The 115,343-nt window shown below is 66.4% G+C and carries 96 protein-coding genes and 1 tRNA gene (1 of these 97 running past the window's edge); 46 read left to right on the top strand and 51 right to left on the bottom strand.

What is annotated here, in order from left to right; all coding sequences use genetic code 11:
• A protein-coding gene (locus tag J2X42_RS19465) for a rhomboid family intramembrane serine protease (RefSeq protein ID WP_310167531.1) crosses the window boundary here: on the top strand, positions 1 to 602 show its 3' portion. Its footprint begins 4 nt before the window's first position; the window shows 602 of its 606 coding nt (coding positions 5-606); its start codon lies off the left edge, out of view; its stop codon occupies positions 600 to 602.
• Positions 603 to 670: 68 nt separating this feature from the next.
• Here the strand turns inward: J2X42_RS19465 and greA are convergent, their stop codons facing one another.
• Together greA and J2X42_RS19455 are read right to left on the bottom strand one after the other, a co-directional pair.
• Positions 671 to 1,165 (bottom strand): transcription elongation factor GreA, encoded by a 495-nt coding sequence (gene greA, locus J2X42_RS19460; RefSeq protein WP_131132681.1) that lies wholly within the window; start codon positions 1,163 to 1,165, stop codon positions 671 to 673.
• Positions 1,166 to 1,318: 153 nt separating this feature from the next.
• A complete protein-coding gene (locus J2X42_RS19455) occupies positions 1,319 to 1,777 on the bottom strand; it encodes a DUF4307 domain-containing protein (RefSeq protein WP_310167530.1) in 459 nt (152 codons plus the stop codon).
• Between the two features lie 106 nt (positions 1,778 to 1,883).
• Between J2X42_RS19455 and mca the strand changes: the two genes are divergently transcribed.
• Entirely contained in the window at positions 1,884 to 2,789 is a 906-nt protein-coding gene (mca, locus tag J2X42_RS19450) for a mycothiol conjugate amidase Mca (RefSeq protein WP_310167529.1), read from the top strand.
• Between the two features lie 102 nt (positions 2,790 to 2,891).
• Positions 2,892 to 3,233 (top strand): hypothetical protein, encoded by a 342-nt coding sequence (locus tag J2X42_RS19445; RefSeq protein WP_310167528.1) that lies wholly within the window; start codon positions 2,892 to 2,894, stop codon positions 3,231 to 3,233.
• 53 nt (positions 3,234 to 3,286) lie between these two features.
• Here the strand turns inward: J2X42_RS19445 and J2X42_RS19440 are convergent, their stop codons facing one another.
• Positions 3,287 to 4,009 carry a hemolysin III family protein gene (locus J2X42_RS19440; RefSeq protein ID WP_396134116.1) on the bottom strand — a complete coding sequence of 241 codons (723 nt, stop codon included), beginning with the start codon at positions 4,007 to 4,009 and terminating at the stop codon, positions 3,287 to 3,289.
• Between the two features lie 151 nt (positions 4,010 to 4,160).
• On the opposite strand from J2X42_RS19440, the gene J2X42_RS19435 reads away from it, so the two are divergent.
• Together J2X42_RS19435 and J2X42_RS19430 are read left to right on the top strand one after the other, a co-directional pair.
• Complete coding sequence (locus tag J2X42_RS19435) at positions 4,161 to 4,922, top strand: isoprenyl transferase (protein ID WP_310167604.1); 762 nt, start codon at positions 4,161 to 4,163, stop codon at positions 4,920 to 4,922.
• 238 nt (positions 4,923 to 5,160) lie between these two features.
• Complete coding sequence (locus tag J2X42_RS19430) at positions 5,161 to 6,591, top strand: PhoH family protein (protein WP_310167526.1); 1,431 nt, start codon at positions 5,161 to 5,163, stop codon at positions 6,589 to 6,591.
• 402 nt (positions 6,592 to 6,993) lie between these two features.
• On the opposite strand, the gene J2X42_RS19425 is transcribed toward J2X42_RS19430, so the two are convergent.
• Both J2X42_RS19425 and J2X42_RS19420 read right to left on the bottom strand, forming a co-directional pair.
• Positions 6,994 to 7,641 carry a GNAT family protein gene (locus J2X42_RS19425; protein ID WP_310167525.1) on the bottom strand — a complete coding sequence of 216 codons (648 nt, stop codon included), beginning with the start codon at positions 7,639 to 7,641 and terminating at the stop codon, positions 6,994 to 6,996.
• A gap of 21 nt (positions 7,642 to 7,662) precedes the next feature.
• Complete coding sequence (locus J2X42_RS19420) at positions 7,663 to 8,457, bottom strand: hypothetical protein (RefSeq protein ID WP_310167524.1); 795 nt, start codon at positions 8,455 to 8,457, stop codon at positions 7,663 to 7,665.
• A 59-nt stretch (positions 8,458 to 8,516) separates the two neighbouring features.
• On the opposite strand from J2X42_RS19420, the gene J2X42_RS19415 reads away from it, so the two are divergent.
• Complete coding sequence (locus tag J2X42_RS19415) at positions 8,517 to 9,074, top strand: A24 family peptidase (RefSeq protein ID WP_310167523.1); 558 nt, start codon at positions 8,517 to 8,519, stop codon at positions 9,072 to 9,074.
• 64 nt (positions 9,075 to 9,138) lie between these two features.
• A complete protein-coding gene (locus J2X42_RS19410) occupies positions 9,139 to 9,609 on the top strand; it encodes an NUDIX domain-containing protein (RefSeq protein WP_310167522.1) in 471 nt (156 codons plus the stop codon).
• Positions 9,610 to 9,707: 98 nt separating this feature from the next.
• Here the strand turns inward: J2X42_RS19410 and J2X42_RS19405 are convergent, their stop codons facing one another.
• From J2X42_RS19405 to J2X42_RS19385, 5 genes are all read right to left on the bottom strand, one after another.
• A complete protein-coding gene (locus J2X42_RS19405) occupies positions 9,708 to 11,420 on the bottom strand; it encodes an MDR family MFS transporter (RefSeq protein WP_310167521.1) in 1,713 nt (570 codons plus the stop codon).
• Positions 11,417 to 12,082: a TetR family transcriptional regulator gene (locus J2X42_RS19400; RefSeq protein WP_310167520.1), complete on the bottom strand. Its 666-nt coding sequence runs from the start codon at positions 12,080 to 12,082 to the stop codon at positions 11,417 to 11,419. Before J2X42_RS19400 ends, J2X42_RS19405 begins: the two co-directional genes overlap by 4 nt.
• Before the next feature lie 175 nt (positions 12,083 to 12,257).
• Positions 12,258 to 13,679, bottom strand: coding sequence for a class II fumarate hydratase (locus tag J2X42_RS19395; RefSeq protein ID WP_310167519.1), 1,422 nt, complete (start codon positions 13,677 to 13,679; stop codon positions 12,258 to 12,260).
• Between the two features lie 76 nt (positions 13,680 to 13,755).
• Positions 13,756 to 14,370 carry a carbonic anhydrase gene (locus J2X42_RS19390; RefSeq protein ID WP_310167518.1) on the bottom strand — a complete coding sequence of 205 codons (615 nt, stop codon included), beginning with the start codon at positions 14,368 to 14,370 and terminating at the stop codon, positions 13,756 to 13,758.
• Between the two features lie 9 nt (positions 14,371 to 14,379).
• Positions 14,380 to 15,060 (bottom strand): DUF4245 domain-containing protein, encoded by a 681-nt coding sequence (locus J2X42_RS19385; protein ID WP_310167603.1) that lies wholly within the window; start codon positions 15,058 to 15,060, stop codon positions 14,380 to 14,382.
• Positions 15,061 to 15,288: 228 nt separating this feature from the next.
• Between J2X42_RS19385 and glpX the strand changes: the two genes are divergently transcribed.
• Positions 15,289 to 16,311: a class II fructose-bisphosphatase gene (gene glpX, locus J2X42_RS19380; RefSeq protein ID WP_181037131.1), complete on the top strand. Its 1,023-nt coding sequence runs from the start codon at positions 15,289 to 15,291 to the stop codon at positions 16,309 to 16,311.
• Positions 16,312 to 16,428: 117 nt separating this feature from the next.
• Here glpX and J2X42_RS19375 read toward each other — a convergent pair whose 3' ends face one another.
• From J2X42_RS19375 to J2X42_RS19350, 6 genes are all read right to left on the bottom strand, one after another.
• On the bottom strand, positions 16,429 to 17,385 hold the full coding sequence (locus J2X42_RS19375) for a hypothetical protein (protein ID WP_310167517.1): 957 nt from the start codon (positions 17,383 to 17,385) through the stop codon (positions 16,429 to 16,431).
• 141 nt (positions 17,386 to 17,526) lie between these two features.
• The gene (locus J2X42_RS19370; RefSeq protein WP_310167516.1) at positions 17,527 to 18,495 is read right to left on the bottom strand and encodes a peptidoglycan bridge formation glycyltransferase FemA/FemB family protein; all 969 of its coding nucleotides are present in this window, start codon (positions 18,493 to 18,495) and stop codon (positions 17,527 to 17,529) included.
• Positions 18,496 to 18,498: 3 nt separating this feature from the next.
• Complete coding sequence (manA, locus tag J2X42_RS19365) at positions 18,499 to 19,749, bottom strand: mannose-6-phosphate isomerase, class I (RefSeq protein WP_310167514.1); 1,251 nt, start codon at positions 19,747 to 19,749, stop codon at positions 18,499 to 18,501.
• Positions 19,750 to 19,808: 59 nt separating this feature from the next.
• The gene (locus J2X42_RS19360; protein ID WP_310167513.1) at positions 19,809 to 21,458 is read right to left on the bottom strand and encodes an LCP family protein; all 1,650 of its coding nucleotides are present in this window, start codon (positions 21,456 to 21,458) and stop codon (positions 19,809 to 19,811) included.
• A gap of 11 nt (positions 21,459 to 21,469) precedes the next feature.
• Positions 21,470 to 22,057, bottom strand: a complete 588-nt coding sequence (gene purE / locus J2X42_RS19355) for a 5-(carboxyamino)imidazole ribonucleotide mutase (protein ID WP_310167512.1) — start codon at positions 22,055 to 22,057, stop codon at positions 21,470 to 21,472.
• Positions 22,054 to 23,250 (bottom strand): 5-(carboxyamino)imidazole ribonucleotide synthase, encoded by a 1,197-nt coding sequence (locus J2X42_RS19350; protein WP_310167511.1) that lies wholly within the window; start codon positions 23,248 to 23,250, stop codon positions 22,054 to 22,056. The genes purE and J2X42_RS19350 overlap by 4 nt, the downstream gene beginning before the upstream one ends.
• A gap of 172 nt (positions 23,251 to 23,422) precedes the next feature.
• On the opposite strand from J2X42_RS19350, the gene J2X42_RS19345 reads away from it, so the two are divergent.
• The gene (locus J2X42_RS19345; RefSeq protein ID WP_310167510.1) at positions 23,423 to 23,995 is read left to right on the top strand and encodes a GtrA family protein; all 573 of its coding nucleotides are present in this window, start codon (positions 23,423 to 23,425) and stop codon (positions 23,993 to 23,995) included.
• Positions 23,996 to 24,038: 43 nt separating this feature from the next.
• Here the strand turns inward: J2X42_RS19345 and J2X42_RS19340 are convergent, their stop codons facing one another.
• The gene (locus J2X42_RS19340) at positions 24,039 to 24,734 is read right to left on the bottom strand and encodes a TIGR03089 family protein (RefSeq protein WP_310167508.1); all 696 of its coding nucleotides are present in this window, start codon (positions 24,732 to 24,734) and stop codon (positions 24,039 to 24,041) included.
• Positions 24,735 to 25,145: 411 nt separating this feature from the next.
• On the opposite strand from J2X42_RS19340, the gene J2X42_RS19335 reads away from it, so the two are divergent.
• The 3 genes from J2X42_RS19335 to J2X42_RS19325 are packed head-to-tail and all read left to right on the top strand — an operon-like array spanning position 25,146 to position 30,641.
• The gene (locus J2X42_RS19335; RefSeq protein WP_310167507.1) at positions 25,146 to 25,688 is read left to right on the top strand and encodes a WhiB family transcriptional regulator; all 543 of its coding nucleotides are present in this window, start codon (positions 25,146 to 25,148) and stop codon (positions 25,686 to 25,688) included.
• Between the two features lie 11 nt (positions 25,689 to 25,699).
• The gene (locus J2X42_RS19330) at positions 25,700 to 29,047 is read left to right on the top strand and encodes a glycosyltransferase family 2 protein (RefSeq protein ID WP_310167505.1); all 3,348 of its coding nucleotides are present in this window, start codon (positions 25,700 to 25,702) and stop codon (positions 29,045 to 29,047) included.
• The gene (locus J2X42_RS19325) at positions 29,040 to 30,641 is read left to right on the top strand and encodes a DUF5719 family protein (protein ID WP_310167504.1); all 1,602 of its coding nucleotides are present in this window, start codon (positions 29,040 to 29,042) and stop codon (positions 30,639 to 30,641) included. Before J2X42_RS19330 ends, J2X42_RS19325 begins: the two co-directional genes overlap by 8 nt.
• Before the next feature lie 50 nt (positions 30,642 to 30,691).
• On the opposite strand, the gene J2X42_RS19320 is transcribed toward J2X42_RS19325, so the two are convergent.
• Positions 30,692 to 31,207, bottom strand: coding sequence for a metallopeptidase family protein (locus J2X42_RS19320; RefSeq protein WP_310167502.1), 516 nt, complete (start codon positions 31,205 to 31,207; stop codon positions 30,692 to 30,694).
• Positions 31,208 to 31,325: 118 nt separating this feature from the next.
• Between J2X42_RS19320 and J2X42_RS19315 the strand changes: the two genes are divergently transcribed.
• From J2X42_RS19315 to J2X42_RS19300, 4 genes are all read left to right on the top strand, one after another.
• The gene (locus tag J2X42_RS19315) at positions 31,326 to 31,715 is read left to right on the top strand and encodes a DUF3499 domain-containing protein (protein WP_131132658.1); all 390 of its coding nucleotides are present in this window, start codon (positions 31,326 to 31,328) and stop codon (positions 31,713 to 31,715) included.
• Positions 31,716 to 31,792: 77 nt separating this feature from the next.
• The gene (locus J2X42_RS19310) at positions 31,793 to 32,041 is read left to right on the top strand and encodes a hypothetical protein (protein WP_310167501.1); all 249 of its coding nucleotides are present in this window, start codon (positions 31,793 to 31,795) and stop codon (positions 32,039 to 32,041) included.
• Positions 32,042 to 32,115: 74 nt separating this feature from the next.
• Complete coding sequence (gene ahcY / locus J2X42_RS19305) at positions 32,116 to 33,594, top strand: adenosylhomocysteinase (protein ID WP_310167500.1); 1,479 nt, start codon at positions 32,116 to 32,118, stop codon at positions 33,592 to 33,594.
• Between the two features lie 63 nt (positions 33,595 to 33,657).
• Positions 33,658 to 34,896: an Ig-like domain-containing protein gene (locus tag J2X42_RS19300; RefSeq protein ID WP_310167499.1), complete on the top strand. Its 1,239-nt coding sequence runs from the start codon at positions 33,658 to 33,660 to the stop codon at positions 34,894 to 34,896.
• 7 nt (positions 34,897 to 34,903) lie between these two features.
• Here the strand turns inward: J2X42_RS19300 and J2X42_RS19295 are convergent, their stop codons facing one another.
• A complete protein-coding gene (locus J2X42_RS19295; protein WP_310167601.1) occupies positions 34,904 to 35,701 on the bottom strand; it encodes an RDD family protein in 798 nt (265 codons plus the stop codon).
• Between the two features lie 72 nt (positions 35,702 to 35,773).
• Here J2X42_RS19295 and J2X42_RS19290 point away from each other — a divergent pair, with 72 nt between their 5' ends.
• Positions 35,774 to 36,766 (top strand): stage II sporulation protein M, encoded by a 993-nt coding sequence (locus J2X42_RS19290; protein ID WP_310167498.1) that lies wholly within the window; start codon positions 35,774 to 35,776, stop codon positions 36,764 to 36,766.
• Between the two features lie 124 nt (positions 36,767 to 36,890).
• Positions 36,891 to 37,946 carry a TIGR01906 family membrane protein gene (locus J2X42_RS19285; protein ID WP_310167497.1) on the top strand — a complete coding sequence of 352 codons (1,056 nt, stop codon included), beginning with the start codon at positions 36,891 to 36,893 and terminating at the stop codon, positions 37,944 to 37,946.
• 31 nt (positions 37,947 to 37,977) lie between these two features.
• Here the strand turns inward: J2X42_RS19285 and J2X42_RS19280 are convergent, their stop codons facing one another.
• Together J2X42_RS19280 and J2X42_RS19275 are read right to left on the bottom strand one after the other, a co-directional pair.
• Positions 37,978 to 39,807: an AMP-dependent synthetase/ligase gene (locus J2X42_RS19280; protein ID WP_310167496.1), complete on the bottom strand. Its 1,830-nt coding sequence runs from the start codon at positions 39,805 to 39,807 to the stop codon at positions 37,978 to 37,980.
• Between the two features lie 65 nt (positions 39,808 to 39,872).
• Positions 39,873 to 41,603, bottom strand: a complete 1,731-nt coding sequence (locus tag J2X42_RS19275) for a phospholipid carrier-dependent glycosyltransferase (protein ID WP_310167495.1) — start codon at positions 41,601 to 41,603, stop codon at positions 39,873 to 39,875.
• A 46-nt stretch (positions 41,604 to 41,649) separates the two neighbouring features.
• Here J2X42_RS19275 and rsmI point away from each other — a divergent pair, with 46 nt between their 5' ends.
• On the top strand, positions 41,650 to 42,555 hold the full coding sequence (rsmI, locus tag J2X42_RS19270; protein WP_396134115.1) for a 16S rRNA (cytidine(1402)-2'-O)-methyltransferase: 906 nt from the start codon (positions 41,650 to 41,652) through the stop codon (positions 42,553 to 42,555).
• A 217-nt stretch (positions 42,556 to 42,772) separates the two neighbouring features.
• On the top strand, positions 42,773 to 44,272 hold the full coding sequence (locus tag J2X42_RS19265) for an NAD-dependent succinate-semialdehyde dehydrogenase (protein ID WP_310167494.1): 1,500 nt from the start codon (positions 42,773 to 42,775) through the stop codon (positions 44,270 to 44,272).
• Between the two features lie 35 nt (positions 44,273 to 44,307).
• Here J2X42_RS19265 and J2X42_RS19260 read toward each other — a convergent pair whose 3' ends face one another.
• From J2X42_RS19260 to J2X42_RS19250, 3 genes are read right to left on the bottom strand one after another with little or no spacing between them, the layout of a single operon-like run.
• Positions 44,308 to 46,797, bottom strand: a complete 2,490-nt coding sequence (locus tag J2X42_RS19260; protein ID WP_310167493.1) for a DUF3488 and transglutaminase-like domain-containing protein — start codon at positions 46,795 to 46,797, stop codon at positions 44,308 to 44,310.
• Positions 46,794 to 48,275, bottom strand: coding sequence for a DUF58 domain-containing protein (locus J2X42_RS19255; RefSeq protein WP_310167492.1), 1,482 nt, complete (start codon positions 48,273 to 48,275; stop codon positions 46,794 to 46,796). Before J2X42_RS19255 ends, J2X42_RS19260 begins: the two co-directional genes overlap by 4 nt.
• 10 nt (positions 48,276 to 48,285) lie before the next feature.
• Complete coding sequence (locus tag J2X42_RS19250) at positions 48,286 to 49,416, bottom strand: MoxR family ATPase (RefSeq protein ID WP_310167491.1); 1,131 nt, start codon at positions 49,414 to 49,416, stop codon at positions 48,286 to 48,288.
• Between the two features lie 164 nt (positions 49,417 to 49,580).
• Here J2X42_RS19250 and J2X42_RS19245 point away from each other — a divergent pair, with 164 nt between their 5' ends.
• From J2X42_RS19245 to J2X42_RS19225, 5 genes are all read left to right on the top strand, one after another.
• Complete coding sequence (locus J2X42_RS19245; protein WP_310167490.1) at positions 49,581 to 50,486, top strand: TatD family hydrolase; 906 nt, start codon at positions 49,581 to 49,583, stop codon at positions 50,484 to 50,486.
• Positions 50,487 to 50,769: 283 nt separating this feature from the next.
• A complete protein-coding gene (locus J2X42_RS19240; protein WP_310167488.1) occupies positions 50,770 to 51,921 on the top strand; it encodes a transglycosylase family protein in 1,152 nt (383 codons plus the stop codon).
• Between the two features lie 165 nt (positions 51,922 to 52,086).
• Positions 52,087 to 52,959, top strand: coding sequence for a 16S rRNA (adenine(1518)-N(6)/adenine(1519)-N(6))-dimethyltransferase RsmA (rsmA, locus tag J2X42_RS19235; RefSeq protein WP_310167487.1), 873 nt, complete (start codon positions 52,087 to 52,089; stop codon positions 52,957 to 52,959).
• The gene (locus J2X42_RS19230) at positions 52,956 to 53,918 is read left to right on the top strand and encodes a 4-(cytidine 5'-diphospho)-2-C-methyl-D-erythritol kinase (protein WP_310167486.1); all 963 of its coding nucleotides are present in this window, start codon (positions 52,956 to 52,958) and stop codon (positions 53,916 to 53,918) included. The genes rsmA and J2X42_RS19230 overlap by 4 nt, the downstream gene beginning before the upstream one ends.
• A 37-nt stretch (positions 53,919 to 53,955) precedes the next feature.
• Positions 53,956 to 55,782: an ABC-F family ATP-binding cassette domain-containing protein gene (locus J2X42_RS19225; protein ID WP_310167485.1), complete on the top strand. Its 1,827-nt coding sequence runs from the start codon at positions 53,956 to 53,958 to the stop codon at positions 55,780 to 55,782.
• A gap of 462 nt (positions 55,783 to 56,244) precedes the next feature.
• Here the strand turns inward: J2X42_RS19225 and J2X42_RS19220 are convergent, their stop codons facing one another.
• The gene (locus tag J2X42_RS19220; protein ID WP_310167484.1) at positions 56,245 to 56,871 is read right to left on the bottom strand and encodes a TetR/AcrR family transcriptional regulator; all 627 of its coding nucleotides are present in this window, start codon (positions 56,869 to 56,871) and stop codon (positions 56,245 to 56,247) included.
• A 124-nt stretch (positions 56,872 to 56,995) separates the two neighbouring features.
• Between J2X42_RS19220 and J2X42_RS19215 the strand changes: the two genes are divergently transcribed.
• The 9 genes from J2X42_RS19215 to sufU all read left to right on the top strand — a co-directional run bounded on the left by J2X42_RS19215 (position 56,996) and on the right by sufU (position 69,052).
• Positions 56,996 to 57,067, top strand: a tRNA-Gln gene (locus tag J2X42_RS19215).
• A gap of 124 nt (positions 57,068 to 57,191) precedes the next feature.
• Positions 57,192 to 58,673: a bifunctional UDP-N-acetylglucosamine diphosphorylase/glucosamine-1-phosphate N-acetyltransferase GlmU gene (gene glmU / locus J2X42_RS19210; protein ID WP_310167483.1), complete on the top strand. Its 1,482-nt coding sequence runs from the start codon at positions 57,192 to 57,194 to the stop codon at positions 58,671 to 58,673.
• Complete coding sequence (locus J2X42_RS19205; protein WP_131132642.1) at positions 58,673 to 59,653, top strand: ribose-phosphate diphosphokinase; 981 nt, start codon at positions 58,673 to 58,675, stop codon at positions 59,651 to 59,653. Before glmU ends, J2X42_RS19205 begins: the two co-directional genes overlap by 1 nt.
• A 272-nt stretch (positions 59,654 to 59,925) precedes the next feature.
• Complete coding sequence (locus J2X42_RS19200) at positions 59,926 to 60,519, top strand: 50S ribosomal protein L25/general stress protein Ctc (RefSeq protein ID WP_310167481.1); 594 nt, start codon at positions 59,926 to 59,928, stop codon at positions 60,517 to 60,519.
• 76 nt (positions 60,520 to 60,595) lie between these two features.
• Positions 60,596 to 61,186, top strand: a complete 591-nt coding sequence (gene pth / locus J2X42_RS19195) for an aminoacyl-tRNA hydrolase (protein WP_310167480.1) — start codon at positions 60,596 to 60,598, stop codon at positions 61,184 to 61,186.
• A 120-nt stretch (positions 61,187 to 61,306) separates the two neighbouring features.
• Positions 61,307 to 64,045, top strand: coding sequence for a LuxR C-terminal-related transcriptional regulator (locus tag J2X42_RS19190; RefSeq protein WP_310167479.1), 2,739 nt, complete (start codon positions 61,307 to 61,309; stop codon positions 64,043 to 64,045).
• Positions 64,032 to 66,776 (top strand): LuxR C-terminal-related transcriptional regulator, encoded by a 2,745-nt coding sequence (locus J2X42_RS19185; protein ID WP_396134120.1) that lies wholly within the window; start codon positions 64,032 to 64,034, stop codon positions 66,774 to 66,776. Before J2X42_RS19190 ends, J2X42_RS19185 begins: the two co-directional genes overlap by 14 nt.
• A 477-nt stretch (positions 66,777 to 67,253) precedes the next feature.
• On the top strand, positions 67,254 to 68,579 hold the full coding sequence (locus J2X42_RS19180) for a SufS family cysteine desulfurase (protein WP_310167477.1): 1,326 nt from the start codon (positions 67,254 to 67,256) through the stop codon (positions 68,577 to 68,579).
• A 23-nt stretch (positions 68,580 to 68,602) separates the two neighbouring features.
• A complete protein-coding gene (gene sufU, locus J2X42_RS19175; protein WP_310167476.1) occupies positions 68,603 to 69,052 on the top strand; it encodes a Fe-S cluster assembly sulfur transfer protein SufU in 450 nt (149 codons plus the stop codon).
• A 30-nt stretch (positions 69,053 to 69,082) separates the two neighbouring features.
• On the opposite strand, the gene nhaA is transcribed toward sufU, so the two are convergent.
• From nhaA to J2X42_RS19155, 4 genes are all read right to left on the bottom strand, one after another.
• Positions 69,083 to 70,396, bottom strand: coding sequence for a Na+/H+ antiporter NhaA (gene nhaA, locus J2X42_RS19170; protein ID WP_310167475.1), 1,314 nt, complete (start codon positions 70,394 to 70,396; stop codon positions 69,083 to 69,085).
• A gap of 68 nt (positions 70,397 to 70,464) precedes the next feature.
• Entirely contained in the window at positions 70,465 to 70,686 is a 222-nt protein-coding gene (locus J2X42_RS19165) for an SCO4848 family membrane protein (protein ID WP_310167474.1), read from the bottom strand.
• A gap of 4 nt (positions 70,687 to 70,690) precedes the next feature.
• Positions 70,691 to 71,188, bottom strand: coding sequence for a DUF2505 domain-containing protein (locus tag J2X42_RS19160; protein ID WP_131132616.1), 498 nt, complete (start codon positions 71,186 to 71,188; stop codon positions 70,691 to 70,693).
• Positions 71,189 to 71,235: 47 nt separating this feature from the next.
• A complete protein-coding gene (locus J2X42_RS19155) occupies positions 71,236 to 72,750 on the bottom strand; it encodes an SDR family oxidoreductase (RefSeq protein ID WP_310167473.1) in 1,515 nt (504 codons plus the stop codon).
• Between the two features lie 174 nt (positions 72,751 to 72,924).
• Between J2X42_RS19155 and mfd the strand changes: the two genes are divergently transcribed.
• Positions 72,925 to 76,605, top strand: a complete 3,681-nt coding sequence (gene mfd, locus J2X42_RS19150) for a transcription-repair coupling factor (protein WP_310167472.1) — start codon at positions 72,925 to 72,927, stop codon at positions 76,603 to 76,605.
• Positions 76,606 to 76,611: 6 nt separating this feature from the next.
• Positions 76,612 to 77,436: a metal-dependent hydrolase gene (locus J2X42_RS19145; RefSeq protein WP_310167471.1), complete on the top strand. Its 825-nt coding sequence runs from the start codon at positions 76,612 to 76,614 to the stop codon at positions 77,434 to 77,436.
• Between the two features lie 82 nt (positions 77,437 to 77,518).
• On the opposite strand, the gene J2X42_RS19140 is transcribed toward J2X42_RS19145, so the two are convergent.
• From J2X42_RS19140 to nirB, 6 genes are all read right to left on the bottom strand, one after another.
• The gene (locus tag J2X42_RS19140) at positions 77,519 to 77,764 is read right to left on the bottom strand and encodes a hypothetical protein (RefSeq protein WP_131132612.1); all 246 of its coding nucleotides are present in this window, start codon (positions 77,762 to 77,764) and stop codon (positions 77,519 to 77,521) included.
• Positions 77,765 to 77,818: 54 nt separating this feature from the next.
• Positions 77,819 to 78,544, bottom strand: coding sequence for a deoxyribose-phosphate aldolase (gene deoC / locus J2X42_RS19135; protein ID WP_310167598.1), 726 nt, complete (start codon positions 78,542 to 78,544; stop codon positions 77,819 to 77,821).
• A gap of 156 nt (positions 78,545 to 78,700) precedes the next feature.
• A complete protein-coding gene (locus J2X42_RS19130; protein ID WP_310167470.1) occupies positions 78,701 to 79,561 on the bottom strand; it encodes an FAD-dependent oxidoreductase in 861 nt (286 codons plus the stop codon).
• Between the two features lie 205 nt (positions 79,562 to 79,766).
• Entirely contained in the window at positions 79,767 to 80,918 is a 1,152-nt protein-coding gene (locus J2X42_RS19125; RefSeq protein WP_131132610.1) for a uroporphyrinogen-III synthase, read from the bottom strand.
• Between the two features lie 14 nt (positions 80,919 to 80,932).
• Entirely contained in the window at positions 80,933 to 81,967 is a 1,035-nt protein-coding gene (cobA, locus tag J2X42_RS19120) for a uroporphyrinogen-III C-methyltransferase (protein ID WP_310167469.1), read from the bottom strand.
• Between the two features lie 2 nt (positions 81,968 to 81,969).
• Positions 81,970 to 84,600 (bottom strand): nitrite reductase large subunit NirB, encoded by a 2,631-nt coding sequence (nirB, locus tag J2X42_RS19115; protein WP_310167467.1) that lies wholly within the window; start codon positions 84,598 to 84,600, stop codon positions 81,970 to 81,972.
• Positions 84,601 to 84,848: 248 nt separating this feature from the next.
• On the opposite strand from nirB, the gene nirD reads away from it, so the two are divergent.
• On the top strand, positions 84,849 to 85,220 hold the full coding sequence (gene nirD, locus J2X42_RS19110) for a nitrite reductase small subunit NirD (protein WP_131132607.1): 372 nt from the start codon (positions 84,849 to 84,851) through the stop codon (positions 85,218 to 85,220).
• A 6-nt stretch (positions 85,221 to 85,226) separates the two neighbouring features.
• Here the strand turns inward: nirD and J2X42_RS19105 are convergent, their stop codons facing one another.
• A complete protein-coding gene (locus tag J2X42_RS19105; protein WP_396134114.1) occupies positions 85,227 to 86,972 on the bottom strand; it encodes a phospho-sugar mutase in 1,746 nt (581 codons plus the stop codon).
• Positions 86,973 to 87,090: 118 nt separating this feature from the next.
• Between J2X42_RS19105 and J2X42_RS19100 the strand changes: the two genes are divergently transcribed.
• The gene (locus J2X42_RS19100; protein ID WP_310167465.1) at positions 87,091 to 87,576 is read left to right on the top strand and encodes an Rrf2 family transcriptional regulator; all 486 of its coding nucleotides are present in this window, start codon (positions 87,091 to 87,093) and stop codon (positions 87,574 to 87,576) included.
• Positions 87,577 to 87,588: 12 nt separating this feature from the next.
• Here the strand turns inward: J2X42_RS19100 and J2X42_RS19095 are convergent, their stop codons facing one another.
• Positions 87,589 to 88,407 carry a purine-nucleoside phosphorylase gene (locus J2X42_RS19095; RefSeq protein ID WP_310167464.1) on the bottom strand — a complete coding sequence of 273 codons (819 nt, stop codon included), beginning with the start codon at positions 88,405 to 88,407 and terminating at the stop codon, positions 87,589 to 87,591.
• Between the two features lie 117 nt (positions 88,408 to 88,524).
• Here J2X42_RS19095 and J2X42_RS19090 point away from each other — a divergent pair, with 117 nt between their 5' ends.
• The gene (locus J2X42_RS19090) at positions 88,525 to 89,940 is read left to right on the top strand and encodes an NAD(P)H-quinone dehydrogenase (protein ID WP_310167463.1); all 1,416 of its coding nucleotides are present in this window, start codon (positions 88,525 to 88,527) and stop codon (positions 89,938 to 89,940) included.
• Positions 89,941 to 89,986: 46 nt separating this feature from the next.
• On the top strand, positions 89,987 to 90,172 hold the full coding sequence (locus J2X42_RS19085; protein WP_310167462.1) for a PspC domain-containing protein: 186 nt from the start codon (positions 89,987 to 89,989) through the stop codon (positions 90,170 to 90,172).
• A gap of 449 nt (positions 90,173 to 90,621) precedes the next feature.
• Here J2X42_RS19085 and J2X42_RS19080 read toward each other — a convergent pair whose 3' ends face one another.
• Genes J2X42_RS19080 through J2X42_RS19070 form a run of 3 tightly spaced genes read right to left on the bottom strand, consistent with a single transcriptional unit; the run spans position 90,622 to position 95,883 of the window.
• Positions 90,622 to 92,184 (bottom strand): FAD-dependent oxidoreductase, encoded by a 1,563-nt coding sequence (locus J2X42_RS19080; protein ID WP_310167461.1) that lies wholly within the window; start codon positions 92,182 to 92,184, stop codon positions 90,622 to 90,624.
• Positions 92,181 to 94,406, bottom strand: coding sequence for a molybdopterin oxidoreductase family protein (locus J2X42_RS19075; RefSeq protein WP_310167460.1), 2,226 nt, complete (start codon positions 94,404 to 94,406; stop codon positions 92,181 to 92,183). The genes J2X42_RS19080 and J2X42_RS19075 overlap by 4 nt, the downstream gene beginning before the upstream one ends.
• 1 nt (position 94,407) lies before the next feature.
• Positions 94,408 to 95,883, bottom strand: coding sequence for an MFS transporter (locus tag J2X42_RS19070; RefSeq protein WP_310167459.1), 1,476 nt, complete (start codon positions 95,881 to 95,883; stop codon positions 94,408 to 94,410).
• Between the two features lie 266 nt (positions 95,884 to 96,149).
• On the opposite strand from J2X42_RS19070, the gene J2X42_RS19065 reads away from it, so the two are divergent.
• Positions 96,150 to 97,562 (top strand): MFS transporter, encoded by a 1,413-nt coding sequence (locus J2X42_RS19065; protein ID WP_310167458.1) that lies wholly within the window; start codon positions 96,150 to 96,152, stop codon positions 97,560 to 97,562.
• Positions 97,563 to 97,689: 127 nt separating this feature from the next.
• On the opposite strand, the gene J2X42_RS19060 is transcribed toward J2X42_RS19065, so the two are convergent.
• The 7 genes from J2X42_RS19060 to J2X42_RS19030 form a co-directional block, all read right to left on the bottom strand.
• A complete protein-coding gene (locus J2X42_RS19060) occupies positions 97,690 to 98,421 on the bottom strand; it encodes a glutamine amidotransferase (protein WP_310167457.1) in 732 nt (243 codons plus the stop codon).
• A gap of 43 nt (positions 98,422 to 98,464) precedes the next feature.
• Positions 98,465 to 98,917: a nuclear transport factor 2 family protein gene (locus J2X42_RS19055; protein WP_310167456.1), complete on the bottom strand. Its 453-nt coding sequence runs from the start codon at positions 98,915 to 98,917 to the stop codon at positions 98,465 to 98,467.
• 18 nt (positions 98,918 to 98,935) lie between these two features.
• Positions 98,936 to 100,753, bottom strand: coding sequence for a biotin carboxylase N-terminal domain-containing protein (locus tag J2X42_RS19050; RefSeq protein ID WP_310167455.1), 1,818 nt, complete (start codon positions 100,751 to 100,753; stop codon positions 98,936 to 98,938).
• A 130-nt stretch (positions 100,754 to 100,883) separates the two neighbouring features.
• Positions 100,884 to 101,531, bottom strand: a complete 648-nt coding sequence (locus tag J2X42_RS19045) for a nucleoside triphosphate pyrophosphatase (RefSeq protein WP_310167453.1) — start codon at positions 101,529 to 101,531, stop codon at positions 100,884 to 100,886.
• A 9-nt stretch (positions 101,532 to 101,540) separates the two neighbouring features.
• Positions 101,541 to 104,066, bottom strand: a complete 2,526-nt coding sequence (locus J2X42_RS19040) for an MMPL family transporter (RefSeq protein ID WP_310167452.1) — start codon at positions 104,064 to 104,066, stop codon at positions 101,541 to 101,543.
• Position 104,067: 1 nt separating this feature from the next.
• Complete coding sequence (locus J2X42_RS19035) at positions 104,068 to 104,754, bottom strand: TetR/AcrR family transcriptional regulator (RefSeq protein ID WP_396134119.1); 687 nt, start codon at positions 104,752 to 104,754, stop codon at positions 104,068 to 104,070.
• A gap of 68 nt (positions 104,755 to 104,822) precedes the next feature.
• Complete coding sequence (locus tag J2X42_RS19030) at positions 104,823 to 105,197, bottom strand: YbjQ family protein (protein WP_310167449.1); 375 nt, start codon at positions 105,195 to 105,197, stop codon at positions 104,823 to 104,825.
• A gap of 162 nt (positions 105,198 to 105,359) precedes the next feature.
• Here J2X42_RS19030 and J2X42_RS19025 point away from each other — a divergent pair, with 162 nt between their 5' ends.
• Positions 105,360 to 105,917: a hypothetical protein gene (locus J2X42_RS19025; protein ID WP_310167448.1), complete on the top strand. Its 558-nt coding sequence runs from the start codon at positions 105,360 to 105,362 to the stop codon at positions 105,915 to 105,917.
• Positions 105,918 to 106,074: 157 nt separating this feature from the next.
• On the opposite strand, the gene J2X42_RS19020 is transcribed toward J2X42_RS19025, so the two are convergent.
• The 4 genes from J2X42_RS19020 to J2X42_RS19005 all read right to left on the bottom strand — a co-directional run bounded on the left by J2X42_RS19020 (position 106,075) and on the right by J2X42_RS19005 (position 111,294).
• Complete coding sequence (locus J2X42_RS19020) at positions 106,075 to 107,535, bottom strand: dicarboxylate/amino acid:cation symporter (RefSeq protein WP_310167446.1); 1,461 nt, start codon at positions 107,533 to 107,535, stop codon at positions 106,075 to 106,077.
• A gap of 169 nt (positions 107,536 to 107,704) precedes the next feature.
• Positions 107,705 to 109,390: a DUF885 domain-containing protein gene (locus tag J2X42_RS19015; RefSeq protein WP_310167443.1), complete on the bottom strand. Its 1,686-nt coding sequence runs from the start codon at positions 109,388 to 109,390 to the stop codon at positions 107,705 to 107,707.
• Between the two features lie 105 nt (positions 109,391 to 109,495).
• Positions 109,496 to 109,714 (bottom strand): acyl-CoA carboxylase subunit epsilon, encoded by a 219-nt coding sequence (locus J2X42_RS19010; protein ID WP_242633329.1) that lies wholly within the window; start codon positions 109,712 to 109,714, stop codon positions 109,496 to 109,498.
• The gene (locus J2X42_RS19005; RefSeq protein WP_310167440.1) at positions 109,711 to 111,294 is read right to left on the bottom strand and encodes an acyl-CoA carboxylase subunit beta; all 1,584 of its coding nucleotides are present in this window, start codon (positions 111,292 to 111,294) and stop codon (positions 109,711 to 109,713) included. The genes J2X42_RS19010 and J2X42_RS19005 overlap by 4 nt, the downstream gene beginning before the upstream one ends.
• A 207-nt stretch (positions 111,295 to 111,501) precedes the next feature.
• Between J2X42_RS19005 and J2X42_RS19000 the strand changes: the two genes are divergently transcribed.
• Genes J2X42_RS19000 through J2X42_RS18985 form a run of 4 tightly spaced genes read left to right on the top strand, consistent with a single transcriptional unit; the run spans position 111,502 to position 115,066 of the window.
• Positions 111,502 to 112,389: an NAD(P)-dependent oxidoreductase gene (locus J2X42_RS19000; RefSeq protein ID WP_310167439.1), complete on the top strand. Its 888-nt coding sequence runs from the start codon at positions 111,502 to 111,504 to the stop codon at positions 112,387 to 112,389.
• A 50-nt stretch (positions 112,390 to 112,439) separates the two neighbouring features.
• A complete protein-coding gene (locus J2X42_RS18995) occupies positions 112,440 to 113,360 on the top strand; it encodes a biotin--[acetyl-CoA-carboxylase] ligase (RefSeq protein WP_310167437.1) in 921 nt (306 codons plus the stop codon).
• Positions 113,353 to 113,952: a PH domain-containing protein gene (locus J2X42_RS18990; protein ID WP_310167436.1), complete on the top strand. Its 600-nt coding sequence runs from the start codon at positions 113,353 to 113,355 to the stop codon at positions 113,950 to 113,952. Before J2X42_RS18995 ends, J2X42_RS18990 begins: the two co-directional genes overlap by 8 nt.
• Positions 113,942 to 115,066, top strand: coding sequence for an adenylate/guanylate cyclase domain-containing protein (locus J2X42_RS18985; protein ID WP_310167434.1), 1,125 nt, complete (start codon positions 113,942 to 113,944; stop codon positions 115,064 to 115,066). Before J2X42_RS18990 ends, J2X42_RS18985 begins: the two co-directional genes overlap by 11 nt.
• Positions 115,067 to 115,343: the final 277 nt, after the last annotated feature.

Raw genomic sequence — 115,343 nt, 5'->3', positions numbered from 1 at the left:
TTGACGCGCTGGGGGACGGAAGACCAAGAAGCCGCGAAACGACGGCGTCCCGCGCCAAGGGCGGGATCCTGGTGGTGGGCGGGTTCGTCGTCGCCCTGTTTGTGATTGAGATCGTCAACATGCTGACCCTCCATTCGCTGAACAGGACGTTCGGACTGCGGCCACGGAGCCTGGATGGGCTCCTGGACATCTTCACGTTCCCCCTGCTGCACGCGAGCCTGAACCACCTGCTTTCAAACACGCTGCCGCTGATCATCTTCGGATTCCTGGTTTTTCTGTCCGGACTGCGGGTGTTCCTGACGGCGCTGGCATTCAGCTGGCTGGGTTCCGGGCTGACAGTATGGCTGATCGGCGACGGCGGCGTTACTGTGGGCGCATCCGGACTGGTCTTCGGACTCTTCGCGTTCCTGCTGGTGCGGGGATTCTTTAACCACAGCTGGCGCCAGATCCTGCTGGCCGTCGTGCTGTTCATGGTCTACGGCAGTATCCTGCTGGGCGTCCTGCCCTTCGTGGCGGGATACATTTCGTGGCAGGCGCACCTGGGCGGGGCAGTGGGTGGAGTGGCGGCTGCACTGCTGATGCGGCCCCGGCGCGGAGTCTAGTAATACCAGGGCAGACGTAAAGAGCCGGCCACCTGACGGTGACCGGCTCTTTTTGTGTGGACTGATTCCTAGGCGGCGTAGGGCCTGGCCGAGAGGATCTCCACCGTGATGTCCTTGCCGTTCGGCGCGGTGTAGCTGAGGGTGTCGCCCTCTTTGTGGCCCACGATCGCAGCGCCGAGCGGTGACTTTTCGCTGAAGACATCAATGTCGGAGTCGCCGGCGATTTCGCGGGAACCGAGCAGGAAAGTCTCTTCGTCACCGGCGATTTTTGCCACCACGATCATGCCGGCCTCGACGATTCCGTCGTCGGCGGGAGCTTCCCCGACGTGGGCGTCACGCAGCAGCGCGGTGAGCTGGCGGATGCGGGCCTCGATCTTGCCCTGCTCTTCCTTAGCCGCATGGTAGCCGCCGTTTTCCTTGAGGTCACCCTCCTGGCGGGCTGCTTCGATCTTCTGGACAATTTCCGCCCGGCCAGCGCCGGAAAGGTGGTCCAGCTCTGCCGTCAGGCGGTCAAAAGCTTCCTGTGTGAGCCAGGCTGCAGGCGCGCTGTTGGTGGTCGACACGGACTTCTCCTCTTCGGTCATACATGCAAAAGACCCCGCCACGGTGGCCACTTGTGGAACTCAGTAACCAGCTCAGCGGGGTAAAGGTATTGCTCCATTGTAGTCAATCCTGTGGACATAACCCAACAAGCAAGCGGCGCAGATCACATTCCGCTATTTGCTGCCGTCCGGAATCCAGCAGCTGTCCACTATCCCGGACACAGACAGGGACTCGGTCTTCAGTACCGTGCGCTGGGAAATGGTCCGGCCGCCGTCGGCAGTCGCCTCAGCCTCGCCCGGCGGGATGTCCACTACTTTCCAGCCCACCACTGCATACTTGGAATCCAGCGCCTTTACGGCGCATTTGACGGCCGTTCCCGGCTCCCGGGTGACTTGGAAGTCCACTTCCGCCTGGGTGGCGTCCGTAGTGCTGTAGCCGATGTCCTTGAACGTGACGCTGGAGGTGGCGGAGGACGTGGATACCCAAGCCATAAAGCCGATTCCGGCGGCAAGTGCCGCCGCCCCGATGATGCGCTTCGCGTTCCGGGAGAGGGTCCGCTTTTGACGGCCATAACGATTGGCTAGGCTAGTGTCTGCTGGCGCGGAAACGGCGGGCTGATCCTGGGAAGTCACCAGTCCAGTTTAGTGCGGATCCGGGTCCGGGTTCTCCGGACCAGCCAGCCCCACCAGTACAAGCGGCCAGCACAGCGGCTACAGAACATAAAGGAGCCGTCCACCGATGACAGCGTCCAGCTCCACCCAGGCCCCGCTCCGGCTGCTTGCCGTCCACGCCCACCCGGACGACGAATCCAGCAAGGGGGCGGCGACCATGGCCATGTATGCGGCCTCCGGCGTCGAGGTCATGGTAGCCACGTGCACCGACGGGTCCAGGGGAGACATCCAGAACCCCGCCGTGGAAGGCGAACCCCATCCGAAGAGGGACATGGCGGGCGCACGACGCCTTGAGATGGGCCAGGCGGCCAAAGTATTGGGCATCCGGCAGCGCTGGCTGGGCTTCGTGGACTCGGGCCTTCCCGAAGGCGATCCGCTGCCGCCGCTGCCGGCAGGCTCGTTCGCCATCCAGCCGCTGGAGCGCGCCGCCGCGCCGCTCGTGCGGCTTGTCCGGGAGTTCAAGCCCCAGGTGATCATCAGCTACGACGAAAACGGCGGCTACCCGCACCCCGACCACATCATGGCCCACCGCGTGGCCGTGGAAGCTTTCGAGGCGGCCGGTGACCCGGACCGCTACCCGGACGCCGGTGACGCCTGGGAACCCAGCAAGCTGTACTACGACCGCGCGTTCAGCCCGGAACGGTTCCGGGCCCTGCATTTCGCGCTGGAGGAGGCCGGCCTGCAGTCGCCGTATGCGGAACGGCTCGCCGCCTGGCTTGAGACCGACGCCGAAGGGCACACACCCCCGCCCGCCGGCCACCCCACCACTACGCAGATCGACTGCGGCGACTACTTTGAAGCCCGGGACGACGCCCTTCGCGCCCACCGGACACAGGTGGACCCGCTGGGCTTCTTCTTCGCCGTCGCCCCGGAGATGCAGCGCCGCGCCTGGCCGTGGGAAGACTACTCCCTGATCCAGTCCCGGATCCCCGCGGAGCTGCCGGAGAAGGACCTTTTCGCCGGGCTAAGATAGAGGCAGCAGGCAATTTCTATGCCGCGTAGAAGAGTGGCCCGCCGGGGCCGGATCCTCCGCCGCCGGCCGGATGCCTATCAGTTTCCATAGAAGGTTTATACAGTGCATCACTTGCTCCTCGCCCTGGCCACCACACCGTCGCCGCTGCCCACCCCCTCCCTGCGTGAGGGTGTATCAGAGGACCAGATCACTCCCGGCCTGTGGGGCTTCATCATGACGGCCTTCTTTGTGCTGGCCACCACCTTGCTCATTGTGGACATGGTGCGCCGCATCCGCCGGGTCCGATACCGTGCGCAGGTGGAGGAGGAACGCCTGGCGGCAGCAGCAGCCGCGGATGTTGAGGCGTCCGACGCCCATGACGGCATGGCAGGCCCGGAAGGCGATGCCGGGGTCGACGGGGACGGGCAGGCACCGGCCCCCGGCCGTTCCGGGCCGCGGGACTAGCGAGGCCCCGCTCCGGGGCAACTGCCGGGTCCAGGATCTGGATCGCTACGGCGTCAACTCAGGACGGCGATGGCGATGGCTGTGAAATGCGCCGCGAAAGCCAGCACCGTGAGCGCGTGGAACAGTTCGTGGAAGCCGAAGTGCTCGTAGCTGAAGTTTGGCTTCTTGAGGGCGTAGAAGACGGCGCCGGTGATGTAAAGGATCCCGCCGACGCAGATCAGGATGGCAGCGGGAACGCTGGCCGCAAAAAACTCCGGCAGGTAGAACAGCGCACCGCAACCCAGCGCGATGTAGATGGGCACGTACAGCCAGCGCGGCGCATGCGTCCACAGCAGCCGGAACAGCACGCCCAGGATGGCGCCGGACCAGATGACCCACAGCAGCAGCACGGCCTTGGGCCGCTCCAGCAGTGACCAGGCAAGCGGTGTGTAGCTGCCGGCGATGACCAGCATGATGTTGGTGTGGTCGAGCCGCTTCAGGACGATCCTGACGCCGGGAGACCAGTTGCCCCGATGGTAGACAGCGCTGATGCCGAAGAGCATGACGCCGGTGGCGGCGTAGACGGCGGATGTGATTTTGCGGTCGGCCGTGGGGGCCAACAGGACCAGGACAATCCCGGCGGCCAGGGCCAGCGGTGCAGTGACCGTGTGGATCCAGCCGCGCCATTTGGGTTTGATCATCAGGAGTTCGGCCAGACGGACAGCGGCTTCATCGACGGGGCCGGCCCCGCCCTCCGGCGCCGGTCCTGGCTGGCTGTCTGGAGTCTTGGTGTTCATGGGTCCAGAATAACCTACGCTTCAGTAAGTTACTCATCGGTAACAATTGCTGCGCCGGTCATACGGGGTCCCGGCACCGTGCTCCCCGCCGCGGACGGTAGCCTAGGATGTGCAAGCGTCGTACAGCAAGGGAAGTCAGGTGAGTCTCCGCGTGGAATTGCCCGGCTTCCTCTATGGCTTCTACGAGCGCAGGCTGCTCAGGGATCTTGCCGGAGACCGCATCCCCAGGCACATCGGCGTGATGGTTGATGGAAACCGGCGCTGGGCGAAGCAGTTCAATGCGCCCACCAGCCAGGGCCATCAGGCTGGAGCGGACAAGATCCACGAGTTCCTCGGCTGGTGCCAGGAACTCGGCGTCAAAGTTGTCACCCTGTATATGCTGTCCACCGACAACATGTCCCGTTCCAGCGAAGAGCTGGACCTCCTGATGGGGATCATCGCCAACACCCTGGACCGCCTGGACGACGACGCGAACATCTCGGTCCATGCCATGGGCGCTCCGGAACTGCTTCCCGACTACCTCGCTGAACGGCTCAACAAACTCACAGCCCGGACGCCCGTGCGGGAAAAGATCCACGTCAACGTCGCAGTGGGCTACGGCGGGCGCCGTGAGATTGTTGACGCGGTCCGGGAGCTGCTCCATGATGCGGTTGCCAAAGGCGCGGACATCTCCAAACTGGCCGACAGCCTGAGCGTTGATGACATTTCGCGCTTCCTTTACACCCGTGGCCAGCCCGATCCCGACCTGGTGATCCGGACCTCCGGAGAGCAGCGGCTGTCCGGCTTTCTGATGTGGCAGAGCGCCTACAGCGAGTTCTATTTCTGTGAAGCACTCTGGCCGGCCTTCCGCAAAGTGGACTTCCTCCGTGCCCTTCGCGACTACGCAGGCAGGCAGCGGCGCTTCGGGACCTGAGCCGGCGCCGTTCACGCGGAATTCACATGGCCGCAACAGGAATCGCCGACGGATGAAGCCGGAAATTACTTGGTATGGATTTACGTTGTAGCTATCAGCAGGCAAAACCGCCGGCTGATCGGGGAGGCCAGTACATGGAGCGAATTTTCGCACCGGTTGTATGGGAGGCCGAGCCCGGCCTCCAGGCCGAGCCGCCTCACCAATAACAATTCCGGGCATGCCCGGGGCTGGAGTCGATGTGGCTATTTCTGAACAACTGCCCGAGCTCGTTTTTGATCAGGGACAGAAAGCTACCTCTCGCGCCACGCGAGCCACCTCAACAACCGGTGCAGCAGACGAAAAGCCTGCGGCCGGTTTTGCTGTCTCCGGAGGGGGAACCACCATTAGCAGTTTCGTCATTGACACATCCGTCCTGCTCTCTGATCCGCGGGCGCTGCTTCGCTTCGCCGAGCACGAGGTCATTGTTCCGATTGTGGTTATCAGCGAGCTGGAGGCCAAACGGCACGACCCCGAACTCGGCTACTTCGCCCGCAAGGCCCTGCGGCTCCTCGATGACCTGCGCGTCAAACATGGCGGCCTGAACCGGCCCATCCCGATAGGTGACGACGGCGGCACCCTCCTGGTGGAAATGAACCACATTTCCGCTGAGGTGCTTCCGCTGGGCTTCAGGAGCGGCGACAACGACAGCAGGATCCTAGCTGTGGCCAAGAACCTCGCCAACGAAGGCCGGAACGTCACGGTGGTCTCAAAGGACCTGCCGATGCGCGTCAAGGCCTCCGCGATGGGGCTGACCGCGGACGAGTACCGCAATGAACTGGTGAAGGATTCAGGCTGGACCGGCGTTGCGGAAGTGGAGGCCAGCGAGGACGAAATCTCCACGCTCTACGGCCACGAGCCCGTCTTTATCCCCGCGGCTGCGGAAATGCCCGTCAACACCGGGCTGGTGCTTCTCTCGAACAGGGGTTCGGCCCTGGGCCGGGTAGGCGCCGACAAGCAGGTGCGGCTTGTCAAGGGAGACCGGGACGTTTTCGGCCTGCATGGACGCTCGGCGGAACAGCGGCTGGCCATCGACATGCTGATGGATCCCGCCGTCGGAATTGTGTCCATCGGAGGCCGGGCTGGCACCGGTAAATCGGCCTTGGCCCTCTGTGCCGGCCTGGAGGCAGTCCTGGAGCGCCGGGAGCACCGGAAAGTCATTGTGTTCCGCCCCCTGTACGCCGTGGGCGGACAGGAGCTCGGCTACCTGCCCGGCTCCGAGTCGGAAAAGATGAACCCCTGGGCGCAGGCGGTCTTCGACACCCTGGGCGCCCTGGTCAGCCAGGAAGTCGTGGAGGAAGTCATGGACCGGGGCATGCTGGAAGTCATGCCCCTGACCCATATCCGCGGCCGTTCCCTGCATGACGCCTTTGTGATTGTGGACGAGGCCCAGTCGCTGGAGAAGAACGTGCTCCTGACGGTCATGAGCCGCATCGGGCAGAACTCCAAGATCGTCCTCACCCACGACGTCGCCCAGCGCGACAACCTGCGCGTCGGCCGACACGACGGCATAGCCGCCGTCGTCGAAACCCTGAAGGGTCACCCGCTCTTCGGACACATCACCCTCACCCGCTCCGAACGCTCACCGATCGCCGCACTGGTAACAGAGCTGCTCGAAGGGGCTGAGATCTAGCCTCCGCTGCGGTTCGGGAGGGGCCGTGGTTCCGTTCGTCGGGCCACGGCCCTTCTCCGTCGCTAGGTGCGTGGCGTGGTTCCGTTCGTCGGGCCACGGCCCTTCTCCGTCGCTTAGCGCGGAGGTCCCTTCCCAAGGCTCGCAAGCTCGCCTCGGGTCCCTCGGGACGCCGCTTACAGCGCCTGGGGGTCCCTGCGGTCGCTGAGCGACCTCCGGGTCCCGATGCGCCGCGATGCGCTCCTACGAGAAGGCCCGGGGCCCGACGTGTGCGCAAAGATCCGTCTCGAGAAGCGCATCGCCGACCAGAGCGTGGCGCAGGTCGCCCAGCGACCGTAGCGGCGCGGCGGGAGGTGTCAAAGCGACGGCGAAGTGCTGGGGGCGGACGGACCCAGCCACGGACACTTACGAAGCCCCGAGAAATGCGGCGGCGGGTTCGTGGCCCTCTACTTGCAGGGTCCAATCCGGGCGCTTGAAGGTTGCCGGGGTGAGGCGGACTTTTTGGACGTCCTCGACTTTGTCCCCCCAGCTCATCCGTGTGACGCCGTTGAGTTCGTAGCCGAGTGCGCGGGATACGCCCAGGGAGGCGGCGTTCCAGGCTGCGGCTTCTGATTCGGCAACTTCGGCTTTGAGCCAGTCGAACGCGTAAAGCACGACGGCGGCACGCATCTCCTTGCCGAGTCCCTGGCCGTGGACGGACCGCTTGAGCCAGGAGCCGGTGCTGACGGTCTTAAGCGCGGCGAAGTCCTTGGCGCCGATGTCCTGGCAGCCGATGAACTCCTGTCCCTGCCAAATGCCCAGGAGCAGGGTCCAGTCCTCGGCAGTGGCCTGGCCGCGGCAGCGCCAGTACCATTGAGCCATTTTCGGACCCAGCTCCTCTACGGGGAGTTCAGCCCAGGGTGTGCTGAACGGGTTGCGGCCGGGCTCGTGGACTCCGCTGCGGGCAGCAGCAACTGCCGCCGGAATGTCGTCGTCGGTAATGGGCCGCAGCACCAGCCGGGGTGTGGTCAGTGTGAGGCCGAAAAGGGGCCAGAGGGAAGTCAGCGCGGTCATCAGGGAAGCCTAGCCGATGGCTCAGGCGGAGATGTCCCAGCTGATATGGCGCCGGACGTCAGTGAGGTTCATCGACTCCGCCAGGAAAAGATCATCCAGCATGTATTCGTCGACTGCGATGACCCGAAGCCAGTGCCCATACTCCGGTGTTGCCGATTCCAAGGACCGGCTGGCCACGCAGACCCCGGTACCGACGTCGATCCGGACCCGGCTGGTGCCGGGCATGCAGAGCGGCGCTCCGGGGTCCGCCGGGTGGTAGGCGGACGTTGGCGTGACCTCGGCCTCAACGGCCTGCCGCCCTTCGTGGTCGACAAGGCGCACATCATTGATTTCCACTGCGTTGTTGCCCGGAAATTCCAGGGGGACGGGAGCGTTGCCTGCCAGCTCAACGGGGTCGAGAGCGGCGGAGAAGCGGCCGTTGCCGAAGCCTGGTTCACCGTACGCGGCCTCGGGGCGGCGCCTCACCAGGCCGCCGTCGTCGTAAACGGGCGCCACGAGGTGCGGCGGCAGCAGCCACGATTTCCGGGTGGCGCTGACGTAGAACCCGTCTTTGGAATCGTTGATCCCCGTAGTGCTGTGGAGGACGAGTCCGTCGGCGGTTTCGAGGCGGAGGGCGCCCGGCCGGCGCAACCAGGCACGCACCAGCGGTGCCGACGGGTCGGGGGCGGAGGTAAACGGTTCATCCCAGTACTCAAAACGGAGGCTTTGCCATTTCCATGGTGAGGACCGGCAGAGGTTGCGGAACACCGTAATCAGGTCAGCGGGCGAGCCGCTGCGGTCCGGATCCGGCCGGCGCCTGGTGTCCCATGTCGACATATCCACAGTTTACGCGTGGGCCCTCCGGCAGGAAGGGAAAATCCAGTAGCATCCGAGGAGTGATCCGACGACTGGACGAACTTTGGGAAGCAGCCCCGCTGGCCTTCTGGCTGGTCCTGGCGGCATGCGCGTATTTTGCGGTGATGGCGGTCCGGCTCACCATTATTGACGTACGCCACCACCTGTTGCCGAACCGGATCGTCTTTCCGTCGTACGCCGTGGCCGGCATCCTGTTGGCTGCCGCTGCGGTTGTGCCGGCGGTGACCGGTGCCTGGACGCTGCCGGCCGGGCCGGATGGCGCTGCCGCCCTGTTCGGGGTCCCGGCACTGCGCATCATCGCCGGGGGAGCGGTGCTGTGGGCCTTCTATTTTGTCCTCCGGCTGGCCTATCCGCCCGGTATGGGGTTCGGCGATGTCAAGCTGGCAGGCGTCCTGGGCATGTACCTCGGATATCTGGGCTGGACACATGTTTTTGCGGCGACCTTTGGAGCCTTCCTGCTGGGCGGACTGTGGAGCCTTGCCCTGCTGGCAGCCCGCCGGGGAACACTGAAATCATCCATCCCGTTCGGTCCGTTCATGTTGGCGGGCGCGGCCGCCGCAATGCTGCTGCCAGCCTGACCCGGTCCGCATGCCGTGCCGATTCCGCCCTGCCAGTGCCGCCGTCAGCCGATAGGCTGGAAAAATGCCTGCTCCTGACTACATACTCAAACTCCGCGAGAAAATCGGCCATGACCCGCTGTGGCTGCCCGGCGTCCGCGGAGTGGTCTTTGACGATTCCGGCCGTGTTCTCCTGGGGCGCCGTGTCGACAACGGCCACTGGGCACTTGTCAGCGGCATGCTTGACCCTGGCGAGGAGCCGGCCCGGGGACTTGTCCGTGAAATCTTCGAGGAAACCGCAGTGGTGGCGGAGGCCGAACGGGTTGTCTCGGTGGGCACGGTCGGGCCGTTCACCTATCCCAACGGTGACGTCTGCGAATTCCTCGACGTGGTGTTCCGATGCCGGTACGTCTCAGGCACGGCACGCGTCAATGACGACGAGTCCCTGGAGGTCGGATGGTTCAGCCTCGACGGCCTGCCGGAGCTCATGCCGGGCCACCTCACAAGCATCCGCCGTGCTTTGTCCCCGGAGGAGGCGGCCCACTTCGAGCCGTGACCGGAAACGGCAGGTCGGCGACATGCCGCAGGGGCACCGCAACCCCCAAGATTGCGGTGCCCCTGCAGGCTTTATGGCTTACTGCCTTACGACGGCGGTCAGCGGCGCTGGGAGGACAGCTCGCCGTCGTCGTCCTTGATGCCGCCGGGAGCCCCGTCCCCGGCCCCTGTCCGCGCGTTGCTGCCGGCCGTTTCGGCGTGCAGCAGGGCAAGGTGCTCGGCTTCGAGGCGTTCGGCCTCTTCGCCGCCGACAGCCTCGCCGCGGGCAACCATTCCGGCGGTGTCCGAGAGCGGGATCTGCTTCAGCGTGACGGCCAGGACCAGTGCGATGGCCAGGAACGGCACCAGGTACCAGAACACCGGGGCCAGTGAATTTGCGTAGGCGTTCACGATCGCGTCCCGAAGCTGCTCCGGGAGCTGGCTCAGCGCCTGTGGGTCCAGCGTGCTGGTGGACTGCGCCGCCTGCTCGGTGGACGCCCCGGCGCCCGTGAACGCGCTGGTCAGCGACTCTGAGAGCCGGTTGGTGAAAATCGCACCGAAGACTGCCACGCCCAGGGACGCTCCGACTTCGCGGAAGTAGTTGTTGGTGCTGGTGGCGGTGCCGATCTGATCCGCGGGGACCGAGTTCTGCACCACCAGGACGATGACCTGCATGATCGATCCCAGTCCTGCGCCGAAGACGAACAACTGGACGCAGATGACCCAGATGGGCGTTTCTGCGGTCAGAGTGGTCAGCCACAGCATCGCCGCGATCGTCAGGGAGGCGCCGAGGATGGGGAACATCTTGTACTTGCCGGTCTTGGAGATCCGGATTCCCGAATAGATGGCCATGCCCATCAGGCCCACCATCATGGGCAGCATCAGAAGCCCGGATTCAGCGGCTGAGGTCCCGGAGGACATCTGCAGGAACGTGGGAACGAAGGCGATGGCAGCGAACATGCCCAGGCCGAGGGTGAAACCGATGGCCGTGGCGTTGACGAAGATCCGGTTCCTGAAGAGGCTGAGCGGGATGATGGGGTCCTCCGCCCGGCGTTCAACCATAACGAAGGCTGCGGCCGCCACCAGCAGTCCGGCGCCGAATGCCCAGGTTAGGGGTGAGTCCCACCCCTGGTCCTTCTTGCCGCCGAAGTCGGTGAAGAAGATCAGGCAGGTGGTGGCGGCGGAGAGCAGCAGCACACCCAGGACGTCGATCCGCTTTTCGGCTTGCTTGTTCGGCAGGGTCAGGGTGAACCAGGCGATGGTGAACGCGGCGATGCCGATGGGGATGTTGATGTAGAAGGCCCATTCCCAGGTCAGGTGGTCTACGAAGAATCCGCCGAGCAGGGGACCGGCGACTGCCGAGAGACCGAAGATGGCGCCGAGGGGACCCATGTACTTGCCGCGGTCCTTGGCAGGAACGATGTCGGCGATGATGGCCTGCGAGAGGATCATCAGGCCGCCGCCGCCCAGGCCCTGGATGGCGCGGAAGATCACGAAGCCCCAGAAGTCGGTGGCGAAGGCGCAGCCCACCGAGGCGAGCGTAAACAGGGCGATGGCCACCAGGAAGAGGTTGCGGCGGCCGAGGATGTCACCGAATTTGCCGTAGATGGGCATCACGATGGTGGTGGCCAGGAGGTAGGCCGTGGTGATCCAGGCCTGGTGCTCCACGCCGCCGAGCTTGCCGACGATGGTGGGCATGGCGGTGGAGACGATGGTCTGGTCAAGGCTGGAGAGCAGCATTCCGGCAATGAGCGCCGAAAAGATGATCCAGATGCGTTTCTGGGTGAGCAGCAGCGGTCCGGCTGCTGCCTTGGGACTGACGGTGGTGCTCATGGGTGTCCTTCTGCGGGTACTGGTTCTGGGAGCGGCTGGGAGAAGAGTTGGCTGGCGGCGGAGATGTTCTCCATCAGCAACTCGGCGTACGGGCGGGTGTTGCCTTCGGAGAAATAGGCCATGCTGCTTTTCCGGGCGATGGTGCCCAGCAGTACGACGGCCATCTGGACCACGGGGTGGTCAGCCGCCACGCCCTCGCGCAGCGCCACGTCGCGGGCGAATTGCGCTTCACGCTGTTCGGTCACGCCGATGATCCGGAGGATCAGCTGGGGTTCCTTCTTGACCACTCCGATCAGCTGGCGGGTTTCCTCTTCGGAGGCTGCCATGTGCTCGGAAAGCCGCAGGGACAGCCTGACGAGGTCCTGGAACAGTGTGGGGGAGATCTCCCCGGCCGGCGATGCCTTGCCGCCGGCGACGAATTCCTCGAGGACGTCTGCAGGGATGCCGTCGTCAATATGGCCGAGGATGGCGTCTTCCTTGGTCGGGAAGTAGTTGAAGAACGTCCGGCGGGAGATGTCGGCACGCTCGCAGACTTCCTCCACGGTGTAGCCGTTGAGGCCGTGTTCGGCGGTCAGGGCCCGCGCGGCTGCGGTGATGGCCGCGCGGGTAGCGGCGCGCTTGCGCTCGCGGAGGCCGCCTTCAATTACTGCACTATCATTCACAAAGTAAAGTTTTGCACTTATTTTCAATTAGTGCAACTTTGATTCACGGCCCGGGGACGGCGCGAACGTACACTTGGCGCCCCTGCTGCGCCCGGTGGCCTTAACGCAAAGCGGCCGCCCACCTTCGCGATGAAGGTGGGCGGCCGCCGTCGTACTTAAGGGAGGCGGTGGGGACCTATGCCTTGTGCGGCGGGCGCGTCATGGACATAACGTCCAGGGCGGTGTCCAGCTGCTCCTCGGTGACCTCGCCGCGTTCCAGGAAGCCCATGGCGATCACGGTCTCGCGGATGGTGAGGCCCTCGGCGACGGCCTTCTTGGCAATCTTCGCCGCGTTTTCGTAGCCGATGTACTTGTTCAGCGGGGTGACGATGGACGGCGATGCTTCGGCGAGGAAACGGGCACGCTCCACGTTCGCGGTGATGCCGTCGATCATCTTGTCAGCCATGACGCGGCTGGTGTTGGCCAGCAGGCGGACGGACTCGAGCAGGTTGGCGGCCATGACGGGAATGCCGACGTTCAGTTCGAAGGCGCCGTTGGTTCCTGACCACGCGATGGCGGTGTCGTTGCCGATGACCTGGGCGGCCACCATGATGGAGGCCTCGCAGATGACGGGGTTGACCTTGCCCGGCATGATCGAGGAGCCCGGCTGGAGGTCCGGGATGGCGATTTCGCCGAGGCCGGTGTTGGGGCCGGAGCCCATCCAGCGGAGGTCGTTGTTGATCTTCATGAAGGAGATCGCGATGTTGCGCAGCTGGCTGGACGCTTCGATGAGGCCGTCGCGGTTGGCCTGGGCCTCGAAGTGGTCGCGGGCTTCGGTCAGCGGCAGGCCGGTGTCGGTGGCGAGCAGTTCGATGACGCGCTCCGGGAAGCCGGCGGGGGTGTTGATGCCGGTGCCCACGGCCGTGCCGCCGAGCGGAACTTCGGCAACGCGGGGGAGCGAGGCGTTGATTCGCTCGATGCCGTAGCGGACCTGGGCAGCGTAGCCGCCGAACTCCTGGCCGAGCGTGACGGGGGTGGCGTCCATGAGGTGCGTGCGGCCGGACTTGACGACGTCCTTGAACTCAACGGCCTTGCGTTCGAGGGACTCGGCCAGGTAGCCGAGGGCCGGGATGAGGTCGTTGATCAGGGCCGAGGTGGCTGCGACGTGGACCGACGTGGGGAAGACGTCGTTGGAGGACTGTGAGGCGTTGACGTGGTCGTTGGGGTGCACCACCTTGTCGCTGCCTGCCGCCTTGAGCGCGCGGGTGGCGAGTTCGGCGATGACCTCGTTAGTGTTCATGTTCGAGGACGTGCCGGAGCCGGTCTGGAAAACATCGATGGGGAAGTCGCCGTCGTACTTGCCTGCCGCTACCTCATCGGCAGCGTCCGCGATCGCCTTGGCGAGCTCGCCGTCGAGCACTCCAAGTTCCGCGTTGGCCTGGGCGGCTGCCTTCTTGACCCGGGCAAGGGCTTCGATGTGGGCGCGTTCCAGGGTTTTGCCGGAGATCGGGAAGTTTTCAACTGCACGCTGCGTCTGTGCACGGTACAGGGCGTTCACGGGGACGCGGACTTCGCCCATCGTGTCATGTTCAATGCGGAATTCTTCAGTGGAAGTCATGGGGCTAGCTTAGGGCGATTGGCCGCCGGGGCTAAAACCGTGATCCGCATGCTACGGGCCCTGTACCGGGCCGGGCCTAAACCTCGCCGATGCCGGAAACCACGTTCGCGCGGCCCTCCGCCAGGCTGTAGGAGAGGCCGATCACCGCGGCGCGGCCGTCCTCGATTGCGGCGGAAATCACACGGGAGCTGTCCACCAGGCGCTGGGACGTCTGCTTGACGTGCTCCACCACCATGTCGTTGACCTCGTGCTCGCCATTGCGGATGGATGTCAGCACTGAGGGCGTGATGCGTTCCACCAGGTCGCGGATGAAGCCCACCGGCATGTGTCCGGTGTCCACGGCGGTCTTGGTGGCGCTGACTGCGCCGCAGCTGTCATGCCCGAGGATGGCGATCAGAGGAACCCCCAGCACACTGATGCTGTACTCGAGGGAGCCGAGGACGGCGTCGTCGATCACCTGGCCGGCGGTGCGCACCACAAAGGCGTCCCCCAGTCCCAGGTCGAAGATAATTTCTGCGGCGAGCCGGGAGTCCGAGCAGCCGAAGATCACGGCGAACGGGTGCTGGTTTTCCACCAGCGAGGACCGGCGGGACGCGTCCTGGTTCGGGTGCGAGGATTCGCCGGCGACGAAGCGTTCGTTGCCTTCGCGCATGCGGCGCCAGGCAAGGGCAGGAGTCAGGTAAGTAGCCACGGGGTTACTTTACGGCGAAGGTGTGGCCGAGGGTGAAACTGTGGCGGCCGGGTTACTTTCCATTGACTTCACGACGGCGTCCGCCAGGACCGCGAACTCGTCCAGTTTGGCGGGTCCGGTGAGGATGACGGTGGTGCCCCGGTAGTTCAGCACCATGCTCCGGTTGCCCTTGCCCGAGTCCCGAAGCTCCCATTCCTGGCCTCCGGCATTGCGGGATCCCGTGACGGGTGCGTTTCCTGTTTCCTGGAGGAGCCAGGTGGGATTGGCCTGCCGGGTCTGGATCAGACCGATGAAGGAGTCGTTTGGTGTGAGGAAACCCACTTCCCAGGTGGGGACGCCGCTGCCGCTTCCTGACTCCCATCGGGCGTAGTTGGACGTAAATGTGTCACCGGTCTCCGGCGCGACGGGTGTGAATCCTGCCACATCCGCGGCGTTCCGGGCCACAGTGCTCACATCGATGTCCGGCCGGAAGCCGTCACTTTTCGGGAACGGATTCATGAGCACGATCGGCAGGAAGGCAGCGATGCTGACGACCAGGGCAATGATCATGCCCATCACTGATGCGTTGGCGCGTTTGGCCGCTGCCGCCGGGATCACGGGCTTCACGGGCTGCTGCTCCGCGGCATCCGGGGCCTGGTCCGCGCTCCCGGAACCGGAGGCGTCCTGGCCCGGGCTGGTCTTTTCCTGCATATCACTCACCCCTCTATAGTCGCGCATTCAGGCGCTCAACTCACACTCGGGGCGGCAGCAACGGCGCCCCTGCCAGGTCCTGCACATTGCGGGCCCGCGTCATGCCATGCCGGGAAGGCGGCGCCCCGACTATGATCGGAAGCAGAGGAATCACCGTATCCGCCTCAACCGGTGGAACGGGTCCAATGATCGCCACTCGAAGAAGAGGTTCACGTGTCACCAGCGCCTATGACCCAGCAGTACTCCACGATTTCGCCGTCCCTGGCTGTGGGGATCGACGAGCCTGACCGCAACCTTGCCCTTGAACTTGTCCGCGTCACCGAGGCAGCGGCCATCGCCGGCGGCCACTGGGTTGGCTTCGGCGACAAGAACAAGGCCGACGGCGCCGCCGTTGACGCCATGCGCTCCTTCCTTCATACGGTCCACTTCAACGGCGTTGTGGTTATCGGCGAAGGCGAAAAAGACGAAGCCCCGATGCTGTTCAACGGCGAACACGTGGGCGACGGCACCGGCCCCGAATGCGACGTCGCGGTGGACCCCATCGACGGCACCCGCCTGACCGCGCTGGGCATCAACAACGCCCTCGCTGTGCTGGCCGTCGCCGAACGCGGCTCCATGTTCGACCCCTCCGCCGTGTTCTACATGGAGAAGCTGGTCACCGGCCCCGAAGCCGCCGACATGGTTGACCTGCGTTTACCGGTCAAGCAGAACCTGCACCTCATCGCCAAGGCGAAGGGCGTGAAGGTCAACCAGCTCAACGTCATGATCCTTGACCGTGACCGCCACCGCCCGCTGGTCGAAGAAATCCGCGAAGCCGGCGCGCGCACCAAGTTCATCATGGACGGCGACGTCGCCGGCGCCATCGCCGCGGCCCGCTCCGGAACGGGTGTTGACGCACTCATGGGCATCGGCGGCACCCCCGAAGGCATCGTGGCCGCCTGTGCCATCAAGTCCCTGGGCGGCGTCATCCAGGGCCGCCTGTGGCCCACCTCGGATGATGAGAAGCAGAAGGCCATCGACGCCGGTCACGACCTGGACCGCGTGCTGTCCACCAACGACCTCGTGTCCAGCGACAACTGCTACTTCGCGGCCACCGGCATCACCGACGGCGACCTCCTCAAGGGCGTCCGCTACTCCAAGGACAAGGTACTCACCCAGTCCATCGTGATGCGCTCCAAGTCCGGCACCATCCGCTTTGTTGACGGCGAGCACCAGGCCAGCAAGTGGGAAGGCTACGCCCGCAAGAACTAGGTTCTTCGCCCGCGCCGAGAACGCGCGAACGTACAGTTGAGGCCCCGGATCCAAGCAGATCCGGGGCCTCAGCTGTACGTTCGTACCTCGTGCCGTACGTCCGTTCGGACTGAGGGATCAGCCGTTGGCGCCTGAATGGCGCTCGGCTCGGTGGTTCGTCCGTCGCCGAGTGGCCGCCCTGACTTTTTCCAGAACGAAGGGCTTATCACCTTCGAGGTCCTCCTTGAAGACTCTGATTTCGGTCCAGCCCAGCCGCTCCGTGGTCACGCGTCTCATTTCATCGAGCCTGATCTGCCGTGGATCAGAGTGGTGGCTCCCGTCGTACTGCAGTACGATCCGATGGTCCGGGTAGGCGGCGTCCGGCCAAACAGCCGGTTGACCCCAGCTGTTGCGGATCACATGGTTGAGCAGCGGTTCGCCAAGGCTCGTTCGAGCAAGGGACAAACGCATTCTCGTTTCCTGGGGCGAATCCGCGCCGATGCGGATCTCGTCGATGGCCAGCCGGGCGGTCTTCATACCACGCATACCCGGATGCGCGGCAATCATGCGCCGCAGATCATCGATCGTTGCCAGCGGATTCTTCGGCCGGGGAAAGTCAGGCCCATGGGCCACAACAACCGAATCTCCGGCCGCGATCAATTCGTCTACGGTGAGGAGGCTCGCGAGATCCAGCCACGTCCGCGCCGGCGAGGTGACCCGGACGCCGTCGTGCATCACCACCTCGCCTGGCTGGAATGACAGCCGGTGGCCCACCACGTTCCTGCGTCTGGGCTTGCCGTCTGACCGGCCGCGGGCTATGTGGATCCGCCAGTCCTCCTCCAGCCCGGGAGGAATGCCGAGCGCCCAAATCCTGGCTCCCGATTGATACGTCAGCGCCGATGTCTTGTCCAACGCCGTATACGCGCGAAGGTTCGCAGGCACTGCCGCATTTCCATTCAGGGGTACGCGGATGCCGCGGGAAGGAATGACGACGTCGGGCTGCCGCTGCCGCTTGCGCGATACACCGGAGCTGGCGGCGATGGCCGGCGTGAAAGAACCTGCCAGCAGCTCGTCGGGAAGCGGTGAGAGTGCCATGCTTCAGTGTGCGGGAAGAAAACAGCCCCGAGAGGGTTATCCACAAGTCCAACAACGTCCCAGCGCGCGAACGTACAGTTGAGGCCCTAAACAGACGCGATTTAGGTCCGCAAGTGTACGTTCGCGCAAGAGAGGTGGGGCTTAACTGTTCGTTCGCGCGGAGGGGGAGCGGAGGGTCCTGAGCTTGTCACGCAGCCGCCGCGCCACCTGGTAGGCGTTGTAGCGGAGTTTCTTCACCGGGAGGTCCCAGGCGCCGGGGTACGCGATTTCGTGGCCGCCGAACGACTTCTTGAAGGCCGTGAAGCCGGCCCACTTGTGGTCGGGCTGGTCCGCCGGTGCCACGCCCCACAGGTCCACCTGCTTCAGGCCACGCTCCTTGGCGTCGGCCATCAGGGTGACCAGGAGCGGAATGCCCGCGCTGAGCTTGCGGTGGGCGTCATCCAGGGCCGCGTGGGCGTACGTCCGGGTGTCCGCGGAGTCGTAGGCGAGGGCCGCGGCGATGGGCTCGCCGTGCAGTTCCGCAATAAACAGGGTGGCAGCGCCTGCCGGCATCAGCGAAGCAGCCACACTGGTCAGGTAGTCGTCGCTCTGCGGTTTGAATCCGTTCCGCCGGGCCGTCATGTGAAGGAAGTCCAACAGGATACCGATGTCCTCCGGGTCCTGCGAAGACCGGAAGGTGACGCCCTTTTTGTGGATGTTCCGGTAGAGGTTCCGGTTTACGGGCTTCATGGCGGCCAGGACGTCCTTGAAGTCGCCCGCCAGGTCCACGATCCAGCTGAGCTCCGGCTGCGGGTTGCTCGGTGCCGGCTGCAGCCCCCGGCGCCGGAGCTCGTCCGCGGCAGAAGGAAGGTCCAGCCCGGCAGTCACCGGTTCGATCCGGACAAAGACAGCACCGCAGGACCGGGCCAGTTCCACGAGGGCGGCCAGGGCGGCGTCGAACGCCTCAGGGGAAGAAGCCACCGGGCCATAGGGGGCGTAGAGCACCTTGCCTGCGGGGTTTGTTTCCTCAACTGCCAGAAAGCGCCAGCCCGGGCCGGACTGCTGATGGACTGTGCGGCCCAGGGATGACTGGACGTCCGCCCACGCGGGTGTCTGGAGGAAATACTCCACCGGTCAGGCCCTCATCGATGTGGTGACGGCGAACGCGACGGCGGGTGCTTCCGCCCCGGCGACCGGGTGGACGTTGACCGGAGCCTCGGCGGCAGCCAGGAAGGCGCTCCCACCCCGGCCCAGCTGCAAGTCGCCCTTGGGCGAGTCGAGGTAGACAGACCCCGCGACCACGATCACCACGGCCGCCCCGGACTGGGCCAGCGGTACGGGGGCAGCGCCCGGGGCCAGCTCGATCCGCTGCAGCTGGAATTCCCGGAACGGCGGCTGGTAGAGCTCCTGGCCGAGGCCGGAAATCCCGGCGGCCAGCATCGGCACTGCCACCGGCTGAAACTCGATGGTGCGCAGGAGTTCGGGTACATCGATGAACTTGGGCGTCAGCCCGCCGCGGAGCACGTTGTCGGACGATGCCATGACCTCCACACCCAGGCCATGCAGGTAGGCGTGCACGTTGCCGGCGGGGAGGTAGACGGCTTCACCCGGAGCCAGCGAAATCCGGTTCAGCAGCAGCGAAATCAGCACGCCGGGATCGCCCGGGTATTTCTCATTGAGGCTGATCACCGTGGACAGCTCGGACCGGTACGGCTCAAGGGATGCGCCGGAGACCAGCACACCCGCCACCAGCGCAGTAGCCTCAGCCACGGCGGGCCCGCCCGGGATCAGCCGTTCGAAGGCCTTACGGAGCCCGGCGCCCTCGTCAGCCTCACCGAGGTCCTCCAGCAGGTCGGTCAGGAGCTGCGGACGGCCGGCCCCGGCGGCGTCGAAGGCGGCCGCCAGGTGGAGCAGGATGCGGCGTGTTTCAGCCGCAGCGCGGAAGCCGCACAACGCCTCAAAGGGCGTCAGGGCAAAGATCATTTCAGGCTTGTGGTTGTCATCGCGGTAGTTCCGGTGGGCCGCGTCGGCCGCGACACCTTCAGCATTTTCCCGGGCGAATCCGGCCCTTGCCTGCTCGAGGCTGGGGTGGACCTGGAGCGAGAGCGGCTGGGCTGCCGCGAGGACCTTGGTGAGGAACGGAAGCCGCGGTCCAAATCCTGCCACCGATTCAGCGCCGAGGAAATGTTCGGGATCGCCGGCGATCAGCTGGTCCAGCGGCACCGTGGAACCGTCCGGCAGCCGTGCGACGGAGGGGGAGTCCGGGTGCGCGCCAATCCAGAGCTCAGCTTCCGGGCCGCCGGACTCGGTGCGGCCCAGGAGCCCTGCGATCGCCGTCGTGGATCCCCAGGCATAATCGCGGAGGACATTCTCAATTTCGTACACAGCGGGTGTCCATTTCTTGGTCTTCAGGTATACGGGCAGGCGGTCTACGGGGAAGCAGGTTACAGCGGCGCGCACTGGCCGTTCGAGGCGACCAGTTCACGGAGTGTCTGCTCGTCGCCTTCGCTCTTGAGCTGGTTCAGCATCGCCTCGGTGATCGGTTCGCCGTCGGGGGTGGTGGTCACGGGGGTGAAGTCCGACGACGGCGGGGTGGGCTGCTGTGCCAGGGCGCTGCCAGCTGCCAGCACAGTGGGCTGCTGCGGGCCGGATGCCTGCAGCCGGCCGCCCGCCGCGGGGGTCTGCACGAAGCCGTCAACGGGCGCAGCGGCCTGCGGTCCCGATGCGGAGGCAAGCAGCTGGTCCACCTTCTCGTGGATGACGTCGAAGTCCGGCACGGTGGAGAAGGACGCGTCAAAATCGGGCGGTCCGATGGTGAGCCGCTTCACCTCCTGGCCCTTGGCCTTCATGGCGAGGTCCACAAAACTGCCCAGCTGGGACGAGGAGATGTTTGAGTCCACAACCTTGGTGCCTGCGTTGGCAATGTCCTCGAATTTGGACAGCAGCGTGGCCGGGTCCAGCTGCTTCAGCATGGCCTGCTGGACGCACTGCTGGCGTTGGATGCGGGCGTAGTCGTCGACGAATTCGCGGGAGCGTCCGTACCAGAGTGCGTGGTAGCCGTCCAGGTGCTGTTCGCCGGCGGGGATCCAGCCCAGCGGCATGCCGTGGATGCCGTTGGCTTCGTCGATCATGTTGCCGCTCATGGGTACCCAGCCGCCCGCCTTGATCCGGATTCCGCCCATGGCGTCGATCAGCTTGGCGAAGCCGTCCATGTCAACCAGCACGTAGGCCTGGACGGTGATGCCGAGGGTGCCCGAGACGGCTTCAAGCGTGGCCTGGGCGCCGGGATCGGCCACGCCGGGGTAGAGGTCCGTGTGCTCGTTGGTGACTTCGGTGTTGATGGCGTTGATCAGGCATTCGTTGCCGCAGTCGTAGCCGTCCGGATAGATCTGGCGCATGGGGGAGCCCTCGCTGAACTGGGCGTTCTGGAGGTTGCGCGGCACGGAGATGATGGCCGTCTGGCCGGTCTTGGCATCAACGCTGAGTACGGAGAGGCTGTCCGGCCGCCGGCCGGTGCGGTCATCGCCCGCGTCGCCGCCCATCATCAGGAAGTTGTAGCGTCCGTCTACAGGATCGATCGCCGGGCCGGCCGAGAAAATGCTGCCGATGGCGTTGCGGCCCACGTTCAGCAGGTAGGCGGCGTAACCCAGCGAGCCGCTGCTCAGGACCAGGGCAAGGACCAGGGCAATGCCAACGGCGGGACGCGCCCCGGGGGCCAGCAGCACAGGGCGGATCAGCCGGAGGGTGTTGATGAAGAGGAAAGCCCACCCGAGGGCGAGGGCAACCAGGACCACAACGATCAGCAGCGAGGCAAACGGATTGGTCAGGATGTTGATCAGCAGTGACCGGTTGAGGACCAGCAGCAGGAGGGTGGCCACCAGCAACGCCCAGACGCACAGGGTTATCCGCAGCGCGATGCGGCCGAGCTTCCGGTCGCCGGCCACAATTTGGGCACTGCCCGGCACCAGGAGGGTCATCAGCAGCAGGACAAAGGCCCGTTTGGTCCGCACCGGGGCCGAGGCGCTGGACGGATACCGGACGGGATCAGTCATGACCGCTCCGGCTGAGGGCTGCTGCGTTTCGCTTCTGGACATGTTGCGGTGCCTTAGCGGCTGCCCCGGAGGACACCATTGCCGTCAGCGAAGACTTCGCTGACTTTCTGCCTGAGGTTGGCGCCCTTCCGGGTGGCAACCTCATTGAGCTCCTGGGCGAAGTCCAGGAGGTCGGCCCGGAGTGAGGCGGCCAGTTCGTCCGTGCCCGATGCCAGGATGCGGACCGCCAGCAGGCCTGCGTTGCGGGCACCGGCGATCGAAACGGTGGCCACCGGGACGCCGGCCGGCATCTGGACGATGGACAGGAGGGAGTCCATTCCGTCCAGGGTCTTCAGTGGGACCGGGACTCCGATGACAGGCAGGGGCGTCACGCTCGCGAGCATGCCCGGAAGGTGCGCAGCGCCCCCGGCGCCGGCAATGATGACCCGGAGCCCGCGTTCGTGGGCCGTCTGGCCGTAGCGGATCATTTCAGCAGGCATCCGGTGCGCGGACACCACGTCCGCTTCAAAAGGTATGCCGAATTCGGCCAGCGCGTCTGCCGCGGCTTCCATGACCGGCCAATCCGAGTCCGAGCCCATGACCAGGCCGACAATGGGGCTGGTTTCAGTGATGCTGGTGTCTGGTGAAGTTTCAGTGCTCATGAGTTCTCCTCGGAAATCCGTGCTGATTCTTCGGCCGGAACCCGGCCGTCGCGGATGATGCCAGCCACCCTGGAGGCACGCTGCCGGACCGAGTCCACGTCGTCAGTGGAGGCACCCACCAGGTTGACGTGGCCAATCTTTCGTCCGGGCCGCACCGACTTGCCGTAGCAGTGGACCTTCGCTGCCGGCTCGCTGGAGAGGGCGGCCGGATACGCGGAAAAGAGATCCTGGTTGTCTCCGCCCAGGATGTTCTTCATAACAACAACCGGCCCGAGGACGTCAGTGGCGCCCAGCGGGAGGTTCAGCACGGCCCGGAGGTGCTGTTCAAACTGGCTGGTGACAGAGCCGTCCTGGGTCCAATGGCCTGTGTTGTGCGGCCGCATGGCCAGCTCGTTGATGAGGAATCCCGCACCGCTTCCCGGTGTTTCGAAAAGTTCCACGGCCATTACCCCCGTCACGCCGAGTTCGCCGGCGATCCGCAGGGCTGCGTCTTCAGCTGCCGCCGCTACGTCCACTGCGATATCCAGGGCGGGCGCGATGACTTCGTCTGCGACACCGTCCACCTGAATCGTGTGGGCAACGGGCCAGGCCCGTGACTCGCCGTCAGGGGTGCGTGCCACCAGGGCCGACAGTTCCCGGCTGAAGTCCACCTTGGCTTCGGCGAGGAGAGGGCTCATGGCTTCGAACCAGGGTGCGGCCTCTGCGGCGTCGTCGGCGGAGTCGACAATCCGCACACCCTTGCCGTCATAGCCGCCGCGGGGCATTTTGAGGACCACCGGCCAGCCGATCCGGTCGCCGAAGCTGACCAGGGCCGCCACATCCTGGACCGCGGCCCAGGCAGGGTTCGGAAGCTCCAGCCTTTCGATGGCTGCCCGCATCACCAGTTTGTCCTGCGCATTGACCAGGGCATCCGGACCCGGCTGGACGTTCACGCCCGCAGCCAGAAGCTCCCGGAGGTGGTCCGTGGGCACGTGTTCATGGTCGAACGTCATGACATCGAGGCCCTGCGCGAAGTCCAGGAGCGTCTGGAGATCCCGGTAGTCGCCCACGGGCGAGGTGGCAACGGCCGATACGGCGGAGACGTCCTCCGCCTCGGCCAGGACTCGGAGTTCAAAGCCTAGGGCGGTGGCGGCTGGGGCCATCATGCGCGCTAGCTGGCCGCCGCCAACCACGCCGATTACTGGAAAAGTCACAAGTGCCAGCCTACAGAAAAGCGCGCCGGATCCCGGCTTTCCGGCGCCACGGAGGCCGAATTTAGGGTAATTCGGCCCTCAGTTTCCCAGGGGCGGAGGCAGCTCGGGTGATTTCAGCGCTAAAATGGGCCTTTGGCCGTGTGGCCCAAAGTTCTGACGGCCATGGAGGGTCATGTATAACGCACTCGCAGATCGTATCCGGGGGCTAGCCTCGCTTTTTTGGCGTGAGGTAGCCAAATTCGGAGCTGTCGGCGGTGTTGCCTTCGTCATTGATAACGGACTGACGTATTACCTCATGCACGGCCCGATGACCGACAGCGAAGCCAAAGCGCGCTTCGTCGGCGCGAGCATCGCGACGATTTTCTCCTGGATCGCCAACCGGATGTGGACGTTCCGGCACAGGCGGCAGGCCAACGTTCTCCGCGAGTTCCTGATGTTCATACTCATCAACGGCATTGGGATTGGGATCTCCACAGGATTCACTGCCCTGGCCAAGTACTCGTTCAACGTGACTGACAAGAACATGCTGTTCGCCGCCGGAGTTGTGGGGATTTTGGTAGCAACGGTGGTCCGCTTCTTCGCCTACCGCTTCCTTGTGTTCAATGAAGAACTGGACCAGGAGCCGGAGTTCTCCCACGACCACGAGCTCATCGAGCTGCACCACCACGAGAAGGCCGCTGCCGCCGCTGCCCAGCGTGGGGAACAACTGGACAAGGACCCCTCGGAAACCCCCCGGCAGCCCTAGCCTCCGGGGTTCCGGCTCTCACGGACAGCGCCGGTCCGAGTCCCTACTTGCCGTGGATGCGTTCTGCGGCCAGGAGCTTGTCGGTCAGCTCAACATCCGGGTGTGCAAGCAGCACGGATCCGCCGCTGCTCCAGGCTCCAAGTGAGTTCGACAACGCCGCTTCGAGGCCGTCGGCGGCCGCAACCAGCAGGCGTACGCCGTCTTCGTGCGGGGCGGCGAATCCCGTGAGCAGACCCTCGTGGAGGTGCTGCTGGCCGTCGTGGGCGCGGATGGCGCACACCGAGGCCGAGGGATCGGTGTGGGCCATAAAAACGTCACCGTGGGAACGGACTTCGGAAGCGTAATCGATGGACCCGGCGGGCAGCTCACCCGGCCAGCGCATGGCGAGGGCGGGGAGGGCAACGGCGATAACGGCGTCGTGCCTGCCTGATGAGTCGGGCCGGTCCGTCACGAGGTAGTCTGCATCACCGCCGTCCAGGACTGTCTCCATCCCGAGTTGCCAGGCTGCCAGCGCCCAGATAACCGACTTCCAGTGCGCCGGAAGGGCAAGGCCCAGTCGCATCCCGGGTTCGGCGTCGAGTTCGTCCTGCAGCAGGTTGCTCGTCTTGGCAACCCAGTTGTCCAGCACCCGCCCCGATAGCTCCACGCGCTCGGAATCCGGCCCGTACCAGGTCAGCCGTGGTGAGGTGGAGTGGCCGGAGCGCAGAGTTGTCATCAGATCGATCGCCGGGATGCTCATGGCTACATCTTGCCACGGGCGCCGGGACCCGTCACCGGAAATTCGGGCCTCGGGCCGGTCCGAAACCGGCGACTTACATCCGCGAATTAGCTGTGATCTTACTCACAGTATTTTCTCATTTCGCTTGCGTTATTCGGCTCCAGGCTGTATTTTCCCCCCGGATTCCTTGGGATCCGGGGGAATGCGCGCTCCGTTGGGTTCCAGCCCTCCTGCCCGGCAGGCGTGTCGGCGAAAATTGCCGGGCGTGGCGTGCGCGTATTTGGCCGCAGGAGTTGATTATTATCCCTCCACGGCTTGACTCGCCTGTAGTTACACACGTGTAATTAGATATCGAACGCCATTGCGCAAATACCGGCACACAACCGAGTGTCCAAGTATCCAGGCAGGGGCAGCAACATCAGGAGGGTCGCCGTGGGGCAAGCAGAGCGTATCCATGAAGATGCAGTCGTCGCCGGTCAGGCAACGGCTAAGTACCGTTCACGAGGTGTGCCGAGCGATTGGTACGTGGATCCTGCGGATCCCGACGCCGCTGAACGCTACAACCGCAACACCAAAGAGTCTTTCGAGGATCAGGCCACTGCTTTCCTCGCAGCCCATGAAGCCCTGCTGGACGGGGGACAGGACCAGGACGATGACGACCTGGATCCACCCATGGAGCTGCAGACGCCCAACGGAACCACCTCGCAGCCGGTGTGGATCGGGCTGCCTTTCCAGCAGGACTTCGATGACGAAGGCGAACTGGGCTGGCAGACTGACGCGCTCTGCGCCCAGACTGATCCGGAAGCATTCTTCCCTGAAAAGGGCGGATCCACCCGCGACGCCAAGAAGGTCTGCGGTGCGTGCAACGTGCGGTCCCAATGCCTTGAATATGCGCTGGCTAATGACGAACGGTTTGGCATTTGGGGAGGCCTTTCCGAGCGTGAGCGCCGGCGGCTAAGGAAGCGAGCAATCTAATTCTTCAGGAAGTGCACGTCACTGCCGTTGTGGTGTCCCACAACGGCAGTGCCTATCTCCCCAGAACCCTGGCTGCCCTCGCGGACCAGACCCGGCCTGTCGACTCGGTCATCGGTGTGGACACAGGCTCCAAGGATGACTCCGAAACCCTGCTGGCGCGGGCTCTCGGCGGAGCCAACGTCATCACGTACCCGCACGCCAGGTCCGGTATGGGCGGCGCCGTGCGTGCCGGTCTTGAGGCCCTGTCACCCTGGACCGGGCAACCTGAACATTCCGGCCGGGAGTGGATCTGGCTGCTTCACGACGACGCGGCGCCCGCCCCCGAAGCGCTGGCCGAACTGCTGGGCGCAGTGGAGCGTGCACCCTCGGTCACGGTGGCCGGCTGTAAGCAACTGGACTGGCACGCCGAACGCAGGCTGATCGACGTCGGTCTTTCCACCAGCAGGTGGGCCGAGCGCCTCACGCTGATCGACGCCGACGAACTGGACCAGGGCCAGTACGACGGCCGCAGCGACACCTTCGCCGTGAATTCTGCCGGAATGCTCGTCCGCCGGGACGTCTGGGAACAGCTGCAGGGGTTTGACCCGGCGCTGCCCGGCAGCGGCGACGACATCGACTTCTGCTGGCGGAACCGCCTCGCCGGACACCGCGTCGTGGTTGTGCCCACCGCACGGATGTTCCATGTGGCGCACAGGCCGCATGCCCTCGGGAATGCGTCTGCGGCAAGGAAAGCACAGGTTCATCTGCGGCTCAAGCACTCGCCGCTGTGGAAAGTGCCGCTGCACGCGGTCGGCGCGCTCCTGGGGAGCATCTTCAAACTTGTCCTCAGCATCGCGGTGAAGGATCCCGGGCACGGCTTTGCCCAATTCGCGGCCACCCTGGCGGCGCTGGGAAGGCCGGGGGCGGTGGCGAAGGCGCGTCGAACGGCCGCCCGGACGCGACGGATCCGCCGGTCAGTCGTCAGTAAGCTGCAGACCTCCCGCCGCGAGGTCTGGAGCCACCGCCGTTCCCTCATGGAAGCGCTGGGATCCGACGCCTCGCCGTCAGAAGGCCTGGAAAAGGATCCACTCGCCAACCAGCCCAGCGGTGACTCCGCCGATGACTTCGCGGCACTGACCAGCAGCGAGCGCGCCTGGGTGGGTAACGGCGCTCTGGCAGCAGTACTCATCGCCGCTGCAGCATCACTGACTGCACTGACCGGTCTTTTCCGTGCCGAGGCTGCCTCCGGCGGCGCCCTCATCCCCGTTTCATCGACGCTTGGCGAAATCTGGCACCACGCGTCCAGTTGGTGGATCAGCCTGGGCGCCGGGCTGCCCGGCAAGGGGGATCCGTTCGGCTATGTGCTGTGGATCGTGGGCGTCCTGGGTGGGGGAGATGCAAACAGCGCCATGGCCTGGCTGCTCCTGCTGGCAGCCCCGCTGTCCGGCCTGACGGCGTGGTTCGCGTCAGGAGCCCTGACGCTGCGGCGCCGGTTCCGCTTCATCGCCGCCCTTTTCTGGGCCGCCGCTCCTGCACTGCAGGTCGCCCTGAACCAGGGCCGTATTGGCGCCCTGATCGCCCACCTGATGATTCCGCTGGTGGTCCTGGCGCTGCTCCGCGCCACCGGCACGGCCCTTGGCCAGGGGCGCTTCCTGCTGCCCACGCCCGGCGACAGGCGGTTCACCGAAAGGCCGCCGGAGAAACCAGGAATCAACGGCATGCCATCCTGGACTGCTGCAGCGGCCGCTGGCCTGGCCCTTGCGGTGGCGACTGCATCCGCGCCTTCGCTGCTTGGCCCCGCCGCCGTCGTCATCATTCTCTGCGGCCTGTTGCCCGGCCGGCGCGGCCGCACCGTGTGGTGGGCCCTCCTTCCCAGCGCCGCGCTGTTCATCCCCTTCGCTTTGTCCGTGCTGGACAGGCCCCGTGCCCTGCTGGCTGATCCCGGCGTGCCGCTCGGCTTTGTGGGCGCACCCCTGTGGCAGCAAATACTCGGGCAGCCCATCCGGTTCACGCCCGACGGCGGACTGTCCGGGCTTCCGTTCTTCAGCGGCGATGTGCCGTGGGCCCTGCTGCTCGCCCTGCTGGTAGCCGTGCCCGTGCTGGTCCTCGCCGTCCTGGCCCTCCTGCTGCCCGGCAAGCGGAGCCGCGCGGCCCGCGCCCTCTGGATGGCGGCACTCGTTGTCCTCGCCGCCGGCTGGCTGGCCAGCCACGTTGCCACAGGTGTCAACGCGGACACCGTGGTGACCCCTTTCACCGGTCCTTCGGTCTCGGCCGCCGGCTTCGCCCTGCTGGGGGCTGCACTGATCGGCGCCGAGCGGCTCCTCGACGCTGCAGACAAGGCCTCAGCGGCACGAGGCCCCCGGAAAATTGTGGTGCGGTCTGCCGTCGCCCTGGCCACGGTCGTCCTGCTGGCCGGCCCCATGGCCGGAATGGCGGCCTGGTCCGGGCAGAACCTGCTCCGGTCAACCACCGCGGCGGGCCTGCCTGCCGGTACAGCGGGCGACCCGCTGGGAGCGCCCCGGCTCGTGGAGGCCGGCGATCCCAGGACCCTCCCCGCCACCGCCATCGACCGGGGAACAGGCCCGGAGCAAACACGAACGCTCCTGATCAGCACCTCGGACGACGGCACCTTCAACGCCGCCCTGATGCGCGGTGCCGGCACCACCCTGGACAGCCTGTCCGCCATCGCGTCCGCCCGGAACATCCTCGGCGCGCCCGGCACCGAAACAGTCCGCGACGACGACACCGTCACCGCAGCCCTCCGCAGCGTGGTCGCAACCATCGTCGCCGGACAGGGCGTGGACCCCCGCCCTGAACTGGAACAGCTCGGCGCAGGCTTCGTGGTCCTGCGTTCCGCCGACACCGCAGCGCAGCTCACCGCCAGCAGGATGGACGCTGTGCCGGGACTCATCGCCGTCGGACAGACGGACGTCGGCTGGCTCTGGCGGATCACACCCCTGAACCAGCCCGTTCTGCAGCCCGCGGACGTTGCCCACCGAGCCCGGATCATCGACGGCGACGGCGCCACCGTCGCGCTGCTGCCCTCGGGTTTCGACGACGTCGACACGTCAGTTCCGGAGGGAACGGACGGACGGCTCGTGGTGCTTGCAGAACGCTCCGATCCCGGCTGGAGCGCCTGGTTCGATGGCCGGAAGCTCACCTCCACCACGTCCGGCTGGGCGCAGGCTTTCACTTTGCCGCCTTCGGCAGGGCAGCTCACCATCCGCTACGAGAATCCCTGGGCCGTGTGGTCCGGCATCCTGCAGATCACGGTCATCGGGCTCACCGTCATGCTCGCGGTCCCCATGCCGGCCCGCCGCCCCAACGCCGGGCTGTCCCGGGACGAGGGCTCCTTGCGTAAGGAACACCAGAATGCATAAGGACACTTCCCCGCAGCGGGGAAAGTCGGCCCGCAGGGGACTCTTCACCGGGCTGGCCTCGGCTGCGGCAATTGTTGCCGCTGCCGGGGGACTGGTAGCCGCCGCCTCGCTGGCTCCGCAACCCGCCGGCAGCCGGGCCCTCCCTGCGGCGTTGGCCGCTGTGCCTGCAGGTTCCAGCGTCGGAGTCTGTCCGGGTCCGGCCCGGCTGCTGGAAGGCACCGAAGCCGGCACCGATCCCCAGTTCAGCCCGGAATCCGCAACCGCCCGCAGCACCGTCTCCGGCGCAGTCATCAGTGCACCCGGCGGAGTCATGCCCGCCAGCCGGCTTTCGGCGCTTGGCGGGGCCACCGCCGTCGAGATCGGCAGCGGAGGCGCGCAGGCCAGCGGGGCAGCCGGTCCGCAGGAGCTCAAGGCCGGCGTCATCGAACAACAGGCCGTGGACGCCGCGAGCGTCCTAAGCGCCGATGCCCGTGAGGGCCAGCAGGCGTCGGCGGCCGCCCTCATGAAGTACTCGGCCACCGACGGCGACCTCCAGGGGTCCGCAGCGGCCAACTGCCAGCAGCCCTCCAACGACGTGTGGCTCGCCGGAGCCAGCACCACGTTGGGGCGCACCTCGGTCCTGACCCTCAGCAACGCCTCAACCACACCCGCCACGGTCAGCCTGGAACTCTACGGCTCCAAAGGCCAGATCCAGGCCCCCGGGAGCCGCGGCCTCCTGGTGGCACCGGGCACTACCAGGTCCATCGTCCTGGCAGGGCTCGCGCCGGGCGAAGCCCAGTTGAGCGTGCACGTCCGGAGCGCCGGTGGCCCCGTCGCCGCGGCGATCCAGCAGAGTGTCCTGCGCGGGCTGACGCCTGGCGGCGTCGATTTTATTTCCCCGGGGGCCGCCCCCGCCGCGCGGCAGGTCATGACAGGGATCGACATCCAGGACGGCGGCTCCATCGCCTCGCTCACCGGCCAAAAGGGCTATGCGGATGCGGGCCCTGCCCTGCAGCTCACCGTGCCGGGGCAGTCTGACGCAGTGGTGGAGATCAAACTGTTTGGCCGCGACGGCCAGAAAGCATTGCCGAACGGGGGAGTGGTGACCGCCAAAGCCGGCTCAGTAACGGAGGTGTCGCTGGCAGGCGTGCCGGCAGGACACTACACAGTGGCCGCCACTTCCGATGTGTCGTTTGTGGCTGCGGCACGGGTTACGCGCGGGCTCAAGGAGGGCCAGGCTTCCGATGTCGCGTGGGCGCCGGCCGGAGTCAGGCTGGGCAGCCAGCACGTAGTGCCAGTGCCCCAGGGCGGCGGACGCATCCTTGTTTTCGGAGCTTTGGAGGACCGGGCCTCCATTTCGTACTCCGCCATTACGGCCGACGGCAAGATCCAGGCTGCTTCGACTGCCGACATCGCCGGGGGAACCACCACGTCCATCGACGTTCCGGAGAAGGCCGGGGAATCCGTGGTAGTGGGATATGTCGTGTCTGCCTCGGGTGACGCCGCCTACGGCGCACTGCTGCTGCAGCAGGACGGGCGGGACGACATTTCGTCGATTGCGCTCATGCCCGCCGCCTCAGGCCAGGAACAGGTTCCGGTCAAGCTCGGATACTGACGGCCCGGCAACTGCAGGCAGCCGGGCGGCCAGTACTCCAGCGGAGGTACTCAGTACCGTCGACGGTAGACGGGGTCCAGGGTTTCCGGTGCCACCCCAAGCATCTCGGCAGTGTGTTCCACAACGACGTCGTGGACCAGGTCCTGGAGCTCCTCGCGGCTGGCGCAGCCCTGTTCCACAACGCGGCGGTACAGGGTGATGACCGGCCCTTCACCGGGTGTCGCAGGCGTGTAGGAACCCATCGGGGCCGCCCCCGCCTCAGCAACAAGCTGTTCGAGCTGCGGAGGTATTTCGTCGACCGCAAACCGGACACCGTCCAGGGTCTTACCCCAGATATCGTGGAGCCGCTGCGCGGAGTCGAGAACCATGTCGTCAAAGCGGTCGGACCGTGTCCGGTACGCGGGATGGGTGGGGAGCATCAACTCGCCGCGAAGCCCGCGCCCGTGCCTGTTCCGCCGACGCATCGCGAAACTCCTGCCCGTGGAGCCCGAGCCGGTGTCCTCACTGCGGACACCCGGGTCAGCCAACCGGACCGTAAAAGCTGAATCATGGTTCGATGACTGCATACATTGACTCTAAACCCGGGAGCCCGTTTGCGCGACACAATCGCACCGGGCCCGCCATGGCGCGGCGTGCGGGCGCAATGCGGCGAACCTGCCGTGACAGCGAGTAGTCTGGGATGTCGTGGGAGCTATCCGTCAATGTTCAAGGTCAGGCTGCCGCCAGTCGGCGGTGGCTACTCTGACGTACGTATACGCCGACTCCACCGCCGTCCTCGGACCCCTGGCCACCTACGCCGAACCGCATTGTTACGATTTGTGCGAGCAGCATGCCGGCTCACTGACAGTGCCGCGCGGCTGGGAAGTCCTCCGGCTGGCCATGCCGTCAACTCCCCACCAGCCGGGTCCGGACGACCTCCTGGCACTCGCCAATGCCGTCCGTGAAGCCGCGGCCCTGCCGCCGCAGGCCCCTGCTTCGCAGGGGCAGCGCGCAACCCACTCCGCGCTCGAAGCTCCGGCAGGCACTGAAGGCGCCCGCCGTGGCCATCTCCGCGTGCTGCGTGAACCGTCCTGACACCCATCTGGCGGTAGGCTGGAGGCTGCTAATCAGTCAGCCACCGGGGCCAGCGGGCCCCTCAGGGAGCATCAACCATGCCAAAGATCAGTCCTGAACTGTTGTCAGTCCTGCGCTGCCCCGTCACCGGATCGAAGCTGGTCCAGGAAGGCGACGAACTCGTCTCGACGGCGGCAGGGGACTCCGGCGAAAAGCTCCGCTACGCGATCGAGGACGGCATTCCGCTGCTCCTGCCGCCGGAACTGCTGCAGGCCGCCAACGCCGCCAGCTCGGACCAGCACGATTCACTGCCCGGGCCGGCCGGCACCGCTGCCGGCACTGCTTAAGACTCCCACCACCCGCACCACCCACCGCAGACGCACAGACGCCGTCGCCCCATCGGACAGAGCAAAGGATCCCCATGACTTTCGATTACAAGGTTGCCGACATCTCGCTGGCAGAGGCCGGCCGCCACCAGATCCGCCTGGCGGAACACGAAATGCCAGGCCTCATGTCCCTCCGCGCGGAATTTGGCCCCACCCAGCCGCTTAAGGGTGCCCGGATCGCCGGTTCCCTCCACATGACCGTCCAGACTGCCGTGCTGATCGAGACGCTCACCGCCCTCGGAGCGGAAGTCCGCTGGGCTTCGTGCAACATCTTCTCCACGCAGGACGAAGCAGCTGCCGCCGTCGTGGTGGGCAACGGAACTGTTGAGGACCCGCAGGGCGTTCCCGTGTTCGCGTGGAAGGGTGAGACGCTCGAAGAATACTGGTGGACAGCCCAGCAGATCCTGACCTGGCCCGGAGCCGACACCAACCCGGACCTCGGTCCGAACATGATCCTGGACGACGGCGGCGACGCCACCATGCTGGTCCACAAGGGTGTTGAGTTCGAGGCCGTCGGCGCCGTTCCGGCCCCGGCCGCGGACGAGTCCGAAGAAGGCATCGTGTTCCTGGACGTACTGCGGGCATCCCTGCAGGAGGACCCGCAGAAGTGGAGCCGCATCGGTGCCCGCCTTCGCGGCGTCACCGAGGAGACCACCACCGGCGTGCACCGCCTCTACCAGCTGGCTGAACAGGGCAAACTGCTGTTCCCGGCAATCAACGTCAACGACTCCGTCACCAAGAGCAAGTTCGACAACAAGTACGGCATCCGCCACTCGCTGCCCGACGGCATCAACCGCGCCACCGACGTCCTCATGGGCGGAAAGGTCGCCGTCGTCTGTGGTTATGGCGACGTCGGCAAGGGCGCCGCCGAGGCGTTCCGCGGCCAGGGCTCCCGGGTCATCGTCACCGAGATCGACCCCATCTGCGCGCTCCAAGCAGCCATGGACGGCTACCAGGTGGCGAAGCTGGAGTCCGTGCTGGGCGAGGGCCACATCTTCATCACCACCACGGGCAACAAGGATGTCATCCTGGCCGAGCACATGGCCGGCATGCGTGACAAGGCCATCGTGGGCAACATCGGCCACTTTGACAACGAGATCGACATGGCCGGGCTGGCCCGGATCCCCGGCATCAGGAAAGTGGAGATCAAGCCGCAGGTCCACGAGTGGGTCTTCGACGCCGGGACCGCGGAAGAGCGCTCCATCATCGTCCTTTCCGAGGGGCGGCTCCTGAACCTTGGCAATGCCACCGGCCACCCGTCCTTCGTCATGAGCAACTCGTTCGCCAACCAGACGATCGCGCAAATCGAACTGTGGACCAAGCGTGACCAGCCTGAAGGCGAACGGGAATACGTCAACGAGGTATACGTCCTGCCCAAGATCCTGGACGAAAAGGTTGCCCGCCTGCACCTCGCGGCCCTCGACGTCGAGCTGACCGAACTGTCCAAGGAACAGGCTGACTACCTGGACCTCGACGTGGCCGGCCCGTACAAGCCGGAGCACTATCGTTACTGAGGCGTGACGCCCCGGGCGCCGGGTGCGCCCGGGGTTGTTACCTCCAGCCCTTAAGATCGGTATATGGAGCCTGACGAGACGCCACGCCGCCCCGGAACCGCCAAGAAGATTTTCCTGGTGGCGATGGTGTGCGTCCTGGCGGCTGCCGGCGGAGCATTCGCCGCAGTAGCACCGGGCCTGGCAAATGCTGCGCTGGAATCCGAGGCAGGCTCCGCGTCACGTTCCGCTCCCGGCATCGCGTCGCCGGTGGTTGCTCCGGTCACCCTGGACGTGGCGCCGGCCGACGGCGCCAAGCAGGTTAACCCTGCAGCGCCTGTCTCCGTAAAAGTAGGCAACGGGCGGATCGAAAGCGTCACGCTCACCAGCACGGCCGGCGACACCGTGCCGGGAACATTCGCCAATGACGGCAGCAGCTGGACCGCGGCCGAACCCCTCAAGTTCAACACCGAGTACAGCTACACGTACGTCGTCACGGACGGCGCCGGCCGGGAAACCAGCACAACGCGGGCGTTCAACACGGTTTCCAGCACCCACGAAGCGGATGCTGCGATCTACCCGCTGGATGGCATGAAGGTTGGCGTGGGGCAACCACTGCAGGTCATCTTCAGCGAACCCGTGGTGAACCGGGCCGAAGTGGAAAAGGCCATTAAGATCACTTCCAGCGCCGGCCAGACCGGTGCCTTCCACTGGTTCAGCGACACCATGGTCCGCTACCGGCCGGAGGCCTTCTGGGCGGCCAACTCCACGGTCACCATGGACATGCAGCTTTTCGGCGTTGACCTCGGAAACGGCCAGATCGCCAATTTCAACAAAAAAGTCAACGTCAACTTCGGCGATAAAAAGGTGGCCATCGCCGACGCCGCCGCGCACACGTTCACACTCAGCGTCAACGACCAGGTGGTCAAGACGCTCCCGGTAAGCATGGGGGACCAGCGCTTCCCTTCAGCCCGCGGCTATGCCGTACTGATGGAAAAGAACCGGTACGACCACTTCAGGGCGGCCAGCATCGGCCTTAAACCCGGCGACCCCGCCTACTACGGCGAAGTGGATGTGGAGTACGCCATCCGCCTGACGCTGAGCGGCGCCTACATCCACCAGGCGCTGGAGTCCGCCTTCCCCTACATCGGCAACACCAACGTCTCCCACGGCTGCATCGGTTTCGCCCCCGACGGCGCGGCCTGGGTCTTCAACAACATGACCACCGGCGACGTAGTGCAGATCATTAACACCGAAGGGGACTACGCCGCGCGCGAGGACGGCTACGGTGACTGGAACATTCCGTGGGCGGAATACGACAACTGACCAGCCGTTACGCGAACGGAAGCCGTCCGAGCCGCTCGCCCACCACCGCATTACGACGGCGGGCCTCGCGGAGGCGGGCGAGCTCCCTGTTGCGCCGTTCAGCGACCACCGCGGCCAGGTACTCGTCGGGGCCCGTGCCGGGCGGCGGCGGGGGCGCCACATGCCTGGCCAGCTCCGTGGCAATCGTTGCAGCCATGCCGGCACGGGACAGCGGTGACATCCTGCCTGCCTGGCGGACGAACTGGGACGCCTGGCGTGCCGTCGCGTCCGGTATGCGGCCGATGTCTGCTGTCTCCGCCCAGGCGCGCAGCCGGGGCGGCATAAACACCGGGGCCGCGGCTTCAACAGGCACCCGGCTGCGCAGGGCGTAGGTTCCCGCCATCGTGTCCCCGAGCCGCTTCGACCTGTCGTTGAAGAGGGCCACGGCAATGGCCAGTCCGCCGAGCGTGAGGTAGATCTCCAGGAACCCGGTAAGACCGCGGATCAGGGCGTGCCGGAACCGGATGGCGCCACCGTCATCGCGCACGACGCGCAGCCCCGCGGCCAGCTTTCCCAGCGACAGACCGCGGCTGAGGGTTTCCACCGCCACCGGGACAACCACAAAGCAGAACACGACGCTGGAGAGCATCAGCGCCCGCGCCGCCGCCTCGTCGAGTTCGGCGCCGGCCGCGGCCACACCGATGAGCATCAGCACCAGCAGGACAACGTTGACCATCACGTCCAGCAACAGCCCCAGAGCACGGGCCGCGAAGGACGCTGGCCGCAGTTCAAGGACAACGGCCTCGCCCGTGATGATTGAGCCCAAAACAGTGTTCCATTCCACGCGAGTGATCCTGCGGACGCTCACAGTCTAATGGCGTGACGCTAGGCTGGTGCCGTGGATATGGATGCCTTCTCCGCCGTCAACGGGGACACCTGGTCGAGGCTGCACAAACTTGCCTTCAAACGGCGGCTCAGCGGGGCCGAGGCGGACGAATTGCTGCGCCTGTACCAGCTGACCTCCTCGCACCTCTCCCACATCCGGTCCATCGCCCCGGAAAGCGGACTCTCGGCATCCCTCTCGGCAACCCTTGCCCAGTCGAGGACGCGGTTCACCGGGGCGCGTTCGAACTTCACTGCCGACCTTGCCCGCTTCTTTGTGGTGGCGCTCCCGGCCGCGCTGTACCGGCTGCGGTGGCTCACAGTGGCCTGCGGGGCGGCCTTCATCCTGATCGGCGCCGCATACGCGCTCTGGATCGGAACGTCCCCCGACGCACTCCGTGCGGTCGCCTCCGAGGCCGACGTCAGGCAGTACGTTGAAGAGGACTTTATTGGCTACTACTCCGAAAACCCGGCAGCATCGTTCGCCGGCGCGGTGTGGACCAACAACGCCTGGATCAGCGCCCAGGCCGTAGCGCTGGGCATCACCGGGTTCTGGGTGCCGATGATCCTGTTCAGTAACGCCCAGGGTGTGGGCATCGCCGCCGGAATCTTCGCCGCGTCCGGCAAAACCGACGTGTTTTACAGCTACATCCTGCCGCACGGGCTGATGGAACTGACAGCGGTGTTCATCGCATGCGCCGCAGGCCTGCGGATCTTCTGGGCCATGGTGTCACCGGGCCCCCGCACCCGGGGCCGGGCCGTCGCCGAGGAAGGACGGTCCCTGATCACCGTGGCGCTGGGGCTGGTGCTGGTGCTGTTCGTTTCCGGCCTGGTGGAAGGATTCGTGACCCCCAGCCCGTTGCCGGTGTGGGCCAAGATCGCCGTCGGGTCTGCCGTTCTGGCCGCGTACTGGCTGTATGTCCTGGTTTGGGGCCGGCGCGCCCACCTCGCCGGGGCGCGGGGCGACCTGGGGTCCGAGGATGCCGGGTACAGCGAAATTGCAGCCTGAATCGGCGGCCGCCCGGGGTGGCTCCTCGCCGTGCCGGAGGACCGGACGGTAGGCTCGTCCCAGAGATACTTGTGCCGCCCGGACCAGAGCCGGCGGCACGGACCCCAACGGAAGTGACGCTGCTGTGAATGACAATTCTCCGACCCCTGCCAAACGCATGGAGCCGCAGCCCGATCCCCTCCTGGACTCATCGGCGGATTCGGATGAACCGGCCTTTTCCTGGATGAGTGACTCAACGTCCGGCGGTACGGACAGCAAAGGCGCCCCGAAAAACGTGGACGCCGGATCCGAGGGTGTCCAGCAGGCCGAAAGCCGGGCAGACCGCAAGGCTGCGGAGGCCGCCGTCGAACCGGCCGCCGAGCCAAACGCCCAGCCGTTCAGTGAACCGCTTCCCACCTCTGCCCTCCAGGTCCGTCCGCCAGAGGAGGAAGTGGAGCGGCGCAACGCCCAGCGCGAGAGTGCTGCCAACGCCAAGCCGCTGGCACCCCGCGTGATGCAGGTGCTCCTCGCCGTCTTTTACCCCGTCATCCTCCTGGTCCTGGCAGTCCGGGCCGTCACCAGCCCCCTGTTCCTATGGACCGAGTACAACCGTCCTGGCTTTCCGGGCGACGGCTACGGGTTCAGCACGGACGACAGAATGACCTACGGCTCCTACGCCGTCGACTACCTCAGCAACTGGTCCGGACCGCGCTACCTGGGGGAGCTGGTCAACCGGAGCGGGGACAAGCTCTTCAAGGACGGCGAGGTCAGCCACATGGCGGACGTCAAGCTCGTGATCCTCTCCACTTTCGGTGCCGGGGCCCTGCTGGTCCTTTTCAGCATCATCGCCATCGCTTACCTCCGCCGCCGAAGCACCGGTGGCGTGCGCCGTGGCCTCTTCGCGGGGTCCATCCTGACCCTCGTGATCATCCTTGGCCTCGGTGCGCTGGCCGTGCTGGGCTGGCAGCAGTTCTTCACGGAGTTCCACCGGATCTTCTTCGCCAGCGGCTCGTGGACGTTTGCCCTGGAGGACACCCTGATCAGGCTGTTTCCGGGGCAGTTCTGGATTGACGCCGGCATCGTGATCGGCGGACTGGTGCTCCTCACGGCGCTGGTGACCCTGATCCTGACCTGGCCCACCCGCCGGCGCCGCGGCATAACCGTGGATGAGCCAGCCCCGGCACCCGCGGAAGCCACGTAAGCCCGGAAGACTCTGTCCCGGCCCGGGCGGTTCAGCCGTAGAGCCCGGTGATCTCCGCGTCGAAGTCACGCACGACGGCGGCCCGCTTGAGTTTGAGGGAGGGCGTCAGATGCCCGGAATCGAGTGTGAACTCGGCGTCGAGCACCGCGAAGCTTCGGATGGATTCGGCCTTGGAGACCAGTCCGTTGGCCTGGTCCACGGCTTCCTGGATGGCAGCCCGCACACCGGCATGGGCCGTGGCCTCACGCGGGGACAGTGCCGGCAGCTTGTGCTGTGCACACCAGTTTTCCAGGCCTTCGGCGTCCAGGCTGACCAGGGCAGCGACGAACGGCTTTCCCTCTCCCACCACAACGGCATGGGCCACGAGTTGGTGGGCGCGGATCCTTTCCTCGAGAGGACCGGGAACAACGTTCTTGCCGCCTGCCGTGACCAGCACATCCTTCTTTCGTCCCGTGATGGTGAGGAAGCCGTCAGGGTCGAGCTCGCCCAGGTCCCCGGTGCGGAAGAAGCCATCGACAAAGGCTTCGGCGTTGGCGGCCTCGTTGGCGTGGTAGCCCTTGAAAACGCCGATTCCCTTGACCAGGATTTCGCCGTCCGCGGCCACGCGGATCGTGGTGCCGGGAATGGGTACGCCGACGGTGCCTACGCGGGTCCGGGTGGGGGTGTTGGCTGTGCAGGGAGCGGTGGTCTCTGTCAGGCCGTATCCCTCCAGGACCGGGATCCCGGCACCGCGGAAGAAGTGCGCGTCGTCCACGCCAAGAGGACTGGCTCCTGAGACCGTGTAGCGTACCTGCCCGCCCAGCGTCTGGCGCAACTTTGAGTACACGAGCCGGTCGAAAAGGGCATGACGCGTTCGGGACAGGAAACCGGGCCCCTTGCCCTCCCCGCGCGCAGCGGCGTCCTGCTCCCGGGAAAAACGGATCGCAGCAGCCGACGCGGCACCGAAGATGCCCGACTTGCCGGCCAACGCGGCTTTGTGCGCGGCCCCGGCACGAAGCTTTTCGAAGATGCGCGGCACCACCAGCAGGAACGTCGGCTTGAAGGTGCCCAGGTCCTCCACCAGCTGTGCTGCGCCGCCCGTGTGGCCGAACGTGGCCCCGGCGCTCAGGCAGACCACCTGGACAGCGCGGGCCAGCACATGCGCCAGCGGGAGGAACATCAGCGTGCGGGCGTTCTCCTGCAGCAGGATATCCGGAAGGAAGGCCACGATGTTCCTGGCCACCAAAGCGAAGTTCCCGTGGGTGATTTCGCACCCTTTCGGGTTGCCGGTGGTGCCGGAGGTATACACGAGGGACGCAACGTCTTCGAGCGCCGCCGCGGAGCGGTGCCGTTCAAGCTCCGCGTCCGTAACCCCCATGCCGGCAGCGGCGAGGCTGGCAAGATCCGGGGCTACGCCGTCGTAATCCATTCTCACCACGTTCACCAGGCGGTCCTTGAGGAGTTCGGACGACGCCAGGACCTTGGCCACCAGATCCACTTTTCCGCGGTCCTCCGCAAACACCCTCAGGGCTCCGGAGTCATGCAGGATCCACTCAACCTGGCTGGCGGACGAGGTTTCGTAGATCGGCACGGTGACCCCGCCCGCGAACCAGATGGCGAAGTCCACCAGCGTCCACTCGTAGCGGGTGGCGGACATGACCGCCACGGTGTTGCCGGGCTCCAGCCCGCCGGCGATCAGACCCTTCGCCAGCGCGCTGACGTCCTGGACGAACTTCCGCGCAGTGACGTCCGTCCAGCCGTTCGGCCCCTTGCGGGCATACAGCGCATGCGCAGGGTTGGCCGCCTGCTGCTCCAGGAGGAGGTCCGTCACGTTGCTGGCAGGATCAAGCTCCACCAGCAGTTCCGTGCTTGCTTCTCTCACAGGCGGTCTCCGTTCGGCTGCCACACCGCAGCGCGGCTGAAATCGGGGTCTTCTGCAATCCTGCCCTAGATCCAGGACGGCATCCACATTCGGTAGCGCCACTGCTGGTAGGGAATGACTTCGGCTGCCCACACAGGGTAGAAGAAGGCGGACAGCAGCACCACCCCAACCACAAAGAGTGCCACCAGGTACAGGCCGGAGCGCCGGCGCCACGGCGGATCGGTGTCCCGTCCCAGGACCAGGCCCAGGCAGTAGACCAGCGCCAGCACGAGGAAAGGCTCAAAGGACACGGCGTAGAAGTAGAACATGGTCCGTTCCGGATACATGAACCAGGGGAGATACCCGGCACCGACCGCGGCCAGGACGGCGCCGGCGCGCCAGTCGCGGCGTCCGGCCCACCAGAACAGAAGCACGGCCAGCGAGATGGTGGCACCCCACCAGATGAGGGGGTTTCCGACGGAAAGGATGGCCGAGGCGCAGTTCGACACAGTGCATCCCTGCGTCCCCTGCTGCGGGGATTCGTAGAAGAACGATGTGGGCCGGCCCATCACAAGCCAGCTCCAGGCGCTCGCCTCGTAGGGGTGTTCGGAGCCCAGTCCCTGATGGAACTTGTACGCCTCCAGATGGTAGTGGGCCAAGGACCTGACCGCGTCCGGAAGCCAGCCCCAGTCGGCCGAGGGATTGGACTGGGCCCAGCGCCGGAAGTAGGCGTCGTTGGAACGGAACCAGCCGGTCCAGGTGGCGGCATACACCAGGGCCGCCACGGGAACCATGCTGAGGAAGGCCGGGAGGCCGTCCTTGATCATGCCCCCGGTGATCCAGCCGCGGATTCCCGCGACGCGACGGGCGGAGAGATCCCACAGGACGGACAACAGCCCGAATCCGGCCAGGAAGAACAATCCGGACCACTTGGTCCCCACTGCAAGGCCCAGGCACACCCCGGCGGCGATCCGCCACCAGCGGATTCCCAGCCACGGGCCCGCCAGCAGTTGCCCTGCGGACGGCCGGCCGTGCCTGCCGGCAGCGGCTTGCCTGCCGAGCCGGGCAGCCAGCCTGCGGCGGCCGTCGTCGCGGTCCATCAGCAGGGCCCCAAAAGCAGCCAGGATCCAGAACATCAGGAAAATATCCAGCAGCGATGTCCGTGACATCACCAGGTGGTGGCCGTCAACTGCCAGCAGCAGTCCTGCCGCCGCCGACAAGGGCAGCGAACGGAACAGCTTTTGCGCGATGAGGGCAAGCAACAGGATGGATACAGTGCCGGTCAGGGCCGCGGCGAAGCGCCAGCCGAAGGGGTTGTCGGCGCCGAAAAGCCACATCCCGCCAGCGATCATCCACTTGCCCACTGGAGGGTGGACCACGTACTCGGGAGTGTCCAGGAGAATGTTGGGGTTCCCGGCGTTGAACGAATCGTTTGCCTTGTCCGGCCAGCTCCGCTCATAGCCGCTGACCAGGAAGGAATAGGCGTCCTTGACGTAGTACGTTTCATCAAAGACCAGGCTGTGCGGGGACTCCAGGCGGACGAAGCGGAGGATGCCGCCGATGACCGCCGTCAGCACCGGAACCAGCCAGAACCACAGCCGGAGCGACGGCGGGTAGTCCCGCCAGCTGCGGACGCTTCCGATCAGCCGTTCCTGGAGGGCTTCTGCGGAAAATGCGACGGCGGGCCGGACGACCCAGGGCTTGCCGGCGGGAGCCTGTGCCCGTGCGGCGCGTTCCGGGGAGCCTTGGGTCGGGCCTGCCGGGTGGGCCTGGCCGGACCCGACGGGCCGTGTGGGGGTCTGCGTCACGTGCCCCATGCTACCTTTTGCAGCTTGAGCCGCCTGCCAGCAGTAGGCTGGTGGCGTGGACCCTAACCCCGAAACCCTGCCCGACTCCAGCCTGCCTGACGCCATCGGCCCCAACGCGGGCAGCACCGGGCCAGGGCGGATCGTGCTGGCCGCAACGCCGATCGGCAACGCCGGCGATGCCTCTGCCCGGCTCATTGAGCTGCTGGCCACCGCAGACATCGTCGCGGCGGAAGACACCCGCCGGCTCCACCGCCTGGTCCAGAACCTCGGCGTCACGGTGGCGGGCCGCGTGATCAGCTACCACGAGCACAACGAGGCGGCGAAAACCGCAGAACTCCTCGACGCGGTCCGGGCGGGCAAAACCATGGTCATGGTGACCGACGCCGGGATGCCTTCGGTTTCGGATCCGGGTTTCCGCCTGGTTGAGGGAGCCGTTGCCGCCGGGCTCACCGTTACGGCCGCCCCGGGGCCCTCGGCCGTGCTGACGGCCCTGGCCCTCTCCGGCCTGCCCACGGACAGGTTCTGCTTTGAAGGCTTCCTTCCGCGGAAAGCGGGGGAACGGGCATCGAGGCTGGCCGACCTTGCAGGTGAGCGCCGGACCATGGTGTTCTTTGAAGCTCCGCACCGGCTGGAAGCCATGCTGCGGGCTTTGCGTGAGCGGTTTGGCTCCGACCGCAGGATCGCCGTCTGCCGCGAACTGACGAAGACCTATGAAGAGGTCATCCGGGGGACGGTTGGCGAGCTGCTGCTCTGGGCTGAAGCGAACGAGGTCCGGGGCGAGATCGCGGTTGTCCTCGGAGGGGCTCCCGACCAGGCGCCGGGGACACCCGAAGACCACGTTGCGGCCGTCAATGCGCTGGTGGCACAGGGAATCCGGCTTAAGGACGCCGTGGCTGCTGTGGCCGAGGACGTCCGGGTCAGCAAGCGGGAGCTGTACTCGGCCGTGTTGGCGGCGCGCTGATCCATCCTGTGGGCCATCCGGATTCGGGCATGAATGAACGGAATCATGCCGAATTCGTGCTGTGCACCTGCACAGCACGAAGTTGATTCTGTAGTGCGTCCAGGCGTAGACCCTCCGGCGGGGGCAGCAGTAGTCTGACAGTTAATCAGCCACAAAGGCAGGCCGCTCCGGCCGCCGGTGCGCGGCTGGAAACAACCCTACTGACGAGGGAGTCATCGTGACTGTCACTGCACAGCCAGCTGTTACCGCCGAGCGCGAAAGCGAGCTGCTGGCCTCCGTTCCCACCGGCCTGCTCATCAATGGTGAGTGGCGGCCGGCCGCTTCCGGTAAGACGTTCGACGTCGAGGATCCCGCCACGGGCAAGGTGCTGCTGAGCATTGCCGACGCCGGGGCCGAGGACGGCAAGGCGGCCCTGGACGCTGCCGCCGCGGCGCAGGAATCCTGGGCGAAGGTCCCGCCGCGTGAACGCGGGGAAATCCTGCGCCGTGCCTTCGAGCTCGTCACCGAACGGGCCGAGGACTTCGCGCTGCTGATGACCATGGAAATGGGCAAGCCGCTGGCCGAAGCCCGCGGCGAAGTCACCTACGGGGCTGAATTCCTGCGCTGGTTCTCCGAGGAAGCGGTCCGCGCGTTCGGCCGCTACTCGGTCTCCCCGGACGGTAAGTCCCGCCTGCTGGTCACCAAGAAGCCCGTGGGTCCCTGCCTGCTGATCACGCCGTGGAACTTCCCGCTGGCGATGGCCACGCGCAAGATCGCCCCGGCTGTCGCCGCCGGCTGCACCATGGTGCTCAAGTCCGCGAACCTGACGCCGCTGACCTCGCAGCTGTTCGCGGCCGTGATGCAGGAAGCGGGCCTGCCTGCCGGTGTCCTGAACGTCATCCCCACCTCGACGGCCGGCGCCACGACGGGCCCGCTGATCAAGGACACCCGGCTGCGGAAGCTTTCCTTCACCGGCTCCACCGAGGTGGGCCGCCGCCTGCTCTCCGACGCCTCCGAAACCGTCCTGCGGACCTCCATGGAACTCGGCGGCAACGCCCCGTTCGTGGTGTTCGAGGACGCCGACCTCGATGCCGCCGTCGCCGGGGCCATGCTCGCGAAGCTGCGGAACATGGGCGAGGCCTGCACCGCCGCGAACCGGTTCATCGTGCACGAGTCCGTCGCTGACGAGTTCGCGGAGAAGTTCGCCGCGAAAATGGCGGAGATGACCACCGCCCGCGGCACCGAGCCCCACTCCAAAGTCGGTCCGCTGATCGATGCCAAGAGCCGGGACAAGGTCCACGAACTCGTCTCCGACGCCGTGGCCTCCGGCGCCCGGGCGGTCCTGGGCGGCGCCCCGGCAGAGGGGCCGGGCTACTTCTACCAGCCCACCATCCTCACCGGCGTCACCGAGGGAACCCGGATCCTGTCCGAGGAAATCTTCGGCCCCGTCGCCCCGATCATCACGTTCGGCACCGAAGAGGAAGCCATCCGGCTGGCGAACAACACCGAATACGGCCTGGTCGCCTACGTTTTCACGAAGGACCTGAACCGCGGCATCCGGATGGGCGAACGCCTCGAGACCGGCATGCTCGGCCTGAACGCCGGCGTGATCTCCAACGCGGCGGCACCCTTCGGCGGCGTCAAGCAGTCCGGCCTCGGACGCGAAGGCGGACTGGAAGGCATCGAGGAATACCTCTACACGCAGTACATCGGCATCGCGGACCCTTACGCCGGCTGACCCGCAAAGGTGATCCGCGGACGGGCCGGGGGAAGCTAGCCTTCGCTCGGACGCCGCAGGCCGTCGCGCACTCGTGACCACGAGTGGGCGGCGGCCTTTGCCGTCCCCCTGGCCACCCTGCCGATAAGCCGGAACGGCGCCGTCAGCATCCGTCCCCAGCGGCCAAGGACCGACGGCGGAAGCCAGTCAGCGCGCAGCCGGCGGATACGGGTGACGTTGGCCCGCATCGATCCCTGGAGGGCAGAAATCCGGGCAGCTGCAGGTTCCGCGCTGCCCGGACCGGGGGAACCGGCTGCTGGCGGGCCGTAGGCGTGCCGTTCGAAGTCGGCCGTGAGGGAGATGACAGCCTGGTGTGCGGCGTCGTCCATTCCGCCTGGTTCACCGAGCAGATGCGAGCCGCGGATCCGGGCGGAATACGTCCTGGGCGTCTCAGCCGGTCCCGGCGGCAAGCCATAGTCCGTGCCGAGATCGCGGAGCTCGGACCACGCCAAGGGAACGGCTGCCGGGGACGGCGGATCGGTGCTGCGCAGCCTGCGGGCGCGGACACCCAGCCGTACCAGCCGCGGCGAAGAGGCCAGCAGGAGCAACAGCGCTGATCCTGCCAGGCCCAGCAGCCATGGCAGGACCTGCGACCCTGCGTCGCTCCCCGGGCCGGCGCCGGGCAGCGGCAGCGGCGCGGCGCTGGGCTGCGGGGTGGCCAGCGGGTTGCCGGAAGGTACGAGGTCGGAGTTGTTGTCCAGGGAACCGGGCGAGCCGGGTACCGAGCTTTCGGTGGCATACTCGGGGACCACCCCCCGCGAGGGCGTCGGCTCAAACGGCACCCACCCGAGCCCCTGGAAGTAGAGTTCGGGCCACGCATGGGCATCCCTGGCGTCCACTTCGTACTCTGGCAGGGCACCCTGCCCTGCCACGGTCACCGTGGCCCCGGTCAGCCGTCCGGGGGCGTAGCCGACGGCGATCCGGCTGGGAATGCCTTCAAGCCTGGCCATGACGGCCATCGCCGAGGCGTAGTGGATGCAGTATCCGCTTTTTTGGGCGAGGAAGTCGGCCAGGACGGACAGTCCGTTGCCGTCATAGCCGCCCTGGACCGGGGACTGAAGGGAATACGTGAACTCTGCCGACCGCAGGTATTTCTGGATGGCCATGGCCTTTGCATACGCCGTGCCGCTCGATCCCGTGACGGTATCCGCAGTGGTCCTGACAATGTCAGGAACGTTGCCGGGGACGCGGGTGAAATCGTCCGCTATTCCCTGCACGGCGGCTGACGAGCGGTCGAGCAGGCTCGCCGTCAGCCGGGGCACGGACGAGACCACAATATATTCCTGGCTCCGCGAGTTGGTGTCCGCTCCCTTAACGCTCAGGGTGGCGGGGTCCCAGGTCCAGCGCCCCGCCAGGCCCCGGATCGACTCGGGAGCGTAGGGAACAGGGAGGTAAGGGCTGGTGAAGGAGCCAGCGTCCACCGCGGTGACCTGGCGAAGCTGCTCGTCGGCGAGGACCTCGTAGCCGGTCTCGATGGGTCCGGCCACCGGCCGCCGCGATGCTTCGCGGTCGTCGGGTCCCCAGGAGTCGCCGTCGAAATTGTCCACCGTGACGGACCGCAGGTAAATCGGGGCGGCGGCGTTGGTGGCGTAGGTGATCCGTCCGGTGCCGGCGGGCGTGCGGAGGCTGTTTCCGAGGGTAATCATGGGATTCAGCCCGGTTGAGGTGCCCCAAGGGTTCACGCGCGAACCCTGCGGAAACGTTCCCTGGTCGAAGCCGGGGATGGCGAGCGGGATGATCAGCGTGGCCACCAGGGCAACGGATCCGGTGAGTGCGGCGCGCTTCATCTGCCCTGGGTTGCGGGCGGTATCGGCCGGCGTACGCGCGTCCGGCGCGAACCACTGGCTGCACGCCAGAATCAGCAGGTAGCCGGCCACCGTGGCGATGAACCCCCACATGCCCACGCTTTGCGGCTTCACCATGGCCGGGACGATGAGGATGGCCACGAGCCCCAGGCCGGTGGTGGCAGGCATGGCCAAGGGCAACGCCAGAGCATCGATGAGGATGACCGTCAGGCCCAGGACGGCGCAGGTCACCATCACAATGCCGGCGTTGGGGGCGACCGGCGCGCTTTCGGCGAGGACTGTCTCGCTGGCCCTGCGGATGAACCTGTCCAGCTCCTTCATGGTGGCGCCCGACGGGATGAGCCCGGCCAGGCCTGAGCCGCGGAAGAACGTCAGCGTCAGGATCGCCACCAGGGAAGCGAAGCCACCTGCGGTGACAACGAGGGGGTGCGCCCGCAAGGCCCGGAGTCCGGCCATGGTCAGGCAGACCACAAAAACCGTGGTCAATACGGGCAGGTACCACGCCCACCCCCGCAGGACACCGTTAAGTGAAAGCGCCGCACCGCACACCGACAGCCCCACGGCTCCAGCCATGACCCATGGGTAGGCGCCAACCCGGGCCTTGCCGGGCTGCTTGCCGGAAACCGTGACGTCGGAAGGCTTCGCGGCGGCGGAGGTGTGCTTTTCCGGGGCGAGTGTCACCGTGCCACCCCCGCACCACGCCGGACATCAGCCGCAGCGGCATCCAGGGCTGCTCCGCCCTGGTCGAAGTGGCTCCAGGCGGCAGGCACCGGAACCGACGGGGATACCGCCGCCGCACGCCACCCCCCGCGCCGGAGCGCTTCAAGTTCGTCGTGGAAATCCGATGGCCTCTCCGCGACGATGATGGCGAAGGAATTAGCTCCATAACCCGCCGCCGGGGCCAGGGCGGTGGCTTCCGCCAGCGACAACCTTCCCAACACCGCGATGATCGGCCCCCGCATCCGGTGCGCCGAAAGCTTGTCCATGAGGAGGTCATCAAAAAGTGCGGGACCGGAATCCTGTCCACCGGCATGATCACGCGCCGCGCCGGAGGAGTCCCTGCGGACCGGGCCCGTGTGGACCGGGCTCCGGGGGGCGGCTTCCTTGTGGCCGTGATGGCCGTGATGCGGACCGGAGAGCTGGATGGCTGCCAGGCTCTCGGCGATGGACTGCAGCCCGCCGGTGCCCAGGTACTCCTCGGCATGAGGTTCAGGCGCTGAGGGGGAACGCAGGAAGGCCGGTTCGCCGGCGGCGTCGAGCAGTCGCAGCGCATAATTCCGCTCGGCAAGATGCGCGCTGATGGAGATGGCCGCCACCACCGCCCACTCGAAGGTGTCGCTGGTGACCATCTCGTGGCCTTCCATGGCCGCATTTCCGCCAAAGCCCGTCCCAGGACCTCCTGCGAAGGCGGCGAACCGCTGGTCAAGGATGATGGTGGCCTCGGGGGTGGTGACGGACTCCTCCTGCCTGACCATCAGTGCACCGTGCCGGGCAGTCGCTGCCCAATGGACACGCCGCATCGGGTCGCCGTGCCGGTATTCGCGGGTCATCACATCGTCGTCGCTGGGGTTGGCCCTGATCCGGGTGGCAGTGACGCCGTCGCTCCCGCGCGCCCCTGCGAGCCCGGTGACCGGGAGCTCGACGGCGGCGGGCGTCACCGTGAGCGTCTCGCCGTCGTCGATTGCCTGCCGGTGCAGGGACAACCCGAACGGGTCGGTGAACTCGGCGGTCACCGGCCCGATGAGAAACTGGCCGCGCTGGCTGGAACGCAGGTGGTATTCGTACCGGCTGGTGCCGCCGGTTGCCGAGCGGGCGGGGAAGCGGAATGCGGGAGATTCCCCAAACCGCGGGGGCAGCCGTTCCTCCATAATCGCCCGTCCGGTGACCGGTCCGGTCCGTGCCACAGCCAGCCTGACTGTCGTGGCGGCCGAGGTCTCCACAGGGGATGGATTGAACTCCCGGTAGACCTGGAACTTTGGTTTGACCAGCCGGATCCCTGCCAGCGAGATCAGGGGAAGCACAATCAGCAGGATGCTGAGGCTGAGGAGATCGCGGCGGCCCATGATCTGCGCAGCCAACAGTGACACAGCGCCGGCCGCGAGGAGGCCCCAGCCGCGCTGGCTGAAAAGGTGGCGGGGGAGCCGGTCCAGCAGTGCCATGGGGCTGTGCCTAGTGGTTCCTGCGGAGCCCGGAGCCCGGTGGAGCCTTGGCCGCTGGCCGGGCTGCGGACCGTGCCGGGGCATCCGCCAGGTCCTGGCCCACCGGCAACCTGTTCAGGATCCCGCGGATGACGCTGTGCGGTGTTTCGCCGGCGCTGGCGGCCTTGCGGTCCAGGATGATCCGGTGCGCCAACACGGATTCAGCCACGTTGACTACGTCGTCGGGAAGCACAAAATCACGTCCGTCCAGGGCCGCGGTGGCCTTGGCAGCCCGGAGCAGCTGCAACATCGAGCGAGGACTGGCCCCCAGCCGGAGCAGGGGGCTCTCGCGGGTTGCCCTGCCCACGGACACGGTGTACTCCTTGACGGCCTGGGACACGTAGACCTGCTGGACGGAGGCGATCATTGCCGCGACGTCCGCTGTCGTGACCACGGCGGAGACCTTGGCCAGCGGCGAGGTCGCCTGGTGGGTTTCCAGCATCTCGATCTCGGAGTCCTTGTCCGGATAACCCATGGAGATGCGTGCCATAAAGCGGTCCCGCTGCGCTTCCGGCAGGGGATAGGTCCCCTCCATCTCGATCGGATTCTGGGTAGCCACCACCATAAACGGCTCGTCGAGTTTGTAGGAGTGTCCGTCCACCGTGACCTGGTGCTCCTCCATGCATTCCAGGAGGGCGGATTGGGTCTTGGCCGAGGCACGGTTGATTTCATCGCCGATCACGATGTTGGCAAACACGGCGCCCGGGCGGAACTCGAACAGCCGGGACGACTGGTTGTAGATGGACACGCCGGTGACATCGGACGGCAAGAGGTCAGGGGTGAACTGAATCCGGCTAACCGTGCAGTCGATGGTCCTGGCCAGGGTCTTGGCGAGGAGGGTCTTGCCAACGCCGGGCACGTCTTCGAGCAGGAGGTGGCCCTGGGCCAGCAGGACGGTCAGGGCCAGTTTCGCGGCCTCCGACTTGCCGTCGATCACGGTGTTGACTTCATCCAGGATGCGCTGGCTTGCAGAGTGGAAAGCGGCCGCGTCCATCGCCTGGGCCTTGTGGCCGTTCAGCTGCGTGACCGGTTCCGCAATCCCTGCGAAGTTCCGGCCCGCGGGGTCGATCTCATTGACGGCCGTGCGTCGGTGGGAGTCCATCGGCAACCTTTCAGCCCGGGTATCGACTGGGACGGGACAGCAAGCCTGCCTTCGCCCGTCGGTGGGCGTTCGCATCTGTTGGTAACAGACTACTAACAGAACTGCCGTGCCTGACAGAGAGTTCCCGTAATTCTCGATGCATCGCCCGCGGCTAGGCTAGAGGGATGTGCAATTCGCTGATTCCTGCCGCTTACCGTGCCGCCGGACCGGACGGTTCGCCCGCGGCAGGCGCCGCGGGCCGGCGGGATTTTCCGCCGGCGCCGGAGCCGCTGCCGGCACCGGTCATGGACAACCACACGCACCTTGATTTTCCCGACGGCGCCGGGCCGGTAGGGGTCGCTGCGGCCCTGGATGCCGCGCAGGCAGTCGGAGTCCAGGGTGCGGTCCAGGTGGGCTGCGACCTCGAATCCTCGCGTTTCACCGTGCAGGCAGTGGATCTGGACAGCAGGCTCCTGGGGGCGGTGGCACTGCACCCCAATGACGCACCGGACTACGCAGCCCGCGGCGAGCTGGAGGACGCGCTGGCGGAGATTGAGCGCCTGGCCGCGCATCCCCGGATCCGGGCCATCGGCGAAACCGGGCTGGACTTCTTCCGCACCGAGGGCGAGGGCCTGGTGCATCAGCGCTACTCGTTCAGGCGGCACATCGACATCGCCAAGCGTCTTGACCTCACCCTCCAGATCCATGACCGTGACGCCCACGACGACGTGGTGCAGGTCCTGCGCGAGGAGGGAGCCCCGGAGCGCGTGGTGTTCCACTGCTTCTCCGGCGATGAGGAGCTCGCGCGCATCTGCAACACGGAGGGCTGGAACATGTCCTTCGCGGGCACACTGACGTTCAAGAACGCGCACAACCTCCGGGCGGCGCTCGCCGTCGCGGAACCCGAACTGGTGCTGGTGGAAACGGACGCGCCCTTCCTCACGCCGCACCCGCACCGGGGCCGGGCCAATGCCAGCTACATGGTGCCGTACACCGTCCGTGCCATGGCTGATTTGACAGGAATCGACCTCTCCCGGCTCTGCCAGCAAATCAGCGAAAATACCGTGCGGGCATACGGATCCTGGGACTGAAACCACACCGGGAAGAATTCCGATAATAAATACCAGGTATGCAAAATTCTTGGCCGCTTTATAACGCTACGGTTACAGTGGGTAACTATTAGCCGGGGTCGGGGAAGGCCTTCGGATAATTTCACTTCATCCGCAGCAGGATCATGAACGGCTTTGATGCCGCATGAGTGCCAAGTGGAGTGTGGCGGCGCAAAGGTGCCCGGAGCTGACCTCAGGGGTTCTGCGCCGGGTGTTTTACTGCGTTTTTCCCCGTGCCCGGACGGTCCTAAAGTTACGGGCAAACGTGGTCAAGCTTTTCACATCTGACGGCAAGTTCAGTTTCGTCAAGGTTGGTACCCAGCTGCTGGTGCTCTGCGCACTCGTCGTCGGGCTCGTGGCCTTTGTCGGGAATAACAAAACAATCACGCTCAACGTCGACGGCAAAGTGACTTCAGTCCAGACCTTCGGCGGCACAGTAGGCCAGGTTGTCAAAAGCGCAAAGCTGGACCTGAAGCCCGCAGACCGCGTATCCCCGTCAGCCGACGCGACCGTGGAAAATGGCACCGTTATCAATGTGAACATGGCCAAAGCCGTGAAAGTCAGCCTGGACGGTTCTGAGAAGACCGTCAGCACCACCGCCCCGGATGTCGCCGGGCTGGTGACCGAGCTCGGCGTGGCCAGTTCGTCGTCCGTTTCCGTCCCGAAGGACGCCCAGTTGGCGGTGGATGGATCATTCGTTTCCATCACCACCCCCAAGAACGTCAGCATCGTCGCCGACGGCAAAGTCACCACGGCAACCACCACCGCATCCACGGTGGAGGCTGTCCTGGCGGACGCCGGCGTGACCCTTGGTGTCAACGACCGGGCCTCACAGCCCGGCAATGCCCTGGTAGTCAACAACATGGTGGTCAAGGTTTCCCGGGTGGACACCGGCCAGACGGCGGCCACCACGGAAGACGTAGCGTTCGAGACCATGACCTCCGAAAGCGCGGACCTGTTCAAGGGTGAGAAAAAAGTAACCCAGGCCGGGGCTGCCGGAAAGGTCGAGCGCACGTTCAAGCTCGTGCTGGTTGACGGCCGCGAAGCATCACGCACCCTGGTTTCCGAGACCGTTTCCGTCCAGCCCGTGACTGAGCAGGTCACGGTAGGCACCAAGGCAAAGCCCGCAGCCACGGCCGGCACCAACACTGGTGCAGCAGCGCCGGCCATGATGAACGAAGCCATGTGGGACAAGATCGCCCAGTGCGAATCGGGCGGCAACTGGTCCATCAACTCAGGCAACGGCTACTACGGTGGCCTCCAGTTCGACATCCGGACGTGGATCGGCTCGGGCGGCGGCGCCTACGCCCCGAACGCCAGCCTGGCCACCAAGGCCCAGCAGATCGACATCGCGAACCGCGTTTACGCACAGCGCGGCCTCCAGCCCTGGGGCTGCGGCTGGGCGGCCTCCAGCTAGGACCATCGCCCACCCCGCATCGCGGGCAAGCCTGCAGCGGCAGCTGACCACAGCCGCAGGGCATAGGGCAAGCAGGCACGTGCAGCGGCCGGACCCGGATTCCCGGGGCCGGCCGCTTCCGTTAACTCCGCGTGGCATCCGCACGTGCCGGGATAGGATACCTAGGTGACTGAACCGAGCCCCGCCGCGCCCGCACCCCTCTTCGGTGCCTCCGATATACGCCGGCTGGCGGAAGAGATCGGAATCCGGCCCACCAAGACCCTTGGACAGAACTTTGTCATCGACGGCAATACCATCCGCAGGATCGTATCTGCCGCCAACATCGGCCCCGAGGAGACAGTCCTGGAAGTCGGTCCCGGCCTTGGCTCGCTGACGCTCGGGCTGCTGGACGCCGCTAAGTCAGTGGTCGCCGTCGAAATCGATCCGGTCCTGGCCGCGAAGCTGCCCCAGACGGTCAACGAGTGGCGGCCCGGTGCTGCCGATGACTTCTACCTGGTCCAGGCCGACGCGATGAAGGTGACCGCGCTGCCGGTTGAACCAACGGCCATCGTGGCCAACCTTCCCTATAACGTGGCCGTGCCCGTGGTCCTCCACCTCCTGCAGCACTTCCCGAGCCTTCAGCACGGCCTGGTGATGGTGCAGGACGAGGTGGCCGACAGGCTGGCAGCCGGGCCCGGATCCAAGACCTACGGCGTGCCGTCGGTCAAGGCGGCCTGGTACAGCAGCATGCGCAAAGCCGGGGTGATCGGCATGAACGTCTTCTGGCCCGCGCCCAAGATCCATTCCGGGCTCGTGGCGTTCACGCGCAGGGAGCCGCCTGTCACCACTGCCACCCGCGAACAGGTCTTCGCCGTCATCGACGCAGCATTCGCGCAGCGCCGGAAGACACTGCGGGCCGCCCTCGCCGGCTGGGCAGGCGGCGCCGCCGAGGCTGAACGTTGCCTCGTGGCAGCCGGCGTGGATCCCACGGCCCGCGGCGAGGTCATCGACATCGTGGCTTTCGCCCGGATCGCCGAAGCCCGCGAGGCCACCGCGTGACTACGAGGGCAGGCCGGTTCGCCGCCCGGACCGTCCGGGTCAAGGCCCCGGGCAAGGTCAACGTCTCCCTGGATGTAGGCCCGCTCCGGCCGGATGGCTACCACTCGGTGGCCAGCGTGTACCTGGCGGTGTCGCTCTACGAGGAAGTCGCTGCCACAAGCACGGAAACCCCCGGCATCACGGTCAGCATCAGCCCGGACAGCACCCTTGACCTCGACGGCGTGGACATCCCGCTGGACGGTAACAACCTCGCGTACAAAGCCGCGGCCATCATGGCGGACGTCTCCGAGCACGCCACCGGGGTCCACCTCGAAATCACCAAGCGGGTTCCCGTGGCCGGCGGCATGGGTGGCGGCTCCGCGGACGCCGCCGCCACGCTGCTGGCCTGCGACGCACTGTGGAACAGTGGACTGTCCCGGGAGGAGCTGGCGCACCTGGCGGCGGAGCTGGGAGCCGATGTGCCGTTCTCCCTCCTCGGCGGGACAGCCGTAGGGCTGGGACTGGGCGACGAACTGTCGCCGGCACTGGCCAAGGCGCAGACCGACTGGGTCCTGGTGGCGGCCGACTATGGGCTGTCCACCCCCGAGGTCTACCGCACCCTGGACCGGCTCCGCGATGCCGAGGGCCTGGTCGCAGCCGAGCCTGCCGGGGTCGATCCCAAGATCCTGCAGGCACTGCGGAGCGGAGACGCCGAAGCGTTGAGCAGGGTCCTGGTCAACGACCTCCAGCGTGCCTCCATCGAACTGGCTCCGGACCTCCGCAGCACGCTGGGGATGGGCGAATCACTTGGCGCCATCGCCGGCATCGTCTCAGGCTCAGGGCCCACGGTGGCACTGCTGGCGCACAGCCCGACGGCGGCCGAAAGCCTCGCCGAGGACCTGCTGCACCATGGGCTGACAGCCTGGGCTGTGCACGGGCCAGTGCCCGGTGCCCGCATCATCTCCGATACCCTCCTTTAAGAGCCCCTTTCGTATTCAGCAGTAGAAAGCAGTCCCCTTGGCACACCTTCTTGGCGGCGAAAACCTCACGGTTTCGTACGCGACGCGCACCGTCCTTGACGGCATCACCCTCGGACTGGAAGAGGGCGACCGGATCGGCATGGTGGGCCGGAACGGTGACGGCAAATCCACACTGATGCGGCTGCTGGCCATGCGCTCCACCCCGGATTCCGGCCGGGTGACCAAGCGCAGCGAAGTCAACATCGGCTACCTGGACCAGAGCGACGTGCTCGACGGCGACCTCACGGTCGGTGCCGCCATCGTCGGGGACCAGGCCGACTACGAATGGGCCCGGAACCCGCAGATCCGCGAGGTCATGGGCGGGCTGGTGTCCGACGTCGACTGGCACGCCAACGTCCACGCCCTCTCCGGCGGGCAAAAGCGCCGCGTTGCCCTTGCGAAGCTCCTCATCGAAGACCACGACGTCATCATGCTCGACGAGCCCACCAACCACCTCGACGTCGAAGGCGTCGCGTGGCTGTCCCGGCACCTGAAGACCCGCTGGCGGGCCAACCAGGGCGCCTTCCTTGTGGTCACCCACGACCGCTGGTTCCTCGACGAAGTCTGCACCAAGACCTGGGAAATCCACGACGGCATCATGGACCCGTTCGACGGCGGCTATGCGGCATACGTCCTGGCCCGGGCCGAACGTGACCGCTCCGCCACCGTGATGGAAAGCAAGCGCCAGCAGCTGGTGAAGAAGGAGCTGGCATGGCTGCGCCGCGGCGCCCCTGCCCGCACCGCCAAGCCCAAGTTCCGGATCGAGGCAGCCAACGCGCTGATCGCCGACGTCCCGGAGCCGCGCGACTCGACGGCATTGAGCAAGATGGCCACGGCGCGCCTCGGCAAGGATGTACTGGACCTTGAGCACGTCTCGCTGGACTTCCTCGGCGGTGACGAAGGGCAGAAACTCTTCGACAACATCACGCTGCGGCTTGCACCGGGTGAGCGGCTGGGCCTGGTAGGCGTCAACGGCGCCGGCAAGACCACCTTGCTGAAGCTCCTCAACGGCGAGATAGAGCCCAGCTCCGGGAAGGTCAAGCGCGGCAAGACCGTTGTCACCGCCGTGCTGACCCAGGAGGTCAAAGAGCTCGACGATGTCAAGGACCTCCGCGTCATCGAAGTGATCGAGCGCGAGAAGCGGTCCTTCAATGTCGGCGGCAAGGAGTTCACCGCCGGCCAGCTCGTCGAGCAGCTTGGCTTCACCAACGAAAAGCAGTGGACCCCCGTGAAGGACCTTTCCGGCGGTGAGCGCAGGCGCCTCCAACTCCTGCGCCTGCTGGTGGGGGAGCCGAACGTGCTGATGCTCGACGAGCCCACGAACGACCTCGACACCGACACCCTCGCAGCCGTCGAGGATGTCCTCGACGGCTGGCCGGGAACCCTCGTTGTAGTCAGCCACGACCGCTACCTGCTGGAGCGCGTGACCGACCACCAGATGGCGCTTCTGGGCGACGGCAAGATCCGCGCCCTGCCGCGCGGGGTGGACCAGTACCTGGAACTCCGCGAATCCGCCCTGGCCGGCTCCACCATCACCGGCGGCGGCAATCCCGTCACCGGTCCGAGCGGCAGCTCCGCTCCCGCAGCGTCCGGAGCTTCCGAAGCCGAAAAGCGCGACGCCCGCAAGGCCAAGAACCGCATCGAGCGCCAGCTGGGCAAACTCGGACAGCAGGAAAAGAAGCTCCACGACCAGATGGTCAAAAGTACCAACGACAACGACTTCGACGCGCTGGCCGACCAGAACAAAAAACTCAAGGACCTCGCCGGGGAACGCGAAGCGTTGGAACTCGAATGGCTCGAAGCCCTGGAAGTCCTCGGCGAGTAGCCTTCTTGGTCGGCTATGGCCGGTTTCGGGTCGCCTTGGGTGCCGGAGCCGGCCCTTCCGCGTCGCTTAGACACGGCACATAGGGAGCGCTCCGGTCGCTGGGCGACCTCCGCGCTCCGATGTGCCGCGATGCGCTCCTTTCGGAAGGACCGCCTCCGGCGAGCGGACCTTACCTTCCGGCCGTGAACAGCAGGCAGCCCGCGCGGAACGTTCCGCAGGGGTACTCGTAAAGGGCGCACCCGATGGACGTGTCAGCAAGGTGCCGCGGTGAACGTCGCGCTGGCGGGCGCCGAACGGAACGCTGGGCAATAGCGGGGCAGGGGGCCTTCGCGTAGTCGCGCATCGCGGCGCATCGGGTTCCGGAGGTCGCCCAGCGACCGCAGGGACCCATTTGCGTCGTGTCTAAGCGACGGCGAAGGGCCACTGCGCTGCGAAGGTGACCACATGGACGGTAGACGTGGACTACCCCTCGCTCGTCAGTTCCGGGTCCTTTTTTAGGCCCGTGAGGCCGTTCCAGGCGAGGTTTACCAGGTGCGCCGCTACGGTGTGCTTGTCGGGTTGGCGGCTGTCCTGCCACCATTGGCCGGTCATGGCCACCATGCCCACGAGCATCTGGGCGTACATGGCGCCGTCCTCGGCGCTGAAGCCGCGGCGGTCGAATTCGTCGGAGAGGATGTGTTCCACGCGGGCGGTCACGTGGGAGAGCAGGGTGGAAAAGGCGCCTTCCGGCTGCGACGGCGGGGCGTCCCGCATCAGGATGCGGAAGCCGTCGGTGCGGTCCTCGATGTAGGTCAGCAGGGCCAGGGCGGCGCGCTCCACCAGGATGCGCGGCTTGGCTTCTTCGGTGAGGGCGGTGTTGATCGAGTCAAGCAGGATGCGGAACTCGAAGTCCACCACCTGGGTGTACAGGCCCTCCTTGGAACCGAAGTGCTCGTAGATGACCGGCTTGGAAACGCCGGCGCAGGCGGCGATTTCCTCAATGGTGGTCCCGTCGAGCCCGCGGATGGCGAAGAGGCCCCGGCCCACCTCGATCAGCTGGCTGCGCCGCTGCAGGCCTGTCATCCGTGTCCGGGGAGGGTTGTTGCTCACATTTCCATCATGCCCTACCGGCAGGAAGCCCCCTGATGCGGGCAGATTCCGGCTGATGTCGCATCGGGCCCCGAACCCATGGCAAAATAAATACTTGTGCCCGGGCCTTGTGCCGGCGGCATGGTCCGCCCTGGTGTAATGGCAGCACCCCGGCCTTTGGAGCCGTGGAGTATAGGTTCGAATCCTATGGGCGGAACTGCTGTGCGATGACCGTCCAGTAGGATGAACTCGGTGCCGCACCAGGCCGCTGGCCCGGCCGGCATCGCGCCCAGCGCACGGCGCACCCAAGCACCGCGCCAACAAGCAAGGAGAGCCCGTACGTGATCCCCGAGACTACCGGTCCAGCCGCCGTCATAGTTCTGGCAGCAGGCGCCGGTACCCGGATGAAATCCCGTACCCCCAAGATCCTTCACGAAATCGGCGGCCTCTCCATGGTGGGGCACGCCCTGCTGGCGGCCCGCAGCATCCACCCACGGCAGTTGGCCCTGGTGGTCCGGCACGAACGTGACCTTGTGGCCAAACACCTGGTGGAACTGGACCCCGACGCCGTCATCGTTGACCAGGACGAGATCCCGGGCACCGGCCGCGCCGTGGAAGTCGCGCTCCAGGCCCTGGACGCACACCAGGAACTGGCCGGGACCGTCGTCGTCACCTATGGCGATGTGCCGCTGCTGACCGGCACCCTGCTCGCCGAACTCGTAGCCACCCACGAGCGTGAAGCCAACGCAGTGACCGTCCTGACAGCCGTGCTGGCGGACGCCACCGGCTACGGCCGGATCCTCCGCGGGGACGACGGAACCGTCACCGGCATCCGCGAACACAAGGACGCCACCGACGCCGAGCGCCTCATCCGCGAAGTTAACTCCGGCATCTACGCCTTCGACGCCGCCGTCCTGCGTGACGCGCTGGTCCACGTCACCACCGACAACTCCCAGGGTGAGAAGTACCTCACCGACGTGCTGGGCCTGGCCCGGCAGGCGGGCGGCCGGGTTGCCGCCGTCGTCACCGAGGACCGCTGGCAGGTGGAGGGCGCCAACGACCGTGTCCAGTTGTCCGCGCTGGGGGCGGAACTCAACCGCCGGACCGTTGAAGCCTGGATGCGGGCGGGTGTCACCGTGGTTGATCCGGCCACCACCTGGATCGATTCCACGGTCACGTTGGATGAGGACGTCCGGATCCTCCCCAACACGCAGCTGCACGGCGACACCACTGTGGCCCGGGACGCCGTCGTCGGCCCGGACACCACACTGACCGACGTCCGCATCGGCGCGGGGGCGAAAGTGACCCGGACCCACGGTTCGGGTGCCGTCATCGGCGCGGATGCCGCCGTCGGGCCTTTCACGTACCTCCGCCCCGGCACCGTCCTTGGCGAGACCGGGAAGATCGGCGCGTTTTACGAAACCAAGAACGTCACGATCGGCCGCGGCTCCAAACTCTCCCACCTGGGATACGCCGGTGACGCCGAAATCGGCGAGGACACCAACATCGGGTGCGGAAACATCACCGCCAACTACGACGGCGAGAAGAAGCACCGAACCGTCATCGGATCCGGCGTCCGCACAGGTTCCAACACCGTGTTTGTCGCCCCGGTCACCGTGGGCGACGGCGCCTACAGCGGCGCCGGCGCCGTGATCCGCAAGGACGTTCCGGCCGGTGCGCTGGCAGTGTCACTTGCCGCGCAACGGAACACCGAAGGCTGGGTCCTGGCCAACCGGCCCGGCACGCGCTCCGCCGAACTGGCCCAGGCGGCCACCGCAGATTCCTCAAGTACCCAGGCACCTACAGAAGAGGGCAAGCAATAATGAGCGAAATTACGGCGCGCGGCGAGAAGAAGCTGGTGCTTGCCGCCGGGCGGGCACACCCGGAGCTTGCCCGGGAGATCGCCAAGGAGCTGGGAACAGAACTGCTCCCCATCGACGCATACGACTTCGCCAACGGGGAAATCTACGTCCGCGCCGGCGAGAGCGTCCGGGGCACCGACGCCTTCGTCATCCAGGCGCACCCGGCACCGCTGAACAACCACCTCATGGAACAGCTGATCATGATCGATTCGCTGAAGCGGGCATCCGCCAAGCGAATCACCGTGGTCTCGCCCTTCTACCCCTACTCCCGGCAGGACAAGAAGGGCCGCGGCCGCGAGCCGATTTCCGCCCGCCTGGTGGCCGACCTCTACAAGACGGCCGGCGCCGACCGCATCATGAGCGTTGACCTGCACACCTCGCAGATCCAGGGCTTCTTCGACGGCCCCGTGGACCACCTCATGGCCATCCCGCTGCTGGCCGACTACATCCGCACCCGGGTCGCCGCGGACAACATCACCGTGGTGTCCCCGGACACCGGCCGTGTCCGGGTGGCCGAGCAGTGGGCCGAACGCCTCGGCGGCGCACCGCTGGCGTTCGTGCACAAGAGCCGCGACCTGACGGTTCCTAACCAGGCCGTCTCCAAGACCGTCGTGGGCCAGATCGAAGGCCGCACCTGCGTGCTGATCGACGACATGATCGACACCGGCGGAACAATTTCCGGTGCAGTCCAGGTGCTCAAGAACGCCGGCGCCAAGGATGTCATCATCGCGGCGACGCACGCCGTGTTCTCCGATCCGGCGGCCCGCAGGCTGTCCGAGTCGGGCGCCCGCGAAGTAGTTGTCACGGACACCCTGCCCATCCCCGCCGACAAGCGCTTCCCGCAGCTGACCGTGCTGTCCATCGCACCCCTGATCGCACGCGCCATCCGCGAAGTATTCGACGACGGATCGGTCACCAGCCTCTTCGACGGCAACGCCTGATACCCGGCTGTTGCCCCTGAACGGTGGCGGTAGGGCCTGCGGAAACCGCAGGCTTTACCGCCACCGTTTTCAGTTACCGGCTACGACGCTGGTAAGCTATTCAACGAAACCTTGGCGAGGGAGAGCATCCCGGGAAACCGGCGTGCAGGTCTCCGTTATCGACTGGGTCTGAACCTCCCTTCTTGAAGGGCCGCCCACCGGCCGCCCGGCGTTGAAGGTCGCAACAGACCTCCGCCCTTGCTGAACACCGTTTAGTCTTCAAGGAGAAACACATGTCTGAGCAGAAGCTCGCAGCAGAAGTCCGCACCGAATTCGGCAAGGGCTTTGCCCGCCGCGCCCGCATGGCCGGCCAGATCCCCGCCGTCATTTACGGCCACGGCGCAGAGCCGATCCACATCACCCTGCCGGCCAAGGCCACCACCCTGGCAGTCCGCACCGCCAACGCCCTGCTGTCCCTGGACATCAACGGCGAAGGCCACCTGGCACTCGTCAAGGACGTCCAGAAGGATCCCATCAAGCAGATCATCGAGCACATCGACCTGCTGACGGTCCGCAAGGGCGAGAAGGTCACGGTTGACATCCCGGTCCACGTTGTTGGCGAACTTGCTCCGGGCAACGTCTTCAACCAGGAACTCACCGTCATCTCCCTCGAAGCCGAGGCAACCCACCTGCCCACCGCCGTCGAGGTGAGCATCGAAGGCCGCAGCGCCGGCGAGCACATCCACGCTTCCGACCTCGTCCTGCCGAAGGGCGCCGTCCTGCTGGCCGACGCCGACGCGCTGGTTGTCAACATCTCCGAGGCCACCGAGGTCTCTGACGAAGAAGCTTCCGAAGGCGCTGGAGCTTCCGAGGCTGCAGCCGAGTAACTTCGGACCATAGTTTGGGTGGCCGGATCCCCGCGGGGATCCGGCCACTGCCGTTTTCCCACTTTAGGATTGACGCATGACTGACACGTGGCTGATCGTTGGCCTCGGGAATCCCGGGACCGAATACAAAGGCAACAGGCACAATGTAGGCCAGATGGTCCTGGACGAACTGGCCGGCCGGATCGGCGGCAGCTTCAAGACGCACAAGGCCCGTGCCCAGGTGCTCGAAGGCCGCCTGGGGATCGGTGGCCCCCGCGTTGTGCTGGCCAAGCCCATGAGCTACATGAATGTCTCCGGCGGCCCCGTCGCCGCTTTGGCGAACTTTTACGGCATCGAAGCGGACCACGTGGTGGCCGTGCACGACGAGATCGACATTCCCTTTAATACAGTCAAATTGAAGTCCGGCGGTGGAGAAGGCGGCCACAACGGATTACGCGACATGTCCAAGGCCCTCTCCACCAAGGACTACCTCAGGGTCCGCGTGGGGGTAGGACGGCCGCCGGGCCGGATGGACACGGCCGATTACGTACTCCGCGACTTCGGTACGGCGGAGCGAAAAGAACTGCCCTTCCTGCTGGACGAAGCGGCAGATGCTGTGGACCTGCTGGTCAGGGAAGGCCTGACGGCGGCGCAGCAGAAGTTCCACCCGGCGAAGTCCCCGCTGTAGCAAAAAAAACTTAATCCCCAGTTTGCTGTCTAGTAGTCAGCACCACGGGGTAGTCTTCTTCCTAAGCGGGGGAGCGATGGGGCTTTATCCCCGCTAGAGCGGGATCTAGGGGATAAGTTCATGTCAATCGAGCCACTCAGCTGGGGACGTGGGTCAACGCTCAACGACGTTGAGTTGCAAACGGACACGGCTGTTCAGACCGAGCACCAGCGATGGTCGGTACCTGCCAGGAGTGCCAACCTCGAAGCCGTGCGCACAGCCCTGACCAGCAAGGATTCACTGGGCGTCATCATCACCGGCGGCCGGGGCGTGGGCAAGTCCTCCTTGGCCCGGACGGCCGTCGCCGAACTTGGCCCCGATGTGTGGGCCCTCCAGCTGCGCAGCGGGCACCCGGCCTCGAAGACCCCCTACGGCTGCCTGTCCTTCCTGCTGGCACGGCTTCCCCAGGCTTATATGGGTTCCCCCACGGCCATCCTTCGGGGCATCACGTCCCTGATCAGGAGCGATGCCGCCGGCCGGCCGTGCGTGATTACGCTGGATACCGCCGGAAGCATTGACGACATGAGCGCCGGTGTCCTCCTGAACGTCCTCCTGACAGGCACTGCCAGGATCGTCGCCGTCGCGCCCAAGAGCAGCGACCTGCCCGCCGACTTCCATTGGCTGCTTACCGAGCGCCGCCTGACCGAAGTCAGGCTGGACAACCTGAACGAACTGCAGACCCGCCAGGTGCTGTTGACCATGCTGGGTCACCGCGTTTCCGCATCCCTGGTCAGCATCTACCACAGCATGGTGGGGGGCAATCCGCTGCTGTTGAAGGCCCTGGTGACGGAGCAGCAGCTGTCCGGAAACCTCGTGCTCTCGGATTCCGTGTGGACCCTCCGTGACAAGGTGGTGCTCGACGGCGCGGCGAGCCTGGATGACATCGTACGTTCCCGGTGGGCGAGGAAAACGCCCGAGACCCGGGACGTCATCGAAATGCTTTCCTGCGCACGCAGCGTGGAACTGTCCCGCCTCACATCGATCTTCGGTGCCGGGATTGTCGCCGACATGGAGGACGCGGGCCTGCTTGATATCGACGGCTCGGACAGCCGGTGGGTCTCGCTCCGGGAAAAGTACCTTGGCGACGTCGTCCGCTCATGGCTGAGCATCGCCCGGCGCCGGGAGCTCCGCGCCCAGCTCCTGGACGGCAAGGAACCTGATCCTGCCTCCATGACCGTCGAAGAGCTGATGGCCTTCGCGGCCTGGACGCGTGAGTGCGAGGCCGAACTCAGCCCCGCCATGGCACTGGCCGCTGCAGAAGCGTCCGTCCAGCTGTTTGATCCGCATTCCGCCCTCACCTACGCCGAGGCGCTGACCAGGAACGACCCCCAGTGGGTTCCTGGACAGCGGCAAAAAGCCGCGGCTTACCTCCTGCTGGACCTGCCGATCCAGGCCATGGCCGCCCTCGATGACATCACCCGGCCGCAGCTGGACAGCCTGGATGCCGAGGAATACGCCAAGGTGGTAGCCGCCAAGTCCACGGTCATGGTGTGGCTGCCGGAGCTTACGGGCAGGGTACCGGGGATGCTGGAGGAGGCAAGGGCCCGGCTGGGCGTAGGCCAGGAGCTGGCGAAAGACTGGCCTGCACCGCTGGCTGTGGCCGCCAACCGCATCAGCCTGAGTGAATTTGAATACAAAGCCTTCGTGGGCGACTTCGCGTCAATGGTCCCCGCCCTCGAAGCTGCCTCCAACGCCGCCCGCAACCCGGACATCTCGTTCAGGATGAACGCTGCCATCATCCTCATGACAGCGCTGTCGCTCACCGGACGCGAAATGGACGCCCTGAGCCTGATGAGGACCCTCGGCGGACAGATTTCGGATGCAGCCCAGATCGTGGGCCTGCGCGAGGAATACACCAGCCGTGCCTATGCCGTCCTGCTGACGGCCGGGCAGTGGCGCCGCTGCATCGACCTGCTGGACCCGCCTGCGGCGCGGGACGCGCACCGGCTCCCGTACCGGAGTGCCGCCACCGAGCTGGCTGCGGGCATCGCCTACGTCTATTCCGGACGGGGAGCGGCTGCCCTTGACCCGCTGCTGTCCGCCGCGGCCCAGCTGGAGCTCCGGCCCGTGCAGAGCTCCCTCCGTTCCGCCTACGCCGCAACCGCGTTGGCCTACGCCCAGATCGGGAACGCCGGCCAGTCCCGCAGGTACCTGGAGAAGGTCCAGCGCTCCGCAGGCCCCTGCGACTTCGTGACCGGCTCCATTATTGAATTCTGCGCCGACATGGCCGGCCGGTGGCTGGGAGAGAACGACGCCGTCTCCCGGCTTAAGGACTCCGCCCGCCGCAACATCGACGCGGGACGGTTTACCGTCGCCGGCATCAGCCTCCTGGGGGCCACGGTCAATGGCACCGAAGCCGACTTCAGGCTCCTGGAACAGGTGACGGGGCAGCGGCAGGGTCCGCTGGCGGAGATCGCCCGCCTGATCGCGGTGGGCAGCAGGACCAAGGACGCCAAGACGCTTCTCGCCGGCGGCGAGCTGGCGGCCACCCTTGAACTGGACGCAGTCGAAGCCCGGTGCATGGCGCTTGCGGTGGACTATGCCCGCCAGGCCGGTGACTCCGTGTCGGCCAGGACTGCGCAGGCGCGGCTGGATATACTGGCTGCCACTGTCGCCAATCTTCCGATTGTGCCAAGCAGCGGCAGCCCCCTGCTGACCAGCAGGGAGCGGCAGATTGCACGGCTGGCCGGCAGGGGAGCGTCAAACCGGGACATCGCGCTTGAGATGGGTGTGTCGGTCCGTACCGTAGAAGGCCACCTGTACCAGGTCTTCACCAAACTCGGTGTAACTTCCAGGGGTGATCTGACTGGACTCGTCTAACGGCCACGCACCAAGGCCCGGCTCGGCCTATCGCTTCCTCACTGGACGCCGCGAGCCGCTGGACCGGATCTGCAACATCATCCGCAGCCGGACCAGTCAGGCCGTCTTCCTGATGGCCGGTCCCGGCATCGGAAAGTCAGCGCTGGCCGAAGCCATCACCGAGCGACTGTCCCCGGAAATGATCGTCCTGCGCATCCATGGCAGCTCATCGCTGGCGGGCGTCCCCTTTGGTGTCCTGACTCCGTACACGGCGGAGCTGACGGCGGAAGACTCTGTCTCCCCGGTTGCCGTCCTCAGGTCCGTGTGGACGTACTTCGAGAAGCTCAAGGACGGCAAGGACACCCCGCTGCTGCTGGTGGTCGACGACGCCCATCACCTTGATGATGCCAGTGCAGGCATCGTGGCGGACATGATCTCGGCCGGCTGGGCGAGCGTGGTGGCGGCCGGCAGGCCCCGCCCCGGGTTGCCGCAGCCGCTCGACCAGCTCTGGTACGACGGCCTCGCGGACCGGGTGGACCTGCGGCCGCTTAATCGGGAGCAGATCGAAGAAGTCCTTGCCCATGTCCTGGACGGCACTGTCCCTGCCGCGACTGTGGACTCGATCTGGAGCGCCTCAGGGGGTAACCCCAGGATCCTGGATGCCCTGCTGCACGACGCCGCGGAGCAGGGGATCCTCGCCAAGCGGAACGGCATCTGGATGCTGCTCGGCCCGCTTCCTTCCGACGGCGCCAAACTGACGGCCGTGGTGTCCAAGGACCTCCTCAGGCGCCGGCCAGAGGAGCAGGAGGCCCTGAAGCTGGTTGCCCTGGCCGAGCCCGTGGGCCGCAAAGTGATCGAGGATATCTGCGGGGCGGAACTTGTCCGTTCCCTGCTGGACCAGCAAACGGTGGTGGAGGGTTCCGGCAGCCCTGCCGTGCTGAGGATGTGGAACGGCGTCATCGGTGACGCCGTGCGGAAAAACGTGTCCGTCTCACGGAGCCTGCAGCTCCTTGAAAAGCTCCGGGCCCAGCAGGAGGCGCCACCCTCAAGCGCGGACGGCCGGCTGCGGGCGGCCGAATGGGCGCTTGAATGTGGGCTGCGGGTGGCTGACGATGAACTGCTCGAGGCAGCAGCAACTGCCATCACCGGATACCGGAACGCCAGCGCCCGGATGATGGCGGCAAGGGTCAAGGATCCGATCCTCGCACCCCACGCCCGCGCCATCCAGGCACGGGCTTTGTTCAACGAGGCCCACTATTCCGAAGCGGCCGGGATCCTGGACGGGTGCTGGCTGGAGCTGGAAGACAGTGTCGAGGCAGCCCACGTGCTGCTGCTGCGTGCGGCGGCGCATCAGGCCCTGGGGCAGCCAATGGACGCGATCGCCGCCGAATCCCGGGAGCTCCTGCGCCGGTCCGGACGCCTCCACGACCATTCCGGGTCCCCTGCAGACCCGGACGATGCCGGATCCGGCACGTCCGGCGATTCCCCGGCAATGCAGGCGCCGAGGCCCTGGCAGGACCAGATGCTTCGCCTCCTGGAACTGGGTGAGGCCGGTGACTACAAGTCCCTGGCGGCGGACGTCCAGGACATCAGGAGCCGCAACCCCGGGGAACCGGTGGATGACGCCCTCCGTGCCATCGGACTGGCGCTCTCCTCCCATGCGCTGTCGGCGGCGGGACGCGGGATCCAGGGCCTGGATGCCGCGCTGCTGGCTGCCTCCGAACTTCCCTCCCTTCGGGACGGTGTTTACTTTTTCAACGAGTTTGTCCTGGGCCGCCTCGTCACGGACTACCTGGCCATGGGCGAATGGGAATCCGCCGAGCGGGAGATGGCCAATTACGCTCTGGAGCAAGCCGCCGGAGCCGCATGCTTCGGGGGCGGCCTCCAGCTCCTCAGGGGTTACTCGCTGCTGCGGCAGGGCCGGATTGAGCGCGCCTACCAGATGCTCCTGCCGGCCGTCGAGGCACTCAGGCTCAACGATCCCCTCCAGCTGTTCCGGTTTGGCTCATCACTGGGCTTCTACGTCGCGGCAAGGCTCGGCGACGCCGCCCAGGCAAGGCGGCTGGAGCTGGATTACAAGGACTCAACCCCTGGCGCACCCGCCAACGAGCTCCTGGCCAAGGCCTACGCGGCCGCGGCTGCGGAGTACGTGGCCCGTGACGGTAAGGGCCTGGCAGCCATCCATACCCTTGCCACCACCACCGAAATCTCAGTCCGGGAAGGGATGCACCTTGAGTTCCTGGCCATCTGCTGGGACCTTGGCGACCACTCCGTCATCCCCCTGGTGAGGGCGCTCGCCGGGAATGTCGAGGGCAGGTGGGCGGCAGCCATGCTGACTCTGGCCGGGGACTGGGTAACCGCGGACGCCGATGCGCTGATGGACACAGCCGCGAACCTCGAAGCGGCCGGATTCGTCAACCTTGCCAGGGAGGCGTACGCCAGGGCGAGCACGCTCCTGGAAGAGTCCGGTGAGCGGCGGCGGTCCCGGCAGGCAATAGCACTGCGGGAGAAATGCGACCATGAGCTGGGCGAGCGGTTCCGGGAGGGACACTTCATCGCCGCGGCGCCCGCTGTGCATCTGACCCGCCGCGAGCAGGACATCGTGGAACTGGCCGTCCAGGGCCTCACCGACCGGGAGATCGCGCAACGCCTGATGGTCTCGGTTCGCACCGTGGAAGGCCACCTGTACCGCACCTACGTGAAACTGGGCGTCCGCAGCCGCGACGAGCTGGCGTCGGCCCTGCCAAAATAAGGCACCTGCGAAGGGAAAACCCCGTCCGGCGCGCCACCTCCCAGGGGCCCGCCGGCGGGGTTTTCCAGTGCTCTCGGGAGCAGCTAGGTGGTCAACTCCCAAATACGCGTATCGGCAGCGCGTAACCCGTAGTCAGCGCACCGGAAAGTCGAGTACCCCCTACTCGTGTTCTGGGCGGCCCGGCGCGATTAACTAGTACAAGCAGGAAGAAGCGGTCCGAAAGAAGGCCGCAGACCTTGCGGACAGACCAAAATACGGCCTCTTCGTACTACAACTTCCGGCCCGCAGGGGCCGGACCGAGACGGGGCCGGCGACGTCAGAGTCTTCTGAGACCGAGGCTCTCCCCCCAGCCGTCGCCGGCCCTCCACTTTCCGGCTGAAGCCCGGAACGACTGTGGCGGCTGCCCCGCAGGGGCGCCGCCACAGCCGTGCTGTGGGACAATTGAGTGTCATCCATTGACATCTCAAGGAGTGAGTGTTGGCCGTAGTAACAACCCCAGCCACGCTGGAACGGGCTTTGCCGGCCATGGACAACGCCGAAGTGCTGCGGATACGGAACGACTTCCCGGTCCTTGGCCAACTGGTCAATGGCCGTCCGCTGATCTACCTCGATTCCGGAGCCACCTCGCAGAACCCCGTCAGCGTCATCGAGGCAGAGCAGGAATTCTATGAGCAGCGGAACGCCGCGGTGCACCGCGGCGCACACTTCCTTGCCGTGGAAGCCACCGAAGTCTTCGAAGACGCCCGCCAGACTGTGGCCGACTACATCGGAGCTGACTACTCCGAAACGGTATGGACTTCCAACGCCACCGAAGGCCTCAACCTGGTCAGCTACGCGCTCTCCAACGCTGCCCTGTGGGCTGCGCAGGGCCGGGGCGATGCCGGGCTCAAGGACCTCGCAGTGGGGCCGGGCGACCAGATCGTGGTCACCGAAATGGAGCACCACGCCAATCTGATCCCCTGGCAGGAACTTGCCTTCCGGACCGGCGCTACACTCCGCTACATCCCCATCGACGACGCAGGCAGCCTGCGGATGGACCAAGCGGCCGAGATCCTGGGAAAGCGGACCAAGGTCCTTGCCTTTACGCACGCCTCGAACGTGCTGGGCACCATCAACCCCGTCCAGGAACTGGTGGAGCTGGGCCGGAATGCCGGAGCCCTGGTTGTCCTGGATGCGTGCCAGTCCGCCCCGCACCTGCCCTTGGACGTCAAAGCGCTGGATGTGGATTTCGCGGTCTTCTCCGGCCACAAGATGCTTGCGCCCACCGGAATCGGCGTGCTGTACGGCAAACAGGAGATCCTCGACATCCTGCCGCCGTTCCTGACCGGTGGCTCCATGATCACCACGGTCACCATGGAGCGGGCAGAATATCTGCCGGCTCCGCAGCGGTTTGAAGCCGGCACGCAGCGGATCTCCCAGGCTGTTGCCCTGGCGGCCGCGGCGAACTACCTCACCGAAACGGGCCTGGAGCGGGTCCACCGCTGGGAGTCGGAACTCGGGCAGCGTATGGTTGCCGGGCTGGAAAACATTCCCGGGATACGTGTCCTTGGCCCCGCCGCAGGGCAGGAGCGGATCGGACTCGCGGCCTTCGCTGTTGACGGCGTACACGCCCATGACGTCGGCCAGTTCCTTGATTCGCAGGGTATCGCCGTCAGGGTGGGGCACCATTGTGCCCAGCCGCTTCACCGCCGCCTGGGACTGACCGCAACCACACGGGCCAGCGCCTACCTGTACAACACCACCGACGACGTCGACGCGTTCCTGGAATCCGTAGCCGGAGTCCGGTCCTACTTCCGCGCCTAGAGCAAACACCAAAGGTATACGACATGAGCCTGGACCAGCTGTACCAGCAAATCATCATCGACCATTCCAAAGTCCGCCACGGCAGCGGCCTGGCCGGCGTGGCTGCACCCGAGGGTGCGTCCACGGGGCAATCGCACCAGCTCAATCCTGTCTGCGGCGACGAAGTCACCCTTCGGGTGGCCGTGGAGGACGGTAAGGTCGCGCAGATTTCCTGGGACGGGGAAGGATGCTCCATCTCCATGGCCTCAGCCTCTGTCCTGAGCGAGCTGGCCGAGGGGCTGTCCGTGGACGAACTCCACGCGGTCATCGACAACTTCCGCGAAGTCCTGCGGTCCCGCGGCAAAATCCATGCCGATCCTGAAATCCTGGGCGACGCGGCCGCGTTCGAGGGCGTCGCCCGTTACGCCGCGCGGGTCAAGTGCGCCATGATTTCGTGGGTGGCAGCCGAGGACGCCCTGAACCAGGCAGCCTAGGCCTGAGAGGGCCGGACCGGCCCGCGGCCGTCAGGAGGTCCGCTCGAAAAGGTCCGGGACGCCGTCGCCGTCAGCGTCGCGCTGTTCCGCTTCCTCCACGGTTCGGTAGTGGCGGTTACGCAGCCGGAGGACCACCGTGGCGAGCAGCGCCGCAACCAGTGAACCTGTCAGGATGGCCACCTTCGCGTGGTCATCATGCGCGGAGCCGGCACCGAAACTCAGCTCGGCGATCAGCAGCGACACTGTGAACCCCACGCCGGCCAACAGCGCAAGGCCTGCCACGTCGATCCAGGCGAGGCCGTCGTCGAGCTTTGCCCTGGTTGTTTTGGTCACCAGGAATGTTGTGCCAAAGACGCCCACGGTCTTTCCGGCCACCAGCGCCGCGACGATTCCCAGGGCCACTGGGTCCGCCAACGCCGACCGGAAACCGTCGAACCCGCCAAGGGCCACTCCGGCCGAAAAGAACGCAAAGACGGGAACGGCAAAACCCGCCGAGAGCGGGCGGAGCCGGTGTTCCAGGGATTCAGCCATTCCGGGCCCGGTTTCGCCGCGTTTCCGCGATGCCAGGACGGGGACCGCGAAGCCGAGCAACACCCCGGCCACAGTGGCGTGGATGCCTGAGGCGTGGACGAGCCCCCACGTCGCCGCCGCGAGCGGGAGGAGAAGGTACCAGCTGCGGACCCTTTTCTGGACCAGAAGCGTGAACAGTCCGAGCGGGACCAATGCGGCCAGCAGCAGCGCCGGCTGCAATCCGGACGAGTAGAAGAAGGCGATGATGCCGATCGCCAGCAGGTCATCCACCACGGCGAGCGTGAGCAGGAACGTCCGGAGGGCGGCCGGCAGGTGGGTGTTGATCACTGCCAGGACCGCCAGGGCGAACGCAATGTCCGTGGCGGTGGGAATCGCCCAGCCACGCAGGCTTTCCGCACCCTGGCCCAGGTTCAGCAGCGTGTAGACCACGGCCGGAACTGCGACGCCGCCCACGGCCGCCGCCACGGGGACCACTGCTTTGGACATGTTCCGCAGTTCACCGGAGACAAACTCCCGTTTGAGCTCCAGGCCGGCGATAAAAAAGAAGATGGCCAGGAGCCCGTCCGACGCCCAGTGCCCCAGCGAGAGCTGCAGGTGCCAGGGCTCGTAGCCGAACAACATGCCCCGGAGCGCGAAGTACCCGTCAGCCGCCGGCGAGTTGGCCCAGATGAGGGCCGCGGCCGTGGCCACCAGGAGGAGGGCTCCGCCAACTGTCTCCAGCCTGAGGATTTCGGAGATCCGAAGGTATTCGGGGTAGCTCGAGCGACTGAGGACCCTCGTGGCGAGGGCTGGTCGGGAAGGGCGCTTTGCCATGCTGGCTCCTGGTCAAGGGGTCGACAAACATATTGCCGACCAGACTTCCCGGCGCACCTCCAACCAGTCTAGCCGAGCAGTGCCATAACCCCGATCACGGCAGTGGCAGCACCCAGCACCATGGAGATGCTGACGAGCACGAGATGTACCGTCAGGAACTTCGTGGCCTTGCCCGCAGCGTCCCGCGCCCGGGGATCCTTCATCACCCGGCGCAGGAACTGCGGCCAGACCGAGAGGGACCAGACGCCGGCGATGACCAGCAGAATGGCCGCAAACACGGGGAGTTGCATCGCCTTAGTGGCTTTCCAGCCAGGCCTGGGCCTGCTGTGACTGGATGTTCAGGGCCTTGGCCACCATGGGCTCGGCTGCGTCGGCGATCTTGCCGCCCAGGAACGGGACGGAGGATGTGACGTTTCCTTCCAGCTCTACGCGGGTGCTGCCGCCCTCTGCCACGAGCCGCTGGACTGCCGTCACGTCGAGGGGAGCGCCGGCGATCTTCAGCGTGATGTTGCTCTGGCGCGAACCGTCAGCGGCAGGGGCGTCCCAGTTTTCCACCTGGGTGACCGTGAGCTTGTCACCCACGAACTTGCGGGCAATTTCCGGCAGCCGGGTGGTGGGCAGGGTGCGGACCGACGTAGTGCTGAAGGCGCCGGCGGTATCGCCGTCCACCGCGAACGACTCCAGGGTGCCGCCAACGAATTCACTCGTGTGACGCTGGAAGTCCTCGTTGATGAAAACTGCAGCGACGGTGTCGACGGCGTGCGGAAGGGTGGTGGTTGCACTCAGTGCCATGGGTCCTCCAGGGATGTGGGGTCAGAACGCTTTTTGCTCCACACATCCTACGGGGTCCGCGGCGCCTCTTCCGCACTGGCAAGTTTCTGGGCGGCGGCTGTGATATTGCGCGACATCGCAGGAAATATGAGGCTGTGGAAGGGCAGAACCGCCAGCCAGTAGAGCCTTCCGCTGAGGCCCTTGGGGAAGAAAATGGCCCGCTGCCGGTAGCGGCTTCCCGTGCCGTCGGGCTCGACGGACAGCTCCAGCCAGGCGCGTCCGGGGGCGCGCATCTCGGCGCGCAGGCGCAGCAGTTTTCCGCGCTCTATCCGTTCGACGCGCCACCAGTCCACCACTTCGCCGGATGCCAGGTTGCCGGGGTGCCGGCGCCCCCGCAGGAGCCCGGCGCCGCCGGTGAGCTTGTCCAGCCAGCCCCGCACCTGCCATGCCAGCGGCAGCGAATACCAGCCGTTCCGGCCTCCGATGCCCTCGATGATGGTCCACACATGGGCGGGGTCGACGTCCCCGTGGAAGGTCCGTTCGTCCATGAAGACCGTGTGGCCCGCCCAGTCCGGATCACTGGGCAGGGGATCGGCGTCGGCTCCGGCGTTCGCCCAGGTGGTCTCCACCTGGCCGTCACGCTCCTTGCCCAGGGCCAGTGCCACGGCCCGCCGGTAGGGGGTCAGGCCGCCTTCAGGTACGGGAATGCCGGAATCGATGTCGTGCTCCCGGGAGACGGCGTCGTGCTGCAGAGACTGGACGAGGGGCAGCGACATGGACAGCGGAATGGGAGTGGTCAGGGCCACCCACATGCCGGCGAGCTTGGGGGCCGGGATTGGCAGGGCGAGCACCAGGCGGTGCGGCAGTCCGGCTTCGGCGGCGTACTCCTTCATCATGCCCGCGTAGCTGAGCACCTGCCGGCAGCCGATGTCGAACGTGCGGTTGATCTGTCCCTGCAGGGACGCGGCGCCCACCAGGTAATGCAGCACGTCCCGGACGGCGATGGCTTCGATCCTGTTGCGGACCCAGCTCGGTGCCGGCATCAGCGGGAGCGCTTCGGACAGGTGCCGGATCATCTCGAACGAGGCGGATCCGGAACCGATCACCACGCCGGCCTGGAAGACCACGGCGTCCACGGGGCTGTCCAGGAACACCTTTCCCACTGCCTCCCGGGAGCGCATGTGGGTGGACAGCTCCACGTTGGACGGGTGCAGGCCGCCCAGGTAGACGATCCGGTTGACCCCTGCATCGGCGGCCGCCCGGGCGGCAGTCTCCGCCATGGCTTTTTCCTTGGACTCGAAGCCGGCCCCGGCAGCCATGGAATGGACCAGGTAGTACAGCACGTCGACGCCTGCCAGCGCAGCCTGCAGTGCGTCGCCGTCGTCGAGGCTGCTCTGGACCACTTCGACGTCCCCGAGCCATGGCACGCCGGCGATCTTCGCCGGTGTCCGGACCAGCACCTTCACGGTGTGGCCGGCCTCCAGGAGCCGCGGCACCAGGCGGCCGCCGATGTATCCGGTGGCTCCCGTCACGAGGACAGTTTTGGCTGCGCCGGGCTGGGATGTCTCGGGTGTGCCGGTCATGTTGACTCCTTCTTGTCATACTGCGATTCGGAGCGGCGGGGTGTTCGGACGGCCCTGGTCCTGAAAGCCTAATCTCCCGTGCCGCGGGGGTAGGCTGGGATGACCCGGGATTCGAAGCGAATTTCGGGCTTTCGTGTTGCCTGCGATCCGTTGAACACCACAGGAGTTTCTGCCATGAGCCCGAGCGCCTCCAGCACCGGTACCTCCCATCCCGGCCCGTCGCTTGACGGACTGCGCCGTGTCCTGGCCGGGGACCAGGCCTTCGCCCGGGTCCAGGCAGAGGCTGCCAGGGGATTCGACGTCCGTGGCCAGGACTACCAGATCAGCGCACCGGCAGGCCTGCGTGCGGTCCTGCTGGCAGAGATGGCGGACGGCCTGGCCGCCGCCGGCGCCGGGGAGGGAACGCCCGACGGCGGGATCCCGGCGGTGGTGCTGGCTGTCACCGCGACGGGGCGCGAAGCGGAGGACCTGACGGCAGCCCTGCGCGCGTACCTGCCCGCCGATGCGGTGGCCGAGTTCCCCAGCTGGGAAACCCTGCCGCACGAGCGCCTTTCGCCGCGTTCAGACACCGTGGGCCGCAGGCTGTCAGTCCTGCGCAGGCTGGCGCATCCCGAAACATCGACGGCGGGCCCGCTGCGCGTGGTGGTGGCACCGGTCCGCGCCGTGGTCCAGCCGGTCGTGGCCGGCCTGGGTGAACTGGTGCCGGTCACCCTGACAGTGGGCCAGGACATCCCGTTCTCCGACGTGGTGCGGCGCCTCGCAGACGCCGCCTACGCGAGGGTGGACATGGTGACCCACCGTGGCGAGTTTGCCGTCCGCGGCGGAATCATCGACGTCTTCCCGCCCACCGAGGACCACCCCATCCGGGTGGAATTCTTCGGCGACGAAGTGGACCAGATGCGATGGTTCGCCGTCGCCGACCAGCGCTCGCTGTCCTCACCGGGCCTGCACCACCCCACCGTCCTGCACGCCCCGCCCTGCCGCGAAATCCTGATCACGCCCTCGGTCATGTCACGCGCGGCCACCCTGAAACCGCAGCTTCCCGCCGCCGCTGACATGCTGGAGAAGATCGCCGGCGGCATCGCCGTTGAAGGCATGGAATCCCTGGCGCCGGTCCTGGTGGACGCGATGGTCCCGTTCGTGGACCAGCTGCCCGCCGGCTCCATCTCCGTGGTCATCGAACCGGAAAAGGTCCGCACCCGCGCCCACGACCTCGCCGCCACCAACGAGGAATTCCTGGAAGCGGCATGGTCCACGGCGTCCGACGGCGGAACCGCGCCCCTGGATCTGACCTCGCAGGCGTCGGCCGCCCTGCACTCCGCCAGCTTCCGCTCGCTGGCCGAGACCCGCAGCTCCGCCCTGGAGCACAGCGTCTCCTGGTGGTCCATTACGTCCCTGGCCACCGACGAAGAACTGCTTCCGGAGATCGACGTCCTGAACCTGCACGCCCGGGAACCGCGCGGCTACCAGGGCGATGTGGCCGAAATGATGGACTTCATCGGCTCGCACGTCCGGGACCAGTGGCGCATCGTGGTGGCCACCGAAGGGCCGGGACCGGCGCAGCGCCTGGCGGAACTGTTCCACGACGCCGACATCCCCTGCGCCAGGGTGGACACCCTGGACCAGGAACCCCAGGCGGGCATCATCGAGGTGACCACTGCCGCCGTCGGACGAGGTTTTGTCCTGGACAGCCTCAAACTGGGCCTGCTGACCGAAGCCGACCTGTTGGGCCGGACCTCCGCCGGGTCCACGAAGGACATGCGCCGCATGCCGTCCAAGCGGCGCAACGCCGTTGACCCGCTGCAGCTCGTGGGCGGCGACCACGTGGTCCACGAGCAGCACGGCATCGGCCGTTTTGTGGAGCTGATCCAGCGCAAGGTGTCCGGCGGCGGGGACGGCGTCCGCGAATACCTCGTCCTCGAATACGCCCCCTCCAAGCGCGGTGCCCCCGGCGACCGGCTGTTCGTCCCTACCGACCAGCTGGACCAGGTGACCCGCTACGTCGGCGGTGACACGCCCGTGCTCAGCAAGATGGGCGGCTCGGACTGGGCCAGCACCAAGTCCAAGGCGCGCAAGGCCGTCAAGGAGATCGCCGGCGAGCTGATCCGGCTGTACTCCGCCCGGATGGCGTCCCGCGGCCACGCCTTCGGCCCGGACACCCCGTGGCAGCGGGAGCTGGAGGAAGCCTTCCCGTACGTGGAGACACCGGACCAGCTGACCACCATCAACGAGGTTAAGGCGGACATGGAGCGGGAGATCCCCATGGACCGCCTGGTTTCCGGCGACGTGGGCTACGGCAAGACCGAGATCGCAGTCCGTGCGGCGTTCAAGGCGGTCCAGGACGGCAAACAGGTGGCAGTCCTGGTGCCCACCACCCTGCTCGCCCAGCAGCACTACGAGACCTTCACCGAGCGCTTCTCCGGTTTCCCCTTGCGGGTCAAGGCACTCTCACGGTTCCAGGGGGCCAAGGAGTCCAAGGAAACCGTGGAAGGCGTCAAGAGCGGCTCCGTGGACGTTGTCATCGGCACGCACCGGCTGCTGTCCAAGGACTTCGCGTTCAAGGACCTTGGCCTGGTGATCGTGGACGAGGAACAGCGCTTTGGCGTCGAGCACAAGGAAGCGCTGAAGAAAATGCGCACCAACGTGGACGTCCTGGCCATGAGCGCCACCCCGATTCCGAGGACCCTGGAGATGTCGCTGACCGGCATCCGGGAGACCTCCACGCTGGCCACGCCGCCGGAGGAACGCCACCCGGTGCTCACCTACGTGGGCCCGTACACGGACAAGCAGACCTCGGCGGCAATCCGCCGTGAGCTGATGCGCGAGGGACAGGTGTTCCTGGTGCACAACCGGGTGTCCACCATCGAGCGGACGGCCGCGAAGGTCCGGGAACTTGTGCCGGAGGCGCGCGTCGAGGTGGCGCACGGGCAGATGTCCGAAAGCCGGCTGGAGCAGATCATCGTGGACTTCTGGGAGAAGCGGTTCGACGTGCTGGTATGCACCACTATCATCGAAACCGGCCTGGACATCTCCAACGCGAACACGCTGATTGTGGACGGCGCCGACAAGTACGGCCTCTCCCAGCTGCACCAGCTCCGTGGCCGGGTGGGCCGCGGCCGTGAACGCGCCTACGCCTACTTCCTGTACCCGTCGGAAAAGCCGCTGGGCGAGGTGGCGCTGGAGCGGCTCAAAGCCGTGGCCACGCACAACGAGCTCGGTGCCGGCATGCAGCTGGCCATGAAGGACCTCGAAATCCGCGGCGCGGGCAACCTGCTGGGCGGCGAGCAGTCGGGCCACATCCAGGGCGTGGGCTTCGACCTCTACATCCGCCTCGTGGGCGAGGCAGTGGCCGATTACAGGGGCGATGCCGAGGAAAAGGCCGCCGAAATGAAGATCGAGCTGCCGGTGAACGCCCACCTGCCGCACGACTACGTCCCGGGGGAGCGGCTGCGCCTGGAGGCCTACCGCAAGCTGGCCTCTGCCCTGACGAATGAAGCCATCGAAGAGGTCCAGGCCGAGCTCGTGGACCGCTACGGGGAGCCTCCGCTGCCGGTCCAGAACCTGATCGCCGTGGCCCGTTTCCGGGTGGGCGCCCGCGAGGCCGGCCTCTCCGACGTCGCACTGCAAGGCAACTTCATCAAGTTCTCGCCGGCGCAGCTCCCTGAGTCCAAGGTGATGCGCCTGGCCAGGATGTACCCGGGATCGCAGCCCAAGCCTGCCCTGGACGCCGTCCTTATTCCGAAGCCGAAGACCGCAAAGATCGGTGGCCGGGACCTGCAGGACGCCGAAATCCTGGAATGGGCCAACGGCGTTATCCGGAACATTTTCTCCGACGCCCCGCTGGCGGTGGGGTAAGCCTTGATGGGAGGACATCACGCGGCGTCGGGAGCCGCGGCGTGGGTAGCTATTGCCTCGACCGGGCCGTACACCCTGGGCTGGTATCCGCTGGATGCCACCGGCATCCTGATCGGCGGCATGGCGACGGCGGGAACAGCGCTGGTGTGCGACTGGGACCACCGCCACAGCACGGTGGCCAATTCCCTGCCGCCGCTGTCCAACGTGATTGCCGTGGGGATTGAGAACGCCAGCGGCGGGCACCGGCAGGGCACGCATTCGGTGCTGGGCGCGGTCTTCTTTGTGCTGCTGGCCATGGTGGCCGGGCAGTTCCAGCTGCAGACCGGCTGGGGCCTGCTGTCTGTCGGTGCCGGCCTGCTGTGCATGTTCATGATCAACATCGCGGCAAAGGCGCTGAAGCTGTTCCCCAAATCCGGCTTCATCAGCAACTGGGTGTTCGCCCTGACGATGGCCGGACTGGTCACCTGGTTCGCGCCGGAGCAGTGGACCTGGCTTCCTGTGTCGATGCTGACAGGGGTGGTGGTCCACATCGTGGGCGACATGATCACCACCGGAGGCGTCCCGCTGCTGTGGCCGATAGTGATCAAACCGCCCAGGTTCCTGCGGAAGCTTCCCGTGATCAACGATGTCTGGAAAGCCAACGGTGCCTTTTCGCTGCCCTTGCTGGGCCGCGCCGGCTCCCGGCGGGAGTGGTTGGTGCTGATCCCGGTGAGCGCGTACGCCATGGTGGGCATGTGCGTGGCGGCCTGGGCTTTGGCGAAGTCGCATTTCCCGGCCGCGTTGTCACTGGGAACGGGCCTGTTCAGCAGCCTTTTTGGTTCTTGGAAATAACCAACGCGGGGTCACTTTACGCCCAATAAATCACTGATAATGGGCGGGAAGTGACCCCGCGTTGCTTTTACAAAGGAGTTTGTTAGTGCTCGCCGGCAGAGTCGGAACGGCCGGTGATGGTCTGCGGGATCCAGAACGCCAGGGCAAAGAGGCCCAGGCAGACGGCCATCGGCCACGGGTTGCCGAGCGTCAGGAAGGACAGCGAGTAGATGGCGCCAAGGAAGAGGGCCATCATGACGGCAAACAGGACGATGCTGGTGACGAGGCTGTTCTCGTTTTCCGGGGTCTGGACAGTGGTGACGCCGGACGCTGTGGTCTTGCTGGACATTCTTTCCTCCTTGGCCCCGCGGGGCTCAAAATTGTGGCGGCTTCCGGGCCCGGATCAGTAGCCGGATGAACCCTGTTCACCCTTGACGATCGCAATCCCGGAGCTGGCACCAATACGTGTTGCACCTGCAGCAATCATAGCCTGCGCGTCGGCCAGGGACCGTACACCGCCGGACGCCTTGACGCCCAGATCCGGGCCTACGGTCCGGCGCATCAGCGCGATGTCCTCCACCGTGGCGCCGCCGCCGTTGAAGCCGGTGGAGGTCTTGACGAAGTCTGCGCCGGCCTCCACGGCCGCCTCGCAGGCGAGGACTTTCTGGGCGTCGTCGAGGAGGGCCGTCTCGATGATGACCTTCAGGATGGCATCGCTGGCATGCACCGCTTCGGCGACGGCCGTGATGTCCTCAACGAGGGCGCCTTTGTCGCCGGCCCGGGCTGCGGCGATGTTGATGACCATGTCGACCTCGTCGGCACCGTCCAGGACCGCACCCCTGGCCTCGAATGTCTTGACGTCAGTGGGCGTGGCTCCCAGCGGGAAACCGACCACCGAGCAGGTCAGGACGCCGGATCCCTTGAGCGCTTTCTTGACCGTCTTCACCCAGACGGGGTTGACGCAGACGGATTTGAACCGGTACTCGGCGGCTTCGGCGCAGACCTTGAGGATCTCCGCCTCGCTGGCCTCGGGCTTAAGCAGGGTGTGGTCAATGAAGGAAGCGATGTTGCCCGGGGCCTGCTGCGTGCCGGTGGACGGCTGCGCGGCGGGAGTGGCTTCGTTGCTCATCATGATGGTCCTTTCCGGGGGCCTCGTGGGCCGGGTGGCGCGGGTCCTTAACCCGTTTCGGGACCAATCTTGTCACAGGGCAACGCGGGGTCACATCCGGCCCAAAGACGCTGCCTCATTGGGCCGGATGTGACCCCGCGTTGCTGTGTATGGGGGTCAGGCGGCCACCGGAACGCGTTGTTCCGTCGCCACGGCCGTCATGAGCTGCGTGGCGCAGGCGCCGGCGGCGGACGCGGCAGCAACCAGCAGGCCCAGCCGGACGCCGTCGAACGCTGCGGCGTCACCGATGGCCCAGACCCCCGGGACCGACGTGCGGTAGTCCTTGGTGATGGCGATCCCGCCGTTGGGGGCGGTGGCGAGTCCGGCGCTGGCGGCGAGGCCGTCACGCGAGACCCTTTCTTCCGCAAGGACCACCAGGTCACCGTTCATGCTGCTGCCGTCCTCGAAGACAATCCCGGCCGCGGTCAGCCCGGCGCCGGCGATGGAGTGCACCACTGCGGTGGGCCGGACCGTGGTGCGGATGGGCCTGACTCCGCGGGCGCGCAACACTGCCTCAGCCTGTCCGGCGGCGGCTCCGGTTCCCACCAGGATCCCCAGCGGCCGCCTGCCCAATGACCGCGTCACTTCCTTGACGGCGTCGCCGATCCGGGCAGCATCATCGATGGTTGAGTAGCTCAGGCAGCGGCCGGCGCCCGCCACGGGGGACGCGGCGGGCGCTGAGCCGGTGGCGATGACCAGTTCGTCGTAGCTGAATTCCATGCCATCGGCCGTGGTGACAGTGCGGCTGTCCGCGTCGATAAAACTGGCGGGCTGGCCGAAGCGGACCGATACCTGGGGCAGTTCTGCCAGGTCGAGTAGTTCCGCCGGGGCGTCGTCCCGGTTGCTGAGCACTGTGATGGTTCCGCGGAACCTGGCACCGTCCAACTGGCGGACCAGTGCCTGCGCGGCCGGCCCGGCACCGGCGATGACGATGCGCGGTGCCGGAGTGGATGAGGTGGACGGTGCCGGAGCGGACATGTGCTGGCCCTTTCGCTGGCGGCCGCAGGAGCGGCCGGGAATTCGTGATGAATCCCAGCGTAGGCGGACGGCTTTTCCGGCGTGTTTCCCCGCTGTTGCTGGCAAAACGCCCTTTGTTCGCCAACGTTTACCGGCCGGTAACAGAACCCGTGACGCACCTCTCACTATGGTCCGCAATGACACAAACGGGCAGGAACCCGCGCCCTTAGACGCGGATCCGGTAGCCCCTCTTGACCACGGTTTCCACCAGGCGGCCATCCGGCAGCGAGGAGCGCAGCCGGCTGACTGTCATGTCCAGGGCGTGGACCGAACCCCTCAGCTCAAGAAGTTCGGACAGCGATTCGCGGGACAGCACCGCCCCGCCGGCACCCAGCAGGGCGCGGAGCAGAAGCAGCGGCGCCGGGGCCAGTTCAACCTGTTGCCCGTCGATCCGCAGGCTGCGGCCGCGCAGCTCGATGTTGCCCGACCTCGTGTCCAGGCGGCGCACGTGGTTAAGGGCGAGGTGCTCGCACACCAGCCTGATGAGGGCACCCATCCGGAACCGCTCCGGGATGAGCGGGGTGATCCCGGCGTCGAGCAGGGGCTGCGCGGTGACCGGGCCAACCACTGCCGTGGTGACGTTGGTTTTCAGGCTTTCGATCAGCTGCTTATAGACACCCATTTCGTGGGCGGTGCTCCACATCGCGTCCACTGCGGGTGCACTGGTGAAGGTCAGGACATCCAGGTTTCCGCTGCAGGCAGCCTCGATGAGCCGGGGGAGTTTGTCCTCGCCGTCGGGCTTGACCCAGCGGTAGGGTGTCACCGTCAGGACGGTGGCGCCGGACATACGCAGCCGCTCGAGCTGCCGGACATCCGTGTAGCCGTGCAGCTGGACGGCGACGGTCTTGCCGCGGACGCCTTCGGCCAGCAGCATGTCCACCAGCGTCGCGGTGGTTTCGTCGCTGCTGATTCCGACGTCGGCCAGCCCGGCCGCGCGGACGGCGCCGCGGGCCTTGGGCCCCCGGACGAACATGCGGCAGGCTGCCAGGGTTTCCAGCAGGGCCTCACCGATGCCGAACGAGTCGGCAGCCTCGCACCAGCGGCGCATGCCGTAGGCGGTGGTGGCGATGCAGAGGTCCGGGCGTGCGGCGATGATGGCCTTGGTGTCCTCAATGAGGCGGATGTCCTCCTGCACCGGGGCGATTTTCAGGGCCGGTGCGTGCAACACTTCCGCGCCGCGGCGTTCGAGGGCCTCGATGAGGTCCTGGGAGCGCCGGTGCGAGGTCACGCCAATGCGGAAACCCTCCAAGGGGGAATCAGCCGATTCCCGCCCGGAGGTCTCTTCAGCCTGGGGTTCTGCGGGTGCCAGTGCGTTCATGGGGTTCAATCCTTTCATGAACCGAGCAGCGAGGCCGCCAGCCTGTCCAGGTCGGCGGCGGCCTCAGCATGCCCACGGTTGGCCTCAGCCACCCGAACCACCTCGCCGATGACGAGCACGGCGGGGTTGCTGCAACCGGCAGCGGCGGAGGTGATGGTGCCCAGGTCCGCGATGGTGGTCCGCTGTCCGGGGCGGTAGCCGCGTTCGACGACGGCCATCGGCATGTCGGGCCGCATCCCGGCCTTGCGGAGCCCGGCGGCGAGCTGGTGCAGGGTTCCGATGCCCATCAGCACCACAATGGTGCCGCCGAGTCCGGCGAGGTGCTTGTGTTCCTTCTCCGTCAGCGGCGCGTGGCCGGAGACGACAGTGAACATGTGGCTGACTTCGCGGTGGGTCACCGGGATCCCGGCAGCAGCCGGGACGGAGATGGCGCTGGTGACACCCGAGATGACGCGGACCTTGACGCCGGCTGCCACGCAGGCGGCCACTTCTTCGCCGCCGCGGCCGAAGACATACGGATCGCCGCCCTTGAGCCGGACCACGTTGTTACCTTCCAGCGCGGACGCGACCATCAGCTTTTCGATGTCTGACTGGCCCACCTTGTGATGGCCCGGCTTCTTGCCCACATCGACCAGTTCGGCCGAGGTCATGGACGGCAGTTCCTGGTAAGGAGCCAGCCGGTCATAGAACACCACGTCCGCGTCGCGGAGGGCTTTCATGGCGGCGACCGTCAGCAGCTCGGTCGTTCCGGGGCCGCCACCCACCAGGGTGACGTGGCCTACGGGGCCGGCAGCCGGTTCGGTTGCCACCGGGATGCCTGTTGCGCGGCACCGCTCGAGCAGTGACTCCCAGCCCGGCTGGCCGTCGTCGACGGCTGCGACCAGGAAGGGACGCTCGGGCAGCGGGCCGTCATGGCCGGCACCCTGCGGGGTGCTGAGGCGGTAGACGACGGCGCCGGCGGCCTCGTAGCGGCGGACCGCCTGGCGTGCGGCGTGGTCCGAGCCGGTGACCAGGACCTCGCGGCCGGTGAGATCAATGCTGAGCTGCATGCCTATACCTCGTTCTCGTCGCGGGGCCTCATGGGGATGGAAGCGCCGATCAGGACCTTGCCTTTTTCCTCCGGGGTTGCGGGGCGCATCTGGCCACGCTCGTCCGAAACAAAGGTGATGGAGTCGTCCTTCTGGTCGGGCGCGTTGACGAAGGAGCGGAACCGGCGCAGGCGCTCGGGGTCCTTCAGGGTGTCGGCCCACTCATCGACGTAGGTGTCGACGTGCTTGGCCATGGCAGCCTCGAGGTCCTCGGCGATGCCCAGGGTGTCCTTGACCACGACGTCCTCAACGTGCTTGATGCCGCCGTCGAGCTCTTCCTGCCAGCGTGCGGTGCGCTGCAAACGGTCTGCGGTGCGGATGTAGTACATGAAGTAGCGGTCGATGTACTTGATCAGCGTCTCGTCGTCGAGGTCCTTGGCCAGGAGCTGGGCGTGGGCGGGGGTGGCACCGCCGTTGCCGCCGACGTACAGGTTCCAGCCGTCGGCGGTGGCGATCACGCCAACATCCTTGCCGCGGGCCTCAGCGCATTCGCGGGCACAGCCGGAGACGCCCATCTTCAGCTTGTGCGGACTGCGGAGGCCGCGGTAGCGGAGCTCGAGCTGGATGGCCATGGCCACCGAGTCCTGGACACCGAACCGGCACCAGGTGGAACCGACGCAGGACTTCACCGTGCGCAGGCTCTTGCCGTAGGCCTGGCCGGATTCGAAGCCGGCGTCCACCAGTTCCTTCCAGATTTCCGGGAGTTCCTCCAGCCGGGCACCGAACATGTCGATGCGCTGGCCGCCGGTGATCTTGGTGTACAGGTTGTACTTCTCGGCCACGGCGGCGATGACGCCGAGCTTCTTCGGGGTGATTTCGCCGCCGGCGATGCGGGGGACCACCGAGTAGGTGCCGTCCTTCTGCATGTTGGCGAGGGCGCGGTCGTTGGTGTCCTGCAGGGTGCCGCGGCCGGCGTCCAGGACGTAGGCGCTGTTCTGGCTGGCCAGGATGTTGGCGATGGTCGGCTTGCAGATGTCGCAGCCTGCACCGGTGCCGTACTTGGCCATGATCTCTTCGAAGGAGGTCAGGCCCAGGACGCGGATGGCGTCGAACAGGTCCTGGCGGGAGAGCTCAATGTGTTCGCAGAGGGCCTTGGAGACCTCGACGCCGGACTTGGTGAGCTCCGTTTCCAGCAGCTTCTTGAGCATCGGGACACAGGAGCCGCAGCTGGTGCCGGCGCGGGTGCAGCCCTTGAGCTCGCCCAGTTCCTGCACGGGGGCGTTGCCGTCGCAGGCGCCGCAGCCGTTGACGGTGTCGCGGATGGTTCCGGCGGACACGTTGTTGCAGGAACACAGGATGGCGTCGTCCGGGAGTTCGGTGTCCGGGGCGTCGCCGCCGCCGGCCGCCGTGAGGTACGCGCCGGGCTCGGCGCTGAGCTCGCGGCCCAGGAGCGGGCGCAGGCTGGTGTAGGGGGTGGCGTCGCCTACGAAGATGCCGCCCAGGAGGGTCTTGGCATCGTCGGTGGTGACGATCTTCTGGTAGACGCCGCGGGCCGGGTCGGCGTAGACGATTTCGAGGGCGTGCTCGGTCTTGGCGAATGCGTCACCGAAGCTGGCAACGTCGACGCCGGACAGCTTGAGCTTGGTGGCGGTGTCGAAGCCCGGGAAGGTGGCCTCTCCGCCGTGGAGGCGGTCGGCGACGATCTCCGCCATGGTGTTGGCGGGGGCAACCAGGCCCAGGCACATGCCGCCGAAGTTGGCCACTTCACCGATGGCCCAGATTCCGTCGACTTCGGTGGCGCAGTAGTCGTTGATGACCACGCCGCCGCGCTGGCCCAGCGAGAAGACCTGCTCTTCGCCCTCTGCGGCGCGGAAGAGCTCGTCGCGCGGCCGGACACCGATCGCGACGATGACAAGGTCAGCGTCGATGATGCGGCCGTCGGCCATGAGGACGCCGGTGACCTGGCCGTCGTCGTCGGACAGTACTTCGGAGGGGAAGACGCCGCCGTGGACTTCGAAGCCCTTGGCCTTGATGAGCCGGCCCATTGCCTGGCCGGCGCCCTCATCGAGCTGGGTGGCCATCAGCCACTGCGAACCGTCGATGACGATCGGGTTGGCGCCAAGCTGCTCCGTGCCGGCCGCGGACTCGAGCCCGAGGAGGCCACCGCCGATGGTGACCGCGTTGACCTGGCGGCCGAGCTTCTCCGTGAGTTCGGCAATGGCCTTGTTGATGGCCCAGACGTCTTCGAGCGTGCGGTAAACGTGCGTGTGCTCGGCGCCGGGGATCGGCAGGCGGGCGGCATTCGAACCAGTCGCGACCACGAGGTGGTCGTATTCAAAGGTATTGCCGGCCGCGGTCTCCACGGACTTGGCCTCGGCGTTGATCTTGACGACGCGCTCGCCGGTCTTCAGGGACAGGGCTTCGTGGTCCCACATGGACGCCTCGCCCAGGGTGAGGTCGTAGTCCATGACGGTCAGGGCCTTGCTCAGCGCCACGCGGTCGTAGGGGAGGTGGGCTTCCTCAGTGAGGACCGTGACATGCCAGCCTTCGAGGCCGCGGGCATGCATTGCGTCCGCAAAACGGTGGGCCGCCGGGCCGCCGCCGGCGACGACGATGCGGCGCGGAGTCTCTGTGCTTGAAGTCTGTTCGGTCACTGTGGGCCTTTCGCATGGGCCGCAGACGGTGCTCTGCAGCTTGTCCATCCAGACTAGGTACCCGCAGTTTCGCTTCAGTTTCCCATTTGTTTCGTGAACTTAACTTCTGCATCACGAACGCATTTCCGACCGGGTGAGTTCTCTTTTACGCGCCGGACACATTCAGCGCATGCCCGTGAAACACCCGACGCCTAGCTTGTTAGTACGGCCATACAGGTGGCCAAGCAAGCACAGGGAGAGGAGCCGACATGACGGCAACACTGGAACTTGGGGCACTCGCCACAGAAACTGACACCGCCACCGGCTGGCACCGCGTCTGCGCCGTGGAGGAACTGGAACTGTCCTGGGGCGAGGCAGCACTCATCGCGGGCCGCCAGGTCGCACTCTTCCGCACCGGCCCCAGCGAAATTTTTGCGGTAGCCCACGAGGACCCCGCCACCGGCGCCCACGTGATGGCCCGCGGCATCCTCGGCTCACGCGGCACCCGCCCCACGATCGCCTCACCCCTGCACAAAGAGGTCTACGACCTGGAAACAGGCGAGTGCTTTGGAGTGGCTGAGCTGCGGCTGGACACGTTCAACACCCGCATCACCGACGGCTTCATCGAAATCGAGCTCTAGCAACCGCTAGAGGCCGAGGGCCTCCCGCACGTCGCCGAGCACCTGGTCCAGGGCGGCGCGTGCGGCTTGGCGTGCCTCGGGGAGTTCCGCGGCGGACTCCACACCCTTGATAACTTCCAGGTAGCACTTGAGCTTTGGCTCGGTGCCGCTGGGACGGATGATCACCCTGGTCTGGTCACGGGTCACGTACAGCAGGCCGTCCGTGGGCGGCAGGTGCTCGGTGCCCTCAGCGAGGTCCACGAAGGTTTCCACCGCCGAGGAACCGAAGGAATCCGGCGGGCTGACCCGGAGCCGGTTCATCATGGCATCCAGCAGGCCCAGGTCTGCCACCCTGATGCTCAGCTGGTCGCTCGCGTGCAGCCCGTGCTGAAGATAGAGCTCATCCAGGGTGTCGAAGATGGTTTTGCCGCCCGCTTTGGCAGTGGCTGCGAGCTCCGCGATCAGCACTGCTGCCGAGATGCCGTCCTTGTCCCGGACCAGGTCAGGGGCAACACAATAACCCAGGGCCTCTTCGTAGCCGTACAGCAGTCCCGGAACACGGGAAATCCACTTGAATCCCGTCAGCGTTTCCTCGTGCGCGTACCCGGCCGCGGCGGCGATGCGGGACAGCAGACGTGAGGAAACGACCGAATTGGCGAGGACGCCGTCGGGCTTTTCCTCACCGCCGGCCGCAAGCCGGGCCACAATGTGTGCGCCCAGCAGCGCCCCCACCTCATCACCGCGGAGCATGCGCCAGGCGTCCGTGTCCGGATCCTTGGCAGCGACCGCCGCACGGTCGGCATCGGGATCGTTGGCCAGGACAATATCGGCATCCACCCGGACTGCTGCCTCAAGCGCCAGGTCCAGGGCACCGGGCTCCTCCGGGTTCGGGAAACTCACCGTAGGGAACTCGGGGTCGGGATCGGCCTGTTCGGCCACCAGGGTGACGTCGGAGAAGCCCGCCTCGTTCAGGACGGCCACTGCTGTTTTGCCGCCGACGCCGTGCATGGGCGTCAGGACGATCCGCAGGTCCCGGGACGGAAAGCGTGCGGGATCGGCGAGTGCCGCCGTCGCGCGCTGGTAGTCAGCGGCAATGGACGGGTCCAGCACGGTCCAGCCGTCCGGGGCCAGGGGGATGGATTCCAACGGTCCGACGGCGTCGATCCGCGCCGCGATTCCGGCGTCGTAGGGTGCCACAATCTGGGCGCCCCGCCCGCTTTCCTCCACGGCGTGGCGGCCGAGGTAGACCTTGTAGCCGTTGTCCTGGGGCGGATTGTGGCTGGCGGTGACCATCACCCCGCCGTCGCAGTCCAGTGCCCGCACGGCATACGCCAGCAGCGGCGTCGGCAGTGCGGAGGGCATCAGGAACGTCTCAAAACCGGCGGCGGTGAAGATCGCCGCTGTTTCCTCCGCAAAAATATCGGAGTTGTGCCGGGCGTCGTAGCCGACGACGGCGCGCGGCCGGGTTCCCGGGGAAGCGTGGCCCACGGCGTCGCTGAGGAAGGCCGCCAGGCCTGCCGCGGCACGGCGGACCACCACACGGTTCATCCGGTTTGGTCCCGGGCCGAGTGCCGCGCGCAGTCCCGCGGTGCCAAACTGCAGGGTGCCATTGAAGCTGTCAGCAAGTTCCTGCCGGGCCGCGCCGACTCCGCTTTCGGCCTGCCGGACCAGTTCAGACAGGGCTGCGGACGTGGCGGAATCCGGATCCTGGGCCGCCCAGTCGCGGGCTTGGCTGAAGAGGATGGACTCGGCATCGGTGGACATCATGGGCATAACGCTATCGTCATTGCTCGCCGAAGACTTCCCGAACACCCACTTTGTCCGCATGGGCGGCCCCGGAAAACCGCGGAAATCCTTGAAGTAAATTTTCTGGACAAGTAGTGTCGCGAATATGAAGATGGGGGAGGGCGTGGAGTGGGCGCTGCACAGCTGCGTCAACATGTCCTGGACCCCCTTGGGGGAGGCTGTCAGCAGCGCGCGGCTGGCTGAGTTCTACAAACTCCCGGCCGCCTACCTTAACAAGCAGCTCCAGGCCCTGGTCCGCGCCGGCATCCTGATATCCGTGTCCGGTCCGAGGGGCGGCTTCCGGCTGGCACGCCGATCAGACCGGATCTCGGTCCTTGACGTATACCTCGCCATCGAGGGAAACGAGGACGCTTTCAGGTGTGAGGGCATCCTGAAGGACGCGCCCGGTGGCGAGATGGACGCCGACTACGCACGGAGCTGCCTGATTTCGCAGACCATGCGGCACGCCGAGGTCACCTGGCGTACCGAGCTTTCCCGGCAGACCATCGCCGGGATCGCAGAATCCATTGAACGCCGGTTCCCTGAGGCCCGTGAGGACACGGTCAGCCAGCTGATGGGCACCCGGACCTGACCGGCCGGCCGGCTACAGCCTGGCGATGATCTCCGCGAGGAGTTTGGAGATGCGCGGTCCGGCGGCCTGGCCGGACTCGAGGACTTCCTGGTGGCTCAGCGGGGCGGGGCTGATGCCGGCCGCGAGGTTGGTGACCAGTGAGATGCCGAATACCTCCATGCCCGCGTGGCGGCCGGCGATGGCCTCCAACGCGGTGGACATGCCCACCAGGTCCGCGCCGATCCGTTTGGCGTACTGCACCTCGGCCGGGGTTTCGTAGTGCGGCCCGGTGAACTGCGCATAGACACCCTCATCCAGGGAAGAATCGACCTCGCGGGCCAGTCCGCGGATGCGGGATGAGTAAAGATCTGTCAGGTCAACAAACGTGGCACCCTCCAGCGGGGAGGCGGCGGTGAGGTTTATGTGATCTTTGATGAGCACCGGGGTGCCCGGTGCCCAGGCTTCGTTGAGGCCGCCGCAGCCGTTGGTGAGGACCAGGGTCCTGCAGCCGGCGGCGGCTGCCGTGCGGACGCCGTGGACGACGGCGCGGACGCCTTTGCCCTCATAGAAGTGTGTGCGCGCGCCCAGCACCAGCGCCCGCTTTCCTTCCTTGGTGAGTACCGAGCGGATGGTGCCCACGTGGCCTTCCACCGCAGGGGCGTGGAAACCGGGAACCTCGTCCGCGGACAGCGTGGCGGTGGTGTCGCCGATCAGGTCGGCGGCCTGGCCCCACCCCGAGCCCAGGACAAGGGCGACGTCGTGGCGGTCCACGCCTGTTTCCCCGGCGATGTAGTCGGCGGCGGCCCGGGCGGCGGCAAACGGGTCAGTGTTCAGGAAGTCTGTATTACTCACTGGTACAAGTTATCGTGCCGTTGCTCCTGTGCACAGCGTCACGGGTGCTGGTGACCGGCGCCATGGCCACGGCTGTTTATTGGTGGTGCGGCGCCCCATGCGGGAGAATGGTTGTTTGTGACTACGCATCCTGATTTCAGCTCACCCCGGATCGCAATCCTCGGAGGTGGCCCGGGCGGATACGAAGCCGCCATGGTCGCTGCCTCGCTGGGGGCGCAGGTCACCATCATCGAACGTGCCGGCCTGGGTGGCTCTGCCGTGCTCACCGACGTCGTGCCTTCCAAGACCCTGATCGCGACGGCGGACCTGATGACCCGCGTCGGCGAGGCGGGGGAGCTGGGAGTGAAGTTCGACGTCGACGGCGGAGACTTCGTGCCTGCCATGCGCGCGGACCTCAAGCACATCAATGACCGCCTGCTGGGCCTGGCGCGCCAGCAGTCCCGCGACATCTCCACCGGGCTGGAACACCAGAACGTCCGCATCCTGCTGGGCTCGGGCAAGCTCGTTGACAACCACACCATCGAAGTCCTGACCGCGGACGGCACGGAAATTGTCGAGGCGGACACCATCCTGCTGGCCGTGGGTGCGCACCCGCGCGAACTGCCCACCGCGCGGCCGGACGGCGAACGCATCCTGAACTGGGCCCAGATCTACAACCTCGACGAGCTCCCCGAGGAACTCATTGTGGTGGGGTCCGGTGTGACCGGTGCCGAATTCGCGTCCGCCTACAACGGCCTGGGCTCCAAGGTCACGCTCATTTCCAGCCGTGACCGGGTGCTCCCCGGTTCGGACACCGACGCCGCCGAGGTGCTGGAGGAAGTCTTCGAACGCCGCGGCGTCCGGGTCCTGTCCCGCGCCCGCGCCGAGACCGTGGAACGGACCGACGACGGCGTGGTGGTCACCCTGGGCGACGGGTCCAAGGTCACCGGCAGCCACTGCCTGGTCTGCGTCGGGTCCATCCCCAACACCGCAGGCATCGGCCTGGAGGAAGCGGGCGTGGCCCTCACCGAGAGCGGCCACATCAAGGTTGACGGCGTCTCGCGCACCACCGCGCCGAACATCTACGCAGCCGGCGACTGCACCGGCGTGCTCGCGTTGGCATCGGTGGCAGCCATGCAGGGCAGGATCGCGATCGCCCATTTCCTGGGCGACAGCGTTATGCCGCTCAAGCTGCACCAGGTGGCGTCCAACATCTTCACCTCACCCGAGATCGCGAATGTGGGCGTCTCCGAGGCCGAGATCCAGTCCGGCAAGTACCAGGGCGACATTGTCAAGCTCTCGCTCAAGAGCAATGCCCGCGCCAAGATGCGCAACCACAAGGACGGCTTCGTCAAGATCTTTGCACGCAAGGGCTCCGGCACAGTGATTGGCGGTGTTGTGGTGGGGCCGAACGCGTCCGAGCTGATCTTCGCCATCTCCCTGGCGGTCACCCAGAAGCTCCACGTCGACGACGTTGCAAGCACCTTTACCGTGTACCCGTCGCTGAGCGGCTCCATCTCCGAAGCCGCCCGGCGCCTGCACGTCCACATGTAGGACCCCTGGGCTGGTGGGCCTCGGAGGATCGCTGTAGCGTGGCGGCATGACAGCAGCTCTGGAGCGTCCGCGCAGCGGGAAAATCATCGGCGGCGTCTGCGCCGCCCTGGCAGCAAGGTTCGGCCTGCCGAAGTTCCTGGTCAGGCTCGGTTTTGTGATCTTTGGCCTGGTGGGAATCGGCGAGCTGGTCTACATCGCGCTGTGGATCATGATTCCCAAGGCACCGGCTTAGGCCCGGACGGGATTGAGTTGGCCCCGAGACCGGGGGCCAACTAAACGTCACGGAGCCGGTGGTGGGAAGGCCTCAGGATAAGGGAACTTGTGGCCGTTGCAGAGTATCCCCGGCGCTTCGCCCGCCGCCTTCATTTGCGCAGGACCAATGCCGGCGTTCCTGATGATCTGGCCGTAAGACTGGACACGTCCGCCTTCAACAGGGTCATCAGGTGTGTCGTTCTGCCCGGAGAACGGTGGCAGACGCTGCAAATTGGTGCAAACCGTGACACTGCCCAGCGCAGGTCTGCTACCTACGGGCCAGGGCCCGTGCGGTGAGTCTACTGACAGCGCACCGCGTTGGGAACAACCCGCGCAAATGGCCTGCCTAAAGCCGCAGGCCATGCGTCATCGCCGGGACTCCCTCGGGCTGAATCACGGGTGCACGGGCTCAATCACCGGTCGGAAATGTCAGGCGGCGGCAGCCGCCTGGAAGTGTTTTTCGATGAGCCCCTTGATGTCCTCGTGGCAGCCGCCGCAGCCGGTCCCGGCGCGGGTTGCCTTGGAGACTTCGGCCACCGTGGAGCAGCCGTCCTCCACAGCACCCTGGATCTTGGTCCCGCTGACTCCGGCGCAGCGGCACACAGTGCCCGCCGGATCTGCCGGGCCGGACGCTGCCAGCTGGTCAGGACCGTCCAGGCGGAGCAGCAGCGAACGGTCGGCCGGCAGCTCCGCGCCGCGCTCGAACAGCCCGACCAGTTCCGCTGCGGTCCGGGGCATGCCCACCGCCACGAGGCCTTCCAGCACTCCGCCGCGGGTAGTCATCTTGACGTAGCGTCCGTGTTCCGGATCCGCCCACTGGGCGATCTGAAGGCGGGGGCGGCCGTTCACGGCTCCCGCGGTGAGGGCATCCTCGTCCCAGGGATCGGCGCCGTTGTTGCCGGCCACCGCCATATTCATGCCGCGCGCCTTAAGCACAATGATCCCGGCCTGCTCCTGTGGCAGCTCCTGCAGGGTGTCGGCTGCCTCCTGCGTGCCTGTGGCGAGCAGGGTGAGGTATTCGGCGAGCCATTCGGCCTGCCGCCAGCCCGGGCCCACCAGGCCTGACGGGCCCTTCGCCGTGCGGCATTCGGCACAGGCCGGATCCGGGCAGCGGACCTCGGCGCAGTCGCCGATCGCGAAGATGTGGGGTTCGTGGTGCGCGCGGAGCCGGTGGTCCACCAGGATTCCGGTGCCGGTGGAGAGGCCGCTGCCTTCGGCCAGCTCCGTCCGGGGCCGCACGCCGCATGAGATGACCAGGAGGTCGCCGTCGATTGCAGAACCGTCGTCGAGCAGCAGCGCCGAGAAGCCGCCGTCGGGCGCGTTGTGCTCCACGCCCGTGGAGCGGGCGTTCCCGGCCATCCGGACACCGCACTGGCGCAGGCTGGCAGCAAGGACTGCACCGCCGCCGCGGTCGATGTTGCGGCCCAGGGGATGCGGACCGTTGTGCACCACCGTCACGGTGGCACCTTCCTCAGCCGCCGCCAGGGCCGTTTCGAGGCCCAGCACGCCGCCGCCCAGCACCACTACGCGCTTGCCGCCGTCGACCGCCTGGCGGAGCACCTCTGCGTCCCGGAGGTCGCGGAGCGCGGTGACTCCGGCAGGGAGCACGGGGGAGGTGGGGTCGGGGTTGATGCCGGTGAGGTTGGGAATGACCGGACGCGAGCCGGTGGCGAACACCAGGCGCTCGTAGTGTGCGGACGTTCCGTCGGTGAGGACCACCTGCTGGCGGGCACGGTCGACGCGGCGGACCTTCACGCCGAGGCGGACGTCCACCCCCTCCGCGGCCAGGGCCTGGGCGTCGGACAGGGCCAGCGCATCTGCCGTGGTGCGTCCTACGCCCAGGTCGGCAACAAGCACGCGGTTGTAGGCGGCCTCGGATTCCTCGCCCACCACCGTCAGGCTGACGTGTCCTTCGCGGACTGCCGGCATCAGTTCATCGATCAGGCGCGCGGCCACGGGGCCAAAACCGACAATGACAATCTGCTCACTCATGAGGCCTCCGTCGTCTGAAGAACACTGGTCTGGGGCTGGTTCGGGGCCTGGTCGGCGGCCAGCCGGACCCAGACCTTGTTGAACTTGAATTCGGGCATCCCGGAGATGGGGTCCGTAGCGGCTTCGGTCAGCCGGTTGGCGCTTTCGAGTTCGGGGAAGTGGAACGGCAGGAACACCGTTTCCGGGCGGATCGCCGTGCTGAGCTCGGCCCGGCAGACCACACGTCCGCGTTCGTTGGCCACCGAGACGAAGGAACCCTCGGCGATGCCCATCGAAGCCGCGGCGGCCGGATGGATCTGGACTTTTGCTTCGGGCTGGCTGGCCAGCAGCTCGGACACCCTCCGGGTCTGCGCGCCGGACTGGTAGTGCTCCAGGAGGCGGCCGGTGATGAGGGTCATGGTCTTTGCCGCCGGGTCAGGATTGGCCTCGGGGGTACGACGGCGGCGCGGAGTCACCGGGGTCATGACCGCCTTGCCGTCGGCGTGCGCGAACGCGTCCAGGAACAGCCGCGGCGTGCCGGTGCTGCCCGCGGGGTACGGCCAGTAGGCGGCCTCGCCCCGGTCCAGCATGGCGTAGTCGATGCCGGAGTAGTCGGCCAGGCCGCCGGCGGAGGCGAGCCGGAGCTCCTCGAACACCGTTTCCGGGTCCTCGCTGTAGGTGGACGGCGCCTCGAGGGCCTCGGCCAGCCGGGCCATGATCCAGAGCTCGCTGCGGGCACCGGCGGGCGGCTGCAGGGCACGGCGGCGGCGCAGGATGCGTCCTTCCAGGTTGGTCAGGGTGCCCTCCTCCTCGGCCCACTGCAGGACGGGCAGGATGAGGTCAGCCTCGGCTGCGGTCTCGGACATAAAGAAGTCGCAGACCACGAGGAAGTCCAGACTGCGGAGCCCGGCGATGACCGAGTTCGCATCGGGGGAGGCCACGGCGATGTTGGAGGCGTGGACAAAGAGGCAGCGGACGCCGTCGGGCTGTCCAAGAGACTTGAGGAGCTGGACCGCGGGGAGGCCGGGGCCGGGAATGGTTTCCTCCGGGACACCCCAGACGCCGGCCATGTGGGCGCGGGCGGCGGGGTCGGTGATCTTCCGGTAGCCGGGGAGCTGGTCGGCCTTCTGGCCGTGCTCGCGGCCGCCCTGGCCGTTGCCCTGTCCGGTGAGGGTGCCGTAGCCGCTGCGGAGCGAGCCGGGCAGGCCCAGGAGGAGGCTCAGGTTGATCGCGGCGGTGGCGGTGTCCGTGCCGTCGACGTGCTGTTCCACGCCACGGCCGGTGAGGATGTAGCTGCCGCCCTTGCGTGCGCCGTCGGCGAGCCTCCGGGCGGTTTCGCGGATGAGCTCCGCCGGAACTCCGGTGATGGACTGGACGCGTTCGGGCCAGAAGGAGTTCACGCTGCGGACCACAGCGTTGTAGCCGGACGTGCGCTCAGCGATGAAGGCGGCGTCGGCCAGGCCCTCGTGGATGACCACGTGCGAGAGGCCCAGCAGGAGGGTCAGGTCCGTGCCCGGCAGGGGCTGGAGGTGGATGCCGCCGCCGTCGGAGGTGAAGTTGGCTGTCGCGGAACGGCGGGGATCAACAATGATCAGGCCACCGGCGTCGCGGGCGCCCTTGAGGTGCTGGACGAACGGGGGCATTGTTTCGGCAACGTTGGAGCCCAGCATCATGATGGTGCTGGCGCTGTCCAGGGCCTCAAGCGGGAAGGGGAGCCCGCGGTCAACGCCGAAGGCACGCATGCCTGCGGCAGCCGCGGATGACATGCAGAAGCGGCCGTTGTAGTCGATGCGGGAGGTGCCGAGGGCCAGGCGGGCGAACTTGCCCAGCATGTAGGCCTTTTCGTTGGTGAGGCCGCCGCCGCCGAAAACGCCGACGGCGTCCTTCCCGTAGCGGGCGCGGGTGTCCTTCACGGCTTTGGTGACCAGGGCAAGTGCCTGGTCCCAGCCGATGGGACGGTGGATCCCGTCGTCGCCCTTGAGGAGCGGCTCGGTGACGCGTCCGGGGTGGTTCAGGAGGGTTGCCGAGGTCCAGCCCTTGCGGCACAGGCCCCCGCGGTTGGTGGGGAAGTCCCGGCCGCTGACTTCCAGGACGGGACCTGTGGCGGAGGCCAGTTCAGCGGCATCGGCGGGCACGGGGACTGACCCCGGCTCGGAAGCCGGGGTCAGTTCCGCTGGAGACTTGAGCGTCATGGCGCACTGCAGGGCGCAGTAAGGGCAGTGCGTGTCGGCGCTTTTGGTCATGTTAGACGTGTCCCATCGCATTTCGGTTGGCGTTGCGGATGTAGAAGGCCCAGCAGACGATCAGCATCACGACGTAGGCTCCGACGAAACCGTAGAAGGCCGGTGTGTAGGATCCGCTGGCGGTGTTGGAGGCGTTCAGGACCTGCGGGATAACGAAGCCGCCGTAGGCGCCGATGGCCGAGATGAGGCCGAGGGCGGAGGACGCGAGCCGCTGGGTCTGGACCGTGCTGGCTCCGGACTTTGCTGCCCGGCTGGACGTGGCGAAGATGATGGGGATCATCCGGTACGTTGCGCCGTTGCCGAAGCCGCTGGCGGTGAAGAGCATCAGGAAGAGGACCAGGAAGAGCCAGAAGTTCTTCAGCGGCAGCGTCCAGATCATGGTGAGGGTGATGACGGCCATGGAGGCAAAGGCTGCCACGGTCATGCGGGCACCGCCCATGCGGTCAGCCATGCGTCCGCCGTAGGGGCGGGCCAGTGAACCGACCAGCGGGCCAAGGAAGGCCAGCGAGAGTGCCACGGTGCCGACTCCGATGGAGGAGAAAGCCGGGAAGTAGTCCTTGATGAGCTTGGGGAACACGCCGGCGAAGCCGATGAAGGAACCGAATGTGCCGATGTACAGCAGGGCCATGATCCACAGGTGCGGTTCCTTGAGCGCTGCGACCGAGCCGGCCACGTCGCCCTTGGCGCTGGTGAGGTTGTCCATGTACTTCCAGGCGCCGAAGGCGGCGATCAGGATGAACGGGACCCACATCCAGCCTGCCATCGGCAGGTTGACGCTGCCGACAGCCAGCAGGGTGATCACGATCGGCACGGCGAGCTGTGCGACGGCGGCACCCATGTTGCCGCCGGCGGCGTTCAGGCCCAGGGCCCAGCCCTTTTCGCGGGCCGGGTAGAAGAACGTGATGTTGGCCATGGAGCTGGCGAAGTTGCCGCCGCCGAAGCCTGCGAGTGCTGCTACGAGGAGCATGACGCCGAACGGGGTTCCGGGGTTGGAGACGCAGAGTCCCAGGCCGATGGCGGGAATCAGCAGGAGGAGCGCGGACACGATGGTCCAGTTCCGGCCGCCGAAGCGGGGAACCATGAAGGTGTAGGGGATGCGGAGCGTGGCGCCTACCAGGCTGGGCATCGAGATCAGCCAGAAGATTTCCGACGTGGAGAACGTGAAGCCTGCAGCGGGGAGCTGGACCACTACGATGGACCAGAGCTGCCAGACCACGAAGCCGAGGAATTCAGCGAAGATGGACCAGTTCAGGTTGCGGCGGGCGATGGCGCGGCCGGCGGACTCCCACTGTTCCTTGTTCTCCGCGTTCCAGTTGGCGATCCAGCGGCCGGGGCGGAATTCAAGGGCGGGGGCGTCAGCTGTACGCGTGGAGCCGGGCTGTGCGCTGGCGGATGAGGACACGCCTTCGTGCAACGGGTCGGTGTCTAAATCTACGGAATTGCCGGTGCCGGCATCTGCGCTGCGATCAACAGTCACGGTGTACCTCCTCTTGGGGGATGTTGTTCTTCCAAGGTAGAGAAGGTGCGTTTCGTGGACAGTCGCCGTTTGTTAACGCGCTGTGACATTTGCCTATCGGGCCACTTTTGAGGGCGTGAGGACCGGAAAATGAGACAAATCCCCAATGTCCGCATAATGGACCTTTTGTCCATTGACTGGACGGCGGGAACTAATATTGAACTCTAACTACTGCACGCCGGGCCTCTGCCCCCACGTCCGGCGGGTTCTGACGAAAGTGTTCATACATGTCATCAACTGAAACTTCGACCGGTCCCGGACCTGCCAAGGCAGTGAACTCACGCGGCCGCGTGATTGTCGCCAGCCTGATCGGCACCACCGTGGAGTTCTACGACTTCTACGTTTACGCCACGGCAGCGGTGCTGGTCTTCCCCTCGCTGTTCTTCCCCAACCAGAACGAAACCACCCAGCTGCTGAGCTCGTTCGCCGTGTTCGGGGTGGCGTTTATCGCCCGCCCGCTGGGGTCGGTCGTCTTTGGCCACTTCGGCGACAAGTTCGGCCGCAAGGGCACCCTGGTGGCGTCGCTGCTGACGATGGGCATCGCGACCTTCCTGATCGGCTGCCTGCCCACGGCGCTGGTCCCGGGCTGGCAGTTCTGGGCCCCGGCACTGCTCGTGGTCATGCGCTTCGCCCAGGGCCTGGCCCTCGGCGGCGAATGGAGCGGCGCCGCGCTGCTGGCCACCGAAAACGCCCCCGCCAACAAGCGGGCCATCTACGGCACGTTCCCGCAGCTGGGTGCGCCCATCGGCTTCATCATCGCCAACGTGATCTTCCTGGTCTTCAGCTACGCCCTGACGCCGGCCGACTTCCTGGCCTGGGGCTGGCGCGTACCGTTCCTGCTGAGCGCCGTGATGGTCATCATCGGCCTCTACGTCCGCCTCAAGCTGATCGAAACCCCCGCGTTCACCAAGGTGCTCGAATCGAACGAGGTGGCCAAGCTGCCGATCGGCCGCGTCTTCAAGACCAGCTGGCGTCCGCTGATCCTGGGCACGTTCATCATGCTCGCCACGTACGTGCTGTTCTACCTGATGACCACGTTCACGCTGACCTACGGCACCCGCGCCTCCAGCCTGGACGCCGCCAAGGCCGCCGCCGAGAAGGCCGGAAAGCCGATGACGGAAGCCGCCGCGGCCGCGTTTGTCCCCGGCCTGGGCTACACCCGCAACGACTTCCTGTGGATGCTGATCGCCGGCGTCGTCTTCTTTGGCATCTTCACCCTGGTCTCGGGCCCGCTGGCCGAGAAGTACGGCCGCCGCAAGATGCTGCTGACGGTCACCGCCGGCATCTTCGTCTTCGGCCTGCTGTTCGTCCCGCTGTTCAGCGGCGGCTTCGTGGGCACCATGGCCCTGCTGATCATCGGCTTCTCCCTGATGGGGCTGACGTTCGGTCCCATGGGCGCGCTGTTGCCGGAACTGTTCCCCACCAACGTGCGGTACACCGGGTCCGCAGTCAGCTACAACGTGTCCAGCATCCTGGGCGCAGCAGTGGCACCGTTCATCGCCGTCGCACTGTGGGAAACGGCTGACGGCAGCCCCGTCCTGGTGGGTGTCTACCTCACGGCCATGGCGGTACTGACCCTCATTGCCCTGTTCGTGAGCCGGGAAACCCGGGACCTGGACTACGAGAACAACGTGGCCTGACGTTCCGCCCGCTTACTGCCGGAAAATGCCCGGCGTGCTCCCTGCTGTTGAGGGGAGCGCGCCGGGCTTTTCCGTGTCCACGAACAGTGCAAAAGGGCAGGAACGACGGCGGAGCTCCGCTTGGCGCTCAGGTGCCGTAGCGGGACACGAAGTTCTTGAGGATGTTCATGGGCTCGGTCGCGGTGTACCGGCGGGCGTCCGCCATCAGCTCCTCAGCCGACTCGGGCGGGAAGTACCCGGCGTGGCGGTAGATGTCGATCCTGGTGACCAGGCCCTCGGCGTCCAGCTCCGGGTGGAACTGCGTGGCGTACAGGTTTTCCTTGATCCGGAACATGTGCACCGGGCAGGCCTGGGAAGAAGCCAGCAGCACGGCATGGGCGGGCAGCGAGGAGCAGGCCTCCTTGTGCCCGGTAAAGGCGGTAAACCGGGCGGGCATTCCGCGCAGGAGGGGATCAGCCAGCCCGGCACCGGTGAGTTCTATTTCCACCGCGCCGAGGGGTTCGCCGAAGGTCCTGTCGATCACGGCGCCCTGGTGCCTTCCGAGCGTCCCGACGCCGTAGCAGGCGCCGAGGAACGGGAAATCCTGCTCCACGATCCGGTCCAGCAATTGGGCCAGCTCCCGCTCCACCCGGTGCTGGGTGGCGCTTTTGCGGTCGCTCGGATCGCTGGAGGTGAACGGGCTCCCGCCGACGATCACCGCCGAGTAGTCTGCCAGGTCCAGGTCCGGCAGGGGTGCCGCCTCCAGCCGGATCCGCCGCAGCTGCCCCGGCGCCAGGCCGCCGTACCTCAGGTAGGCCGCATACTCCTCGTCGGCAGCGGCGTCTTCGGCCCGGGAGGCAAGCAGCAGGAAAGGCTTCACACGCTAAGTGTGCCCGTGCCACCTGCCGGACGCCAGTGGGCCATCAGGGTTCGGGCGACCGGTCGGGGGACTGGGCAAGGGACCGCCGCGACTGCGGCCGGGCGGCGGGGTCGGCGTGCCGGTGTACCAGCTTCCAGTAGCCCTCTTCGCGGCGGAAGATGCTGGTCACGCGCAGCGCAAACTCCTCAGCGAGGCCGGCGCCGTCCAGTCGGGCGCGGAAGTGTTCGGTCTCCACCAGGAAGGCGGTGTCACGCGCGGTGTAGGACGTGATGGTGTCGAACCCCAGCATCTCGCCGTCCTGGAACTGCCGGGACGCCTGGTCGAGCCGTGCTTCCACCTGCGCCCAGCCGCGGGCGATGCCCCCGAACGGGTTGGCCAGGGTGACGTCGTCGAGCCGGGAATAAAGGTCCTTAACGGGCCCCGCATTTCCGCGGGTGATTTCCGGAACGGCCAGGTGGTAGCGGTCTACTTCTTCTTCAAAACTGGGTGCGAGCATGGGTGCCTCCGGCGCTGACTAGTCTTCGATCGTGGCGATGACGGCACCGGCCGACACCGTCTCGCCGGCCTTGGCGTTCAGCCCGGTGATGGTTCCGGAGCGGTGCGCCGTCAGGGGCTGTTCCATCTTCATCGCCTCGAGGACAACGATCAGGTCACCCTCGGCCACGACGTCGCCGTTGCTGACTGCCACCTTGACGATGGTGCCCTGCATCGGGGAGGCGAGGGCGTTGCCGGTGGCTCCGGCGGCGGCACCGCCCGAACGGGAACGCTTCTTGGACTTGGCCGGCTTGGCGGCGGCGGAACCTGATCCGGACCCCAGGGAGCCAAGGGACGCAGGGAGCACCACTTCGAGGCGCTTGCCGCCAACTTCAACCACCACGCGCTGGCGTTCGCCGGCGTCGTCAGCCTGGGCATCGGTGCCAGTGGGCGTCCAGGCGGGGATGTCGCTGACGAAGTCCGTCTCGATCCAGCGGGTGTGGACCTTGAACGGGCCTTCCGCTGGCGCGAAGTCCGGGTTGGTGACCACGGCGAGGTCGAAGGGGATAACGGTGGGAATACCCTCCACCACCATTTCCTCCAGGGCCCGGCGGGAACGCTGCAGGGCCTGGGCGCGGGTGGCTCCGGTGACAATCAGCTTGGAGAGCATCGAGTCGAAGTTGCCGCTGATGACGTCGCCCTGTTCGACGCCGGAGTCAATCCGGATGCCGGGGCCTGTCGGGTTCTTCAGGGTGGTGATGGTGCCGGGAGCCGGCATGAAGTTGCGTCCTGGGTCCTCGCCGGTGATCCGGAATTCGATGGAGTGGCCGCGGACCTCGGGGTCGCCGTAGCCCAGTTCCTCGCCGCGGGCCAGGCGGAACTGTTCGCGGACGAGGTCGATTCCGGTGACTTCCTCGGAGACGCAGTGCTCCACCTGGAGGCGGGTGTTCACTTCAAGGAAGGAGATGGTGCCGTCCTGGCCCACCAGGAACTCGCAGGTCCCGGCGCCGAGGTAACCGGCTTCCTTCAGGATCGCCTTGGATGATTCGTAGAGCCGGCGGTTCTGCTCCTCCGTGAGGAACGGTGCGGGCGCTTCTTCAACGAGTTTCTGGTTGCGGCGCTGCAGCGAACAGTCGCGGGTGGACACGACCACCACGTTGCCATGGGCGTCGGCCAGGCACTGGGTCTCTACGTGGCGCGGGGCGTCCAGGAACCGTTCGATGAAGCACTCGCCGCGGCCGAAGGCTGCGACGGCTTCACGGACGGCTGATTCAAAGAGTTCGGGGATTTCTTCCCGGGTGCGGGCCACCTTGATGCCTCGTCCGCCGCCGCCGAACGCGGCCTTAATGGCAACGGGTAGGCCAAACTTGTCCACGAAGTCGAGGATCTCCTCGGCCGATTCCACGGGGTCGGCGGTGCCGGGCACCTGGGGTGCGCCGACCTTTTCGGCGATGTGGCGGGCCTGGACCTTGTCACCCAGGGCGGAGATTGCCTCGGGGGAGGGGCCAATCCAGGTGATGCCGGCGGCGATGACTTTGGCGGCGAACTCGGCGTTTTCGGCCAGGAAGCCGTAGCCGGGGTGGATGGCGTCGGCGCCGGACTGGCGGGCGGCGTCAAGGATCTTGTCCATCACCAGGTAGGACTCGGCAGCGGTGTTTCCACCGAGGGAGTAGGCCTCGTCGGCGAGCCGCACGTGCAGCGCGTCGCGGTCCGGATCGGCATAAACAGCCACGGAGCCGATGCCTTCATCACGTGCGGCGCGGATGATCCGCACGGCGATTTCGCCACGGTTGGCGATCAGCACCTTGGTGAGGTTCGACTGCACGGGACTTGCGGACTGCTCCAAATTTGCTGACAAGGCGTCTCCTTCTTTCCTTCAGGGAGCCTAGCGCGATTTTGAGGGTTCCGCCGATATTACTTGCGGAATCCGCGTGTAAACCGGCATAGCTTTGTAGGGAAGCTACAAATGCCCGCAAAATTGGTTCCCTTTAGTCTGTCGGCCACAGCTCGGTGATGCGCACGTTGGCCTGCGCCAGGAGCCCCCGCAGGGTGGACACGGACAGCCCGACGACGGCGTGCGGGTCCCCGTCCACCTTCCGGATGAACGCCCCGCCGAGCCCGTCGATGGTGAACGATCCGGCACAGTGCAGCGGCTCACCGGTGGCGATGTAGGCGTCGATCTCCGCCGGTTCCATCTCCATGAAATGGACTTCGGCTGAGGCGACCGCGCCGAGGGTGGCGCCGGACCCGGGAGCTGTTGTCCCGTCGTCGGGAGTGGTGTCCCGGCAGTCCACCAGCCAGTGTCCGGTGTGCAGGACGCCGCTGTTGCCGCTCATCCGGAGCATCCGTTCGCGGGCGACGCCGGCGGTGTACGGCTTGCCGTGCGCCTCGCCGTCGAACTCAAAGACGGAGTCGCAGCCCAGGACCAGCGTCCCCTCCGCTTCCGGCAGCGCTGCCACGGCCTCGGCCTTGGCCCGCGCCAGCAGCAGGGCGGTATCGTGCGGATCCGTGACCCCGTAGCGGGCCTGGACCGCGTCCTCGTCCACGTCGGACACCAGCACTGTATGCCGGATGCCGGCCTCGGCCAGGAGTTTGGTGCGGGCGGGGGACTGGGAGGCGAGGATGAGGCTGGTCACCGTTTCAGCCTAGTGGACAGGCTGGCTGACCTGATCGCGGCCGCTCTGGAGCCGTTCAAGTTTGGCCCCCTCCACATCCACGTCCGGCAGGATCCTCTCCAGCCACCGGGGCAGCCACCAGGTCTTCTCACCGAGCAGGTACATCACGGCGGGCACGATGGTCATGCGGACCACAAAGGCGTCCAGCAGCACCCCGAAGGCCATCGCGAAACCCAGCGGCCGGACCATGGTCAGGTGGCTGAAGATGAATCCGGCGAAGACGCTGACCATAATGATCGCGGCGGCGGTCACGACGGCAGCGGCGTGGCTGAAACCGATCCGGACGGCATGTTTGGCCGGGGAGCCGTGCATGTACGCTTCGCGCATGCCGGAGGCGATGAACACCTGGTAGTCCATTGCCAGGCCGAAGAGCACGCCGATAAGGATAATCGGCAGGAAGCTGAGCACCGCACCCGGATTGGCGACGTCGAACACGGTTCCCAGCCAGCCCCACTGGTACACCGCAACCACCAGGCCGAAGGCGGCTGCCAGGGAGAGCAGGAAGCCGCCGGTGGCCAGCAGCGGAACCACGACGGAGCGGAACACCAGCAGCAGGAGGATCAGGGAAAGCCCGACGACGATGGCCAGGTACGGCGGCAGGGCTTCGCCGAGTTTGGTCGAGACGTCGATGTTGCCGGCGGTCTGCCCCGTGAGGCCGATGGTGACGGCGGTTTCGGACTGGATCTCCGCGCCGCGTTCCCGCAGTTCGCTGACAACCTGGACGGTGCCGGCCTTGGCGGGCCCCTCCTCCGGAATGACCTGGAAGACGGCTGTCCGGCGGTCCTCGCTCAGCGCCACCGGGACGGCGGCCACGACGTTGTCCACGCCGCGGATCAGGTCGGCGACGTCGTACTGCAGCGACCGGGCTTCGGTTTCGTCCAGGCCCTGGGGGAATTCGCCCACCACCACAATGGGTCCCGTGACACCTTCGCCAAAACTGCGTGCCGTCAGGTCGTACGCCTGGTAGGCCTCGGATTCGACCGGCTCGGAGCCGCCGTCGGGGAGTGCCAGCTGCAGCTGGGTGGCGGGCAGCGCCAGGGTTCCCAGCAGGAGCACCCCTGCCACGAGGGCGACGACGGGGTGCCTGGTGACCAGGCCGCCCCAGCCGCGGGTGCTCTTTTCCTCGTCCCGTGCTTTGTCGGCAAGTTCATGGCCGGCCTCGGCGTTGTGGGCCTCAACTTTTGCCCAGGCCCGCTTGGAGATGATGCGGCGGCCGATCAGGGACAGCATGGCCGGGGTCAGGGTGAGCGCCACCAGGACGGCCACGGCAACGGTTCCGGCCGCTGCGAGGCCCATCACGCTCAGGAAGGGAAGCCCGGGAACCACCAGGGCGGCCAGGGCGATGATGACGGTGAGGCCGGCGAAGAGGACTGCATTGCCGGACGTCCCGGTGGCGCGTGCCACTGATTCTTCAGGATCCATTCCGGAGCGGAGCTGGGTCCGGTGGCGGTTGACGATGAACAGTGAGTAGTCGATGCCGACGGCCAGGCCCAGCATCAGCGCGAGCATGGGGGAGATGGAGCTCATCTCGAACAGTCCGGACAGGGCAAACGTGATGCCGACGCCTACGCCGACGCCAATGATCGCCATGAGGAGCGGGAGGCCGGCGGCGATGAGCGTGCCCAGCATCAGGATCAGGACGAGCGCGGCGACGCCGACGCCGATGATTTCGGAGGCGCCGAAGAGTTCCGAGATGTCCTCGGTGATTTCCTTGCTGGCGAGCGCCGTGACGCCGGCGGCGGAGGTTCCGTGGGCGATGTCCTGGACCTGTTGGCGCACGTCGGGGGTGAGGCCGTTGATGGAGGTGTTGAACTGTACCTGGGCCACTGCGGCTCGGCCGTCCGAGGAAACAAACCGGAGACCCGCGGACGCCTCGGCCTGGCGTTTGCCTAGGTCCAGCTTGGCCTTGGCGGCCTCAAGTTCCCGGGTGCCGGCGTCGAGCTGGGCCTGGCCCTGTGCCATGGCTGCCTTCTGCTGTCCCAGCTGGGCCTCGATCACGGCGGCAGGCGCCCCGGCCGCGGTGAGCTGCTGTTCCGCGGCGGCGAGTTGCGCCTTCCCTGCTTCCAGTTGGCTGCGGGAAGAGTCCAGTTTGGCCTGGCCCGCTGCGATCTGCTGCTCACCCTCGGCGATCGCTTCCGCTGCCTGGTCCACCTGGTCCTGCGTAGCGAAGGGGTTCACGGTGGCCTTCACATCCGGAAGCGCTTCCAGCTTCGTCAGGGCATCCGTCACCGCGGCGCGGCTCTCTGCCGTGAAGCCGCCCGCGGGTGCCTCGAAGACAATGCTGGCCGAGCCGCCTGATGCGGACGGCAGGTCCTGCCGCAGCTTGTCGGCGATCCGCTGGGTCTCGGTGCCCGGGATCTGGAAGTTATTGGACAAAGTGCCGTGGAAGGCGGCCGCGGACCCGCCGACGGCCACCAGGACCGCAAGCCACAGCGAGATGACCAGCCAGCGGTGCCGGTAGGAAAACTTGCCGAGCCGGTAGAGCAACAGGGCCATGTCAGAGCCGATCTTTGAGGAGGGTGTGGGAAGACGGACGCGCAGGGCTGTCGAAGCCGGCGCCAAGGTGGCCGATGGCATCGATGAGGAGTTGGCGGAGAACGGAAAGTGAGGCAGGGGCAAGGTCGGCGCCGCATTGGGCGAACCACACGTCCATGGCGGCCTTGCCGCAGGAAATGACGGAGCCGGCGAGGGCCCGGAGGTAGAGCTCGTCGATGGCCGCCCCGGGTGTTTTGGCGACCCGTTCCTTCGCTGCCATGATGATCTGCTCGGTGCAGTGGTCCCAGGCCTCAAGCTCGGAGCGGACCAGCGATGAGTTCTGCTGTGTCAGGGTGAACAGCTCCGCCATCGGTGCAACCGTCATGGGGTCGGCCAGCTCCATGAGGGCAGCACGGGCGGACTCGAGAATGGGCTCCTCAGCGGGACGCAGCCGGAATTGCCGGAGAGCATGGTCCAGGAAGCCGTTGGTCACGGACGCCAGGGCCGCCTCCGTGCTGCTGAAGTAGTTAAAGAAGGTGCGCCGCGATATTCCGGCAGCGGCCGCGATGTCCTCCACCGTGAAGTTGCCCGGCCCTTTGCCCCGGAGCAGGTTCAGCGCGGCGTCGGTGATGGCCTGGCGGGTGGCCGCCTTGTTCTGTTCGCGGCGGGAGGGCGCAGGCGCCGCCGGTTCGTCGGTCACGTTGGAAATGCTCACGTGATTACACTATGTGCAAGTTTGCACTCTGGGCAAGTTCCTCCTGCTGGTTTCCCTGCGGTCTATCCGGCTTTAGTGAGCTGGATGGACTGTCCCGTGGCGCCCGGCTGGCCTTCGGCCAGCGGAATGGCAAAGACGGCAGTTCCGTACGCGCAGACTTCGGTCCAGTTCGTGCCCATTTCGGAGGTGTCAAAGCGCATGGCCACAATGGCGTTGGCGCCGCGCTGCTGGGCCTCTGCCACCATCCGCGCCATCACCTCCTGGCGGCTTTCATACAGGGCCCGGGTCATTTCGGGCAGTTCCCCTCCGCCGAGGGACCGGAAGCCGGCCAGCATCTGGGAGCCGATGTCCCGGGAACGGACCGTCAGGCCCATCACCTCGCCGAACACGGCATCGATCCGGTGGCCCGGAATGTCATTGGTTGTCACAATCAGCATGCTGCCGAGCCTAGCCAATCGCGCACGGGCTGCGGAATCTTTCACAGGAGATTGAAAGGTTTCCGACAGCTGAGCCAGAACCTTGCGCCGGACACTTGGAGTATCTCGACAGAGACACACCATCAGCCGCCGTCACCGGACGGCAGATCCAGGAGACAGAAGATGTCACGCAGGAAGAGAATAGCCCTTGGCCTTTCGGCCACGGCCCTGGCCGTTGGCGCCGGGATAGGCGTCGCCGGCATGGCGTCGGCAACCACGACGCCCACCCCCACGCCGAGTGCCAGCTCGAGTGCTTCGACGGACGGCACCGCGCCCACGGAAGGCAAAGGCAGGCACGGCGGGCACGGGGGTGAGCGCGGCGTGGCGCAGGCCTCGGCGCTCGCGGAAAAACTCGGCGTCGAGGAGGCCAAGGTCACCGAAGCGCTGCAGGCGTTCCGCGAGGCCAACAAGCCCGCCTCGCCGCCGGCCGCCGGCACCAGGCCCGACCCGGCTGCCAGGGACGCTGCACTCGCGAAGGCCCTGGCGGAATCCCTGGGGATCGAGGAGTCAAAGGTCACGGCCGCCCTTGATGAGCTCCGCAGTGAGGCCCAGGCGGAGCGGGCTGCAGCGCTCAAGACCAGGCTGGACAAAGCCGTTACCGACGGCAAACTGACCCAGGCCGAGGCGGATGCCGTGACCAAGGCCGTTGAGAACGGTGTGATCGGAGGAGGCGGCCGCTAGGGCCGGCACGGCGACACATCAGCGCGAACGTACAGTTGAGGCCCCGGATCCGCGGATCCGGGGCCTCAACTGTACGTTCGCGCATCCCGGCCTTAACGAGTGGAAGTCCCCGGGAGAACCGCGGGGACTTCCACTCCAGCCGTTGGCGGGCGAGGGCCTATGCCTTGGCGCCGGCCAGCTCGCGGTCGTTTGCGCTGGAAGCAGCTCCGGCGTCGGACGCGGACGGATCTGCGGCGGCCTCGGCGTCGTCATCCACGAACGGGGTGCCGTTGCGCGGCGCGTTGTACAGCGCCTCGTCCAGGATGCCCTGCCGCTTGGCCACAATCGTGGGGACCAGGGCCTGTCCGGCCACGTTGACCGCGGTGCGGCCCATGTCCAGGATCGGGTCGATGGCCAGGAGGAGCCCGACGCCGGCCAGCGGCAGACCCAGCGTGGAGAGCGTCAGGGTGAGCATCACCACGGCGCCGGTGGTGCCGGCGGTCGCGGCCGAGCCAAGCACGGAGACAAGGGCGATCAGCAGGTACTGGCTGAAGTCCAGCTGGATGCCGAAGAACTGGGCCACGAAGATGGCGGAGATGGCCGGGTAGATGGCGGCGCAGCCATCCATTTTGGTGGTGGCACCCAGGGGCACGGCGAACGAAGCGTAGGCACGGGGAACGCCCAGGCTGCGCTCAGTCACGCGCTGCGTCAGCGGCAGCGTGCCAACCGAGGAGCGGGACACGAAGGCCAGCTGCACGGCGGGCCATACTCCGGAGAAGTACTGCTTGACGGACAGGCCGTGCGTGCGGACCAGGACCGGGTAGACCACAAAGAGGACAAGGGCCAGGCCAACGTAGATGGCGAAGGTGAACTTGCCGAGTGAGCCGATGGTGTCCCAGCCGTAGACAGCCACGGCGTTGCCGATGAGGCCTACCGTGCCGAGCGGCGCGATGCGGATGATCCACCACAGCACCTTCTGGATGACAGCGAGGGCGGAGGCGTTGAGGTTCAGGAAGGGCTCGGCGGCCTTGCCGACTTTCAGGGCAGCAACGCCGACGGCGATGGCGATCACCAGGATCTGCAGCACGTTGAAGCTGACCGAGGTGCTGACGGTGGTGGCAGCGTTGGCGCTTTCAGTCACGGTTGAGCTGGCGCCCAGTCCCAGGAAGTTCTTGGGGAAGAGGCCCACCAGGAAGGACCACCAGTCACCGGACTTGCCGCTGTACTTGGCTTCCTCGGTGATGCCCGTGTTTGCGCCCGGCTGAAGCAGGACACCCAGTCCGATGCCGATCAGCACTGCCACCAGGGACGTGATGGCGAACCACAGCAGCGTATTCCACGCCAGCTTGGCGGCGTTGGACACCTGGCGGAGGTTGGAGATGGAGCTCACCACGGCGGTGAAGATCAGCGGCACCACCGCGGTCTGCAGCAGGGAGACATAGCTGGAACCGATGGTCTGCAGCGTGGCGCCCAGTCCATTCGGGGCGGTCTTCGTGCTGCCGGTGTACTTGGCCAGCAGGCCGAGGCCCAGGCCCACGATGAGGGCGGCGATGATCTGGAAGCCGAACGAGCCAGCCCATTTGGGCAGCTGGAAGCCGGTCTTTCCTGCGGATTCGGGGGTGCGGGTTTGAGTGCTCACCCGAACACGCTAGGCGGCACCCGCATACCACGGCGAACGGATGTTGAGAAATATTACGGCGGCAAACGGCCGTCCGCCGCATGGAATCCCCGCAATATAGGCGTCATATCAGGTAATTGTGAAGTTATTCCCACCGCAACTGTGGCAAACGTCTCCTCCTCGACGGAACTCACGAGAGCAGCGCGCGCCTGAGGGTGTCGAGGCCAACGGATCCGACGTCGAGGGCCTTCGTGTGGAAGGCCTTCAGGTCAAAGTCCGGACGGGCTTCCAGCTCGGCCCGGATCTGCTCCCAGAGCCGCTGGCCCACCTTGTAGGAGGGTGCCTGGCCGGGCCAGCCGAGGTAGCGGGTGAACTCGAACTCGAGCTGTCCTTCGCTGATGGGCAGGTTTTCCTTCAGGAAGGCGTAGCCCTTCTCCGGTGTCCAGGTCCCGGTACCCCACCGTTCCGGGATACCGAGTTCCAGGTGGACGCCGATGTCAAAGACCACCCGGGCGGCGCGCATGCGCTGCATGTCCAGCATGCCCATGTGGTCGCCTGGATCGGAGAGGTAGCCGAGTTCCTGCATGAGCTTCTCGGCGTAAAGTGCCCAGCCTTCGCCGTGGCCTGAGGTCCAGCAGACGTTGCGGCGCCAGTTGTTCAGGAGTTCCCGGCGGTACGTTGCAGTGGCCACCTGAAGGTGGTGTCCGGGGACGCCTTCGTGGAAAACGGTGGTGGTTTCGGCCCAGGTGGTGAAAGTGTCCTCGCCCGCGGGGACGGACCACCACATCCGGCCCGGGCGGCTGAAGTCATCGGACGGCCCGGTGTAGTAGATGCCGCCTTCGTCGGTCGGTGCGATCAGGCACTCGAGCTTTTTCATCACATCAGGGATGTCGAAGTGCACACCGGCGAGGTCGGCGACGGCCTTGTCCGAGAGTTCCTGCATCCAGGCTTTGAGGGCATCGGTGCCTTTGATCTGGCGGGCGGGGTCGTTGTTGAGGATCTCCTTGGCTTCGGCGATGCCGGCACCTGGCTTGATGGTCTCTGCCACCTGCTCCTGCTCGGCAATCAGCCGGTCCAGTTCCTGCACGCCCCAGGCGTAGGTCTCCTCCAGGTCAACGGTGGCGCCGAGGAACGAGCGCGAGGCGAGCGCGTAGCGTTCCCTTCCCACGGCGTCCTTCTCCGGGGCCACGGGCAGGAGCTCCGTTCGGAGGAAGTCGGCGAGGCGGGTGTAGGCACTCCGTGCGGCGGCAGCCCCGGCGTCGAGCTTTCCCTGCACGGCCCCCTCCAGCGGGCCGTCGGCCGTCGTGGCCCCGGCGGCCAGCTTGGCGAAGAAGCCGTCCTCGGCGGCGTACTTGGTGGCCTGCTCAATGACGATGCTGACCTGGCGGCGCGCCGAAACGCGCCCGGCGTCACGGGCCTGGCGGAGGGAAGCGATGTAGCCGTCGACGGCACCGGGTACGTTGAGGGCGCGGCCGGCGATGTGTTCCCAGTTCTGGCCGGTGGCCGTGGGCATAAGGTCGAAGATGGCGCGGATGTCCTGTGCCGGGGAGGCGATGTTGTTCAGGTCGGCCTCGTCCCAGCCGGACTCGTGGATTTCCAGCTGCAGGCCCAGCCGCTCACGCATCGCGTCCAGCGTGACGGCGTCCACGTCGTCCTGCGGTTCCAGCCCCTCCAGGGCCTTGAGCGTTTTCCCCGCTTCGGCGGCAAACCCGGCAAGGCCGGCGGGGGAGTAATCCTGGTATTCCGTCTCGTGTCCCGGCAGGCCGAGCGTGGTGGCGAATGACGGGTTGAGCCGGATGAGCGTGTCGGTGTATTCATCCGCCACGGCGTCGATGGCGGTGCGCTGGCGGGCGGCGGGTGCAGTTTCGGTAGTCACCCCACGAGACTAACCGGGCCTTCCCGGTTATGAAACTGTGCAGGGGCCGCCGCCGCCGAGGGTTCCCTGGCCGAGCGAAGCGAGGTTAGGGAGGCGGTGGGGACGTTAGCCGCGGCTCCGCTTCCAGGCTCCGGGGCCGGGGGTGGGCGCCATCCGCAGCTGCTGCCGGCGCACCCAGTGCCGGACTGTGGGCTTGCGGTCTTCGGCGGCCTCCTGGCCTCCGAGGGAAAGCACGACGGCGGTCAGTGCGGCCAGCTCCTCGGCCGACGGTTGGCCCTTGACCACGGAGAGCAGGGGCTCGGGGGTCCCATCCTCGGGGATCACAGCGGGATGTTCCCGTGCTTCTTGGTGGGCAGGCTGGCGCGTTTGTCGCGGAGCGCCCGAAGGCCCCTGATGATCTGCGGCCGCGTTTCGGACGGTGCGATGACCGCGTCCACATAGCCCAGTTCTGCTGCCTGGTAGGGGTTGAGGAGTTCCTCCTCGTACTGCTTGATGACTTCGGCCCTCCGGGCCTCAACATCTCCGCCGGACTCCGCCACGGATGCGAGGTCGCGGCGGTAAAGGATGTTGACGGCTCCCTGGGCGCCCATGACGCCGATCTGGGCCGTGGGCCATGCCAGGTTCAGGTCCGCTCCGAGCTTCTTGGAACCCATCACGATGTAGGCGCCGCCATATGCCTTGCGGGTAATGACGGTCAGCTTCGGGACGGTGGCTTCGGCGTAGGCATACAGGAGCTTGGCGCCGCGGCGGATGATGCCCTGGAATTCCTGGTCTTTTCCGGGCAGGAACCCCGGAACGTCAACGAGGGTGATGATGGGGATGTTGAAGGCGTCGCAGTGGCGGACAAAGCGGGCTGCCTTCTCCGAGGCCGCGATGTCCAGCGTGCCGGCGAACTGCAGCGGCTGGTTGGCCACGATCCCCACGGTGTGCCCTTCCACCCGGCCGTAGCCGATCATCACGTTGGGTGCGTAGAGCGACTGCATCTCGAGGAAGTGTCCGTCGTCCACGATCTGCTCGATCACGGTGCGCATGTCGTAGGGCTGGTTCGCGGAATCGGGGATGAGCGCATCCAGGGCGAGGTCGTCGTCGTCGACGTCCAGCTCCTGCTGGTGTTCCAGGACCGGAGCCTCCGAGAGGTTGTTGGAGGGCAGGAAATCCAGCAGTTCGCGGACGAATTCGATGGCATCGGCTTCGTCGGAGGCCAGGTAGGTGGATGTGCCGGTGGTGGCGTTGTGCTGGCGGGCGCCGCCCAGGGTCTCCATGTCCACGTCCTCGCCGGTGACCGTCTTGATGACGTCGGGGCCGGTGATGAACATGTGGGAAGTCTTGTCGACCATGACCACGTAGTCGGTCAGGGCAGGGGAGTAGGCCGCGCCGCCGGCCGACGGGCCCATGATGAGGGAGATCTGCGGGACCACCCCGGAAGCATGGACGTTGTTGCGGAAGATGTCCGCGAACATGGCCAGTGAAGCGACGCCTTCCTGGATGCGGGCGCCGCCGCCGTCGAGGATGCCTACGACCGGGCAGCCGTTGCGCAGCGCGAATTCCTGGACCTTGACGATCTTCTCGCCGTTAACCTGGCTGAGCGATCCGCCGTAGACAGAGAAGTCCTGGCTGTACACGGCCACGGGGCGGCCGTCCACGGTGCCGTAGCCGGATACCAGGCCGTCGCCCAGGGGCTTCTTCTTTTCCATGCCAAAAGCGGTGGAGCGGTGCACGGCCAGCGCGTCGAACTCGATGAACGATCCCTCGTCGACGAGCAGTTCGATCCGTTCGCGGGCGGTGTTCTTGCCGCGGGCATGCTGCTTTTCGATGGCTTCGGGGCCGGAGGGCTGTTCTGCACGGGCCTGGCGGTCGCGGAAATCGGCGATCTTTCCCGCTGTCGTTGTCAGATCGTGGCTCATGAAGTGTCTCCGGCTCTGTAGCTGATGGTGGCTGGCCCTGTTTTGCGCCGGCGCTTTAAGTAGCTTCCGCACAAAATCAGGACCCTGCAGGCTAGTCTAGTGACGCTTTTCGCCGGGGCCGCTGTAGAAAACCTACAATTTTCCGCCGTTGAGTGACGCCGACTCTCATGTTACTCGTCAGTAACATACTTGGGTTACAGTGGAGCCATGACTTCGAGCAATGATGCTTCGGGTGCCGCTGCAGCGCCGTACCAGGCCGCCGGTTCCCTGCAGGGCCGCACCCTGCTGATCTCCGGCGGAAGCCGCGGGATTGGGCTGGCCATCGCCACCCGGGCCGCGCGGGACGGTGCCAATATCGTGCTTATGGCCAAGACCGGGCAGCCCCACGCGAAGCTGGCCGGGACGGTTTACACCGCGGCGGAACAGATTGAGGCGGCCGGCGGCCACGCACTGCCACTGGTGGGCGACGTGCGGACTGACGACGACGTCGCCGGTGCCGTCGCGGCAGCAGTGGAACAGTTCGGCGGAATCGACGCTGTCATCAACAACGCGTCAGCCATTGACCTGTCCAGGACCGACGACGTGGACATGAAGCGCTACGACCTCATGCAGGACATCAATGTCCGGGGCACCTTCCTGCTGTCCAAGCTCGCGCTGCCGGCACTGCGGAAATCCTCGGCAGGCCAGATCCTGACCCTTTCCCCGCCCCTGAACCTGGACCCGAAGTGGGCCGGGAAGCACCTTGCCTACACCATGGCAAAGTACGGCATGAGCCTGACCACCCTGGGTCTGGCCGAAGAGCTCAAGGCGGACGGCATCAGCGTCAATTCGCTGTGGCCGTGCACCCTGATTGATACCGCGGCCATCCGCAACATGCCCGGCGGATCCAGCATGGTCCAGGCCGCCCGCGGCCCCGCGATCATGGCCGACGCCGCCCACGCCGTGCTGACGGGCAGCAACCTGGCTGGCGGGGGGCGGTCCACCGGCAACTTCTATACGGACGAGCAGGTCCTTTCGGCGGCGGGTGTCACCGACTTCCGGCCCTACAGCCTGGGTGCGGCTGAAGACCAGCTGGTTCCTGACATCTTCCTCTGAACCTGATGTCCGCGGGAGCCCGTCGGTGGTCAAGTCGATAGGATTCAAGCATGGATGACGCACACGCCCCGGGCACCCCGTTGAACCGCGGAGCACTGGCCGACCAGGATTTCCTGTCCGCCACTGGCATCGCCAAGCTCGTGGTGGTGGACTCCACCGGCTCCACCAACGCCGACCTCCTGCGCTCGGTCGCCGAGGAGCCAAAGTCGTGGCCGGATCTCTCCGTTCTGACGGCCGAATACCAGACGGCTGCGCGCGGCCGCCTTGACCGCCGGTGGGAGGCTCCTCCCCTGAGTTCGGTGTCTGTCTCGATCGTGCTGAAGCCGGCCAACGCCGAGGGCCGGCCGCTTCGGACGCAGAGCTACTCCTGGCTGTCCTTGCTGGCCGCCGTCGCGCTGCGGGAGACCCTGCTGGAGACCGCGGGCATCCCCGCCGAACTCAAGTGGCCCAACGACGTCCTGGTCCGCGGCCGGAAAATCGCCGGGATCCTCGCCCAGCTTGCCCCCATGGGCGACGGCGCTGTACCGGCAATCATTCTCGGCACCGGGTTGAACGTCAGCCTCAGTTCCGCCGACCTTCCCGTCCCCACCGCCACGTCCGTTGCGCTGGAACAGCCCCGGACGGTGGACCGGACCATCCTGCTCAAGAGCTACCTCTCCCATTTCGCCGTGCTGTACCGCAGTTTCTGCAATGCGGACGGCGATCCCACCGCCGGCATGGCCGGCGGTCCCTCGCTGCACAAACGGGTGGAAGCCGTCATGGTGACCCTCGGCAAGCAGGTCAAGGCACAGCTGCCGGGTGACCACGAAATCATCGGGCACGCCACCCGGCTGGACGAATACGGTTCCCTGCTGGTTGTTGACGGCGCCGCCCACGAGCACGTGGTGACCGCCGGCGACGTCGTCCATCTCCGTCCCTGGACCCCGCCCGGGCAGGGCCAGGAGGCCGGGACCGAAAGCGGATATGCGTAGAGACCTCGTGCCGGGCGAGCAGGTGATAGTCACCACACGCCCCCAGCCGAGGAAGCTGACCGCCCCAGCCGCAGCTTTTGTCGCCGCCCCCGCGGCAGCGGCGTTCGCCAGCGCCTGGATCACCCGCGGGGAAGCGGAGAGGCTGCTCCCCGTCCTCTCACCGGAGTGGTCTCCCTGGCTGGTCACAGGATGCATCCTCGGCGTCGCATGGATATGGTTGGCGTACTGCCTCCCCCGCCTGCTGAAATGGCAGGGTACCCGTTACACGCTGACCAGCCGCAGGATAGTTGCCAGGTACGGCATGTTGAAGCGGCGGGACCAGCAAGTGAACCTGGCAGCGGTCCGCAACCTGGTGCTTACCCAGTCCATGGGGCAGCGCATATTGCGGTCAGGGAATATATCCTTGGAAACCGGGTATCAGGGGACGGTCACATTTGCTGATGTGCCGGAGGCCGTTCGATTCCGGGACTTCATCCTGGACGCTATCGACGAGTTGCCCGGAGACGTGGCATTCGGGGCAGGCGACATTGCGGACGATGAACACGGGACGCTGCCATGGGAGCTGAGAGAAGGTGGACGAGATGAACGATGACGAGCAGCAGGAGCAGCCGGCCCCCGTGCCCGCCTCAGACCCTGCCACCGCACACCCTCCCACCGGGACGCTCTCCGCGGAGCGGCTTGCCGCAAAAGCCCTCGAAGCCCGGCTCCTGGGCGGAGAACGGAAACTCCGGCGCCGCGAAGTCGCAGCCGGCGCAGGCCTGTCGCTGCTCTCGGCGCGCAAGCTGTGGCGTGCCCTTGGATTCCCGAATTTCGGCGACGAGGACGTCGCCTTCACGGAACGGGACCAGGCCGCCCTGTCCACCGTGGTGGACCTCGTCCGCACCGGAAAGCTGACCGAAGAGGCTGCGATCTCCGTGACCCGTGCCATCGGCCAGATGACGGACCGCATGGTGGTCTGGCAGATCGAGGCCCTCGTTGAGGACATGGTCCACGAGCAGGGCGTCACCGATGCACTGGCACGCAAAAGGCTCGTGAACGAACTTCCTGCCCTCGTGGACGCCCTTGAGGAGATGCTGGTCTACAGTTGGCGGCGGCAACTCAACGCCGGCGTCCAGCGCCTTGCCGTCCGTGCCGAGGCCGGCCTGCAGGCCAGCGAGGAAGGCCGTGAAGGCGACGAGGACGACGCTCCGCTGCCGTTGGCGCGCGCTGTTGGATTCGCCGACCTGGTGTCCTATACCAGCCTGTCGCGGCGGATGAACGAAAAGACGCTGGCACGGCTCGTCCAGCGCTTCGAGAACAAATGCGCCGAGATCATCTCCGTGGGCGGAGGCCGCCTCGTCAAGACGGTCGGTGATGAAGTCCTCTATATCGCGGAGACGCCCGCCGCAGGAGCAGAAATCTCGCTCGCCCTGGCCCAGGCTTTCACCGAGGACGAGATCCTGCCGGAGGCCCGCGTGGCGATGGTCTGGGGCCGGATCCTGTCCCGGCTCGGGGACATCTATGGCCCCACGGTCAACCTCGCCGCACGGCTTACCACGCTGGCGGACCCGGGCACCGTGCTGGTGGATTCCATGACGGCTTCCGCGCTGGACCAGGACGAACGCTTTGTCCTGCTTCCGCAGCCGGCCGAGAATGTCCGCGGCTTTGGAGAAATCCACCCCGTCCGCCTTTCCCGGGGCCTGGGCAAGGGCCTGATCCTGGACTGACCGAAACTGGACGCAACGACTTTATCCATTTGATAGCGAATACCGATATAGTCATGAATGCCCGGCGTTAGCTGGCCGGAAACCGGCCCTGCCGGAGTCTTACCTGGGGGAACAAAACCGTGAAGCTTCGCAGACCTGCGCGCGCACAAGGAACACAGACAACCGGACAACGCACCCGTTCGAGGCGTTTGGTGTCTGGTGGGGCGTTTGGTGTTGCGGTGGTGGTGTTGGTGACGGGTGCTGTGTTGTATCCGGGGTTCAAGACCACTGAGGTGGA

Source organism: Arthrobacter sp. BE255 (assembly GCF_031457335.1).
GTDB lineage: Bacteria > Actinomycetota > Actinomycetes > Actinomycetales > Micrococcaceae > Arthrobacter.
Note: the sequence above shows the minus strand (reverse complement) of the source record. Positions and strands in the feature narration are given on the sequence as shown.

Excerpts from the sequence above, each read along its gene's own strand:
- J2X42_RS19125 (WP_131132610.1), bottom strand. The coding sequence starts at position 80,918 with ATGAACGCACTGGCACCCGCAGAACCCCAGGCTGAAGAGACCTCCGGG.
- glpX (WP_181037131.1), top strand. The coding sequence starts at position 15,289 with ATGACCCAGCAGTACTCCACGATTTCGCCGTCCCTGGCTGTGGGGATC.
- J2X42_RS19340 (WP_310167508.1), bottom strand. The coding sequence starts at position 24,734 with ATGAGCATCCCGGCGATCGATCTGATGACAACTCTGCGCTCCGGCCAC.
- J2X42_RS19140 (WP_131132612.1), bottom strand. The coding sequence starts at position 77,764 with ATGTCCAGCAAGACCACAGCGTCCGGCGTCACCACTGTCCAGACCCCG.
- J2X42_RS18990 (WP_310167436.1), top strand. The coding sequence starts at position 113,353 with ATGCGTAGAGACCTCGTGCCGGGCGAGCAGGTGATAGTCACCACACGC.
- J2X42_RS19040 (WP_310167452.1), bottom strand. The coding sequence starts at position 104,066 with ATGGCCCTGTTGCTCTACCGGCTCGGCAAGTTTTCCTACCGGCACCGC.
- J2X42_RS19080 (WP_310167461.1), bottom strand. The coding sequence starts at position 92,184 with ATGAGTGAGCAGATTGTCATTGTCGGTTTTGGCCCCGTGGCCGCGCGC.
- mfd (WP_310167472.1), top strand. The coding sequence starts at position 72,925 with ATGAGCCCGAGCGCCTCCAGCACCGGTACCTCCCATCCCGGCCCGTCG.
- J2X42_RS19005 (WP_310167440.1), bottom strand. The coding sequence starts at position 111,294 with ATGAGCCACGATCTGACAACGACAGCGGGAAAGATCGCCGATTTCCGC.
- J2X42_RS19085 (WP_310167462.1), top strand. The coding sequence starts at position 89,987 with ATGACAGCAGCTCTGGAGCGTCCGCGCAGCGGGAAAATCATCGGCGGC.
- J2X42_RS19405 (WP_310167521.1), bottom strand. The coding sequence starts at position 11,420 with ATGAGCACCACCGTCAGTCCCAAGGCAGCAGCCGGACCGCTGCTGCTC.
- J2X42_RS19250 (WP_310167491.1), bottom strand. The coding sequence starts at position 49,416 with ATGGACTCCCACCGACGCACGGCCGTCAATGAGATCGACCCCGCGGGC.
- J2X42_RS18985 (WP_310167434.1), top strand. The coding sequence starts at position 113,942 with ATGAACGATGACGAGCAGCAGGAGCAGCCGGCCCCCGTGCCCGCCTCA.
- purE (WP_310167512.1), bottom strand. The coding sequence starts at position 22,057 with ATGAGCACTGAAACTTCACCAGACACCAGCATCACTGAAACCAGCCCC.
- J2X42_RS19320 (WP_310167502.1), bottom strand. The coding sequence starts at position 31,207 with ATGCAGTCATCGAACCATGATTCAGCTTTTACGGTCCGGTTGGCTGAC.
- cobA (WP_310167469.1), bottom strand. The coding sequence starts at position 81,967 with ATGCAGCTCAGCATTGATCTCACCGGCCGCGAGGTCCTGGTCACCGGC.
- J2X42_RS19375 (WP_310167517.1), bottom strand. The coding sequence starts at position 17,385 with ATGGCACTCTCACCGCTTCCCGACGAGCTGCTGGCAGGTTCTTTCACG.
- J2X42_RS19345 (WP_310167510.1), top strand. The coding sequence starts at position 23,423 with ATGTATAACGCACTCGCAGATCGTATCCGGGGGCTAGCCTCGCTTTTT.
- J2X42_RS19410 (WP_310167522.1), top strand. The coding sequence starts at position 9,139 with ATGCCTGCTCCTGACTACATACTCAAACTCCGCGAGAAAATCGGCCAT.
- J2X42_RS19360 (WP_310167513.1), bottom strand. The coding sequence starts at position 21,458 with ATGTCCAGAAGCGAAACGCAGCAGCCCTCAGCCGGAGCGGTCATGACT.
- sufU (WP_310167476.1), top strand. The coding sequence starts at position 68,603 with ATGAGCCTGGACCAGCTGTACCAGCAAATCATCATCGACCATTCCAAA.
- nirD (WP_131132607.1), top strand. The coding sequence starts at position 84,849 with ATGACGGCAACACTGGAACTTGGGGCACTCGCCACAGAAACTGACACC.
- J2X42_RS19055 (WP_310167456.1), bottom strand. The coding sequence starts at position 98,917 with ATGCTCGCACCCAGTTTTGAAGAAGAAGTAGACCGCTACCACCTGGCC.
- J2X42_RS19205 (WP_131132642.1), top strand. The coding sequence starts at position 58,673 with ATGAGCGAAATTACGGCGCGCGGCGAGAAGAAGCTGGTGCTTGCCGCC.
- J2X42_RS18995 (WP_310167437.1), top strand. The coding sequence starts at position 112,440 with ATGGATGACGCACACGCCCCGGGCACCCCGTTGAACCGCGGAGCACTG.
- J2X42_RS19275 (WP_310167495.1), bottom strand. The coding sequence starts at position 41,603 with ATGGGGCACGTGACGCAGACCCCCACACGGCCCGTCGGGTCCGGCCAG.
- J2X42_RS19425 (WP_310167525.1), bottom strand. The coding sequence starts at position 7,641 with ATGACCGCGCTGACTTCCCTCTGGCCCCTTTTCGGCCTCACACTGACC.
- J2X42_RS19440 (WP_396134116.1), bottom strand. The coding sequence starts at position 4,009 with ATGAACACCAAGACTCCAGACAGCCAGCCAGGACCGGCGCCGGAGGGC.
- J2X42_RS19385 (WP_310167603.1), bottom strand. The coding sequence starts at position 15,060 with ATGCAGGAAAAGACCAGCCCGGGCCAGGACGCCTCCGGTTCCGGGAGC.
- J2X42_RS19325 (WP_310167504.1), top strand. The coding sequence starts at position 29,040 with ATGCATAAGGACACTTCCCCGCAGCGGGGAAAGTCGGCCCGCAGGGGA.
- J2X42_RS19130 (WP_310167470.1), bottom strand. The coding sequence starts at position 79,561 with ATGTCCGCTCCGGCACCGTCCACCTCATCCACTCCGGCACCGCGCATC.
- J2X42_RS19065 (WP_310167458.1), top strand. The coding sequence starts at position 96,150 with ATGTCATCAACTGAAACTTCGACCGGTCCCGGACCTGCCAAGGCAGTG.
- mca (WP_310167529.1), top strand. The coding sequence starts at position 1,884 with ATGACAGCGTCCAGCTCCACCCAGGCCCCGCTCCGGCTGCTTGCCGTC.
- J2X42_RS19300 (WP_310167499.1), top strand. The coding sequence starts at position 33,658 with ATGGAGCCTGACGAGACGCCACGCCGCCCCGGAACCGCCAAGAAGATT.
- J2X42_RS19075 (WP_310167460.1), bottom strand. The coding sequence starts at position 94,406 with ATGACCAAAAGCGCCGACACGCACTGCCCTTACTGCGCCCTGCAGTGC.
- J2X42_RS19200 (WP_310167481.1), top strand. The coding sequence starts at position 59,926 with ATGTCTGAGCAGAAGCTCGCAGCAGAAGTCCGCACCGAATTCGGCAAG.
- J2X42_RS19145 (WP_310167471.1), top strand. The coding sequence starts at position 76,612 with ATGGGAGGACATCACGCGGCGTCGGGAGCCGCGGCGTGGGTAGCTATT.
- J2X42_RS19190 (WP_310167479.1), top strand. The coding sequence starts at position 61,307 with ATGTCAATCGAGCCACTCAGCTGGGGACGTGGGTCAACGCTCAACGAC.
- J2X42_RS19255 (WP_310167492.1), bottom strand. The coding sequence starts at position 48,275 with ATGGCACTGCTGGACCGGCTCCCCCGCCACCTTTTCAGCCAGCGCGGC.
- J2X42_RS19245 (WP_310167490.1), top strand. The coding sequence starts at position 49,581 with ATGTGCAATTCGCTGATTCCTGCCGCTTACCGTGCCGCCGGACCGGAC.
- J2X42_RS19000 (WP_310167439.1), top strand. The coding sequence starts at position 111,502 with ATGACTTCGAGCAATGATGCTTCGGGTGCCGCTGCAGCGCCGTACCAG.
- J2X42_RS19100 (WP_310167465.1), top strand. The coding sequence starts at position 87,091 with ATGAAGATGGGGGAGGGCGTGGAGTGGGCGCTGCACAGCTGCGTCAAC.
- J2X42_RS19310 (WP_310167501.1), top strand. The coding sequence starts at position 31,793 with ATGCCAAAGATCAGTCCTGAACTGTTGTCAGTCCTGCGCTGCCCCGTC.
- J2X42_RS19395 (WP_310167519.1), bottom strand. The coding sequence starts at position 13,679 with ATGACTTCCACTGAAGAATTCCGCATTGAACATGACACGATGGGCGAA.
- J2X42_RS19105 (WP_396134114.1), bottom strand. The coding sequence starts at position 86,972 with ATGCCCATGATGTCCACCGATGCCGAGTCCATCCTCTTCAGCCAAGCC.
- J2X42_RS19420 (WP_310167524.1), bottom strand. The coding sequence starts at position 8,457 with ATGTCGACATGGGACACCAGGCGCCGGCCGGATCCGGACCGCAGCGGC.
- nhaA (WP_310167475.1), bottom strand. The coding sequence starts at position 70,396 with ATGGCAAAGCGCCCTTCCCGACCAGCCCTCGCCACGAGGGTCCTCAGT.
- deoC (WP_310167598.1), bottom strand. The coding sequence starts at position 78,544 with ATGAGCAACGAAGCCACTCCCGCCGCGCAGCCGTCCACCGGCACGCAG.
- ahcY (WP_310167500.1), top strand. The coding sequence starts at position 32,116 with ATGACTTTCGATTACAAGGTTGCCGACATCTCGCTGGCAGAGGCCGGC.
- pth (WP_310167480.1), top strand. The coding sequence starts at position 60,596 with ATGACTGACACGTGGCTGATCGTTGGCCTCGGGAATCCCGGGACCGAA.
- J2X42_RS19165 (WP_310167474.1), bottom strand. The coding sequence starts at position 70,686 with ATGCAACTCCCCGTGTTTGCGGCCATTCTGCTGGTCATCGCCGGCGTC.
- J2X42_RS19160 (WP_131132616.1), bottom strand. The coding sequence starts at position 71,188 with ATGGCACTGAGTGCAACCACCACCCTTCCGCACGCCGTCGACACCGTC.
- J2X42_RS19030 (WP_310167449.1), bottom strand. The coding sequence starts at position 105,197 with ATGCTGATTGTGACAACCAATGACATTCCGGGCCACCGGATCGATGCC.
- J2X42_RS19025 (WP_310167448.1), top strand. The coding sequence starts at position 105,360 with ATGTCACGCAGGAAGAGAATAGCCCTTGGCCTTTCGGCCACGGCCCTG.
- J2X42_RS19155 (WP_310167473.1), bottom strand. The coding sequence starts at position 72,750 with ATGACCGGCACACCCGAGACATCCCAGCCCGGCGCAGCCAAAACTGTC.